The organism is Solidesulfovibrio sp. DCME (genome assembly GCF_049995385.1).
GTDB lineage: Bacteria > Desulfobacterota > Desulfovibrionia > Desulfovibrionales > Desulfovibrionaceae > Solidesulfovibrio.
In genome coordinates this window covers 1,431,734-1,545,322 of sequence record NZ_CP188261.1, presented here as the reverse complement: position 1 = coordinate 1,545,322, position 113,589 = coordinate 1,431,734, and the positions used below count along the sequence as shown (strand labels likewise).

Annotated in this window: 97 protein-coding genes and 1 pseudogene (2 of these 98 only partly in view); 24 read left to right on the top strand and 74 right to left on the bottom strand. The window is 68.8% G+C overall.

What is annotated here, in order from left to right; all coding sequences use genetic code 11:
* From ACP59X_RS06625 to ACP59X_RS06605, 5 genes are all read right to left on the bottom strand, one after another.
* Positions 1-409, bottom strand: partial view of a hypothetical protein gene (locus ACP59X_RS06625; RefSeq protein ID WP_428566669.1) — the 5' portion only. The gene continues 311 nt to the left of window position 1, outside the view; 409 of the gene's 720 nt are visible here — the first part of the coding sequence; its start codon is at positions 407-409; its stop codon lies off the left edge, out of view.
* 108 nt (positions 410-517) lie between these two features.
* Complete coding sequence (locus ACP59X_RS06620; RefSeq protein ID WP_428566665.1) at positions 518-826, bottom strand: helix-turn-helix domain-containing protein; 309 nt, start codon at positions 824-826, stop codon at positions 518-520.
* Entirely contained in the window at positions 813-1,178 is a 366-nt protein-coding gene (locus ACP59X_RS06615) for a type II toxin-antitoxin system RelE/ParE family toxin (RefSeq protein WP_428566660.1), read from the bottom strand. The genes ACP59X_RS06620 and ACP59X_RS06615 overlap by 14 nt, the downstream gene beginning before the upstream one ends.
* A gap of 54 nt (positions 1,179-1,232) precedes the next feature.
* Positions 1,233-2,393: a tyrosine-type recombinase/integrase gene (locus ACP59X_RS06610; RefSeq protein WP_428566657.1), complete on the bottom strand. Its 1,161-nt coding sequence runs from the start codon at positions 2,391-2,393 to the stop codon at positions 1,233-1,235.
* Positions 2,394-3,073: 680 nt separating this feature from the next.
* A complete protein-coding gene (locus tag ACP59X_RS06605) occupies positions 3,074-5,104 on the bottom strand; it encodes a HAMP domain-containing methyl-accepting chemotaxis protein (RefSeq protein WP_428566654.1) in 2,031 nt (676 codons plus the stop codon).
* A 657-nt stretch (positions 5,105-5,761) separates the two neighbouring features.
* On the opposite strand from ACP59X_RS06605, the gene ACP59X_RS06600 reads away from it, so the two are divergent.
* Positions 5,762-9,007, top strand: a complete 3,246-nt coding sequence (locus ACP59X_RS06600) for a PAS domain S-box protein (RefSeq protein WP_428566649.1) — start codon at positions 5,762-5,764, stop codon at positions 9,005-9,007.
* A 115-nt stretch (positions 9,008-9,122) separates the two neighbouring features.
* On the top strand, positions 9,123-10,292 hold the full coding sequence (locus tag ACP59X_RS06595) for a BaiN/RdsA family NAD(P)/FAD-dependent oxidoreductase (protein WP_428566646.1): 1,170 nt from the start codon (positions 9,123-9,125) through the stop codon (positions 10,290-10,292).
* A gap of 166 nt (positions 10,293-10,458) precedes the next feature.
* On the opposite strand, the gene ACP59X_RS06590 is transcribed toward ACP59X_RS06595, so the two are convergent.
* Both ACP59X_RS06590 and ACP59X_RS06585 read right to left on the bottom strand, forming a co-directional pair.
* A complete protein-coding gene (locus ACP59X_RS06590; RefSeq protein WP_428566642.1) occupies positions 10,459-11,253 on the bottom strand; it encodes a DUF6125 family protein in 795 nt (264 codons plus the stop codon).
* An 18-nt stretch (positions 11,254-11,271) separates the two neighbouring features.
* Positions 11,272-11,742, bottom strand: coding sequence for a phosphatidylglycerophosphatase A family protein (locus ACP59X_RS06585; RefSeq protein WP_428569813.1), 471 nt, complete (start codon positions 11,740-11,742; stop codon positions 11,272-11,274).
* A gap of 152 nt (positions 11,743-11,894) precedes the next feature.
* Between ACP59X_RS06585 and ACP59X_RS06580 the strand changes: the two genes are divergently transcribed.
* Complete coding sequence (locus tag ACP59X_RS06580) at positions 11,895-12,188, top strand: hypothetical protein (RefSeq protein ID WP_428566639.1); 294 nt, start codon at positions 11,895-11,897, stop codon at positions 12,186-12,188.
* A gap of 253 nt (positions 12,189-12,441) precedes the next feature.
* On the top strand, positions 12,442-14,259 hold the full coding sequence (locus ACP59X_RS06575) for a methyl-accepting chemotaxis protein (RefSeq protein ID WP_428566636.1): 1,818 nt from the start codon (positions 12,442-12,444) through the stop codon (positions 14,257-14,259).
* 409 nt (positions 14,260-14,668) lie between these two features.
* Here the strand turns inward: ACP59X_RS06575 and pal are convergent, their stop codons facing one another.
* The 6 genes from pal to ACP59X_RS06545 all read right to left on the bottom strand — a co-directional run bounded on the left by pal (position 14,669) and on the right by ACP59X_RS06545 (position 20,356).
* Positions 14,669-15,184 carry a peptidoglycan-associated lipoprotein Pal gene (gene pal, locus ACP59X_RS06570; RefSeq protein WP_428566632.1) on the bottom strand — a complete coding sequence of 172 codons (516 nt, stop codon included), beginning with the start codon at positions 15,182-15,184 and terminating at the stop codon, positions 14,669-14,671.
* A gap of 246 nt (positions 15,185-15,430) precedes the next feature.
* A complete protein-coding gene (locus ACP59X_RS06565) occupies positions 15,431-16,759 on the bottom strand; it encodes a translocation protein TolB (RefSeq protein ID WP_428566629.1) in 1,329 nt (442 codons plus the stop codon).
* Between the two features lie 365 nt (positions 16,760-17,124).
* Complete coding sequence (tolA, locus tag ACP59X_RS06560; RefSeq protein WP_428566626.1) at positions 17,125-18,345, bottom strand: cell envelope integrity protein TolA; 1,221 nt, start codon at positions 18,343-18,345, stop codon at positions 17,125-17,127.
* Positions 18,346-18,382: 37 nt separating this feature from the next.
* Positions 18,383-18,823, bottom strand: coding sequence for a protein TolR (gene tolR / locus ACP59X_RS06555; RefSeq protein ID WP_428566623.1), 441 nt, complete (start codon positions 18,821-18,823; stop codon positions 18,383-18,385).
* Positions 18,824-18,826: 3 nt separating this feature from the next.
* On the bottom strand, positions 18,827-19,579 hold the full coding sequence (locus tag ACP59X_RS06550; RefSeq protein WP_428566619.1) for a MotA/TolQ/ExbB proton channel family protein: 753 nt from the start codon (positions 19,577-19,579) through the stop codon (positions 18,827-18,829).
* Positions 19,580-19,609: 30 nt separating this feature from the next.
* Complete coding sequence (locus ACP59X_RS06545) at positions 19,610-20,356, bottom strand: SIR2 family NAD-dependent protein deacylase (protein ID WP_428566616.1); 747 nt, start codon at positions 20,354-20,356, stop codon at positions 19,610-19,612.
* A gap of 118 nt (positions 20,357-20,474) precedes the next feature.
* On the opposite strand from ACP59X_RS06545, the gene ACP59X_RS06540 reads away from it, so the two are divergent.
* Together ACP59X_RS06540 and ACP59X_RS06535 are read left to right on the top strand one after the other, a co-directional pair.
* Positions 20,475-20,984, top strand: a complete 510-nt coding sequence (locus tag ACP59X_RS06540; RefSeq protein ID WP_428566613.1) for a hypothetical protein — start codon at positions 20,475-20,477, stop codon at positions 20,982-20,984.
* A gap of 31 nt (positions 20,985-21,015) precedes the next feature.
* On the top strand, positions 21,016-21,396 hold the full coding sequence (locus ACP59X_RS06535) for an SH3 domain-containing protein (RefSeq protein ID WP_428566610.1): 381 nt from the start codon (positions 21,016-21,018) through the stop codon (positions 21,394-21,396).
* Here ACP59X_RS06535 and ACP59X_RS06530 read toward each other — a convergent pair.
* Positions 21,386-22,096 carry a hypothetical protein gene (locus tag ACP59X_RS06530; protein WP_428566607.1) on the bottom strand — a complete coding sequence of 237 codons (711 nt, stop codon included), beginning with the start codon at positions 22,094-22,096 and terminating at the stop codon, positions 21,386-21,388. The genes ACP59X_RS06535 and ACP59X_RS06530 overlap by 11 nt on opposite strands.
* A gap of 134 nt (positions 22,097-22,230) precedes the next feature.
* Between ACP59X_RS06530 and ACP59X_RS06525 the strand changes: the two genes are divergently transcribed.
* Complete coding sequence (locus ACP59X_RS06525) at positions 22,231-23,082, top strand: YitT family protein (protein ID WP_428566604.1); 852 nt, start codon at positions 22,231-22,233, stop codon at positions 23,080-23,082.
* Here the strand turns inward: ACP59X_RS06525 and ACP59X_RS06520 are convergent.
* Positions 23,076-23,969: a LysR family transcriptional regulator gene (locus ACP59X_RS06520; protein WP_428566600.1), complete on the bottom strand. Its 894-nt coding sequence runs from the start codon at positions 23,967-23,969 to the stop codon at positions 23,076-23,078. The two genes, ACP59X_RS06525 and ACP59X_RS06520, sit on opposite strands and share 7 nt — an antisense overlap.
* A 98-nt stretch (positions 23,970-24,067) precedes the next feature.
* Here ACP59X_RS06520 and ACP59X_RS06515 point away from each other — a divergent pair, with 98 nt between their 5' ends.
* Positions 24,068-24,928: a carboxymuconolactone decarboxylase family protein gene (locus ACP59X_RS06515; RefSeq protein ID WP_428566597.1), complete on the top strand. Its 861-nt coding sequence runs from the start codon at positions 24,068-24,070 to the stop codon at positions 24,926-24,928.
* A 560-nt stretch (positions 24,929-25,488) separates the two neighbouring features.
* Here the strand turns inward: ACP59X_RS06515 and ACP59X_RS06510 are convergent.
* The 3 genes from ACP59X_RS06510 to ACP59X_RS06500 form a co-directional block, all read right to left on the bottom strand.
* Positions 25,489-26,523, bottom strand: a complete 1,035-nt coding sequence (locus tag ACP59X_RS06510) for a DUF1786 domain-containing protein (protein WP_428566594.1) — start codon at positions 26,521-26,523, stop codon at positions 25,489-25,491.
* 209 nt (positions 26,524-26,732) lie between these two features.
* Positions 26,733-26,882 carry a hypothetical protein gene (locus tag ACP59X_RS06505; RefSeq protein ID WP_428566589.1) on the bottom strand — a complete coding sequence of 50 codons (150 nt, stop codon included), beginning with the start codon at positions 26,880-26,882 and terminating at the stop codon, positions 26,733-26,735.
* Positions 26,883-27,090: 208 nt separating this feature from the next.
* Positions 27,091-27,273: a ferredoxin gene (locus ACP59X_RS06500; protein WP_323429329.1), complete on the bottom strand. Its 183-nt coding sequence runs from the start codon at positions 27,271-27,273 to the stop codon at positions 27,091-27,093.
* A gap of 512 nt (positions 27,274-27,785) precedes the next feature.
* On the opposite strand from ACP59X_RS06500, the gene ACP59X_RS06495 reads away from it, so the two are divergent.
* Positions 27,786-29,489 (top strand): putative bifunctional diguanylate cyclase/phosphodiesterase, encoded by a 1,704-nt coding sequence (locus ACP59X_RS06495; RefSeq protein WP_428566585.1) that lies wholly within the window; start codon positions 27,786-27,788, stop codon positions 29,487-29,489.
* A gap of 554 nt (positions 29,490-30,043) precedes the next feature.
* On the opposite strand, the gene ACP59X_RS06490 is transcribed toward ACP59X_RS06495, so the two are convergent.
* From ACP59X_RS06490 to ACP59X_RS06435, 12 genes and pseudogenes are all read right to left on the bottom strand, one after another.
* On the bottom strand, positions 30,044-32,515 hold the full coding sequence (locus ACP59X_RS06490) for a CBS domain-containing protein (RefSeq protein WP_428566579.1): 2,472 nt from the start codon (positions 32,513-32,515) through the stop codon (positions 30,044-30,046).
* 87 nt (positions 32,516-32,602) lie between these two features.
* Positions 32,603-34,007, bottom strand: a pseudogene (locus ACP59X_RS06485) (sigma-54-dependent transcriptional regulator).
* A gap of 32 nt (positions 34,008-34,039) precedes the next feature.
* Complete coding sequence (locus ACP59X_RS06480) at positions 34,040-35,242, bottom strand: HDOD domain-containing protein (protein WP_428566574.1); 1,203 nt, start codon at positions 35,240-35,242, stop codon at positions 34,040-34,042.
* 152 nt (positions 35,243-35,394) lie between these two features.
* Positions 35,395-36,576: a hypothetical protein gene (locus tag ACP59X_RS06475; RefSeq protein WP_428566572.1), complete on the bottom strand. Its 1,182-nt coding sequence runs from the start codon at positions 36,574-36,576 to the stop codon at positions 35,395-35,397.
* A gap of 179 nt (positions 36,577-36,755) precedes the next feature.
* Complete coding sequence (locus ACP59X_RS06470) at positions 36,756-37,472, bottom strand: hypothetical protein (protein ID WP_428566570.1); 717 nt, start codon at positions 37,470-37,472, stop codon at positions 36,756-36,758.
* A 32-nt stretch (positions 37,473-37,504) separates the two neighbouring features.
* Positions 37,505-38,158, bottom strand: a complete 654-nt coding sequence (locus ACP59X_RS06465; protein ID WP_428566567.1) for a lactate utilization protein — start codon at positions 38,156-38,158, stop codon at positions 37,505-37,507.
* A gap of 75 nt (positions 38,159-38,233) precedes the next feature.
* On the bottom strand, positions 38,234-38,650 hold the full coding sequence (locus ACP59X_RS06460; RefSeq protein ID WP_428566565.1) for a hypothetical protein: 417 nt from the start codon (positions 38,648-38,650) through the stop codon (positions 38,234-38,236).
* Positions 38,651-38,795: 145 nt separating this feature from the next.
* Complete coding sequence (locus tag ACP59X_RS06455) at positions 38,796-39,440, bottom strand: histidine phosphatase family protein (protein ID WP_428566562.1); 645 nt, start codon at positions 39,438-39,440, stop codon at positions 38,796-38,798.
* Positions 39,441-39,448: 8 nt separating this feature from the next.
* On the bottom strand, positions 39,449-39,913 hold the full coding sequence (locus tag ACP59X_RS06450; RefSeq protein ID WP_428566559.1) for a flagellar basal body-associated FliL family protein: 465 nt from the start codon (positions 39,911-39,913) through the stop codon (positions 39,449-39,451).
* 19 nt (positions 39,914-39,932) lie between these two features.
* A complete protein-coding gene (locus ACP59X_RS06445) occupies positions 39,933-41,096 on the bottom strand; it encodes an MFS transporter (protein WP_428566556.1) in 1,164 nt (387 codons plus the stop codon).
* Positions 41,097-41,525: 429 nt separating this feature from the next.
* Positions 41,526-41,690 carry a hypothetical protein gene (locus ACP59X_RS06440; protein ID WP_428566552.1) on the bottom strand — a complete coding sequence of 55 codons (165 nt, stop codon included), beginning with the start codon at positions 41,688-41,690 and terminating at the stop codon, positions 41,526-41,528.
* Positions 41,691-41,763: 73 nt separating this feature from the next.
* The gene (locus tag ACP59X_RS06435; RefSeq protein WP_428566548.1) at positions 41,764-42,516 is read right to left on the bottom strand and encodes a LexA family transcriptional regulator; all 753 of its coding nucleotides are present in this window, start codon (positions 42,514-42,516) and stop codon (positions 41,764-41,766) included.
* A 160-nt stretch (positions 42,517-42,676) separates the two neighbouring features.
* Here ACP59X_RS06435 and ACP59X_RS06430 point away from each other — a divergent pair, with 160 nt between their 5' ends.
* Positions 42,677-42,859 carry a flagellar biosynthesis anti-sigma factor FlgM gene (locus ACP59X_RS06430; RefSeq protein ID WP_428566544.1) on the top strand — a complete coding sequence of 61 codons (183 nt, stop codon included), beginning with the start codon at positions 42,677-42,679 and terminating at the stop codon, positions 42,857-42,859.
* Positions 42,860-42,874: 15 nt separating this feature from the next.
* Here the strand turns inward: ACP59X_RS06430 and ACP59X_RS06425 are convergent, their stop codons facing one another.
* Together ACP59X_RS06425 and ACP59X_RS06420 are read right to left on the bottom strand one after the other, a co-directional pair.
* Positions 42,875-43,765 carry a pseudouridine synthase gene (locus ACP59X_RS06425; RefSeq protein ID WP_428566541.1) on the bottom strand — a complete coding sequence of 297 codons (891 nt, stop codon included), beginning with the start codon at positions 43,763-43,765 and terminating at the stop codon, positions 42,875-42,877.
* A 147-nt stretch (positions 43,766-43,912) separates the two neighbouring features.
* Entirely contained in the window at positions 43,913-47,065 is a 3,153-nt protein-coding gene (locus tag ACP59X_RS06420) for a tetratricopeptide repeat protein (protein ID WP_428566538.1), read from the bottom strand.
* A 138-nt stretch (positions 47,066-47,203) separates the two neighbouring features.
* Between ACP59X_RS06420 and ACP59X_RS06415 the strand changes: the two genes are divergently transcribed.
* Positions 47,204-47,500: a hypothetical protein gene (locus tag ACP59X_RS06415; protein WP_428566536.1), complete on the top strand. Its 297-nt coding sequence runs from the start codon at positions 47,204-47,206 to the stop codon at positions 47,498-47,500.
* Between the two features lie 232 nt (positions 47,501-47,732).
* Here ACP59X_RS06415 and ACP59X_RS06410 read toward each other — a convergent pair whose 3' ends face one another.
* The gene (locus tag ACP59X_RS06410; protein WP_428566532.1) at positions 47,733-48,800 is read right to left on the bottom strand and encodes a phosphotransacetylase family protein; all 1,068 of its coding nucleotides are present in this window, start codon (positions 48,798-48,800) and stop codon (positions 47,733-47,735) included.
* Between the two features lie 258 nt (positions 48,801-49,058).
* Here ACP59X_RS06410 and rnc point away from each other — a divergent pair, with 258 nt between their 5' ends.
* Positions 49,059-49,766 carry a ribonuclease III gene (rnc, locus tag ACP59X_RS06405; protein ID WP_428566529.1) on the top strand — a complete coding sequence of 236 codons (708 nt, stop codon included), beginning with the start codon at positions 49,059-49,061 and terminating at the stop codon, positions 49,764-49,766.
* 250 nt (positions 49,767-50,016) lie between these two features.
* On the opposite strand, the gene ACP59X_RS06400 is transcribed toward rnc, so the two are convergent.
* Positions 50,017-50,910 carry a flagellin N-terminal helical domain-containing protein gene (locus tag ACP59X_RS06400; RefSeq protein WP_428566526.1) on the bottom strand — a complete coding sequence of 298 codons (894 nt, stop codon included), beginning with the start codon at positions 50,908-50,910 and terminating at the stop codon, positions 50,017-50,019.
* A 171-nt stretch (positions 50,911-51,081) separates the two neighbouring features.
* Between ACP59X_RS06400 and ACP59X_RS06395 the strand changes: the two genes are divergently transcribed.
* Complete coding sequence (locus ACP59X_RS06395; RefSeq protein WP_428566521.1) at positions 51,082-51,510, top strand: RCC1 domain-containing protein; 429 nt, start codon at positions 51,082-51,084, stop codon at positions 51,508-51,510.
* Positions 51,511-51,682: 172 nt separating this feature from the next.
* On the opposite strand, the gene ACP59X_RS06390 is transcribed toward ACP59X_RS06395, so the two are convergent.
* The 8 genes from ACP59X_RS06390 to ACP59X_RS06355 form a co-directional block, all read right to left on the bottom strand.
* Positions 51,683-53,338: a flagellar hook protein FlgE gene (locus tag ACP59X_RS06390; RefSeq protein ID WP_428566518.1), complete on the bottom strand. Its 1,656-nt coding sequence runs from the start codon at positions 53,336-53,338 to the stop codon at positions 51,683-51,685.
* Positions 53,339-53,374: 36 nt separating this feature from the next.
* Positions 53,375-54,076, bottom strand: a complete 702-nt coding sequence (locus ACP59X_RS06385; RefSeq protein ID WP_428566515.1) for a flagellar hook assembly protein FlgD — start codon at positions 54,074-54,076, stop codon at positions 53,375-53,377.
* A 14-nt stretch (positions 54,077-54,090) separates the two neighbouring features.
* Complete coding sequence (locus ACP59X_RS06380) at positions 54,091-56,466, bottom strand: flagellar hook-length control protein FliK (protein WP_428566512.1); 2,376 nt, start codon at positions 56,464-56,466, stop codon at positions 54,091-54,093.
* Between the two features lie 116 nt (positions 56,467-56,582).
* A complete protein-coding gene (locus ACP59X_RS06375) occupies positions 56,583-58,001 on the bottom strand; it encodes a glycosyltransferase family 9 protein (RefSeq protein WP_428566508.1) in 1,419 nt (472 codons plus the stop codon).
* Positions 57,991-59,685: a glycosyltransferase family 2 protein gene (locus ACP59X_RS06370; RefSeq protein ID WP_428566504.1), complete on the bottom strand. Its 1,695-nt coding sequence runs from the start codon at positions 59,683-59,685 to the stop codon at positions 57,991-57,993. Before ACP59X_RS06370 ends, ACP59X_RS06375 begins: the two co-directional genes overlap by 11 nt.
* Positions 59,682-61,391 carry a CgeB family protein gene (locus tag ACP59X_RS06365; RefSeq protein ID WP_428566501.1) on the bottom strand — a complete coding sequence of 570 codons (1,710 nt, stop codon included), beginning with the start codon at positions 61,389-61,391 and terminating at the stop codon, positions 59,682-59,684. Before ACP59X_RS06365 ends, ACP59X_RS06370 begins: the two co-directional genes overlap by 4 nt.
* A 6-nt stretch (positions 61,392-61,397) precedes the next feature.
* The gene (locus tag ACP59X_RS06360) at positions 61,398-61,742 is read right to left on the bottom strand and encodes an STAS domain-containing protein (RefSeq protein WP_428566498.1); all 345 of its coding nucleotides are present in this window, start codon (positions 61,740-61,742) and stop codon (positions 61,398-61,400) included.
* Positions 61,730-62,161: an ATP-binding protein gene (locus tag ACP59X_RS06355; protein ID WP_428566495.1), complete on the bottom strand. Its 432-nt coding sequence runs from the start codon at positions 62,159-62,161 to the stop codon at positions 61,730-61,732. Before ACP59X_RS06355 ends, ACP59X_RS06360 begins: the two co-directional genes overlap by 13 nt.
* A gap of 194 nt (positions 62,162-62,355) precedes the next feature.
* On the opposite strand from ACP59X_RS06355, the gene ACP59X_RS06350 reads away from it, so the two are divergent.
* The gene (locus ACP59X_RS06350) at positions 62,356-63,171 is read left to right on the top strand and encodes a TIM barrel protein (RefSeq protein WP_428566493.1); all 816 of its coding nucleotides are present in this window, start codon (positions 62,356-62,358) and stop codon (positions 63,169-63,171) included.
* A 5-nt stretch (positions 63,172-63,176) separates the two neighbouring features.
* Here the strand turns inward: ACP59X_RS06350 and dtd are convergent, their stop codons facing one another.
* The 3 genes from dtd to ACP59X_RS06335 form a co-directional block, all read right to left on the bottom strand.
* Positions 63,177-63,656 (bottom strand): D-aminoacyl-tRNA deacylase, encoded by a 480-nt coding sequence (gene dtd / locus ACP59X_RS06345; protein ID WP_428566489.1) that lies wholly within the window; start codon positions 63,654-63,656, stop codon positions 63,177-63,179.
* Positions 63,657-63,828: 172 nt separating this feature from the next.
* Entirely contained in the window at positions 63,829-65,955 is a 2,127-nt protein-coding gene (locus ACP59X_RS06340) for a hybrid sensor histidine kinase/response regulator (RefSeq protein ID WP_428566486.1), read from the bottom strand.
* A gap of 27 nt (positions 65,956-65,982) precedes the next feature.
* The gene (locus ACP59X_RS06335; RefSeq protein WP_428566483.1) at positions 65,983-67,431 is read right to left on the bottom strand and encodes a tetratricopeptide repeat protein; all 1,449 of its coding nucleotides are present in this window, start codon (positions 67,429-67,431) and stop codon (positions 65,983-65,985) included.
* 273 nt (positions 67,432-67,704) lie between these two features.
* On the opposite strand from ACP59X_RS06335, the gene ACP59X_RS06330 reads away from it, so the two are divergent.
* From ACP59X_RS06330 to ACP59X_RS06315, 4 genes are read left to right on the top strand one after another with little or no spacing between them, the layout of a single operon-like run.
* Entirely contained in the window at positions 67,705-68,148 is a 444-nt protein-coding gene (locus ACP59X_RS06330; protein WP_428566481.1) for a TadE/TadG family type IV pilus assembly protein, read from the top strand.
* Positions 68,149-68,173: 25 nt separating this feature from the next.
* Positions 68,174-69,535 carry a pilus assembly protein TadG-related protein gene (locus tag ACP59X_RS06325; protein WP_428566477.1) on the top strand — a complete coding sequence of 454 codons (1,362 nt, stop codon included), beginning with the start codon at positions 68,174-68,176 and terminating at the stop codon, positions 69,533-69,535.
* Positions 69,536-69,550: 15 nt separating this feature from the next.
* Positions 69,551-70,003 (top strand): TadE/TadG family type IV pilus assembly protein, encoded by a 453-nt coding sequence (locus tag ACP59X_RS06320; RefSeq protein ID WP_428566474.1) that lies wholly within the window; start codon positions 69,551-69,553, stop codon positions 70,001-70,003.
* Positions 70,004-70,019: 16 nt separating this feature from the next.
* Positions 70,020-70,352 carry a hypothetical protein gene (locus ACP59X_RS06315; RefSeq protein WP_428566471.1) on the top strand — a complete coding sequence of 111 codons (333 nt, stop codon included), beginning with the start codon at positions 70,020-70,022 and terminating at the stop codon, positions 70,350-70,352.
* Positions 70,353-70,457: 105 nt separating this feature from the next.
* On the opposite strand, the gene ACP59X_RS06310 is transcribed toward ACP59X_RS06315, so the two are convergent.
* The 8 genes from ACP59X_RS06310 to cpaB form a co-directional block, all read right to left on the bottom strand.
* Positions 70,458-70,799 carry a hypothetical protein gene (locus tag ACP59X_RS06310; RefSeq protein WP_428566469.1) on the bottom strand — a complete coding sequence of 114 codons (342 nt, stop codon included), beginning with the start codon at positions 70,797-70,799 and terminating at the stop codon, positions 70,458-70,460.
* Between the two features lie 15 nt (positions 70,800-70,814).
* Positions 70,815-71,759, bottom strand: a complete 945-nt coding sequence (locus tag ACP59X_RS06305; RefSeq protein ID WP_428566464.1) for a type II secretion system F family protein — start codon at positions 71,757-71,759, stop codon at positions 70,815-70,817.
* Positions 71,760-71,777: 18 nt separating this feature from the next.
* Positions 71,778-72,770 (bottom strand): type II secretion system F family protein, encoded by a 993-nt coding sequence (locus tag ACP59X_RS06300; RefSeq protein WP_428566459.1) that lies wholly within the window; start codon positions 72,768-72,770, stop codon positions 71,778-71,780.
* 15 nt (positions 72,771-72,785) lie between these two features.
* Positions 72,786-74,156, bottom strand: coding sequence for a TadA family conjugal transfer-associated ATPase (locus ACP59X_RS06295; protein ID WP_428566456.1), 1,371 nt, complete (start codon positions 74,154-74,156; stop codon positions 72,786-72,788).
* Between the two features lie 233 nt (positions 74,157-74,389).
* Positions 74,390-75,562, bottom strand: a complete 1,173-nt coding sequence (locus ACP59X_RS06290; protein WP_428566451.1) for a CpaE/TadZ family protein — start codon at positions 75,560-75,562, stop codon at positions 74,390-74,392.
* Between the two features lie 139 nt (positions 75,563-75,701).
* On the bottom strand, positions 75,702-75,977 hold the full coding sequence (locus ACP59X_RS06285; RefSeq protein WP_428566448.1) for a hypothetical protein: 276 nt from the start codon (positions 75,975-75,977) through the stop codon (positions 75,702-75,704).
* A gap of 21 nt (positions 75,978-75,998) precedes the next feature.
* Positions 75,999-77,588 carry a type II and III secretion system protein family protein gene (locus ACP59X_RS06280; protein ID WP_428566445.1) on the bottom strand — a complete coding sequence of 530 codons (1,590 nt, stop codon included), beginning with the start codon at positions 77,586-77,588 and terminating at the stop codon, positions 75,999-76,001.
* Positions 77,575-78,471: a Flp pilus assembly protein CpaB gene (cpaB, locus tag ACP59X_RS06275; RefSeq protein ID WP_428566437.1), complete on the bottom strand. Its 897-nt coding sequence runs from the start codon at positions 78,469-78,471 to the stop codon at positions 77,575-77,577. Before cpaB ends, ACP59X_RS06280 begins: the two co-directional genes overlap by 14 nt.
* A 313-nt stretch (positions 78,472-78,784) precedes the next feature.
* Between cpaB and ACP59X_RS06270 the strand changes: the two genes are divergently transcribed.
* Together ACP59X_RS06270 and ACP59X_RS06265 are read left to right on the top strand one after the other, a co-directional pair.
* Complete coding sequence (locus tag ACP59X_RS06270) at positions 78,785-82,018, top strand: UvrD-helicase domain-containing protein (protein ID WP_428566434.1); 3,234 nt, start codon at positions 78,785-78,787, stop codon at positions 82,016-82,018.
* On the top strand, positions 82,015-84,990 hold the full coding sequence (locus tag ACP59X_RS06265) for a PD-(D/E)XK nuclease family protein (RefSeq protein WP_428566431.1): 2,976 nt from the start codon (positions 82,015-82,017) through the stop codon (positions 84,988-84,990). Before ACP59X_RS06270 ends, ACP59X_RS06265 begins: the two co-directional genes overlap by 4 nt.
* A 149-nt stretch (positions 84,991-85,139) precedes the next feature.
* On the opposite strand, the gene ACP59X_RS06260 is transcribed toward ACP59X_RS06265, so the two are convergent.
* From ACP59X_RS06260 to ybgF, 8 genes are all read right to left on the bottom strand, one after another.
* On the bottom strand, positions 85,140-85,640 hold the full coding sequence (locus tag ACP59X_RS06260) for a hypothetical protein (protein WP_428566428.1): 501 nt from the start codon (positions 85,638-85,640) through the stop codon (positions 85,140-85,142).
* Between the two features lie 156 nt (positions 85,641-85,796).
* Positions 85,797-86,390, bottom strand: coding sequence for a TetR/AcrR family transcriptional regulator (locus tag ACP59X_RS06255; protein WP_428566425.1), 594 nt, complete (start codon positions 86,388-86,390; stop codon positions 85,797-85,799).
* 165 nt (positions 86,391-86,555) lie between these two features.
* On the bottom strand, positions 86,556-87,527 hold the full coding sequence (locus ACP59X_RS06250; RefSeq protein WP_428566422.1) for a tyrosine recombinase XerC: 972 nt from the start codon (positions 87,525-87,527) through the stop codon (positions 86,556-86,558).
* Positions 87,502-88,461, bottom strand: a complete 960-nt coding sequence (locus tag ACP59X_RS06245) for a GGDEF domain-containing protein (protein WP_428566415.1) — start codon at positions 88,459-88,461, stop codon at positions 87,502-87,504. The genes ACP59X_RS06250 and ACP59X_RS06245 overlap by 26 nt, the downstream gene beginning before the upstream one ends.
* Positions 88,462-88,464: 3 nt before the next feature.
* Positions 88,465-89,304, bottom strand: a complete 840-nt coding sequence (locus ACP59X_RS06240; protein ID WP_428566411.1) for an HDOD domain-containing protein — start codon at positions 89,302-89,304, stop codon at positions 88,465-88,467.
* Positions 89,301-89,738: a hypothetical protein gene (locus ACP59X_RS06235; RefSeq protein ID WP_428566408.1), complete on the bottom strand. Its 438-nt coding sequence runs from the start codon at positions 89,736-89,738 to the stop codon at positions 89,301-89,303. Before ACP59X_RS06235 ends, ACP59X_RS06240 begins: the two co-directional genes overlap by 4 nt.
* 13 nt (positions 89,739-89,751) lie before the next feature.
* Positions 89,752-91,056: a DNA-processing protein DprA gene (gene dprA / locus ACP59X_RS06230; RefSeq protein WP_428566405.1), complete on the bottom strand. Its 1,305-nt coding sequence runs from the start codon at positions 91,054-91,056 to the stop codon at positions 89,752-89,754.
* Positions 91,053-92,177: a tol-pal system protein YbgF gene (gene ybgF, locus ACP59X_RS06225; RefSeq protein ID WP_428566402.1), complete on the bottom strand. Its 1,125-nt coding sequence runs from the start codon at positions 92,175-92,177 to the stop codon at positions 91,053-91,055. The genes dprA and ybgF overlap by 4 nt, the downstream gene beginning before the upstream one ends.
* 286 nt (positions 92,178-92,463) lie before the next feature.
* Here ybgF and ACP59X_RS06220 point away from each other — a divergent pair, with 286 nt between their 5' ends.
* Positions 92,464-93,417, top strand: coding sequence for a hypothetical protein (locus tag ACP59X_RS06220; protein WP_428566400.1), 954 nt, complete (start codon positions 92,464-92,466; stop codon positions 93,415-93,417).
* Positions 93,418-93,491: 74 nt separating this feature from the next.
* Entirely contained in the window at positions 93,492-94,880 is a 1,389-nt protein-coding gene (locus tag ACP59X_RS06215) for an esterase-like activity of phytase family protein (protein ID WP_428566398.1), read from the top strand.
* A gap of 191 nt (positions 94,881-95,071) precedes the next feature.
* On the opposite strand, the gene ACP59X_RS06210 is transcribed toward ACP59X_RS06215, so the two are convergent.
* From ACP59X_RS06210 to ACP59X_RS06195, 4 genes are read right to left on the bottom strand one after another with little or no spacing between them, the layout of a single operon-like run.
* Entirely contained in the window at positions 95,072-96,196 is a 1,125-nt protein-coding gene (locus tag ACP59X_RS06210) for an HDOD domain-containing protein (RefSeq protein WP_428566394.1), read from the bottom strand.
* A 23-nt stretch (positions 96,197-96,219) separates the two neighbouring features.
* On the bottom strand, positions 96,220-99,324 hold the full coding sequence (locus ACP59X_RS06205) for an efflux RND transporter permease subunit (protein WP_428566391.1): 3,105 nt from the start codon (positions 99,322-99,324) through the stop codon (positions 96,220-96,222).
* On the bottom strand, positions 99,321-100,481 hold the full coding sequence (locus tag ACP59X_RS06200; RefSeq protein WP_428566388.1) for an efflux RND transporter periplasmic adaptor subunit: 1,161 nt from the start codon (positions 100,479-100,481) through the stop codon (positions 99,321-99,323). Before ACP59X_RS06200 ends, ACP59X_RS06205 begins: the two co-directional genes overlap by 4 nt.
* Positions 100,478-101,158: a CerR family C-terminal domain-containing protein gene (locus tag ACP59X_RS06195; protein ID WP_428566385.1), complete on the bottom strand. Its 681-nt coding sequence runs from the start codon at positions 101,156-101,158 to the stop codon at positions 100,478-100,480. Before ACP59X_RS06195 ends, ACP59X_RS06200 begins: the two co-directional genes overlap by 4 nt.
* Positions 101,159-101,347: 189 nt before the next feature.
* Between ACP59X_RS06195 and ACP59X_RS06190 the strand changes: the two genes are divergently transcribed.
* Positions 101,348-101,653, top strand: a complete 306-nt coding sequence (locus tag ACP59X_RS06190) for a putative quinol monooxygenase (RefSeq protein ID WP_428566382.1) — start codon at positions 101,348-101,350, stop codon at positions 101,651-101,653.
* A 59-nt stretch (positions 101,654-101,712) separates the two neighbouring features.
* On the top strand, positions 101,713-102,255 hold the full coding sequence (locus ACP59X_RS06185; protein WP_428566377.1) for a class IV adenylate cyclase: 543 nt from the start codon (positions 101,713-101,715) through the stop codon (positions 102,253-102,255).
* Positions 102,256-102,379: 124 nt separating this feature from the next.
* On the opposite strand, the gene ACP59X_RS06180 is transcribed toward ACP59X_RS06185, so the two are convergent.
* The 9 genes from ACP59X_RS06180 to ACP59X_RS06140 all read right to left on the bottom strand — a co-directional run.
* Positions 102,380-103,528, bottom strand: a complete 1,149-nt coding sequence (locus ACP59X_RS06180) for a sensor histidine kinase (RefSeq protein ID WP_428566373.1) — start codon at positions 103,526-103,528, stop codon at positions 102,380-102,382.
* A 68-nt stretch (positions 103,529-103,596) separates the two neighbouring features.
* Complete coding sequence (locus ACP59X_RS06175; protein WP_428566368.1) at positions 103,597-103,908, bottom strand: ACT domain-containing protein; 312 nt, start codon at positions 103,906-103,908, stop codon at positions 103,597-103,599.
* A complete protein-coding gene (ilvB, locus tag ACP59X_RS06170) occupies positions 103,895-105,577 on the bottom strand; it encodes a biosynthetic-type acetolactate synthase large subunit (protein ID WP_428566365.1) in 1,683 nt (560 codons plus the stop codon). Before ilvB ends, ACP59X_RS06175 begins: the two co-directional genes overlap by 14 nt.
* 650 nt (positions 105,578-106,227) lie before the next feature.
* Complete coding sequence (locus tag ACP59X_RS06165; protein ID WP_428566362.1) at positions 106,228-106,728, bottom strand: hypothetical protein; 501 nt, start codon at positions 106,726-106,728, stop codon at positions 106,228-106,230.
* Positions 106,729-107,452: 724 nt separating this feature from the next.
* Positions 107,453-109,837: a penicillin-binding protein 1A gene (locus tag ACP59X_RS06160; protein ID WP_428566357.1), complete on the bottom strand. Its 2,385-nt coding sequence runs from the start codon at positions 109,835-109,837 to the stop codon at positions 107,453-107,455.
* Positions 109,834-110,433: a YkgJ family cysteine cluster protein gene (locus tag ACP59X_RS06155; protein ID WP_428566354.1), complete on the bottom strand. Its 600-nt coding sequence runs from the start codon at positions 110,431-110,433 to the stop codon at positions 109,834-109,836. Before ACP59X_RS06155 ends, ACP59X_RS06160 begins: the two co-directional genes overlap by 4 nt.
* A gap of 399 nt (positions 110,434-110,832) precedes the next feature.
* Complete coding sequence (locus ACP59X_RS06150; RefSeq protein WP_428566351.1) at positions 110,833-111,099, bottom strand: hypothetical protein; 267 nt, start codon at positions 111,097-111,099, stop codon at positions 110,833-110,835.
* On the bottom strand, positions 111,096-111,749 hold the full coding sequence (locus ACP59X_RS06145; protein ID WP_428566348.1) for a peroxiredoxin: 654 nt from the start codon (positions 111,747-111,749) through the stop codon (positions 111,096-111,098). Before ACP59X_RS06145 ends, ACP59X_RS06150 begins: the two co-directional genes overlap by 4 nt.
* A 221-nt stretch (positions 111,750-111,970) precedes the next feature.
* A protein-coding gene (locus ACP59X_RS06140; RefSeq protein WP_428566343.1) for a [protein-PII] uridylyltransferase family protein crosses the window boundary here: on the bottom strand, positions 111,971-113,589 show its 3' portion. 1,042 nt of this gene lie beyond the right edge of the window; the window shows 1,619 of its 2,661 coding nt (coding positions 1,043-2,661); the start codon falls outside the window, past its right edge — the gene reads right to left on this strand; it ends in the stop codon at positions 111,971-111,973.

Genomic DNA, 113,589 nt, shown 5'->3' with positions numbered 1-113,589 from the left:
TAGCAATTTCTCCGGTTGACCCTTTCTTTTCTTTACAAACATCTAACATAGCTTTCTGAGTAAGATATTGTGCTTTATTTAGACTCGGATCAACTATTCCGGCATTAACCATATCCCATGTATTTAATAGAATAAGCCCAGCCGTCATCCCTGGCACAAATGTTTGATTGAATTTATTGTCAATTTCTTCAAGACTCGGACAAGAGAGAATACGATTAAGAAGAGTCACAGGGACGCCGACAATATTATCATCCGTATAATTTTCTACCCCAACACTATCCACCGACCTTTTTACTATATTTGCCTGTAAATACTGAATATACAAAATTTCATTATCCACAAAAGCCGCTTTCCCATGGAAAACCAAAAAATCATTGTCCAAATCTCCTGTCAACTCCAATACTGGCATCACTCGCCCCCTTCAGCATATCCCTTGAAAAATCCCAGGGCCAACCGCCAAGGGAAGCGGTGTTTCAAGACGGGTAGCTAATCCGTCTCTAGGCCCTGGAAGAATCATCTACAAGCAATCCTGGCCGGGTTCCCGCAGGACACGGCGCACCACGTCCGGTTCGCGGTCAATGACAAGCAGGTACGCCCTTGCCGGGCCTTCCGGGTTGCGGGATTTCTGTTCCCAGTGCCGAAGCGTGGCGAGCTTGAAGCCGAAGACACGGGCAAACTCCGCTTGGGTCATCTGGAGCTTTTCCCGGATGCGTCGCACGTCCACCGTTTCGGGGATATGAACGGCGTAGTTCTTTTCGGGCATCTCGCCCCGGGCAATGGCCAGGGCCTCGCGTGCGCCCTGAAGAATGCGGCTACCCTCTCCCATGTTTGGTTCCCTCGCGGTATTCCTGGACGATCCGGGGCAGAATCGCCCGAAGTTCGTTGCGTTCGGCCATGGTCAGGTTCGCCTTCTCGTTTTTGGCGAACAGGGCCAAGGCGAAAAGCGGGATGCTGAGATCGTGAAAATAGTACACGACACGATAAGCCCCGCTCTTACCCTGCCCTTCCCCGGCAAAGCGGACTTTGCGCACCCCGCCCGTACCTTCCATGAGCACGCCGGCCGAAGGATTCGCGGCCAAAAAATTGACGAGGCTCCGGTGCTCTTCCTCAGACAGCCCGACCCGTTTGACGTCCCGCAAAAACGTGGGGGTCTCAATCACTGTGAGCAACTTCGTCATAACACGAGTAATCCAATGGCGTACAAAGTCAATGCAGACACTGGCGACCCCGGGCTATTTCACACCGAGCAGCTTTTTCGGCTCCGACTGGATTCCGTTCATGATATCCCCGGCGACATCCGCCGCCCGCTTGAGCGCTTCGTCGGCCAAATGCGCATATCGCTGCGTCATTTTAGGGCTTTTATGGGTCATGAGCTTTTGCAGGGTGTAAAGGTCAACCTTGCCCGATGAGGCCAGAAGGGACGCATAGGTGTGCCGCAGGCCATGCAGGGGACGGAAATCCTCGGGCAAGCCCGCCCGTTGCTTCACCCGATCCACCATGCGGCGCACGTCGGTGCGCTGTCCGCCACCGCGCCCGGGGAAGACATAGGGGCTCTCTGTGCGCGGATGGCTTTCCAGCACCTGCCGGGCCGGGTCGCTCATGGGGATTTTCTGGTCCCGGCCACCCTTCGGGTCGCGGAGGGTGATGAAGCCTTGCAGGAAATCCACGTCCTCCCATTGGAGCTTGAAAAGTTCTCCCCGGCGCATCCCCGTGAAAAGCGCCAGTCGCATCATGTTGGCCACGTCGATATTGGTCTCTTCATCCAGGGCAGCCAACAGGCGGGAGAGTTCGTCCGGGGTCAGGCTTTCCATCTTCTCGTTATCCACCTTGGGCAGATCGATGGAGAGCCGTCCGGGATCGGGGTTCGAGCAAAGCCCCTGCTTGACGCCGTAAGCGATGATTCGCTTGAGCAGAGCCAGAACGGATTTCACCGTCTGCGGGGCCTTGGTCTTGGCGAGCTTGGAACGCAGCCGGGTCACGTCCAGAGTGATAATTTCATCCGGGGTCTTGTCCCCAAAAGCGGGAGCAAGGTGCAGGTGAAAACGGCCGTCGTCGGTCCGAAGGCCCTTCCCTTCCTGGCGATGGCTTTTGTATTCACCCCATATGCGGGTGAGCGTCCAGCGGTTGGCTTCAGCGTCCTTGGCGGCTTGGATGGCATCCCGGCGGCCCTGATTCGATAGCGCCTTGCCCTCAATGCGTTCCGCCCGGATGCGCGCCGCCCGTGCGGGGGTCATGGCGTCCTGGAACTGGCGGCCGGCCTTTTCCTCGATGAGCTTGCCGTCGCGGCGGTAGCGGATGAAATAGATGCGCTCGGGCTTGCCGTTGGTTACAGCTGTGCCCATGATGAACGTGACGCCAGGGTAGTCGGTCTTGAAGCGTTCCTGCTTCGGCATGATGGTCTCCATGGTCGGAGGGCTTTGGCGGAAGGTCGGAGGAATGCGTCCCCCACACTATCCCCCACACCTGGAGTCAAAATAGATGGCTTTCGGTAGAAGTCAATACGAAAAGGCATCCTGAAAAAGCCATTAAAATAGCAGGATATAAAATCAGGTACGAATCAGTAAAAATGGAGCCCGCCGGCCTGTCACGTCGGAGGGCGCGAGTTCAAGTCTCGTCGGCCCCGCCAGATCAAGAAGAGTGGCTGCGGCCACTTACGAAGGTCTCAAGGGAGAATCCCCTTGGGACCTTTTGCTTTTGCACGTACGGCGCCACGCTCCCGCAGCGTCTGCGCCGGGGGACGGGGCCTCGGGACCCCATAGGGCGGCTGCGCCTTTGGCCCCCTGCTCCAACGCCTCGGGCATATCGTGAAAGGCACTCCCCGCCCATGCCCCGGGCCACGGCCACGGCGCAACCAGCGAACGGCAAGCCCCCGGCGCCTCCCCCTCGCCCGTGTGGAACGCGTGCCCGGCCTGTGCCGGCCGACAGACGCCCGGACAGGCGGCGGCGCGGGCAACGGGCAACCCGCGGCGCTTGCCCTGGTGCGCCGTCTTCCGGCCTGCGCGTTCAATCCAGCCGGCCGTTGCCGCGGCGGCATGGCCAGGCGGGGCACGGCCGCCCAACACCCGGCCCGGGCTCAGAACGGTTCGTAATGCCCCTTGTCCACGTCGTCCGCATCCATGCGGATGCGCGTGCCCGACCCCAGCGCAGCCTTGTCGGGCGCTGTCCTGGCCCCGCGGGCCAGGGGCCGGACGGCCGGAATCTGCCCAGGCTGCGGGGCGAACCGGGCGAAATCCCCGGCGGGTTCGGCGGTCAGGCGGAAAAAGGCGCTGGTGTGCTGCAACTGGGCCGCCTGGGCCGAGAGTTCCTCGGAAGTGGAGGCGATCTGTTCGGCCGCGGCCGCGTTTTGCTGGATCACCTGGTCGAGCTGTTGCAGGGCCTGGTTGACCTGGCTGGCGCCCTGGCTTTGCTCCTGGCTTGCGGCATTGATTTCCTGGATCAGGTCGGCCGTACGCTGGATGTCCGGCACGAGCCGTTCCAGAAGCTGGCCGGCCTTCTCGGCGATGTCCGTGGAGGAGGCGGCCAGGCCCGTGATTTCCGAGGCCGCCGCCTGGCTGCGCTCGGCGAGTTTGCGGACCTCGGCGGCCACCACGGCGAATCCCCGGCCGTGCTCCCCGGCCCTGGCCGCCTCCACGGCGGCGTTTAAGGCCAGCAAGTCCGTCTGCCGGGCGATTTCCTCGATGATGCCGATCTTGGCGGCGATGGCCTTCATGGCGGTCACGGTCCGCACCACCGCCTCGCCCGAGGACTGGGCGTCCTTGGCCGCCTTGAGGGCGATGGCTTCGGTTTGCCTGGCGTTGTCGGCGGTCTGGCTGATGCTGGCCGCCATCTCCTCCATGGCCGAGGAGGATTCCTCGACCGCGGCCGCCTGTTCCGTCGATCCCTGGGACAGGGAGGACGACGAAGCGCTCAATTCCTCGCTGCCCGAGGCCACGTTGACCGAACCGCCCTGGACCTCGCGGATCACGCCACTGACCCGGTCGATCATGGTGCCAAGCGAGCGCAGGAGCACGTCGGCCTGGTCGCGCATGGGCACCCGGACCGTCAGGTCGCCCTGGCTCAAGCGGCCCATGACGTCGGCGATACCCTTTTCGGCGGTCACCAGGCCCTCGAAGGCGGCCAAGAGCGCGTCCTGTTCCGAACGCTTGACCACGGTGACGTCGATGTCGCCCAGGGCCAGCTTGCGGGCCATGGCCACGATGTCCCGTTCCGCGCCGACCAGCGCCGCCAGCGAGCGCAACAACGCATCCTCCTGGGACCGCTCGGTCACGCTGACCTCCAGGTCGCCCTTGGCCAGCTTGGCCACGGCCTCGGCCACGAGACGCGAGGCCTGGACCATGGCCCGCATGGCTTCGTACACGCTTTGCGGATGGCCCGTGTCGTGGAAATCGAGGCTCAGGTCGCCGACGGCCACGCGCCTGGCGATGGCGGCGATCTCCTCGGGCTCGCCGCCGAGGCTGCGCCGCACGCCACGCACGAGCAGATAGCCCGTGCAGGCGGCAAAGAGCACCATGGCCGCGGTGAGGGCCGTGATGATGGTGCGCGACTGCTCGTAGAGGGCCTGGGACTGCTTGTTTTTCGCATCGGCGTAGCCGAGCTCGATCTCGGTGAGCTTGTTGATGAATTCCCGCATGTACTCGAACTTCTCGTTGGCCTCGCCCTTGGTCAGGGCCATGGCCGCCGCCGTCGCCTCGTCGCCGCCCCGCTGGCGCTCCTTGACCGCCTTGGCCGAGACCCCCTCCCACTGGCGCATGGCCTGGTCGAACTGCCCGGCCAGCTGTTTTTCCTCGGCCGTGGTCGTAAGCTTCTTGAACGAGCCGAACCGGTCCTTGGCCTGCTTGAGGTTGAGGGCGTAGGTCTCCTGGAGTTCCCCGAAGGCATCGGTGCTCGGCGCCGTGAACATCATGGTCCGCTCGGCCACCAGCAACTGATGCAAATCACGGTCGGCCTCGATGAGAAAGTCGACGCTGGGCAGAAACCGCGTGAACAACTGGTCCAGGTTGTCGCTGATGGTTTTGGCGGCGTAAAAGCCGGTGTAGCCCACGACGGCTATGGCGACGACCAAAATGACGTAGCTGGCCCCGAGCTTGAAACCCAATCGCCTCAACAGGCTCCTCGCGTGCGACATGCCCGCCCCCCTTGGTTCATGCAAAGCGTTGACGATACCCCTCGCTTCCAGCACGGAAACGACATCCCCTTCCGATAGCCCGCCGTGCGCACAGCAAACACGATCGTATACGGTGCAACGTCCGACCTCGACGCTTGCTGGCGAGGGGAGAGAATACCATATACCACATTCCGGCCTTGCCTCAAAGGGAAGAATGCATTCGGCCGGCACCTCTTTTCCAGCCGGGGCACTGCCCGTACCCGGCAAGGAGGGCTTGCTCCCGGCCCCGGCTCATGCCTATAGTCCGTCCCAGGCAAGGCTCGGGGAGCAGGTTTCCCCTTGCCCAAGGATATCCCCATGATTCGCCGATGCACCGCCCCATGCCCCTGCCGCCCCGACAGCACCTGTCATTCATGCCATGGCGACGCGGCCGCATCCGGCCCAACGCCCGCGACCTAGCCGGCCCTCCCCATGCGCCTCCCCCACGGCATCGCCTCGTCAGACTCCACCCCTGCGCTTTGCGGCGAAGGGAGGCCGAAGGGTTGCGCCGGTGACGGACCGCGGCTTGCGGGCCTCCACCACCCGCACCCGCATGGCCAGGGACGGGCCGTCGGCGGATCGCGGGCCGGCCGTCGGCCCTACGGGCGCGGGCTGTTCTTGCTGTTGGCCAGCCTCGCCCTGTGGGCCCTTTACGCCCAGGCCCAGCCGACACCGCCCCGCAGCCTGTCCGTGGTCATGGACCACGACTACCCCCCCTACGTGTTCCACGACGCCAAGGGCGCGGCCCAGGGCATCCTGGTGGATTCCTGGCGGCTGTGGGAAAAAATCACCGGCGTTCCGGTCACCATCATCGCCATCGACTGGAACGCGGCCCAGGACCTCATGCGCCGGGGCAAGGCCGACGTCATCGACACCCTGTTCGAGACCGAGGAACGCCGCAAGGAATACGCTTTCTCCCCGCCGACGGTGGCCCTCGACGTCCCGGTCTTCGTGCACAAGGACCTGGGCGGCATACGCGACGCCGCCTCGCTTCGGGGGTTTCCCGTGGGCGTCAAGCGCGGCGACGCCAGCGTCGAGCGGCTCACCGCCGCCGGGGTCGGCCCGCTGGTCTACTTCGACGATTACGAGGCCGTTGTCCGGGCGGCCGGCGAGGGCAAGGTCAAAATTTTTTGCGTGGATAAGCCGCCGGCCCTGCACTACCTCTATAAATTCGGCCTGGAGGAGGACTTCCGCCTGGCCTTCACCCTCTATACCGGCCAGTTCCACCGGGCCGTGCGCAAGGGCGACGAAGACCTGCTGCGCTTTGTCGACAACGGTTTCGCCCGCATTACGCCCAAGCAGTCCGAGGACATCGAAAAGCGGTGGCGCGGCGAGGTGCTTTTTCCCTCGGAGAAGTTCCGCTACGCCCTGCTGGCCGTCACCGGCCTGGCCGTGGCCGCCGCCGTGCTCCTGGCGGTCAACGCCTTGCTGCGCCGCACCGTGCGCCGCCAGACCGAACGGTTGCACGACCTGCTCGACGCCGCCGGTCAAAACGAACGCCGGTACCGCGAACTGGTGGAAAGCGCGGCCAGCGTCATCGTGCGCCTGGACAGCCTCGGCCGGGTCGTTTTCTGCAACCCCTTCGCCGAACGAGTCTTCGGCTACCCCCAGGAACAGATGCTCGGCCGCGAACTCGGCCAGCTCACCGACGACCCCGACGCCGCCAGGCCCTGCCCCTGGCCCTGGCGGGACATCCTGGCCGGCGTGGCCGACAGCGCCGACGGCACCGGTTCCCTGGACAGGCCCCATCGCAGCCGCGACGGCCACACGCGCTGGATCGCCTGGTCCATCCGCCGCATCGAATCTTCCCCGCAGCAAAGCGACGCCTTTTTGTGCGTGGGCAGCGACATCACCGAGCGGATGCGGGCAACCGATGCCCTGGCCGCCAGCGAAGCCCGCTACGCCCTGGTGGCCCGGGCCTCCAATGACGGCATCTGGGACTGGGACCTCGGCCGCGACATCGTCTATTATTCCCCGCGTTACGCCGACATTCTCGGCCTGGCGCCCCAGGCCCTGGAGCCGCGCATGGACGCCTGGACCGGCCGGCTGCACCCCGAGGATGCCGAGGCCGTCATCCGCGAACACAAACGCTGCGCCGACGGCGAGATCGACACCTTTTCCATGGAATACCGGCTGCGCCACGCCGACGGCGACTACCGCCACGTGATCGGCCGGGGTGGCAGCCTGCGGGATGCCTCGGGACAGGTCGTGCGCATGGCCGGCAGCCTCACGGACATCACCCGGCGCAAGAAGGACGAGGCCGCCCTGCGCGAGAGCCAGGACCAACTGGCCAAGATCTTCCGCCTGTCCCTGGTCGGCCTGTGCGTCACCTCCCGCCGCGACGGCCGCATCATCGACATCAACGAGGCCGGAGCCCGCATGTTCGGTTACGAAAAGGCCGGCGTCACCGGCCAGTCCACCCTGGCCCTCGATGTCTGGGGCGACCCGCAGGAACGGCAGGCCTTCGTGGACGAACTGGCCCAGGCCGGCGCCGTGGTGGGCAAGGAGTTGGCCATGCGCCACCAAAACGGCTCCACGGTCATCGCCCTGGTCTCCTCCGTGCCCATCCAGGCCTTTGGCGAATCCTGCATCCTGTCCGTGCTCGTGGACATCACCGAGCGCAAGGCCATGGAACAGGCCCTGCGCCGGTCCAAGGAGGCCGCCGAAGCCGCCAACCGGGCCAAAAGCGATTTCCTCTCCACCATGAGCCACGAGATCCGCACGCCCATGAACACCATCCTCGGCATGGCCTCGGTACTGGCCGCGGCCGACCTGCCCCCGGAACAGGCCCGGGCCCTGGCCGCCATCGAGATCGCCGGCGCCAATCTCATGGCCCTTCTGGGCGACATCCTCGACCTGTCCCAGATCGAGGCCGGCGGCCTCATCATGGAGGAACGGGCCTGCGACGTCATGGCCATGGCCGCCGAGCTCGTGGCGATGATGCGGCCGGACGCGGCCCGCAAGAACCTGGCCATCGCCCTGGAGAAGGTGGGCGGGGAGCTGCCGCCCCGGCTGCTGCTGAGCCCCGACCGCCTGCGCCAGGTGCTGGTCAACCTGCTCGGCAACGCCGTCAAGTTCACCGAAAAAGGCGGCATCGCCCTGGAGGTCGGCCGCATGGAAACGCCCCAGGACGGCCCCCTGCTGCGCCTGGCCGTGCGCGACACCGGCATCGGTATCGATCCGGAACAACGCGACCGCATCTTCGAGCGTTTCACCCAGGCCAACGCCTCGACCAGCCGCCAGTTCGGCGGCGTGGGCCTGGGCCTGGCCATCTGCAAAAAGCTCGTGGAGCTCATGAGCGGCCGGCTGTCCGTGGAGAGCATCCCCGGCCAGGGTTCGGTGTTCACCCTCACCCTGCCCCTGCGCCCGGCCCCGCCGGCCGCCCGGGCCGACGCGGCCGCGCCCGGGCGGTCCCCCGCCGCACCGACCGCGCGCGGCGCGGTGCTGCTGGTCGAGGACAGCCCGAGCAACGCCGAAGTGACTCGGCTCATGCTCGAAGGCACGCGCTTCGACCTGGCCTGGGCCCCCAGCGGCGAGGCCGGCCTGGCGCTTGTGCGCGAGCGCCCCTTCGACATCGTGCTCATGGACCTGGAGATGCCCGGCCTCGACGGCCTGGCCACCACCGAGGCCCTGCGCCGCCTGGAGGCGGAACTGGGCCGGCCGCGCACGCCCGTGGTGGCCCTGACCGCCCACGCCTTCGAGGAGCACCGCCGCAAGGCCCTGGCCGCCGGCTGCGACGATTTCCAGGTCAAGCCCATCTCCAAGCCCCGCCTCCTGGAAGTCCTGGAAGCCTGGCTGGCCATCGGCCCGGGCTCGTATGGCGCCCGCCAGGGGGACAGCGGCTTTTCCGCGGACAATACGTGAGAAGCGTTTCTTTTTCTTAAACAAACACGATCGTAGGCTTCAAGGGGCCCGCCACGCGCCGCTGCCTGTGGCCCTGCGTGGCACTCGCGCGAAGGCGGCCCCGGGGAAACACCGCATGGGTTTCGATGTCGTCATCCTGGGGGCCGGGGCTTCGGGGCTTGCCTGCGCGGCGGCCTGCGCCGCGCGCGGCCGGGCCGTGGCCGTTCTCGACCACGGGCAAAAGGCCGCCCGCAAGGTGCTCGCTTCCGGCGGCGGGCGCTGCAACGTCACCAACATGGCCGTAAGCGCCGCCGACTACCGTTGCGCCAACCCCCATTTCGTCAAATCCGCCCTGGCCCGGTTCACGCCCCACGACCTGCTTGGCCGGCTCCACCGTGCCGGCGTAGCCACGGCCGAGGAAGACGGCGGCAAGGTCTTCTGTCCGGGCGGCGCGGCCGGCGTGGCCCGGTTCCTGGTCGAAAACGCACGGCAGGCCGGCGCCCGGCTGTTGCTCGGCACGGCCATCGGCGACGTCCGCAGGCAGGGGGAGGGATTCGTGGTGGACACGGGCGCCGGCCCGGTTACGGGCCGGTCGCTGGTGCTGGCCCTGGGCGGCCGGTCCTGGCCGGGGCTCGGGGCGACGGAGCGGGGCTACGACTTGGCCAAGCGCCTGGGGCTGGCCGTTACGACCCTGTGCCCGGGGCTTGCGCCGCTTCTGGCCGGCCCGGACACGGCCGCCCTTTGCCGCGAACTGGCCGGCGTGTCCCTGCTCGTGGGCCTGTCCGGCCCGGCGCAGCTGCGCGGCGACCTGCTTTTCACCCACAAGGGGCTTTCCGGCCCGGTAGTGCTCGATGCCTCGTTATTCTGGCGGGAAGGGCAGGCGCTGTCCCTCGATTTCCTGCCCGGCCTCGACATCGCCGCCATCGAGGAGCGGCTGGCCGCAGCCGGGCGCCACGACGTCAAGAACGCCCTGACCGGGCTGCTGCCCAAGCGCCTGGCCGGGGCGCTGTGCGCCCGCCTGGGGATCACCGGCCCGGCGGCCGGGCTTTCGGCCGCCTCCCGGCGCGCGCTGGCCGAGGGGCTGACCGCCTTTCCCTTCGCCCCGGCCCGGGCCGCCGGCTACGACAAGGCCGAAGTGACCCTGGGCGGCGTGGACACCCGGGGCATTTCCTCCAAGACCATGGAAGCGGCCGCCGTGCCGGGCCTTTTCGTCATCGGTGAACTGCTCGACGTCACCGGCCGCCTGGGCGGCTTCAACCTCCACTGGGCCTTCGCCTCGGCGGCGGCGGCCGGGGAATGTGCCTGAGGTCGGGCCTGCGATGTCAGGGGAAAAGCCTCCGGCGGCCAAAGGGCTTTCGCCCTCTGGACTCCCGTAACGGGCAAGGCACGGATAGCGGCTGGTTGGGCGTGTCCCCCGAGGCTTCGGGCCGCCAAACCCGGCTGCCGGACGCGCGCGCCCGAACAAAAACCGGTTAGGCTCCCGAAGCCGGCAGCGTGAAGCGCCAGGCGCAGGCGCAATCCTCCCGGGTGACCTCGGGCGGGCAACTGACGCAGTCCACCCGGATGGCCGGATCGATGCCGGCGGCGAAGGCGTTAAATTCCACCGTGCCGCCGGAAACGCACGGATAGGGCGGCAGGCCCTGGCGAGCCCGCGAGGACTGCACCCGGCAGCGCACCATGCGCAGCACGAAGCCCTGCGGCCCGTCCTCGACGATGTCCCAGGCGTTGACCCGGCCGGCCAGCCGCATCCCAAGCGCCGCCCGCAGCACCGCCAGCCCGTCAGCCCCGGGCCGTTCCAGGGCCTGTCTGGCCCAGACCGCCTCCAGGCGCCCCAGGCGCGACCAGCAGGTGTCGTTGACCCGCTTGGCGTCGTGCATGCCCCGGGCGTCCTCGACCTCCCGGAACCAGACCCCGTCGGCGGCCAGCCAGGAAACGGCCAGGGCGCCCAGCAAGCCTTCCAGGCGCTCCCGGCCGAGGCCGGCCAGAACGGTCGGCACGTCGGCGGCAAGCCCCAAGGCCCGTTCGATGCGCCGGGTCAGCAGCGGCAGATAGGCCGCCCCCACCTTGGCCTCCATGGCCACGGCCGCCTCGGGGCCGAACTGGTGGGCGGCCTCGGCCAGCCACAGCCCGTAGTGCACGGCGATCTGGCGTACGGCCGTAACCACCTGGCCGGCCAGGACGGTTTCGGACGCAACCGGTTGCGGCCCGGCCGACTGGTCGGCGGCGGCGCCCTCCTGGACGGTTTGCGGACGCGATGCGTCTTTCATGCGGACATCCTTTCGCGGTCAGGCGCCGCGCAACCAGTGCAGCACGGCCAGGCAGGCGGCGGCGTAGACCCCGGCCAGCACGTCGTCGATCATCACGCCCCAGCCATCGGGCAGCCAGCGTTCCGAAGCGCGCACGGGCGGCGGCTTGAGGATGTCGAAAGCCCGGAACAGGAAAAACCCGGCCGCCAGTTCCAAGGGGGGCAGCGCGGCAAAGGGCAGGTAGGTGATCCACTGGCCGACCAGTTCGTCTATGACGACGTGGCCCGGGTCCTTGCGGCCAAGCAGCTTCTCGGTGCGCGTGGCCGTCACGCCGCCGACGTAAAAAAGCGCCGCCAAAACGACCAGGCGGCCGAAAAAGGGCAGCGGCAGGAATAGGGCCGGCGCGGCCAGGGCGGCGGCGGCCGAGCCCCAGGTTCCCGAAGCGTAGCGGATCCTGCCGATGGGGCCCAGGCCCGAAACGAGCAGGGACAGGCGGTCGCCCGTGGTCATCATCGAAGCCTCCGAAGGGGGATGGGTTGGCGCGGGCGAGGCTACACCGGGGGGCACGGCGGGGCAAGGGCCACACCCTTGAGTTCGGCCGCGAAGTGTGGGAAAAGGCGGCAAGCCCAAGGGGGCGATTCCCCACCGAAAGGACGGTCTCGATGCTCAGCCTGCGCTACGCCATGGTGCTCTTCGTCGCCTATTTCCTCGCCTTCGGCCTCTACTACCGATTCTATTTCCGGCCTCGCCTCTATTTGCTGCTGCTGGCCGACCACGCCTACATGGACCACTATGTCGACAGATTGCCGCACATGCGTGACCGCCCCGACGAGCGCCTGGGCATGATCGAGTTCATGCTGGCCAAACGCAAACAGTTTGTCCGGGGCATGCGCAATTTCGTTTTCGCCGCAACCGCCGCCTACGCGGTCCTGCTCATTCTCGGCGCCACGGCCTAGGGCCGCACCCCCGGAGAGGATCAAGGCTTTTTCGAGGGCAAAACCGCCGAATGCCTTTTTTTCTTAAGCAATACCATCGTATTTTTAAGAGACACAACACGCATGGTGCGGGTTCGCTGCAACCGAAACAGCGTTGGCGCCTGATCCCACCGGCAACGGCCTGATCGCCTTTGGCGCCGCAACCTGGCCGCCAAAGCCCTACCCGGGTGGTGACCGCCACCGCCCGCCCTCCCCGTCCACGACAAGGCAAGGAGTGTTCGCCTTGAACAATTTGTCCATCAGCCAAAAACTCTTCCTCCTGTGTGCCATTTCCATCGTTTCCGCCGCGGTCATCTTCGGCGTGGGCGCCTATTCCTCCTGGCAGCTGGCCGATGCCGGCGCGGCCGAGGCCAAGCGGGTGATGCTTGCCGGCGAAAAGGCCAAGATCAAGACAGCCACGGACAGCCTGGCCATGACCCTGGCCCAAGCGCTGGCCGGCCTTTCCGACGACCAAGCCCGGATGGCTTTCCTGCGCCAGGCCATCAAGGACGCGTTTTTCGAGGAGGACCGCTCGGGCTATTACTTCGTCTATACCGGCACCACCAACGTGGCCCATCCGGTCAACCCCAGCCTGCCAGGCAAAGACCTCGGCGAGCTCAAGGGCGCCGATGGTGTCTCTTCAGTCCGCGAACTGGCCAAGGCGGCGGCCGGCGGCGGCGGGTTCGTCACCTTCACCTGGGCCAAGCCCGGCAAGGGCGAGATGCCCAAGCTCGGCTATGCCGCCATGATCCCCGGCACGCCCTACTGGATCGGCACGGGCGTGTACGTGGACAACGTGGACGAGGCGGCGGCGGATATCACCGCGCGCATGCGGGCGCTGGGCGACCGCATGAACCTCATCGACGGCGCGGTGTTCGCGGTCATGTTCCTGCTGGTGCTTTTGCCGCTTGGCCTGCTGCTGTCGCGGGGCATTGTCCGGCCCATCCGCGAAACCACCGAGGCGGCCCGGCGAATCGCCGCCGGCGACCTCGACGTGCACTTGCACGCCCAGGGCGACAACGAGACGGGACGGCTCCAGCGGGCCCTGGAGGACATGGCCGGGGCGCTCAAGGGCAACCTCGAGGCCCTGGCCGCCAAAGAGGCCGAAGCCATGCGCGAGGCGGCCCGCTCGGCCCAGGCGGCCGCTGCGGCCCGGGAAGCGGCCGACCGCGCCGCGGCGGCCAACGCCACCCTGCGCGAGGCCGTCTCGGGCCTGACCAGCGTGGCCGGCCAGGTGGGCGCGGCCACCCGCGACCTGACCAGCCTCGGCCAGGACATCCACCAGGGTGCCCGGCAGCAGCAGGAAAGCCTGGAAGCGACCGTGGACGCCATGGCGCAGATGCGCGACGCCGTGGCCGAGGTGGCCCAAAACGCCGCCGACGCCTCCCAGGCCACGGGCCAGACCCGGGAAACGGCCATCAATGGCGAAGCCATCGTCAAGGAAACGGTGGGGGCCATGGGCCGGCTCAAGGCCATGGCCGAGTCGCTCAAAACCGACATGGGCCAGCTCGGCGTCCGTTCCGAGGGCATCGGCGCGGTCATCCAGGTCATCTCGGACATCGCCGACCAGACCAACCTGCTGGCGCTCAACGCCGCCATCGAGGCCGCCCGGGCCGGCGAGGCCGGGCGCGGTTTCGCCGTGGTGGCCGACGAGGTCCGCAAGCTGGCCGAAAAAACCATGGCCGCCACGGGCGAGGTCGGCGACAATATCAAGACCATCCAATCCCTGACCCGGGAGAACACCGAGGCCATGGACAGGACCATGGACGCCGTGGACGCCACGGCCGCCCTGGCCGGGCAGTCCGGCGACATGCTGCGCCGCATCCTCGGCGCGGCCGACGCCTCGGCCGCCCAGGTCCGGGCCATCGCCGCCGCCGCCGAGCAGCAGGCCGCCTCGGCCCGGGCCATCATGGACAGCATGGACCAGGTCAGCGGCATCGCCCGGGACAACGCCGACCGGGCCGAGGACGCCTCCCAGCACTTCCGCAACCTGCACGACCAGACCGGCGCCCTTTCGGGGCTCATCGACCGGCTCGGCACCATCGACGGCTAGTGGCGCGCCCCGGACCGGATTTCACTTGCCAGGCCGTAGCCGATGGCGGTAAACGGAAAGCAATGCCTTGGAAGGTCCGGGGCAGACTGGCCGTCACCGCAGCGGAGGGTAGCTTCCGTTAATTCTTCTTCCCATACCGGGCGATTGAGCGCCCCCTCGATTCGCCCGAGCGCGTAAACGATCCGACACGACCTGACGGATACGGCCGGTCACCCGGCAAGACGCGACCACGGCGAATCTTTTTTGTCCCGGACCCGCGCCACGTTCATTTATCTCTGCCCGCGCCTGCCTCTTTAATTCCATGCCCGAGCCAATCTCCATGATCCCTGGCCGCCGGCCCTCACCCCAATAAAAAACGGCCGCCGGGTTGCCCCGACGGCCGTTTGCGACCCAAGGTCGTGAAAACTGACTAGTAGGTGGCGCGGAACTCGTCGCGGCGGTTCTTGGCGTAGGCGGCCTCGCCCGTGCCCGGATCCAGGGGGCGTTCCTTGCCGTAGCTGACCGTGGACAGGCGGTCGGCGCCGATGCCCAGGTTGGTCAGGTACTGGGCCGAGGCCTGCGCCCGGCGTTCGCCAAGGGCCAGGTTGTATTCGGCCGTGCCGCGCTGGTCACAGTTGCCTTCCACGATCACCTTGATCTGGGGGTACTGGCGCATGATCTCGGCCTTGCGGGTCAGGATCTGCCGGGCCTCGGGAGTCAGGTTGGAGCTGTCGAAAGCGAAGTGGACCATCTGGGCCAACTCGTTGGCCGCCTGCCCCATCTTCTCGCGCAGAGCCCGTTCCTGTTCCAGGCGCTGCCGCTCCTGTTCCTCCCAGCTCGTGCCGGAACCGTCGCCGGGGCCGCCGGCTTTCTTGGCGCAGCCGAATCCCGTCAGGGACAGCAGCAGCACCAGCATCGACAAAACCAGAATCCTCGAACGCATCATTTTCTTCCTCCTCACATTGCCCGCCCGGGCTTTACGAATCCAGGGGCCCTGCCCCTGGCCTGTTCTCGACGACGCTGGCGAAGCGCCAACCGGAACCGGCCCCCGTTTACGCCTCTTGCAATAAAATGCAACAGGGAATTGCGGGACGTTTCCGCAGGCTTTGCCTCCAATGGAACTCCCCGACTCCATGGACGCCGTCCGGACTCCTTGACCGTTTCTCTATTACACGATCGTCATGCGCCGTTGCTACTGTGGCAGGGGCCCCCAGCAAGGCATCTGCGCCGCTCCGTCCCCGGTGGGGATCATGACCGGCTGGGCGCCGTGACGCGTGGTCACATAGATCTTCTTCTGGCCGCTGCGCGTGGAGGAGAAGGCGATGAAGTAGCCGTCGGGCGAAAACGACGGGTTCTCGTCGGACCCGCCACCCGAGGTCACCTGTGTCTCCTGGCCCGTGGACAGGTCGTGGACAAAGACCTTCTGGGCGCCGCCGAGCTGCTTGGTAAAGGCCACGAGCTTGCCGTCGGGGCTCATGCTCGGGTTGGTGTTGTAGCCCGAGGAAGTCAGCCGCCGGGGCGAGCCGCCGGAGACGTCCTTGATATAGATGTTGGGGCTGCCGGTCTCGTCGGAGACGAAGGCCATCAGCCGGCCCGAGGCGTCGAAGGTCGGCGAGACGTCGATGCCGGGGCTGGTGGCGATGGCCCGGCCGGGCTGGTAGTTGGCGCCAAGGACATAGATGTCGGCCTTGCCGTGCAGGGCCAGGCTCACGGCGATCTGGCCGTCGGGCAGGAAGCGCGGGCTGACCACATTGGTGCTCGGCAGGGTGTAGACCTGCGGCTTGCCGCCGCCGGACCACACGCCCAGGTAGTGGGAGCGCGAGCCGATGAGCGTAAAGGCGATGCGCCGGCCGTCAAAGGACCAGGAGGGGCTCACGGCCATGCCGAGCTCGTTGTAGCTGGTCACCCGGGTAAGCCCCCGGCCGGTGGGCCGCACGGTCCAGATGTCCGTGCCCTTGCCGCCGCTCGGCTTGACGAAGGCGATCTGGGAATTGAAAAAGCCGCCCTGGCCGGTGAGCGCCAGCATCAGTTCCATGCAGAACCGGTCGGCGATGTCCGGCAATTGGGCGTCGGTGACGCCGTCGTAGCCTTTGCCCACCAGGACTTTCTGGGTGTAGACCTCGTAGGCGCGCAGTTCCACGCTGCCGAGGTTGGGGCCGGGCTTCCAGTTGGCGGTCACGAGCACGTCGATCTTGCCCATGGAAAAGGGCTTGAAATCGATCTGGTCGGCCGTGGCGCCCCCCACTTGGCCGGGGATGCTCGAAGGCGGGACGAGCTGCAAGAAAGGCAGGAACTGCAAGTCCTTGTTGATGAGGTCCTGGAGCTTGTCGGCCGGGGTGAGCTGGCCGCCGCCAGCGAAGGGCCGGGCCATGACCAGGTTCATCTTGGCCTGGCCCGGGCCTTGGATGTCCACGGCCAGGGAGGTCTGTTGCTGCGCCAAGGCCTGGCCGGCCGCCAGGCAAAGCACCAGGGCCAACAGCCCGAAAATTCCGAAAATCCGCATGTTCGCGCGCATGGTCATGGTCCGAATCCTAAAAGGCTCGTTGCTCGTTACTGGTTTTCGCCCCGTCCGGCGGGGCCGCCCTGCATCTGCCTATAGCCCGATCGCCCCGCCGGGGCAATTCCCGGCCGCGTTTTCCATGGGCCGCAGCCGTTTTTTCCGCTGCCGCAACCTTCCCGGCCTAAGGGTGCGCCCCGGGCGCAGGCCCCTTCGTTTCCAAGGCCCGTCCATCCGACCGGCCGGCCGCGCCCAGGCCGCCCTGCCCGGTGCCTGCGGCCGGCGCGCCACCTGGCCGACCCTCGATGAAAAGCCTGTCCCATTTCGCGGCCACACCGCCTGCAAAATCCTGCTCCCCCAAAGACGCCCGCCGTTGCCAAGGGACCTGGTTAGCGGCCGAGTTCCTGGGAACTGAAGCGCAGTTGCAGGACGTTGAGCCCGGCCGGCGGCGCTGGCAGGCTGTCGGTCTCGGCCACGGACTTGACGGTGGAGGCGTCGAAATTGGGCTGGCCCGAGGACTGGACCAGGCGGTAGTTCTGGATGCGCCCGTCCTTGTCGATGTGGACCTCGACCACGGCCACAAGGGGCTGCTTGGCCCCGCTTTGCGGGAAGCGCCAGTTCTTTTTGACCTCGCGGTTGACGATCTGGGCGTAGACCCCCATGGTCACGCCGCCGCCACCGCCGCCGCCCGTGCCGCCGGGCGTGCCGCCACCGCCGCCGCCACCGGCCAGGCGCCGGGCATCGGCCAGGGCCTTGGCCAGGGGATCGCCGCCGGCCTCGCCCTTGGCGGTGCCGGACCCCGAACCGGAGCCCGAACCCGAGCCGGCCTTGGCCTTGGCATCCTTGAGGGCCTGGGCCAGGGTGCTCTTGTCCGAGGCTTCCTTGGCCGCGGCCGCCGCCTTGGCCGCCTCGGCGGCCTTTTTGGCATCCTCGGCCTTCTTGGCTTCGGCGGCTTTCTTGGCGTCTTCGGCCTTCTTGGCCTCCTCGGCCTTTTTCTTGGCGTCCTCGGCTTTTTTCGCCTCTTCAGCCTTCTTTTTGTCTTCGGCCTTCTTGGCCTCCTCGACCTTCTTGGCTTCCTCGAGCTTTTTGGCCTCTTCGATCTTCTTCTTGGCGTCCTCGGCCTTTTTCGTGGCCTCTTCGAGTTTTTTGAAATCCGGCTTGGGCTCGGGCTTGGCCTGTTCCGTGGGAATGGGTGTGGCTTTGGGCTCGGGTTTGGGTTCCGGCTTGGGCTCGGGCTTTTTGGGCTCGGGGCGGCTGGGTTCGGGCTCGGGGGCGCGGGGGATGGCGGCCACGGGCTCGGGGGCGGCCGGCTTGGCCGGGGTGGGCGGCGCCTGGGCCGGTTCGGGCAGTTCGGCCTCGGCCGGGCCGCCCGCGTCGCCGCCGGCCGGCTCGGGGGGGCCGGGTTCGGGCCGGTCGCCCGGCCCCTTGGGACCCGGCGGCAGGCCGGCCTCGCCGGGCGGCAGCCCGGGCGCGCCCAGGGAAACCAGGTCCACTTCGTAGACCGGCACGTTGAGCTGGAACTTGACCGGCTCGAGATTGACGAAGACGAGACTGGCCAGCACCACGGTCAGGTGCAGGAAGATGGAAAATATCCAGCCGAGAACGCGCATGGGGCACTCGTTGCGGGGGACAGACGGTCCCCCGCTCCTATTTCTTTTTGGCGGCGGGCCCGGCCGGTGCCGTCTTTTCTTCCTCGGCCACGACGCCGAGCTTGTCCACGCCGGCCGCCTTGACCAGGCCCATGACCCGCACCACCGTGCCGTAGGGCACGGCCTGGTCGGCCCGCAGGAACAGCTGTTTTTTCTGGTTGGTCACCAGCTGGTGCACCTGCCCTTCGAGATCGCCCAATTCCACCTGGTATTTGTCGAGGAAAAGCGCACCGTCGGCCTTGATCGTCAGCACCAACGCGTCGCTTTCCTTGGGCAGCACGCTCACCGAGCGGGTCTGGGGCAAGTCCACCTGCAGGCCCTGGGTCATCATGGGCGCCGTGACCATGAAAATGATCAACAGCACCAGCATCACGTCCACGAAGGGCGTGACGTTGATGTCCGACATCACGCGGCCGCGGCCGCCGACCTGGGCGCCCATGGCCTAGAACCTCTCGGCGGCGGCCCGGCGGCGCGCCGCGTCGGGCGCCGCCTCGCGGGCCTCGCGCGGGGTCCAGGTCACCTCGCGCTGGATGCGGTTTAAAAACGCGCCGGCGAAATTGACCAGTTCGCTTTCGATGGTGGTCACGTAGCCGAGGAAGAAGTTGTAGGCGATGACCGCCGGGATGGCCACGGCCAGGCCAATGGCCGTGGCGACCAGGGCCTCGGAGATGCCCGGGGCCACGGCGGCCAGGGCGGCGGACTGCATGAGGCCAATGGAGTGGAAGGAGTTCATGATGCCCCAGACCGTGCCGAAAAGGCCGATAAAGGGCGTGGCGTTGGCGCTGGTGGCCAGAAAGGACAGCGAACTCGACAGCTTGGACAGCTCCTGGGACACGGCCTGGCGCAACACCCGGCGGATGTTGTCCATGGCGATGTGGCCCTTTTCCGCCGGGTCGAGGTCGGCCTGCTCCATGCGCACGAGCTCCTCGAAGGCCATGCGGCCGACGTGAAAGGCCGGCGACTGGCGCGACTGGCCCAGGGCGTGCATGGCGGCGCGCAAGGAGTCGGCTTCCTGGAAGCGGGTGTAATCCCTGGCCGTGTCACGCTTGGCCGCGGTCAGGGTGAACAGCTTGACGAAAATGATGCTCCAGCAACCGAGGGACATAAACGCCAGGATACACAAGACGAATATGACCGTCGGCGTGGCATTGGCCATCATGGCCCATAAACCGCCATGCGGCGTGAGCGCGTCCATTGCAACCCACCTGTGGGAAATGTTAAGAGGTTAGGCTAGCGCGAGGTCGGCCAAGGCCGGCAGGGCGATCTCCGCCGGGGCGGCGATCGTGACGTCGGACAGGCCCTTGTAGGCGCTTTCCCCGAGATTGATTTCCACCACAGCCCCGCCCCTGGCCTTGACCTCCCGAGGCAGAAGGTTGGCCGGGGCGACCTCCCCCGATGTCCCGGCCACGATGATCAAATCCGCGGCCAAGGCCAATTGACCGCTTTTTGTGAGGGCGTCAAGAGCAATGGCCTCGCCGAAAAACACGATGTCGGGACGTACCACCCCGCCGCAGTCTTCGCAAAGCCAGGGAATGTCCCGCCGCGTCAGGGCAAGCGCCCGGGCCGGATCATGGTCCCGGCCGCAGCCGTTGCAGAAATAGCGGCCAAGCCCGCCGTGGAATTCCACCACGTTTTGCGAGCCCGCCGCCTGATGCAGGCCGTCGATGTTTTGCGTCACCACCCCGGCCAGCCGGCCCGCGGCCTCGAGCCGGGCCAGGGCCAGATGGGCCGGGTTGGGCCGGGCCGGGCCGACGACCGCAATGGCGTCGAGCAGGAATTCCCAGGCCCGCCGGGGCGAACGGGCCAAGGCCCGGGACGAGGCGACCTCCATCGGGTCGTAGCGGTCCCACAACCCGCCGGGGCTGCGGAAATCCGGAATGCCGCTGGCCACGGAAACGCCGGCCCCGGTCAGGGCCACGGCTTTTTTCGCCCCCGACAGGAGCCGGGCCGCCCGTTGCAAGGCCTCCTTCACGCCCGAGCCTCCCCCGGCTTTCGCCGGGCCGGAAAAACAGGCTGTTTTTTCCCCGGCCCTGGCGTATACAACCTATCGCCCATCGTGTGTTCCCATCCGATGCAGGAGGTCAATGCCCATGAGACGTTCCCTTTGCACCCTGGCCGTTCTGGCGCTCCTGGCCCTGCCCGTGGCGAGCCTGGCCGCCGAACCGCTTCACCTGGCCCAGGCCCCACCGCCAGGCCAGCCCGTGCCGCCGGGCCAGCCCATGCCGTCGGGTCAGCCCATGCAGCAGGGCCAGCCCATGCAGCCGGGGCAACCCATGCAGCCGGGCCAAAAACCGCCGAAACCCGCCCCGAACCAGCCCATGCCCAAGGGGCCGGCCCCGATGCCCGCGCCGTCCGTGGTCCAACCCGGCGCGCCGGTGATGGCGCCGCCGGGCTCGGTGGTGGTGCCGCCGGCCGCCGTGACGCCGCGCCCCGGACGTTCCGACCGGGCGCGGGCCAATGCCATCGCCCGCTGCAACCAGCGCCAGGCCGTGTGCAGCAACAACTGCAATGCCCGTACCTATGGCCAGTCCCGCAACATGTGTTACAACGCCTGCAACGCCCAGTTCGTCAATTGCACGACCCGGGCCAACTCCCGTTAGGGCTGCCCCGCAACCCGCTTAGGACACTGTCATGACGCGACGTTTTTCGTGCCTTGCCTTGCTTGTGGCCGTCCTGGCCGCCCTGCCCGGGCCGGCCGTGGCCCAGCCGATCTGCCCGCCCGGCTATTTCTGGTCGGCCGGGGCCTGCCGCCCCCTGCCGCCGCCACCGCCGCCGCGACCGGCCTATCCGCCGCCCGTGGTCGTGGCGCCGCCCTACGACCCCAACCTCAAGCAGGTGGCCCGGCGCTTCGTCACCTTGCGCACCTGCCCCGGCGACGGCTGTCCGCCGGTGACCACCCTGTCGCGGGGCACGCCCGTGCGTGTCCAGGCCTACGAGGGGCCTTTCGTGCTGGTGCGCGTGCCCGGCTCGCCCCTGGAGGGCTGGGTCCCGCTGCGCCAGCTCACGCCGTAGTCCGGCAGGAGCGTTTGCCCGTCCAGGCGGCCCGCACGAGCCCGCGGGCCGCCGGCTTGTCCGCCTCGCCGGGCAGGGCCGGCCGGCTGGCGGCGAAATCGGCGTCCCGGGCATCGAGGATGGCAAAAAGCGCCCGCAGTTCCCCGTCGGCATGGAGCATGCGGACATTGGCCCGGAAATGGCGCACCAGGTCCTCGCCCATGGCCCCGAGCCCGGCCCGGCGGTCGCGGCGGTACAGGCGCACCTCCCGGGCCGTCCCGTCGGCCAGGTCGTAGGCCACGGCATAGAGCCCGGGCACGGCCTCGAAGACGGCGATGCCGGCGAAACGCCGCGGCAGGGGCACCTCGCGGGCCATGACCAGGCGTTCCTCGCGTACCGCCCCCCGGCGCACCGTCAGTCGCCGGGGAGCAAACCCCTGGCGCTTGAGGAAAATGTCGTGGTAGACCAGCAGCCGATCGTAGAGGCGCTGGCGCAGCAGGTAGGCGGCCACGAGCCCGGCCAGCAGCAGCCCCCCGGGGATGGACAGCCACAAGGGCACGGCCGCGACCTTGGCGGCCAGGGCGTTGACCCAGCCGGCCACCACGGCCGCCAGTTCCACGGCCTTGCGCCCGGCGGCGGCCGCCGCCTCCAGGCAGAAATCGGCGGCCTTGCCCAAAAACGACCACAAGGCGGCTTCCAGATGGCTGACAAGGTCGTCCATACCTGCGAATCTCCCGGAAACGGTCCGCGCGCCGTCACTGCCCTTGCACGCCGACTCTCCTTGGGCTACACCCAGCGCGCCCACCTGGCAACAATCCTCTCGTCCGGCGGCACGCGCCGGCGCAACACACCCCCATGACAACAACCATCCGTTCCGTCACCTGGAACCTGCTGCTGCTCACCTTCGGCGCGGCCGTCTACAGCGGCGGCGTCAACACCATCGTCCTGGGCCAGGGGCTCATGTCCGGCGGCGTCTCGGGCGTGGCCCTGCTTTGCTACTACCTCACGGGCCTTTTCGGGCCGGGCCTGCTCTATTTTCTGTGCAACGTGCCGCTTATGATCCTCGGCTGGCGCAGCCTGTCGCGGCGGTTCATCCTCTACACCCTGTTCGGCATGGGCATGGTCAGCCTTTGCATGCAGTACCTGCCCCAGCGCACGCTCATCCCCGATCCGCTCCTGGCCGCCATCTTCGGCGGGGCGGTCATGGGCGCGGGCTCGGGCATCATGCTGCGCTCCCTGGGCTCGGCCGGAGGCACGGACATCCTGGCCATCTGGCTCAACCAGAAATACGACCTGCGCATCGGCCAGTTAAACTTCTTCTTCAACCTGGCCGTATTCGCCGCCGGTCTGGCCTTTTACGCGCCGACCCTGGTTTTGTACTCCGTCATTCTGTCCTATACCAACGCCAAAGTGATGGACTATTTTCTGTCGCTTTTCAACCAAAGAAAGATGGTTTTCATCATTTCCGACAAGGCCGACGTCATCGCCCACGACATCATCCACAGCCTCAAACGCGGGGCGACTTTCCTGCATGGCGCAGGCGCTTACACCGGAAAATCAAAACGGGTGATACTCACCATCACCAACACCGTGCAGATCAAACGTCTGGAAGAACTGGTCTTCGACCACGATCCCACCGCCTTTTTCGTGGTGGAAAACACCTTCAACGTCCTCGGCGAAGGCTTTGCCCGGCGCAAGGTCTACTGAGCGCCGCCCCGGGCCGCTTGCGCCAAGGCCACCAGCCGGCCAACGGCCGCGTTTTCCCGCCCCGCCGGCACGGCCGCGGCCAGTTCCACCGGCGGCAACCCCGGTGCAAGCGCCCGGAACACCACGCCCGTCCGCTTCCAGACCCGCACCGATGCCGGCAAAAACGCCAGCCCCACGCCGGCTGCCACCAGTGACAGCATGGTGAATTTCGAGGCCGCCTCCTGGACGACGACCGGCTGCGCCCCGGCCCGCTCCAAGGCCGCCTCGACCGCCCGGCGCAAACCGGTGGCCTGGCCGCGCGGCGGCACAAGCAGCGGCAGCCCGTCCAGCGCGGCCAGTTCCACCCGGCGCAGAGCGGCCAGGGCATGCCCCGCCGGCAAGGCCAGGATGTAGGGCTCGCGCGAAACCACCGTCAGCACCGCGCCGGGCACGTCGCGGCCCACATGGCGCACAAAGCCCACATCCAGCCGGCCGGCGGCCAGGGCCTCGCACTGCTCCCGGGTGCCCATCTCCCGCAGGACCAGCTCCACCTCCGGGGCATTTTGCCGAAATGCCGCCAATGCTGCGGCCAAAAACGCGTCCATGGCCGGATTGACGAACCCCACCGTCACCAGGCCGGCCAGTCCCGAGGCGACCAGCCTGGCTACCTGGGCGGCCCGCGAAGCCGCGTCGAGGGCCGCCCTGGCCTCGCGCCCAAAGGCCTCCCCGGCCGGCGTCAGGGCCACGTTGCGGCTGGTGCGCGCAAAAAGCTTCGCCCCGACCTCCGCCTCCAAGGCCTTGATCCGCTGGCTCAGCGGCGGCTGGGCCAGCCCCAGCCGGGCCGCCGCCCGGCCGAAATGCAACTCCTCGGCCACGGCCACGAAACACTGGCAATCCCGCAATTCCATGAATCAATATTTTTCACATATCAATGATGTTGTAAATTTGTATTTCACCTATCGATCAGACACCTCTATCTTGGCCAAAACCCCATGGGGAGGCGATCATGACCCGCAAAACCCTTGCCGGCTTACTGGCCATCCTGGCCCTGGCCCTGACCGCAACCGCCCCACTCGCGGAGGACACCATGAACGACCGTTTCACACGCGGCTGGCGGGCGCTTAGCGCCCTGGCCCCGGAAAAGGCCCAGGCCGTCCAGGACGGCCTGGCCGACATCGCCCCGGACATGGGGCGCTTCGTCGTGGAATTCGGCTACGGCGACGTCTTCACACGGCCCGGGCTCGACGCGGCCTCGCGGCAAATCGCCACCATCGCCGCCCTGACGGCGCTGGGCAACGCCGCGCCGCAACTGCGCTTCCACATCGAAGCCGGCCTGGCCGCCGGGCTTTCCCCCCAGCAGGTCATCGACGTCATCTACGTGACCACGGTCTTCGCCGGCTTCCCGGCCGGGCTCAACGCCATCACCGCCGCCCGGGAGGTGTTCGCGGAAAAACGCCCGGACTTCACCCCAACCCCCGCCCCCGCCCCGGCCGACCGGCACGCCGTGGGCCTGGCCGCCCTGGCCACCACCAGCCAGAACGCCGGCCAGGCCGTCCTCGACGCCCTGGCCGACATCGCCCCGGACATGGCCGGCTTCATCCTGGACTTCTCCTACGGCGACGTCATCGCCCGCACCGTCCTCACGCCGGCCCAGAAGGAAATCGCCATGATCGCGGCGGCAACCGCCCGAGGCACCATGGCGCCGCAGCTCAAGGTCCACGCCAAGGCCGCCCTGGCCGTTGGCATGACGCGCCAAGCAGTGGTCGAAGTCGTCATCCAGATGGCCGTGTACGCGGGCTTCCCGGCGGCCTTGAACGGGTTGACGGCGCTTCGGGAAGCGTTCGCGGAGGTTTCGGCAAAGGGATGAGGGATGAAGGATGAAGGCGGTAGGAATGCCTCCGGCGGCCAGGAGGGGATGATCCCCTCCTGGACCTCCCCGACGGGGCGAGTGGTGACGTGGTCGAGAACGTCGGGCAGCGGGGCGTCGGTCGTGGTGGTCGCGGCGAAGCGCCGCATGTAAAGAATAAAATCCCTTCGCTTACGCCAGGGTCTTCTCCTTGGCGAAGCGCGCAGTTTGGAATCAAAACCTTCGAATGCCTTCAAGAGGCTTTCAAAGCAAAAAATTCCACCCCCCTCGGCCCGCAGGGCCGACGGCTGGGCGAGGCCGGAATTGCGCCTTTCGAGCCGGGAGCGCAGCGACGGCATCGAAAGGCGCAATTCCGGCCTCGCATCTTCGCGCCGCACACGTCCACCGTACCGGTGACCGCAGCCCTTCCCGCCGGCCACAGCCGACCGGGGGGCTCGGGGGGCGTGACGCCCCCCGATGGGTCCAGGGCAACGCCCTGGTGGGGTTCGGGGCAAAGCCCCGATGGGGTCCGGGGCGAAGCCCCGATAGGGCCTGGGGCAACGCCCCTCCCGCACGCGCCGCTAACGCCGCGTACGCAGCCAGTGGACGAGGCCGAAGCAGGCGGTGAGCATCATATCGCCGCCGGGGCTGGGGAAATCGACATCGAAGCCGGCGAGCATGGCCCGTTTGGGTCCGATGACGCAGGTATGGGGGAAGATGCCGGCCCCCTGGGGCAGCGGCAGGGTGAGGCAGCCGTGGCCGCCCTTGTCGAAGACTTCGGCGTTGGTCAGTGCGCCGCGCCGGAAGCGTTCCAGGTCGCTCCAGACTTCCTCGGCCGGCAGCATGCCGGTGTGGTGTTCGTAGATGCCGTGGATGCGCTGGCGGTAGACGAGGGCGGCGACGGTATGGCTGTTGCCGATATTGACGAGCATGACGCCGGTTTCGGCGCTTTTGGCCTTGACGGCCGGGTCGGTGAGCAGCCCTAGCACGGCGGCGGCGGCGGAATCGGCCACGGGGCCGCCGCCGATGGACCGCTGGAGGGTGGCCAGGCGGGTGAGTTCGACGGGCGGCGTTTCGTAGACCAGGGCTTCGGGGCGGCCGTCGGCCTGGCGCAGGAAGCGTTCCCAGAGTTTGAAGCGGCCTTCCCGGCTGCTTTTGCCGGGGTGCAGGCCGTGGTCCTGGGCGCAGGCCAGGACCAATTCGGGCTGGGGCAGGCCGGCGGCGGCGAGGAAGGCCTGCCAGAAGCCGGGTTCGTAATCGGCCAGGGGCAGGGGCACGTAGCCGGGGGGGCGTTGGTCGGTGACGGTGACGCCGGTGGTTTCCCGCAGGCGTTGCGGGTCGTCGGTCAGGGCCCAGACGGCCTCGGGGTGGGCGGCCAGGGCCAGGCCGGCCTTGAGGTGGGCGCGGAAGGCCTTGAAAAAGCCGCCGCCCATGTTGCAGCCGCACAGGTAGACGGGCTTGCCGGCCCCGGTCAGGGCGGCCAGCCGGGCACCGACCTGCCGGGCCGGGGCGGGCAGCACGAATTTGGGGCAGTTTTCCGGTTCGAGGTCGGGGTTGTGGTAATAGACGTCCTGGGTACCGGACCCGATGTCCAGGCACAGCGCGCGTTCGGGCATCGACGCCTCCTTGTTTTGGCTGGCGCCGGCTATTACGCGCAAACGGGGCGCGGCTCAAGGCTGGTCGGTTGGTTACAAAAATGACTCAATGCGTGATGGTGGAGGGAAAAAATTGCACACAGGGGCGGGGGAAGCCGGGCATGAAAAAGCCGCGGCGCCGTGGGGGAGCGACGCGGCCGGTTACCGACATAAACGAGGAAAATCGGCTCCTAATGGAAGAGCAGGCCTTTGTAGATGAAGCGTTCGTAGACGGAGCACACGCGCCGGGCACTGCCGCTGGCCAGACCGATATCCAACAACCGGCAGTACATATGCACGGGATTGAGCCGGTGTTGCAGGTAGTTGCGCAGTCGCTTCATAATGCCACCTCGGACGGGGGGGAGCCCCCTGACGCTTTATCATAAGCAAGAAGCGTTCCTTTTTGAGAGTCTCCTCCCTCCGGACGGGGAGGCCTTCACGGGTCTTATCGGCCGCCTGTGCCCCAGGCTTAGCCGAAAAGCCGGCAGCGCATAAAAAAACCCGCGCCGGCTGCCCGGCGCGGGTTCGTCCCTGGAGGGACGGTCAACTTCAGGATTTGCTGATGGCTTCGGCCGGGCAAGCGTCGATGGCTTCGTCCACGCAATCCGCGTCGATGTCGGCGTCTTTCACGATGGCTTTGTCGCCGTCGCCGTTCATCTCGAACGCGTCAGGACAGGTTTCCACACACGCTTCGCAACCCATGCACGCATCGTCGTCAATAGCAATGGCCATGTCCGGTCCTCCTGCAAGGTTTGGCCCGACGCCACCATGCCCTGCCTCCCTTGCGGAAGGTTCCCGAGCAGCGCCTGGCTAAATTTGAAAGCCTATGTTACCAGGATGTTTCCACTAAACCCTCAGCCGCTCCAGGGAGAGCGTTCACCCTGGAAAAAGCCCGTCCGCTTTGCGTCCTTGTCGGCGGCCAGCCTTCGAAAAGGCCTGCCGCAGCGACACCCGGGCAAGGCACGCCGCCCAGGAAGTTCGTCTATGACGGGGCGCAAACGAAAAGTCAAGAACGGGCCAGAACGCGATTTATGGGCAATATATTAAATAATCAAATTGTTTTCCGGCATCTCGGAGCATACCGGAAGCGGTCCCGTTCTTCGGTGAGGGAACCGGCCCCACCTGTTCGGCCTCCCGGTTGAGCAACCAATTGGCCTTTGACGGTCGGTTTCAAAAACCGTACATCTTTTTCGCGTTGCAGGCAAAAAGGACACCCAAGCGGCCAACAAGAGCGAACGGATAGCATGCTGCCAGACTCCGTGGACCTGCTGGAATCCCTTCCCACCCATGCCGCCGTGCTGGATGCGGCCGGTTTGGTCATGGCGGCCAACGCGTCCTGCCTGGAGCTTTTGCGCGAGATCGAGGACGGCGAGGTCTTGGGGCGGCCGTTTTCCGCCTATTGCGACAGGCTGCTGGCCACGGCCGCGGCCACGGGGGTGCGCGAGGGCCTAGCCTCGGTGCTGGCCGGCCTGGTGCCGCGCTACGAGATGGACCTGCCCTGCGGCCGGCCGCAAAACCCCACCTGGCGCGCCTTGTGCGTCACGCCGCTGCGTGGCCCGCGCCTGGGCGCCCTGGTCATCCTCAGCGACATTTCGCGGCAAAAGCAGCTCGAGGAGCACATCCTCCACGACGCCTTCCACGACACCCTCACGGGCCTTTTCAACCGGGCGCTGTTCCTCAATCGCCTGGACCAGTCCATCAAGCGGCTCAAGCGCAACCCCGAGGCCCTCTACGCCGTCCTGTACCTGGACATGGACCGCTTCAAGCTCGTCAACAAGACCTTCGGCCACGTCACCGGCGACCGGCTGCTCATGATCATCGCCAACCGGCTGCAAAAGCTGCTGCGCGAGGCCGACACCCTGGCCCGCTTCGGCGGCGACGAGTTCGCCATCCTGGTGGACGACGTGACCGGCATCAGCGAGGCCAGCGCCATGGCCGACACGGTGCTGCGCCAGTTGGCCGCGCCGTTTCGCCTGAAAAAGCAGGAAATCTTCGTCACGTGCAGCATCGGCGTGGTGCTTGGCTCGGCGGCCTACGAGCATCCCGACCAGGTCCTGCGCGACGCCGACAATGCCATGTACAGTTCCAAGGAACACGGCGGCGACCACTACACCCTGTTCGACGCCGGCCTGCGCGTGGTGACCCAGCGGCGCATGGAAATGGAGATGGCCCTGCGCCATGCCCTGGAACATGGCGAAATCACGGTGCATTACCAGCCCATTGTCTCGCTTTCCACAGGCGCCATCACCGGCGTCGAGGCCCTGGCCCGCTGGAAGCACCCCAGCCAGGGGCTCATCGCGCCAAGCGAATTCATCCCCATCGCCGAGGAGACCGGGCTTATCAACGAACTCGGGGCGCTGGTGCTGCGCCAGGCCTGCCGGCGCATGGTGGACCTGGGCCGGGGCAATCCCGACGCCGCCAATTTGACGCTTTCCGTCAACATTTCCGGCCGCCAGTTCAAGCGCCCGGATTTCGTGGAGGAAGTGGCGGCGATTTTGGCCGAGACCGGCATGAATCCGTCGCTGGTGCGCCTGGAGCTCACGGAGTCGGTGCTCATGGACAACGCCGACGAGGCCGTGGAGACCATCAAGCGCTTCAAGGCCCTGTCGGTCAAGGTCGTCATCGACGACTTCGGCACCGGCTATTCGTCGCTGTCCTACATCCAGCGTTTCCCCTTCGACAGCCTCAAGGTGGACCGGTCGTTCGTGGGCAACATGAACGAGGCCGAGCAGAACATGGAGATCGTGCGCACGATCATCGCCATGGCCCACAAGCTGGGGCTGGAAGTGGTGGCCGAGGGCGTGGAGCTCGATGCCCACCGCGAGGCGCTCACCGACCTGCACTGCGAAAGCGCCCAGGGGTTTTATTTCTCCCGCCCCATCCCGGGCGAGGACCTCGACGAACTGGTCAGGCGCGGCTGGGGCCAGCCGCCGGGCACGGCCGCCTGAAGGCGACGCAAAAAGAGATTCGCCGTCGGCGCGGGAGCTGCTTACACAGCCGGTTCCGAAGCTTTGCTTCGGGAACTCTTCCTCATACGCCTGGCGAATCTCGGAAATCTGCGCCTCGTCGCGCGTCGCTATGGGCTTTGCCGCTTATTTCGCCCACCCCTCCGTTGCCGTTGCTCCCATATGTGCAGGGGAGACATTCCCCCTTACAACTTTACTATAAGCACGGACCGGCCACAGTAAAGGGCCGGCCGGGCGCCCGTACGAGGAAACCGGGGACCGGCGCCCCGTGGGACAGCCCGCTGGATGCAGGCATATGGCATTTGCGCCCCGGGTCGAGGGCAGGTGCCCCGGCGGGGCGGCCGGCTGGCCGCGGGCGTAGGGCTCTGGCGGGCCGAGCCGGACGCGAGCGCCGGCCGGACGGAAGCTCCGGCGCCCCGGCGGGATGACCAGCAGTTGCAAGCGAATGGCACTGGCGCACCGGGTCGGGTGCAAGCCCCGTCGGCCCGTGGCCGCAACGCCGGTGCCCGCGCGGGGCGACGGACGGGGAGGCGGCGTCAGCCCTGCCGCTCCCGGCGGGCCAGCAGCTCGCCGATGGCGACCAGGAGCTTGTCCGGGTCCAGGGGCTTTCGCAGCACGGCGTCGGCGGCCTGGCTGGGCGCGTCGCCGTGGCCGGTAATGACCAAAATGGGGATGGCGGCCAGGTCCGGGTCGCGCCGCAAGGCCTCCATGGCCGCCCGGCCGTCCATGCCCGGCATGGCCATGTCCATGGTGATCACGCTCGGGTGCAGCCGCTCGGCCGCGGCCAGGGCCGATTCGCCGTCATGGGCGGCGGCCACCCGGTAGCCCTCCCCTTCCAGGAACTGGATGAGGAAGGCGGACACGGCCGGGTCGTCGTCCACCACCAGCACCAGGTGCTTGTCGCGGCGCAGGCTGCGCGTCGGGGAGGCCGGCGCCGCCACATCCGGGTTTTCCGTGGTCGGCAGTTCGAACACGAAGGCCGCCCCCCGGCCCGGGGCCGGCTCGGCCCAGATGCGGCCGCCGTAATGGGTGACGATTTCCCGGCAGATGGCCAGGCCCAGCCCCGTGCCCTTGGCCGGGGCCGACCCTTCGGGGTCGCGGCGCACCTGGCGGAACTTGTCGAAAATGAGTTCCCGGTCCTCGGCGGCGATCCCCGGGCCGGTGTCGCGCACGGTCACCCGGGCCAGCCCCGGCGCCGGCGCCTCCAGGTTGACGGTCACCGCGCCCACGGCCGTGAACTTGGCCGCGTTGCCGATGAGGTTTAAGAGCACCTGCTCCAACCGGTCCGGATCGGCCAGGACCACGGGCGATACCTCGGGCAGGCGCATCTCCAGGTCCACCTCGGGCCGGGCGGCGAAAAGCCCGGACACGGCGGCCACGGCGCCGCGCACCACCTCGGCCAGCGCCACAGGCCGGTCGCGCCACTCCATGCGGCCGGATTCGATGCGCGAGAGGTCGAGGAAGTCGTTGAGAAGCCGGGCCAGGCGTTCGCCCTCGCTGGACAGCACGCGCAGGTTCTCCTCGATGCGCGCCCCGCGCCGGGCCAGGTCCGGGTCCGAACCGGCCAGCGGCCGGAAGTGGCGGCCGAAATCCCGGGCGATGAGCTTGGAGAAGCCCAAAAGCGAGGTCAGGGGCGTGCGCAGTTCGTGGGAAACCGACGACAGAAAGGCGCTTTTGATCTCGTCGAGGCCGCGCAGGCGCTCGTTGGCCTCCTCGAGCTCCCGGGCCTGGGCCGACAGGTCGCTGGTGCGTTCGACCACGAGCTGTTCGAGCTTGCGGGTGAGCACTTCCAGGCTCTCGGCGGCCAGGCAGCGGTCGGTGTCGTCGCGCACCATGAGCACGTAGCCGCCGGGCGTGCCTTCCTTGTCGAAGATGCCCGAGACCCGGGCGACGTAGCGGCGCGGTTCGCCCAGCCGGCTTCTGGAAAAAACGAAGTCGTGGCTGTGAAACGGCGAGACGGCGTCCAGGCCGCGCTCCAGGGCGGCGCGCTCCACGCCCTGGCGGATGTGGATCTCCCGGATGTCGCGGCCGACGAGCCGCTCGACCCGTTCGCCGAAAATCCCCTCGGCCGCCGGGTTGACGTAGGTCACGCGCCAGCTCTCGTCCACGGCGGCGATGCCCATCTCGGCGCTGCGCAGCAGGTTGTCGAGGAACATGGTCTTTTCCACCAGCGACCGGCCGACCTCCCGCAAGGCCTCGTCCTTCTCGGCCAGGGCGGACTTGAGCGTGCGCACGTACTTGCTTTCCAGGCCCCGCACGATGTCGGTCTGGGTGACGAGCCCGAGCACCCGGCGGTCGTCGTCGACCACCACCAGCCGGCGCACCCGGCGCTTTTTCATGACCATGGCCGCTTCGTACACCGGCCGGTCGGCCTCGGCGCACACCACCGGGCAGCTCATGATGTCGTAGAGCTTGAGGCGGCCAAGGCGCGGGTTTTCGGCCAAAAGCCGCACCACGTCGCGCTCGGTGATGATGCCGGCCGGCCGGCCCTCGCGGGCCACGATCAGGCAGGAGATGGAGCGCTCGGCCATGCGGGCGACGGCTTCGCGCACGGTGACGTTGCCCGGCGAAGTCACGACCTCGCGGGTCATGATGGAGTCGATGCGCTTGATCTCGGACAGGGAGTCGTAGCCCAGGCGCTCGATGAGGTCGGACTGGGTGAGCACCCCGCGCACCCGGCCGCCGGCGTCGACCATGACCAGGTGGCGCAGGCGTTTCTTGGCCAGCAGGTTGTAGGCCTCGACCACCATGGTGTCCTCGGCCACGGTGATCACGGGCGCGGTCATGAGGTCGGCGATGCAGCGCTCGGCGAAGTCCTCGCCCCGGTGGGCCGCCGCCCAGAGGATGTCGCGCTCGGTGACGATGCCCACGGGCAGGCCGTCGCTGGTGACGACCAGGCAGGAAATGCCCCGGTCGCGCATGACGGCCAGCCCCTGGCGCACGGGCGCCTTCGGGGAAATGGTGACCACTTCGGGAGTGACGATTTCGGCCAGGCGCTTGTCGCCCATGCAACCTCCTCGGGCATGCCCCTGCGTGGGAGGCGGATGCCCGAAATTCCCGGCCTTGACAAGCGGCGGCCGCCGCCCGCGCCCGGGTCAGGCCCCCGGGCCGGCGGCGTACTCGACGGGCTCGATGCGATGCTTCTGAATCTTGTTCCAAAGATTTTTCGGGCTTACGCCGAGCAGGCGGGCCGCGTCCTTCTGCACGCCGCCGGATTTGACCAGGGCCGACAAAATCATGTTGCGCTCCATGTCCTGAAGGGTGTCGCGCAGGTTGCCGGCCTCGTCGCGCCCGGCCGGGGCGGCCTGGGGCGGGCGGCGGCCGGAAACGTCCAGGGCCCGGGCCACGTCGGCGGCCGTGAGCACGTCGCCGGAACTGACGATGGCCGCCCGCTCCAGGGTGTTGGCCAACTGGCGGACGTTGCCCGGCCAGTCGTGCTCGTAGAGCAGCTGCATGCCTTCCCGCGACACCCCGCGCAGGTTGACGCCCACCCGTGGGTTGATGCGCTCCAGGAAATGGGCGGCCAAAAGCGGCAGGTCCTCCTTGCGCTCGCGCAGGGGCGGCAGGGGAATGGCGGCCACGCTCAGGCGGTAATAGAGGTCGGCCCGGAACTTCTTCTCGGCTACCAGGCTTTGCAGGTCCTGGTTGGTGGCGGCGACGATGCGGATGTCAATGTCGATGGGCTTGGCGCCGCCCACGCGTTCGATCTGCTTCTGCTCCACGGCCCGCAGGAGCTTGGGTTGCAAGAAAAGCGGCATGTCGCCGATCTCGTCGAGCATGATGGTGCCGCCCGAGGCCAGCTCGAACTTGCCCTTTTTGAGCGCCACCGCGCCGGTAAAGGCCCCCTTCTCATGGCCAAAAAGCTCCGATTCCAGCAGGTTTTCCGGGATGGCGGCGCAGTTGACCTTGACGAAAGGCGCCTGGGACCGGCGGCTTAAGGCCGCGATGGCGTCGGCCACCACCTCCTTGCCCGAGCCGGATTCGCCGGTAATCAGCACCGTGGAATCCAACGGCGCCACCCGGCGCACCATGTCCACCACGGCCCGCATGGCCGGCGACTGGCCGACGATGACCGGCCCCCGGCCGCCGGCCGCCGGCCATGGCCGACTTGAGCCGGGAAAGCTCCTCGACCAGGGTCCGGCGCTCCAAGGCCCGGCGCACCACCACTTCCATTTCGGCCAGGGAAAACGGCTTGGCGAAAAAGTCGTAGGCCCCCAGGCGCACCGCCTCCAGGGCCTTTTCCTTGGCGGCATAGCCGGTCATGACGATGACCTCGGCCCGGGGGCAGGCCTCCTTGAGCCGCGACAGCCCCTCGATGCCGTCCATGCCGGGCAGCATGACGTCGGTGATGACCAGGTCGAAATCCTCGGCCCGCACCCGGGCCAGCCCCTCCTCGGCCGAGCCCACATGGACCGGCTCATGGCCGCGCGAGGCCAGGGCCTCGGTCAGCATGGCCCCAAAGGCCGCGTCGTCCTCGATGACGAGAATTCGGGCGGGCATCGGCGCTCCGTGGGAAACAGCCCCGGGCCGCGTCAAGGCGGCCCGGCCCTGTCCGGAAAAAAGCTGTGCATGGTTTCGGCCAACCGCGCCTCCATGCCGGGCACGAGCGCGGCCAGGTCCTCGGCGGAAAGCCCCAATTCCTCCCAGGCGGCCGGGTGCAGCGGGGGCACGTGGCGGTTGCCGCTGCCGCCCCAGCCCATGGCCGTGGCCAGGCAATCGGCCAGGTGAATCACGGCCGGGCCTTCGAGAAAAAGCGGCTCGTCGAGGTTGTGGTGGTAGCGGACCATCTTTTCCAGATGGGCCGGGAATTGCCATTTGCGCAGCAACCCGCCGCCCAGCTCGGCATGGTCGAAGCCCAGCGTCTCCCGCTCCAGGGCGTAGAGGGGCTGGCGTTCGGCGGCGGCCCGGCGCATGGCCGCGGCCATGTGGTGGGAGGCCTGCTTGAAGACGACGATGCGACCGATGTCGTGGAGCAAACCGGCCACGAAGGCGGTTTCGGCGTCGTCCTGGCCCCGGGCCAGGGCGATGGCCTGGGCGGCCACGGCGCAGCCCACGCTGTGCTCCCAAAAAACCCGCATGTTGACCCAGTGCGGCGGGATGTCCTGAAAAAGCGGCAGCACCGAAACGCCCAGGGCCAGGGTGGCCAGCTGGCGGCCGCCGACAACCATCACGGCCCGGGACAGGCTGTCGACCTTGGCCGGGAAACGACCGCCCACGGCCCGCATGGTGCGGCTGTAAAAGGAGCTGTTGACCAGGCGCAGCAGCTTGGCGGCCAGGCTCGGGTCGTGGCGGATGCTCGCGGCCGCGTCCTCCACCGTGCTGGTGGGGTCGCGCAGGACCTCACTGATGCGCTGGTAGACTTCCGGCGGGGAAACGAGCTTGGGCTCGTCGCGAAGCAACGCCTCGGGCGAGGCCAGGGGCGGCGGCACCTCCACGGCGGCCCGCGTCGCCGCGTCGTCCTCGGCCGCAGCCTCCCGCTGCACCCCGGCCGCCCGGCGGCGGACCTCCCGATCCAGGGCCAAGGGAAAAAGGACCCGGCCCACTTCGCTGTCCGGATCGAAGTGGCAAAACCGCTCCCGCACCGCCTGCTCGGCCGCCTCGTCCACCAAGGCCTCGGGCGTGTCCGGCGCCGCCTCGCCTGCCGGCGCGGCAGCCTCCAGCACGCTCACATCCGGCAGGTTCCAGGCCAGCAGGGACTTGAGGTGGCTGCCGTCGAGGGTCGTGCCTTTGGGCATGAGAAAACGTCCGCCGGGCGTCAAAACGTCCTCGGCCAGCACCATCCCCGCCCGCAATTGTGAAACGTTGCGCCTGACCATCGCCTCCCGCCATATGCGCCTTGGCGGCCATTTTTCTTGGTCGGGCGATCATAAGGCATTGGATAGGGCTGTCAAGAAAGGCCGGCCGGTTCGCCCGGCCCGGCTTCACCGGGAGCGAGCCGGAGCACGAGCCTCCCGGCCCGGCCAGCCCCGGCGGGCTCATACCGCAAGGCCCCACCGTTTTCATTGAGGAAATTGATAAATGCCGCCACCCCCTGGGCATCGTTGGCCACCTCGGGCGCGCCCTCCAGGGCCAAGATGACGGCCCCGTCCGGCTCCTGGCGCAGGCGCACGGTCACGGCAGCCGTGGCCGCGTCCAGGACGTGGCGCAACAGGGCGGCCAGACCGGCCAGAAACGGCTGGCGGCGCACGGTGGCCACCACGCCCGGGGCGATGTCCCGGGCCACGGGGTCGGAACCGGCCGAACGCGGCATGCGGTCGAGGATGGCGCCGAGTTCCTCGTCCAGGCGCACGGCGGCGAGGGGGGGCCTTGCCCGGTCCCGGCGCTCGAAGGCGCCCCGGTGCCGCTCCAGGTCACCGAGCATGCGCTCCTTGATCTCGCCGAGGGCCACGGTGCGTTCGGCCAGCATGGGCAAGGCCCGGGCCACGATGGCCTCGCGCAGGGCGCCGGCCACCCTGGCCGCCGCGGCGGTGTCCCCGGCCTCCAGACGGCCGGCCAGTTCGGCAAAGGCGCCGTCGAGCCGCCCCGCCCCGTCCAGGGCCCGGGTCAGGCGCAGCAGTTCCAGTTCCAGGGAGGACAAGGCGTTGCCCACGCCGTGCAGGTAGGTGCCGGTTGCCTCGTCGCGCCCGGCGGCGAAGGCGGACTCGGCCTCGCGCTCGGCCAGCTTCTCGCGCAACCGGGATTCACGCAGGGCCTTGGTGCGGTCCATGAGCACGCTGGTGCGCCGGTCCACCAGCCGGGCCAATTCCTCGTTGGCCAGGCGCAGCCCTTCCTCGGCCCGGCGCCGGCGCCGGGCGTCCCGGCCGGCCAGAAAGGCCAGCCCCAGCCCGCCCACGCTCAAAAGCGACATCATCAGCCGCATGTCCCGCACCCGGGCGCCCAGATCCGGCGCCACGGACAGGCACTGGGCCACGGCCCGCTCGTAATCGAGCACCACGTACCAGCCCAGGGCCACGCAGATAGCCGCGGCCAGGGGCAACAGCAGGTCCACCTCGCGCGCCCCGGCCGGCGAACCGGCGACAGGGGCGGGTTCATGGCCCCGGGCGGGCGGATCGGGAGCGGGTGCGGTCATGGCATCCTCGATGGCGGCGACCGCCGCGAAACCGAAGCACCGTGCAACGGCCCACGGCGGCAACACCCCAACCCCGCAACCGCCGCAGCGCCCGGTGCGACATCGCCGGGAGGGGCTTCAGGCCGCCCGCAGCGCCCTCCCGACGCCGGCGACGTCACGGCAGCGGCGCCGCAAACAGCCTATTCCGGAAGGTTGATGCCGAAATCCATGCGGCCGAAGGAATCGAGGCCATCGTCCATGCCGCCGCCCTCGACGTTTTCCTCGACCACGCGCGGCGCGGCGGACTTGGTCTTGCGGCGCCGGCGGGCGATGATCTCCTTGAGCAGTTCGTCGCGGCCCATGTAGCAATCCATGCACATGTCATCGCGGGGGCTGAACTCCGAAGTCCGCTTGCGCAGGTTGCAGACCTTGCAGATGCGGGCGTCGGGCACGGGGCTGGACACGTCCTCGTCCTCGTCCTCCTCGACAACGGGCTCGTCCTCGCTGTCCGGCAAAGCCTCGTCGGTCTCCTCGCGTTCGCGGCGCACGGGCTTTTCCTTGCGGGCCTTGGCCGGAGCCGGCGGCCGGACCGGGACGTCCTCGTCGCGGGCGTCGGGGTCGACGCGCAGGCTAAACGGCCCCTTGCGCGTACGCACCTGGATCTCGCCGGAAAGCAGTTCCGGAAACAGTTCGGCAAAAATGCGCACCAGTTGGAACTTCTTGTCCACACCCTTGCGCCGCACCCGGATGTAGGCGCGGTTGCCTTGGACGGTAGGCCAGATGGCCTTGTCCAGGTTGGCGCCGTCGTCGAGCAGGTAGCGCCCCTCGACGACGAAGCCTTCCTCGCAGATGAAGTAATCGGTTCCCGGTTCGCTATGAAAATAATCCGCTTCGGGAGGTATCTTCTTCCAAGCCAACGCCGCGCCCTCGCTTTGCCCAAACGGCCACGTTAGAGTCCCAGATCCTCATTGATGCAGATCACCGTGATCCGCCCTCTGGGGAAGGACTTTTCGGTGATGGTCCAGACGTTACAGATGCGTTCCGGGCTGCCGCAGTCCTCGCAGCGGGCGGTGGCCGTGCAGGGCGTTTTTTTCGACAGCCGGATGGCGTTTGCCGGAGCGGCGAATTCCTTGATGCGGCGCACGGCGGAAGTCAAGTCCGACACGAGCTTGTTGCGCCCGACAAGGACCACGACCTGCTTGGGCCCAAAGGCGATGGCACAGGCCCGGTTGCCGATCATGTCCAGGTTGACGAGGACCCCGTCCTCGGTGACGGCGTTGGTACCGGTGAGAAACAGGTCGACGAGCAGGGCCTGGCGCCGGCGTTCATAGGCTTCGGCCGGGCTGATGGACTTGTCCAGGGTATCGAGCACGGCGATTTCCGGCCGCTTCGCCAAGGCTTCGGGCAACCCGGAGGCGACAAGTGTGGCCGAACCGCCGTAAGCGACGGATTTGGCCCCCGATTCCGGCAGGATGGTATCGAGGACCAGGGCCTTGGCCGCTGCCAGGTCGGGGACGACGTGTGCCTTGAAATGGTTGCCGCGCAGGGCCTCGGCCAGGTCCTCGAGCCGCTTGGCATAGTAGGTGTCTTTTGGCGAAGGCATGCTTCCTCCCGCCGGCGCACCCGCGGCCGGCGCAGCCCTTTTAATCACGCCGCCCAAAAAATCAAGGCGCGAGGTTCACGGATAGGCGGCGCGCAGTTCGTTTAAAAATTCCCCCACGGTCGGGTCCTTGCGGTTCTCGCGCACGACGACCCAGATTCCCCATGATACCGGTATGTTGCGATTTTTCTTGTTGCCATAGAAGCCGTCCAGGGCGGTGACGATTCGGCCGGCCGGCATACCGGAAAAAAAAGCGTCGGACTGGCGCATGATGCTTTCCATGATGTCCGAACAGATGGTGTACTCGTTTTTGAGCGTGATCGAGAGGATATTCTCGTTGAGGTTGAAGCCGTCGAAGATACCGAGCACGAGGTCGGTTTTCTGCTCGCGGGTCAGCCCCAGCCAGAAGGTGCCGGCACGCCTGGAGGGTGTGGCCGGCTGCGCGGCCCAGGCCTGGGCCAGGACGGCCAGGGCCAGGCAGGCTGCCAGGGCCAAGGCCGCTCCCCCTCCCGGGCCGCCTGTGCGCCACTTTGCCATCGTCATGCTCCTCGCGGCCCCGGGGCCGATTCGCGCCGATCGTCATATCTTGTAGGCCAAGGGGCGGACCCTTTCAACGGGTTGGAAAAAAAAACTCACCTTTTCACGTGGAAAGCATTTGCGGCGGCAGATGGCCCGTGCGGACCTGCCCCAGCAGGGATTGGCGCGGGGACAGAACGAGTACGGTCATGGCCGCATTGGGATAGGCCACAGCCGTGCGAAAGGCGCGAAAACGGGTCATGGCCTCCTGCGCGCCCAGGGGGCCGTTTATGACCCGCAGCATGATACCACGCAGGAACTGGCCATGGGAAAAAACCACGGTGGAGCCGGCCACGCTGCGCAGCCGCTCCAAAAAAGCTTCCACCCGGTCCCAGAAATCGACAAAGGACTCGGCGCCCTCGCCGTCCCGAAACCGCGGGTCCAGCCGCTGCCAGTAGGCGGCCACGGCCGCCGTGCGGTCACGGCGGGTGGTGCCGGCATAGCGGCTCGGGGCGAGGTAGGTGAATTCCTGGACCGGCCACACGGCCACGGGCACCTCGGGAAATCGTTCGCACAGGGGTTGGGCCGTCTGCACCGCCCGGTCGAAGGCCGAAAAAACCACTCGGCGCGGCGGCCTGTTAAAGCAAGAAGCCACCAGGGCGGCCTGGGCATGCCCCAAAGGAGTCAGGGGAATGGTGTCGGGATAGACCGTGGTCTCACCTGCGTTGGAAGCGCTTTGCCCGTGGCGGATGAGGCGAACGATGGGCATGGCCGCACCTACCGGACGACGAGTTGCAGAAAATACAAGCGCACGACGCGGGGTGCGCCCATGGCCTTGTTCATGACGGCGACGAGCTCGTCCTTGAGCCGGCGTTTGCCGGCCACGCCGGAAAGATCGGCTACGCTTTTCGTGCGCAAAAAGAGGACAATGGCGTCCCGGGTTTTGGACGAGGCGGCCAATGTGGCGCCTTCGGCATCGATGCACTGGGCCTCGAAGCCGATATAGAGCCGGGCCAGGCGATCGCCGTCGGCGATATTGACTTCGAGCAGCGGATAGACGGCGGTACCGCCCCTCACCACGGCTTCGTACTGGGCCAGCACCCTGCCCGGCCACAGGGTGGTCGCGGCCAGGAGCAACAGGACCCAGGCCGCGGGCAGCCTGGGCGCCCACCCGGGCCGGCCCCAGGCCGCATCGGCTCGCCCCCGCCTCCCTTGGGCCGTTTTTTCCCCTTCCCGCCGCATCGTGCCCCCTCGTTTCGCCTTATTTCGCGGCCGCATCCCCCGAAAAAGCCCGGACGTCAAGGCGCGCCGCCACCAACGTCGCCGCCACGGCGGCCAAGGCCAGCATCCCCGCCGCCGCACCGAAGCCATACCGGTCGAGGGCAAAGCCGGGCAGATAGGCCCCAAGTGCCCCGCCGGAATAGTAAAAAGAAATGTACAGGCCGTTGACAAGCCCCTTGTGCTCCTTTTCCGCGCCGTTGAGCACGCCCGGAGCCACGGAATGGGCCAGGAACATGCCGGAGCACAGCACGAAGACGCTGCAAAAAAGGGCCGCCTGGGAGGGCAGGGAAAAAACCGCCACCGCCGCGATGACCAGCCCCGCCCCCAGGGCCATGGTCCGGGTCGGCCCGCCCAGGGGCCGGGCAAAACGGTGAGAGGTCAGGCAGGCGATGATCCCCATGAGGTAGCCCGAATACATGGCGCCGGCCCGCAAGGGCGAGTAGCCGCCTTCCAGCCGCCCCAACCGAAACGGCAGCAGGTTGAGCATGCCCGAAAACACGAAAAAAAGCAGCCCCACGACCAGATAGGCCGCCGCGAAACCGGGTTTGCGCAGGACTTGCGGGGCATGGGCCAGGCGTATGGGCGAAAAGGCGGCCCGGCCGTCCGGCGGCAGCAAGGTACACAGGGCCGCGCAAACGCCCAAACAGACGGCCAGGCAGGCGAAGGGAATGCGCCAGCCCAGGAACTGGGCGGAAAGGCCCGAGAAAAAACGGCCGAAGAAACCGCCGAAAACCGTCACCGCGATATAGACGGCCATGACCCGGCGCAGGGTCGCGGCCGAGGCCGTGGTGGCCAGGTAGGTCATCAGCGCCGTCAGCAGCGCCGGCACGAGCAGCCCCATGGCCACGCGATCGGCCAGGAACCAGGTGAAGTCCGGTGCCAGGCACAGACAGGCCGTACAACAGGCCAAAAGGGCCAGGGAGACAGCGATGAGGGGTTTGGCCGGCACGGCGTCGAGAAAAAAACCGTAGGCCAGGGGCGCCAACCCGAGCGGCAGCATGGTGGCGGTGACGACCAGGGAGGTCGTGGCTTCGGTGACGCCGAAATGGGCGGCCAGGACCGGCAGCAGTGGCTGGGGTGCGTAAATGGAGGAAATGCCGCAGACGGTGGCGGCATACAGCACGGCAAGGGTCCATTTGTTCATGGCGACAGTCCCCGGAGCGCGACGGCGCGTTGGTTATCATAGTGCCCAAACGCGCCGCTGCAAAGCCTTTATCCTGAAATACCGCCGGAAAAAGCCCGCGGCGGCGCGGGAATGGGGACGCCGCCGTGGGCTGGCGGCGATACGGCCGCCCGGGGAGGAGTCCGCCACGACCGTCAGGGGGTCGGCCGTGACGAAACCGGACGGACGTTCGCCAAATCGTTGCGCCGGTGCCGGCCTTGACCGGACGACCGGACCGAACCTGGCGCCAGGGCATCCGCTGTCGCGCTTCCATGGCCCTGGGCCGACCGCTTGGTGCCCGCGCCACGAGAATCTCGTCCTCGAAAAAGACATCTAGCAATTGAAGCGCAACAAATGACAATAACTACTTTTTCTTAAAAAATACGATCGTATTTTTTAAGGGACGCAACACTAGGACAGACGGTCGATATCGAGCGCCTCGCCGCAGTTGGGACAGCGCGACAACCGGGCGCGAAACAGGAGCCTGGGCCGAAAAAACAGCGCCCGCCAGGTCGGGCCGGTGGGACGGTAGTCCACCAGGATGGACATGCCGCAGCGGCAGTAACGACGTTGCATGGTGCGCCTCCTTGTTGCGCGGCTGCGCAACAGCAGTTTATTTTTATAAACTTCCCGGGCAAAAAAAATTTGCCTACAGTTCCCGCCCCACCCACAACACCCGGCCGATGACCCGCAAGGCGTCGAGTTCGTCGCCGCGCAACACGATGGGCGCATAGTCGCGGTTGTCGCTTAAAAGCACCAGCGCCCCGGGACGCTTTTCCACCCGCTTGACCAGCACCGTGTCCTCCACGCCCACGGCGTAGACGGCGTGGGCCACGATGGCGACCTGGGCCTGGTCGACGAGGACGAGGTCGCCGTGGCGGATTTCCGGTTCCATGCTGTTGCCGACCACGTCCATGAGCACCATGGCCGCCGGGCTGCCCTTGCGCCGCAGCCAGTCCCGGCGGAAGGGATAGACCGCCTCCACCGCCCCGGCCGTCTCGAAGGAGCCGCCGCCGGCGGAAAGCCGCGCCCGGACCTTGGGCACGGTCAGGAATGCCCCCTCCTCCCCCGCCGCCAACCGGCCGGCTTCCCGGCCGTCCCCTTGCCGCCCCAACCGGCCGGCCTCCCGGCTGTCCCCTTGCCGCCCCGGCCGGCCCCCCGCCCGGGATACCTGGCCGAATTCCAGCCAATCGGCGTCGACCCTGGCCCGGCGCGATACCGTCAGCACCCAGGCCTTGGGCACGGCATCCTTCTTCTTGGCCTGGGTCACGGCCGAGCGGTGCACGCCCAAAAACGCGGCCAGATCGGCCTGGGACTGGAGCCCGGCCGCCTTGGCCGCCCGGGCGAAAAAACCCTCGAAGCCACCAGCGGGCGAGGACGGGCCGTCATGTCGTGCAACCATGTTTATTTTTATAAACAAGCCCGCCCTTTCCCGCAAGCCCCTCGCGACGAAAACGGCGATTATTTTTCCGCTAAAGATCGGCCCCCAGATGGTCGATAAGACCACCGACAAACCAAGTCGTCCCTACGTACCCGGGGCGGCGCAGACAAGGATGTCCGCCATGACCGTTCCAGACAAGTCGCTTCACCCCCCGGGCGACCCCGCCGGCAGGACGGAAACGCCGGAAGCCCGCGCCCAGCGCATCGCGGACCTCAAGCGCCGCGTGCAATCCGGCACCTATCTCATCCAACGCTACGAAATCATCGAAGGCCTGCTCGACGCCCTTTCCGCCGACGCCCAATAGCCGTCCGTTCCGCCGCTATTTCGCGCCCCTGCGCGTTTGCGCCCCCGAAACCGCCGCCATGGCCCCCGCCAGGGTCCAGGGCGGGGGATTGGTCACGTCCAAGCCCGGGGCAACCAGCCCGGCGCAGTGCAGATAAAGCCGCTCCCCTTCCCCGTGCCCGTAGACCGGATCTCCCACCAGGGGATGGCCGATCCCGGCCAGATGGGCCCGAATCTGATGCCGCGCGCCCTTGGCAATACGGCAGGCGAGAAGCGTAAGCCCGGGGAGGGCCTCCAGGGGGGTCAGGGCGGTATGGCGCAGCCGGTCCGGATCGGTACGCCGCAGCAGGAGGGTCCTGGCCCGGTCGGCCACATCCAGGGCGTACTCCACGGTCAGGGGCGCCGTGACGCTGCCGTGGGCCACGCACAGGTAGGTTTTTTCCACGCGACCGGCCGCCTCGGCCTGGCGGTAGGCCGCTGCCGCCGCCTCGGTCAGGGCCACGGGCAGGATGCCGCTGGTCAGCCGGTCCAGGCGGGACAGCAGCCAGGCCGGGGCATCGGGGAAAAGCGCCGGCAACAGCGACTCCAGGCTCTGGCCGCCGCCCTGGGCGATGGCGGCACTGTGCAGCCCGGCCGGCTTGGCCAGGGCGGCATAGGCCTCGCCGCGAAAAAGGATGGGCACGTCCCCGGCGAAAAACGCCTCCGGGGCGCCGAGCAGGCCCAGGGCGGCAAGTTTTTCCCCGGCCCGCACCCGGTAGGCCGCCCCGCGCCGGCGCCCGTCCACGGTCACGCCGCCGGCTTCAAGCAGCCGCCGCCGCCCCCGCAGCCCGACCTCGGGCCACAACAGCGAAATCGCCTTGTCCAGGCGCTGGCCGGCCATGCCCGGCGGCACCAGGGCTTCCCGTCCGGTGTTGGCCGCATCCGTCATGGACCGAGCTATAGACGAGCCGCCCGGGAAAGCAACTCGCGCCTCATGTCGCGCCCTCGACGAGGATGTAGGCTGCCTTGCAAGCAACACCTAAGGATAATTGCATATTATTAAAAAATACCCTCGCATTATTTCTGGGGCGCACCACTAGGGATTCCTCGCGGCCGTGCGCAGGCGCTTGGCGGTCAGTTCGTAGTTGTCGCGAAAGAGGTTTTCCTTGGGGTCGCAGCGCAGGGCCTGTTCGAACAGCGGCAACGATTCAGCCGTGCGGCCGAGCTTGTGCAGCGTAAGCCCCATGTTGTTGTAGGCGGCGCAGAAGTTCGGGCAGTGGGCCACCACGTCCCGGTAGCCGGTCACGGCGCCGACGAGGTCCCCGCCATCGCGCCGGGCTTCGGCCGAGGCAAAGGCGGCGGCGCAGTCGGCGGCCGGGCCGGAGGCCCCACGCTCGGCCTCGGCCAGGCGCTTGCGGGTGGCGGCGACGTTGTCCTGATAGAGCTTTTCCCCTGGCGCGCATTTGACCGCCTCGGCGAACCAGGGCAGCGACTCGCTGGCGTAGCCAAGGGAATAGAGCGAGGCCCCGACGTTGTTGTAGGCCGGGCAGGTCTCCGGGCAGAGGTTGAGCAGGGCCTGGTACTCGCGGATGGCCCCGGCATGGTCACCGCCGGCCCGCTTGGCCGACGCCTGGCGGCCGATGGCCTCGCAGCGCGCCTGGCGGTCGGGGTCGGCGGCCTTGGCCGGGCCGGCCTCCCGGGCGGCCTGGCGGCGTCCGGATTCCTGGCCGGCCAGCCCGGCCTGGACCCGGCGTTCCAGGTCGCGAGCCCGGCCGGACTGGGCCGTGGGCAAGGGGCCGCGTTCCCGCAGGGCGCGCAGGGCCGCGTCCGCGCCGGCCAAATCCTTTTTGCGCGCCAGGGACTCGGCGGCATCGAGGGCGGCGGCGGCCTGGCCCTCAGCCCCCTTGGCGGCGGCCACGAGGTGCTCGCGCAGCCCGCGCAAGGCCGGCAGTTTCGGTGCGGCGGCCTCGGCCTCGGCCAGGGCGTCGAGGGCCAGGTCGTAGCGCCGTCCGGCCTGGTAATCCCTGGCCCGGCCAAGGGCCGCCAGGGCGGCGTCGCGCGAGCGGACCAGCCCGTCGCGCCGGGCGGCCAGGGCGGCATCGCCCGGGGTCAGGGCCAGCATGTCGTCATAGGCCAGGACGGCGCCGTCGAGGTCGCCGGCGGCGGCACGGGCGTTCGCCTCGGCGCCGAGGGCGGCCAACCGCTTGTCGCGGTCCAGGCGGTGGGCCAGGGACTGGCGCAGGGCAGCCAGCTTTCCATGTTTGGGACTGATTTTCGCCGCCTCGGCCAGGGCGGCCCGGGCCTCGTCGGCCTTGCCGGCGGCGATGGCCGCCTCGGCCCGCTCCTCGGCCCGGCCGAGCTTCTCCCCGGCCTGGGCGATCTCGGCCCGGGCCCGGGCCGCGCCGGCATGCTCGGGGTCCAGGGCCACGGCCTCGGTCAGGGTGGCCAGCGACGCCTCGGCCTCGCCGGCGTTCCATTGGTCCCTGGCCCGGGCCAGGCGCTCGTCCAGGCGCCAGGCCTTGTCCTTGCGGGCGGCGACGGCCGCTTCGAGCTCACGCGTGGCGGCAAAGCGCGCGTTGACGCCCTTGGCCTCGGCCAGGGCCACGGCGGCGCTGTCGAAACGCTTGGCCTGCAAATAGGCGGCAGCCTGCTTGAGGGCGGCCAGCAGCCGGTCGCGGTCGGCCACGTAGCGCTCCCGGGCGACCTTGGCCGCCGCGTGGCCGGGGTCGAGGCCCAGGGCCTGGCCGGTGGCGGCGATGGCCCCGTCCACGTCGCCGGTTTCCCAGCGATCCCGGGCCGTGGCCAAAAGCTTGTCCACCCGGTCCAGGATATCGTGGCGCGCGGCCGCCTCACGGCGCATGGCCGCGATGGCCGGCGCCTTGGCATTGACCTTGGCCGCCTCGCCGAGCATGGCCGCCACCTCGGCGAAATCGTCCACGGAAAGGGCCGCCCCGGCCTTGGCCAGACAGCCGTCGAGCCGGGCCTTGTCGCGGCCGAGGCGTTCCAGGGCGGCCAGGGCCGGCACGTCCTTGGGATTGAGCCGGGCCGCCTGGGCAGCCAGCGTAACGGCCTTGTCCGGCTGTCCGTCGGCCCAGGCCGTCTCGGCCTCATGGGTCAGCTTTTCCGTCTCCCGGGCCTTGGCCACGGCCGCGTCCAGGGCCTGCCGAGGCACGGTCACGGCAAAGCTCCCCTGCCCCCGCCCCAGAAGCAAGCCCCGGCCGTCGCGCACTTCGAGCACGGCCCGGCATTCGCCCAGGCTTTCCCGGGACACGGCGATTTCCCGGCCGTCCTCGCCGCCGCGCACCTTGGCCCCGGGGCACAGGTCCCAGCCGTAGGACAGGGGCGGATGGCGCGGCGTCGGGGTCAGGACGGCCCGAAGCCGCACATTTTGCCCCACCGCCACCCCGTCGGCGGCCACAGGCCCCTCGCCGTCGCGCCAGATGGTGGCCGGGGCTTCGAGCAGCCCCCGGTTGTCCACCGAAACCGTATACGGCTTGGCCGCGACTGTCAGGGCAGCCGTGCCCAGGGCCGCGTCCTTGCCGCCGGCGTTTCCCGCCGTGGCCGTCACGCGCACGGGCACGTTCGCCGCTTCCGTGGGGTAAAAGGTCAGGGAACGCTCGTCCACGCGCACGAGCCTGGCCGTGGCCGGCAGCGGGTCCCAACGGAATTCCACGCCGTCGTGGATGGGAAAATCGCGAATAGCCACCGTGACTTCCTCGCCGACCAGCGGCGCGGCCGGCGTCACGGCCAGGGAAAAGGCCGGCCGGGCCACATCGAGGTCCACGGCCTCGGACACGGCGGCCAGGCCCGGCGACGGCCCCGACCGGGGCACGGCCTCGACCCAGACACGCTGCTGGCCGGGGCGCAAAAAAACGGCCGTGTTGGTGCAAGGCCCTTCCTCTTCCAGGAACCGGGCGCCGGCATCGGCCTTCCAACGGCAGACGTAGCCGGCGCGGTCGATTTCCCGCTCGCCGGCAAACAGCCTGGCCTCGAAGGAGGCCGCGCCGCCGACCCGGACCGTGCCCTCGGACGGGGCGCTTTTGACCAGCTCGATGCGCAGGCCGGAGGCCACTGCGGCCGCGCCCGTCCCGGGGCGCCGCTCTTCGCTGGCGCCAGGCTCGCCCGGGGCGCGCACCGCGGCCAGGGCGGCCTCGGCAGCCAGGCTGGCGGCGCTTGGCCAGACCAGCCAGGCCAACCAAACGGCCAGGGCAACCCGGCCGCCGATGGCCCATAAACGGTACAACCGCATTGTATGCTTGCTTTTATTTTCCACGTTGTCGCTTCCCTGCGTTTGCCGAAGGGAAAGCAGCATTCGTGCCAGGAAAAATCGGCCGCCCTCTAAGGGATCCGGCCAGGCGTCCGAAAAGCCTCAGGCAAGGAGGCCGTCATGAAAAACACCCTCGCCCGCATCCAGGAAACGCCCGCGCACGTGCTCGACATCCGCCAGCCCGAGCACGCCGCCCGTTTAAGCGAAGCCTTCGCCCAGGAGCGCCTGACCGTCCAGGCCGCCCTGGCCGAACTCGCCACCATGCGCTACGGCGACGCCGCCGCCCGCGAGGAAACCGCCCTGGCCACCATGGCGCCCATGCCCGGCCCGGGGCTCATGCGGCGGGCGCCGCACGAGGTGCTGCGGCTGCGGGCGGCGCTTTTTCTGGTGTCCTGCCACGAGCACCGCAGAAACTGACCGCCCGTTCCCGACCGCCGCCCGGGCGGGAACCAGGTGCGGCCACGGCCAGCCGCCCGCGCGGGAACCAGGCGCAACGCCAGCCAGCCGCCCGTGCGGGAACCAGGAGCGGCGACGGCCAGCCGCCGCAAAGGCCAACCGGCCCATTCCCCGTGAGCCCCGGCCCGAAAACGCCGAAACGCCGCGTCCCTTGCGAAACGCGGCGTTTTTTTCCCATGTGCCCGGCTGGCGTTTAGCGGCCAAGCCCCAACTGTTCCAGGAGCACGGCGAAATCCAGGTTGGCGTTGATGAGCTGGGCGCCCTGGCGGATCTTGATCTCGTCGCGCAGCTTGTGGCGCATCAAAAGCGTCTCCATCTTCTTGGCCACGGTGTAGGTGTCCTCGCGGACCACGATGATGGGGATTTCCAGGACCTCCGAGCGGGTCAGGATGATGTCGTTGGGGTAGAGGTTGCCGGTCAAAACCAGGCAGGGGCTGTCGCCCTCGAGCGCCACCAGGTGGACGTCGGAGCGGTCGCCGCCGACGATGATGGCGGAATTTTTCTGGCGCCGGAAATGCGTCATGAAGTTTTCCACCTGCATGGTGCCGATGAGGAAACTCTCCACGATGCGGTCGGCCTTGTGATGGGCGGAGATGACCTTGCCGCCCAGGCGGTCGGCCAGGTCCGAGACCTTGATGGCGGCCATGAGCGGATCCTTGGGGATGACCCCCAGGACCCGGATGCCCCGGTCGCGCAGGAAGGGGGCGATGAGGGTATTGGTCTCGTCCAGGAAATTCTGGGCCACGTCGTTTAAGATCACGCCGGCCAGGTGGTCGCCGAGCTGTTCTTTCAGCACGAGCAGGTAGTCGTAGTTGAGCTCCTTGGAATAGCGGTCGATGACCACGGCCTTGAGCCCCAGTTCGCGCACCACCCGCACGCCGTCGGCGTTGCAGTAGCGTCCGGTGTGCATGCCGCCCGAGCCGCCGACCAGGGTGACGTCCTTGCCGGCCGAGACCTTTTCGTAGGCCCCGCGGATGAGCCCCATGACGTCGCCGGTCTGGTTGCGGAAGGCCCGGACCTGGAAATCGTGGGAGGCAATCACCGGGGTCAGCGTCTGCGGGTCCTCGTCGGTGCGCAGGATGCGCTGGACGTGGTAGGCGTCGTCGTCCCACAGCCGGCCGTCGATTTCCCGGGGCATGGCGCCCACGGGTTTCAAATAGCCCACGCTGTAGCCTTCCTTCTGCAAGCGCAGGCCAATCCCCATGATCACCATGTTTTTTCCGGAATACCCGGCGGTCGCGCCAACATACAATCCAGCCATGGCTGCCTTCCTCCTGTGGCTGCTTGGGGACCGGCGACGACCGGGCGCAAGCCCGGCGCCCGTCGAACGGTCGGGGACGTCGTCGAAGTAAAATGCCCGCACCGGACGGGATAATCAAGATAATTGGCCGGGCCGGACGGGAAAAACACGATTGGGCCACCCGGGAACCTTGGAATCGGGCGGCAAAAAGACTAGTAGCCAGGACACGCGCCCATTGCCGGCCTGGCCGGCCTTGGGCCATCACCCGGGAGCGCCTCCATGTCTGAAACGAACGCCGCCCTCGAGCGGGCCCTGGGACACGCTTTTTCCCGGCCCGAACTCCTGGTCACGGCGCTGACCCACAGTTCCTGGGCCAACGAACGCGGCGAGGCGAGCCAACATAACGAACGCCTGGAATTTTTGGGCGACGCGGTGCTGGAGCTGTGCGTGTCCGAGGAACTTTTTGTCCGCTTTCCGGAAGCGCCGGAAGGCGAGCTGACCTTGTTGCGTTCGCAGCTCGTCAACGAATCGAGCCTGGCCGGCCTGGCCAGGGAGCTTGGCCTGGAAACGCACGTGCTTTTGGGCAAGGGCGAGGAAATCCAGGGCGGCCGGTCGCGGCCGGCCCTTTTAAGCGACGTGTTCGAGGCGGTGATCGGCGCCCTGTTCCTGGACGGGGGCTACCCGGCGGCCCGGGACTTCGTGGCCCAGGTTTTTCGCGAAGCCTGGCCGGATCGGCCCTTGGCGCCCAAAACCAAGGATTTCAAAAGCCGGTTGCAGGAATACACCCAGAAAATCCACAAGGCCCGGCCGGCCTATGCCCTGCTCGGCTGCGAAGGCCCCGAGCACGACAAGCGTTTCCAGGTGCGCCTGACCCTGCCCGGCGGGCAGGCGGTCACGGCGGTGGATAAAAGCGTGAAGAAAGCCGAACAGCTGGCGGCCCGGCTGGCCCTGGAATCCCTGGAGCCGTTCGGCACCAACGGCAGGTGATGCCCCATCCCCGATGGCCCATCCGCCGGTCCCCGCCCGACACCGAAGAACAATCATGCTCCCTTAAAAATACGCCCGTATTTTTAAGCGGCGCCTCCCGCAAGGCCGTGCCGGCGCCCCGGTCCGCCACGACGGCCGGGCACCGTCAAAAACTTGTCTTCAGCCGCGCGGGCCGTTTCGGACCAGGGAGGGACCATCGCTTGGTCCACGCCTCCCTGGTCCTTTTTCATATGCCACCGTCGCCTTGGGCTTAACCGCTGATGAGCTGCATGGCCATCTTGGGCAGCGAGTTGGCCTGGGACAGCATGGCCACGGCCGACTGGGTGAGGATCTGCTGGCGCACGAATTCCGTCATTTCGTTGGCCACGTCCACGTCGGAGATCTGCGATTCGGCGGACTGGAGGTTCTCGGCCTGGATCTGCAGGTTCTGGATGGTGTTTTCCAGGCGGTTCTGCAAGGCGCCCAGGTTGGCCCGGATCTTGTCCTTGGACACGATGGCCTGGGTGAGGGCTTCCAGGGCTTCCTGGGCCTGCTGCTGGGTGGAGATGGACCGCCCGGCCTTGCCCGTGCCGGCGCTCAGGCCCACGCCAAGGGCCGAAGCCGTGGAGTTGCCGATCTGCACGTAGTAGTAGTCTTCCGAGCTGGAGTTGCCGGTGCCGAAGTGGACCTTGAGCTTGCCGGAAGGCGTGAGCGTATTGCCGGTGTGGGTCGCGCTCGAGAGGTTGCCGTTTAAGAGATAGATGCCGTTGAAGTCCGTGGCCATGGCGATTCGGGTAATTTCCGAGGCCATGGCTTGGTATTCGGAGTCGATGATCAGGCGCTGGTCCGAGGTGTAGGTGCCGGAGGCCGCCTGTTCGGCCAGTTCCTTCATGCGGATGAGCTTTTCGTCCACGACCTGCAACGCACCGTCCGCCGTCTGGATCATGGAGATGGCGTCGTTGGCGTTGCGCACGCCCTGGTTCAGCGTGGAAATGTCGGACCGCATGAGTTCCCGAATGGCCAGACCGGCCGCATCGTCGGCAGCGGTATTGATGCGAAGCCCCGACGAGAGACGTTGTGTCGAGGTTGCCAAGGCGCCATACGAGTTGGACAGGTTTCTGGCGGCATTCATCGCCATCAAGTTGTGATTGATAACCAGGGACATAAAAACCTCCTTGTTGCAACCAGACGTTCCTTGTTGGTTTTGCCCTGATCAAGCACAACCCGTACCAAGAGCATTTTTCACTTAAAAATAAGCATATTATAAATCAAAACCGCCCCTCCTGGGAAAATTCTACCGCCCGGGCGCCAAAGTCTCCGCGCCCGCTCCCGCAACGTGAACGGCCAACTGGGCACGGGCGACACCAACGACCGGCTCTCCCCGGTGGCCGTGGGCGGCCTGCCGGCCATGCGGGCCATCGCCGCCGGGGCCTGCCACTCCGCGGCCGTGGCCGCCGACGGCACGGCCTGGGCCTGGGGCGGCAACGGCAGCGGCCAGCTCGGCACCGGGGACACGGACAGCCGCCTGACCCCCGTCCGGTCGGCCCAGTCTCTCACCGGCCTGGTGGAGGTCACCGCCGGCTACGGCCACACCCTTCTTTTGGCCGGCGACGGCGCCATCTGGGGCTTTGGCGGCAACGGCCACGGCGCCCTGGGCGACGGGACCAGCACCGGCACGTCCCTGCCCGTGCGCTGCAACCTCGCGATCCAACTGCCGGGCACGTGCAACCCGGCCACCATCCTGCTTATCGACGGCGGCCAATAGCTGCGCCCCCCTCCACCTGCCGGACCGAGGCCGGCCGGACGGACAGGGCCGGCCGGACGGATACCGGGCGCTGGCACGACCGGCCCCGTCCGCCCGGCTTGACTGGCCGGCACGACGCGAAACGGCCGCCCCCCGCGAGGGGAGGCGGCCGTTTTTCCGTTGCCCAGCCGGGCTAGCGCTTGAGCTGGATGACTTCCGAGAGCATGGAGTCCACGGTGGTGATGGTCTTGCTGTTGGCTTCGAAGCCGCGCTGGGTAACGATCATGTTCACCATTTCCGTGGCCAGGTCCACGTTGGACGATTCCAGGGTGTTGCCCGACACCGAGCCCACGGAGCCGGTGTTGGCCCGGTTGGTGGTGCCCTGTCCGGAGTCGAGGGTGGCGCTGAAGAGGTTGTTGCCTTCGCGCGACAACCCTTGGAGGTTGGTGAAGTTGGCCAGGGCCAGCACCCACAGCTGCAAGGTCTGGCCGTTGGAGAAGGTGCCGGTGAGCACGCCGTCGGTGTCCACGGACACACTGGTCAAAAGGCCCGCCGTGTAGCCGTTTTGCGAGCTGAACACCGTGGAGGAGGACGTGGCGTAGTTGGTGGTGACGTTGCTGTTGATCTTCAGCGTCGCCTCGTTGAAGTAGGCCAGGGTGGCCGGGTCGCTGGTGGCGCCGGCCAGGGTGCCGGTCCCGGTGGGATCGGTGAAGCCGCTGGAGTTGCTCATGCCGAAATTGAGCGTGGTCAGCGTGGCATTGGACTGGTCGGGGAAGCTGGCGTCGGAAACGCCCTTGAAGTTGGCCGTGAAGGCGGGGTAGCCGTTGGACGTATCGGCCACGCCCCAGTCCGAGGCGTTGAAGGTCGTGGAGTTGGTGTAGGCACTGGTCAGCGTGTAGGAACTCATGTTGGTCATGGAACCCGAGGAGTCGAAGGTCATGGTGCCGACCATGAGCAACCCGGCCTCGTTGGAGTTCGGGTAGAGGGGATCGCCGTTGGCGTCCGTGCGGCCGTCCTCGGTGGGGTCGCAGGTCACGGCGTATTCCCAGTACTCGTTGCCGCTCTCGCTCGTGACCTTGTCGTAGTAGACGGTCAGGGTGTGGGGCGAGCCGTTGGCGTCGTAGACCTTGACGGTGGTCGAGTAGGTGTAGGCGTCGGAGGACATGGCCGGCGAGGAGGTGCCGTCCCAGGTTTCGCTCATGGCGTAGAAGTAGTCGGAGCTGCCGGGGGTACGCGTCGTGGCGCTCGTCGAGTCGGAATCCAGGTTGGTGATGACCGTCACGCTCGAGGTGGCCTTGGCCGGGCTGGTGTAGGAATCCAGCCGGATGTCCTGGATCTCGCCGGTCACCGGCGTCTGGCTGAGCGTCGTGCCCGAGGCCGAGGCCGAATCGATCTTGTCCTGGTCCACCTGCCAGCCCTGGACGGCCAGGCCGGTGGTACTGGTCAGGTAGCCGTCGTTGTCGAAGCTGAAGTCGCCGGCCCGGGTGTAGTAGGTGGTGGTATTGCCGGTGTTGAGCATCTTGCCGTTGGAACCGACTTGGCTCTTCTGCTTGACCATGAAGAACCCGTTGCCGCTGATGGCCATATCCAGGTTCTCACTGGTGGTCTCGAGGCCGCCCTGGGAGTAGTCCGACACGACGGCGCCCACGCGAACGCCGCGCCCGACCTGGCCCACGCCGGCGGCCGTGCCGATGGTGGCGCTCATGAGGTCCACGAAGTCGATGCGCGCGCCCTTGAAGCCAACGGTGTTGGTGTTGGCCAGGTTGTTGCCGATGGTGGTCATCCGCGTCGAGTTGGCCTGCAGGCCGGACACACCGGACCACATGGATGTTTGAAGCCCGACTCCCATGATCGTTCCCCCTTTGTGTCTATCCTCGCCGCAGCCTTAGGAATCCGAGCTGCTGTCGGTCGACGATTCGTTGATGACGTTGGTGATGTCCGTGAAGGCCACGTAGCGGTCGTTGCCGATATTGAGGTAGTAGCTGCCGCTTTCCTGCGTGATGCCGATGACGGTTCCGGTCATGGTGGACGCGACGGTCAGGATGTTGCCGTCGGCATCGGTGGCCGTCACGGACACCTGGTACTGGCCGTCGTCCATGACGTTGCCGTCGTAGTCCTTGCCGTCCCAGGTGAACTCGACATCACCGGCGCTGGTGGCCCCGAGGTCCACGGTGCGCACGATGGTCCCCGAGCTGTCCGAAATGTTGACCAGGCAGGTTTCGGCGTCGTCGGGCAGGGTGAAGGTCACGGGTGTGGCCGTTCCGTCCTCAAGCCCCACCGCGGTGCCGGTGGCTTCGATGGTCTTGCCGATGAAATTGACGGCGCCCATGAGCTGCTGGGTCTCGCCGATGGAGGCCAGGTTGTCGATGCCGGAATTGATTTCCGTGAGCTGCTCCAGGCTGGAGAACTGGGCCAGCTCGGCCACGAACTCCTTGTCGTCCATGGGGTCCAGCGGGTCCTGATACTGGAGCTGGGTGACGAGCAGCTGCAGGAAGGCGTCCTGACCCAGGCTCGAGGAGGACGACGACGCGGTGCTGGTGGTAGACGAGCTGTCGCTGGTTCCGAGAAGGCTGCTGACGTAACTCATGGCTCACTCCGTAATCAGGCGAAAAGGTCGAGTCCCTGGGGCCGGGTCAGGGCCGTGGGCGGGACGAAATCGTTGGGGGTGGCGCTTTCCTCGGCCGCCAGGGTCCGGGCCAGCCGCTGGGCCGTGCGCGTGCGGTCCATGGCCTCGCGCTGGGCATTGGCTTCGTTGTGCTCCTGCGAGCCTTGCCAGGCACTCTGGTTGTCGCGGGCGAGGCCGGTTTGCACCTCGAGCTTGCCGACCTTGAAGCCTTGATCCTCGAGGGTCTGCTTGATCTTGGAGGCCTGGTCGTGCAGCATGGCCGCCGTATCGGTGTTGTCCGCCGCGATGACGGCCTTCACTTCCTTGTCCTTGACCGAGATGGTGACGCTGAGCTTGCCGAGATGTTCCGGCGAAAGCGTGATGGTGAGTTGCTTGGCGTCCTGCCCCACGCTGCGCAGCAAGCCGGTTTCGACCTGCTGGGCGACCCGGGCGGCCAGGGCCGGATCGAAGGCCTTGGCGTTGCCGCCCGCCGCCGAACCGGTGGCCGCGTTCGCCGCGGTCATGGCCTGGGGGAAGGCGGTGCCGGCGGCCAGGGTGGTCGCCGTCTGGCCGGAGGCCTTCTCCCCCCGCACCCGGCTGAAAAAGTCGGCCCAGCCGGACTCCTGGCCGGTCTTGCCGGAGAAGTCGCCGGCATTGCCGCCCTGCTGGCCGGTGGTGCCGGTGCCGTTGCCGGCATTCTGATTGGCGGCCCCGAAGGACGGCACGACGGCATTTTTTTCCGCCGAGACCGCCTGGGACTGTTCGCCCTTGACGCTTGACCGGGTGGAAGCGGCCGGGTCGATCTGGCTGGCATACCCGGCCTGCTCGGCGGCCACCGCCCCGGCCTTGCCGATCAATTCCGGGGAAAAACCCTTGGCATCGACCCCGCGCTGCACGGCCAGGGGCGCGGTGTCCTGCCCGGCCTTCGCTTCGAGGTGCTGCGTTGCGGTGTATCCGGCGGTTTGGCCGGTTTGTGACGTGATGTTGCGGCCGGTTTGCTGTGCCGCCGTTGTCGCGGCCTCGGTGGCCAGCCCGGTCGCGGCGTTTGACGCTGCGGTATTCGCGGCATTCTTCGCCGCCGTGGCCCCGGCATCCTGTGTCGCCGTCATTGCGGCAAGCTTCGCCGCCAGGGCCGCGTCGTCCTTGGCCAGCGCCTGTCCGGCGGCCTGTCCGGCGGCCTGTCCGGCGGCCTGTCCGGCGGCCTGTCCGGCGGCCTGTCCGGCGGCCTGTCCGGCCGTGTTCCCGGCCGTCTGGGAGGCCATGTTGCCGGCGGCCTGCCCGGCCGTCCGGTTCGCGGCCTGATCGGTGCTGTTCCCGGCAAGGGGGTCCGCCGCCTGGCCAGGCTTCGTGGAGGTGTTCTCCGCTGTTGCCGCGTTGCCGCCGACACCATTCCCGGAGGCGGGCACGTCCCCAAGCAGGTTGCGCTTGGGCTGGCCGGCCGTCGGGGCGGCGGCATCGCCCGAATCCTTGCCGGCGCCCATGGCCACGGCCTGGGCGGCCTTGCGGGCCACGTCATCGTTGTGCAGGCCGGCGTTGAGCTTGCCCGACTCCCGCAACCAGGCCTGGTCCATCACCTGGGAAGCGGACTGGCGAAACCCGGCCAGGGCCTGCCGTTCCTCGGCGGTCTTGGCCAGCACTTCGTTTTTCACGGCATGAAAGGCCGTGGCCAGCCCCTGCACGGTCAAGCCGGCGGCGGCGGCCTCGGACTGGCCGATGAGGGCCGACAAACGGGCCTGCGCCTCGTCGGACAGCCCCAGGGCCCGACCAAGGGCCGTCACTTCCGAACCGGTCAGGCTCACCGTGGCGTCGGCGGAAAGGCCGGACACCTTCTCGTCCACCGCCGCCCACACGGAATCGCCGTCGCCCTTGCCCAGGGCATCCACCAGCCGCTGGGACTGGTCGGCGCTCATGCCCAGCTTGCCGAACAGGCCGAGCAGCTCCACGCTATCCTGATTGGAAATTTCCTTCTTGGCGGCCTTGTCGGTCTTGGCGATCTTTGCTTCCACCTGCTTGAACATCTCGCCCCAGGTCAGGCCCGACTCGCTGCCCGCCTTGGTATCCAGGACAGCCAGTTCGTCGTCGGAAAAGCCCTGCTCCTTGAGCTGGTCGCGCAGCGCGGCAAGATCTTCCCTGGTCAGCCGCATATTCATGAGGTCGTCCTGGCTGGCCGCCCCGGCGGCCTCGTCGTCCAGGGCCTTGGCGCCGGTGGTGGCCGTCCCCGTATGCTTCGTGGCGGAGGCGCTCACGGCCTGGCTGGTCCGGGCGCTGTCGAGCACGCTGGCGAAAAGCCCCGATGGGCGGCTCGTTCCCTGCGTGCCGGCGCTTTGCGCGGAGCTGGCGGAACCGGTGGTGGTGAGCGGAAGAATCTGCATGGCTGCCTCCTGACGCAGCCGATTCTTCAAGAGCCGTTCCAAAATGAAAAATGATGCTTTCACGGCCTGTTGCCGCGCCAACCGAGGAAAGGGAGGGGATTTTTTTGCCGCCCGGGTCAGGCCTGGGAAAAAAGCCCGGCCAGCCGTTCGAGATGCTCCAGGCAGCGCAGGCGCGCGGTGCGCTCGCCATCGGCGTTTTGCACCACCCGCTCGAAAAAGCCGGCCAGCGGCCGCAGACACGGTGCGAAGGCGGCGGCGAAACGCACATCCGGCACCTGGCCGCGCCGGGCGTCACGCGAAAGCCGCGCCCCAAGGCCGGCCAGCCCCCGGCCAAGGACACCGGCCAGGCGCGGCTGGTCCCGCCGCAGCGCCGCCATGGCTGCCCGGGCCGGCGCATCGTCGCATACGCCGAAAAGCCAGCCGAAAACGGCCCGCCACAACCGCCCCACCGCCTCCCGGGCATCGCAGGCCGGCTCCGCCCCCAGGCGGTGCAAGGCGTAGAGCCCCAGGGCATCGCGGCCGGTCTCGAACAGCTCGTAGCCCGGGATGGCCGCCCCGGCCAACCGGGCGCCCTCGCCCCGGGCCAGCCGGGCCGCCGCGTAGGCCACCCGGGCCGGGTCCAGGCGCTGCCGGCAAAAGGGCTCGCTGCGGATACAGCCCCAGCAGCCCCGGCAGGACATGCGCGGCCGCAGCACCACATGGCCGGGCTGATAGGGGCCGGTCTCGTAGGCATTGACCGGGCCCACGGAAATGTTGAGCGTTTTAAGCCCCGTCCAGGCGGCCAGATGCATGGGGCCGGTGTCGGGTGTGACCAAAAGAGCCAGTTCCTGGCCGAACACGGCCAGTTCCCGGAGCCCCAGCCGGCCGCACAGGTTGGCCACGGCCAGGCCCGAAAGCCTGGCCACCTCCGCCCCGAGCGCCACCTCGCCCGGCCCGCCGAGCAGCACCGGCACAAGCCCCCGACGGGCCAGTTCGCGCACGAGCCCGGCCCAGAACAGGCGGCTTGGCCGCTTGTCGTGTTCGCTGGCCCCGACAAAGACCCCGACCCGCCGCCGCCCGGCCCCCCCCTGGCGCGGGGCCGCCCAGCGCGTGGCCGCCATCTCGGCCAGGGGGATCATGTCCAGGGCGTTGAGTTCGGCCCAGTGGAAGCGGTTGTGGCGGTTGTTGTGCACGACCGAGGCCCGGTAGAGCTGCCAGTCGCCGGCCACCCGCACGGCGCCGCCGGCATCGGTAAACGGCCCCAGGCGCCGGGCCGCCGCAATGGCCCCGGCCAGGGCCGCCGCCTCGGGCCGGATGCTCAGGTTGATGACGGCCAAATGCTCCCGGCCCGTCAGCTCCCCGCCCCGGGACAGCGGCAGGTAGGCCACGGGCGGGCTTATGGGCGAAAGGGGCGCGGCGAAACCCGGCTCGGCCACCACCGTGACCGGATGGCCCGGATAGCGCCGGGCCAGCCACAACAGCAGCGGATAGGTCAGGATCAGGTCGCCCATCCGCTGGGTCTGGATGACCGCGATGGGCGCGCCGTCAGCGGCCATGGCCGCCCTCTTGGGGCACCGGGGCGAGCAGGCCCCTGTCCGCCAGGGCCCGGCGCTTGGCGGCCGTATCCGCGGCCAGGGCGGCGAAGGCCGTGTCGGCGGCCCGGGCAAGGGCCGCGTCGTCGTATTTGTGATGCAGCTTGAACTGGTTGGCGAAACCCGAGCCGTAGCCCGCCCCGCCGGGCTGGCTGGCCGCGCCCGTGACCTTGGCGTGGGTCACACCCAAATGCCCCTGGCAGTACGGCACCCGGCCGGCCAGCAGCAGGCGCAGGTCATGGTCCAGGTCGTCGTACTGGGTGGGTGAAAAACGGATGTCGAAGCCGCCCGTGGCGCGCAGGGTTTGCGTGCGCAACAGATGGCAGCAGCCCGTGACCGTGGCGCAGGGCCTCCCCACGGCATACTGGCCGGCGTCGGGGGTGACCAGCCAGGGGCTGGCCAGCTCGAAGGCCCGGCCCTGGCCGCCTTCCTGGCGCGGCGTGGGAAAAAGGTGGCTGTCGGCGCACTGGACGAAGGCCGGCGCGCCAAGGCCCATGATGCGGCAACCCCAGACCCCGGCCCCGGGGCAGGCGGCCACGGCCGCGCCGAACCGGCCGAGCCAGTCGCGCGGCACGAAGGCGTCGTCATCGAGATAGGCGGTGAAATCGCACTGTTCCACCTCGGGCAAGGCGGCCAGCCAGTTGCGGGCCGCCGGCGCGCCCACGTTGACCGGGAGGCGCACCACGCCCAGGCGGCCGCCCAGGCGCTCGCGCCAGCCGGCCAGCACGGCCGCCGTGGCGTCGCCGCTGCCGTTGTCCAGGGCGAAAAGGCGCGGCCCGCCGCCGGCCGGGGCCAAGCCCCAATCGGTCGCGGCCAGGGCGGCCAGGGTCCGGTCCAGGAGCGCGGCGCTATTAAACGAATACAGCAGCACGGCCAGGCTGCCGGGCAGGGCCTGGACGGCCTCGCCGGCGCCGGTGGCCAGGTCGTGGAGCCGGCCCAGGGCCAGGCTGTCGAAGGGGCGCGCCCGGGCTACCTCCGTCAGGGCGGCCACCGCCCCTTCCCGGTCGCCCAGGCGCCAGCGGGCCTCGGCCAGCAGTTGCCGGGCGGCCAGGGACGGGAAAACGGGGGGCAGCCCGGCGAGCCCGGCGGCCGCCTCGGCCACCCGGCCGCAAAGCAGGCGCAAATGGGCCGCCGCATACGCCCCCAGGGGGGCGAAGGGACCGGGCAGGCCCGAAAAAACGGCCGCCACCCGGTCGAGCTGCGCCTCCCCCGCCCCGCCGTCACCCAGGGCCATGGGCGCGAAGACCGACAGCCGGTAGAGCGGCCCGGGGTCGGCCGGGTCCTTTTCGTGGCGCGACAGCAGGTAGGCCAGGAGCCTGGGGATGTCGCGCCGCCCGGCCAGGCGGTCGAAATACGGGTCCGGCCCGGACGGCCGGGCGGCCATAGCCACGGCCCGGGCGGCGGCGGCCAGGGCCGGCGGCGCAAAGGGGCGGCGGCCGTTTCGGGCGGTGAGGTGCGCCGCGGCCTCGGGCCAGAAAGGCGCCCCCTCCCACACGGCCAGGCTCAAGGCATCGGCCAGTCCGGCCCAGGCCTGCCCGGCGGCCAGGGCGGCGTCCCGGGCCGGGGCCAGCCCCGGGCCGCAGCCGCCGACCAGCAGGCGCCGGGCCAGTTCGGAAGGCAGGCCGGCAAAAGGCGGCTCGGCCGTCACGAGGCGGCCCCGCCGCCGAAGCTGTCCCGCATGAGGCCGAAAAGTGTGGCGATGCGCCTGGGGTAGGTGTGCTCGGCCAGCACCCGGCGGTAGCCGGCCCGGGCGATGGCCTCCCGGGCGGGGACGTCGGCCAGGTAGCGGGCGATGAGCTCGCCTATGGCCTCGGGCGCGTCGTAGACGGCCACCTCGCGCCCGGGTTCGAACAGGCGGTCCATCTGGCCCCGGCTGTCGGTGAGCAAAAACGCGCGGCAGGCCGGCACGTCGAAGACGCGCTGGTTGACCGCGCCCTTCATCTGGCGGCTGGTGGCGTTGAAATTGATGTCGGAAAGCGGATAGAAACCGGGCAACTGGTCGTAGTAGGCCAGCTCCGGCAGATAGCGCCAATCCCTGTCCCGCCCGTCCAGGGCCTCGAGCCAGCCGTCGTCGCCCACCACCAGGGGCCGGTGGGGGAAAAGCCGTTGGACGCAGTCCTGGCGATAGCGGCGGGTGGCCTCCCAGATGACGGCCGTTTCGTAGGCCAGGCGGCGCTCGGTGGTCCATAGGGCGGCATAGGCCGGCAGCAGTTCGGGCCGGGCCGCTTCCATGTGTTCGCGCACGGTGCGGCAGGGCGAGGCGTCGAAGCTTTCGGCCAGGGAGGCGAAGGCATCGACCAAAAGGCGCGGCGGCCGGGCCGCGGCCAGGCGCAGCATGGTCTTGCGCCACATGGAATTGCCGACAAAGGACACCCGAGCCCGCCAGGGGTGACTCACGGGCGTTGCGGCCAGCGGCCGAAACCGCGTCTCGTCGGCGGCCAGGGGCAGGTGGTGGACGTGGGCAAAGCCCATGGCCCGCACCGGTTCGAGGCTGTCGGCATCCCAGGTGAAGATGGCCGTGGCCCGGTTCTGGGCCGGCGCGTAGAGCGGCAGGAGCAGTTCCGGGCTGTCCACGAACCACGAGGCCAGGGGCAGGGCCAGCTCGTCGAGCAGCGACAGCAGCACGCCCTCGTGGTCCACGCCCATGTGGTTGACGGTAAAAAGGAAATCCGGCTTGAACGCGCCCACCGCCCCCCGGACCATGGCCACGAAGGCGTCGCGGTCGCACTCGTCGCCGGTTTCGAGGTAGCGGCAGGGCGCGCCCAGGCGCTGGCAGGCCTTGGTCACCTCGCCGAGCAGGAAAAAGCGGTTGGTCAGGCACAGCACCCGGGGCAGGGCCTGGCGGAACAGCGGCCGGGGCGTAGCGACAGGTTCGCGGGGAGGCGGCGGCGGGGCAAGCAGCCCGGCCAGGCCGCCGTACCAGGCCGGGTCCAGGCGGCGGTAGACGGGATGGGCCACGGGAAAAAGCGGCAGCGGCGCCACGCCGCCGCTGGCCGCGGCGAAATCCCGGATGCGCCCGGCGGCCGTGACCGGGTCGTCATCGTCCACCCACAGCAGCCCGGGGTCGCCGGCAACGGCCAGGCGCGCGCCGGTGGCCTCGCTGATGGCCGTTTCCCGGTCGGCCACGGCCACGGGCAAGCCGGCCTGGCGGCAGGCGGCCACGGCCGCGCCCAGGCCCGCGCCCAAAAAGACCGGCAACCCGCCGGCGGCGATGCGCTCCCGGGCGAGCCTCGCCTCGGCGTCCAGGCCGGCACGGCCGGCCAGGCTCCAGGTCTTGCCCCCGACTTCCAGGCGGACGTCCACGACGCCAGAGGCGTCACGGACGGGCGTGGCGACCAGATCGGGGGAAGCCACGGCGCCTCAATCGCCGCAGGCGGCGGTCAGGGCCGTTTCGTCCGGAAGGACCTGGAAGAACTGGAGCAGCTGGACGAGGCCCAGGGTCTTTTCCACGGGGGGGCTGAGCCGGTAGAGGTAAAAGGCACGCCCGGCGCTACGCATCCGGGTGTTGGCCGAAACGAGAAACCCGATGCCCGAGGAATCCATGAAGGTCACGTCGCCGAGATCGACGACCACGGTGGCGACGGCGTCGCCTTCCAGTTCGGCGTCCAGGCACCGCTTGAGGTCCGCGGTGATCTCCAGGGTGATTTCCCCGACGTAGTGCAGCATCAGCGCATTGCCGATGCGCGAGAGCCTCAGCTTTTCCACCGCGTCGCCCCTATGTCCTTGTGAATGAAAACGACGTTTTCGTCGTCGCGCCGGTCGACCCGGCAATGGTTGGACAGCATGCGCATGATGTACAGGCCCCGGCCGCCCTCGGAATCCGGGCCGGGGTTCTCGAAGCGGGCGCCCTTGGCAAATCCCTTGCCCCAGTCCACGATCTCCAGTTCCACCCAGGCCCCGGGGCTGACGGCCAGGCGCACTTCCAGCTTGCCCGGGCCGCCGCCGTAGGCGTGGCGGCAAACGTTGGCGCAGGCCTCGGTCAGGATGATGTCCAGGTCGTGGAGCGTGTCGGGATCGGCCAGATGCTCGCGCGCCAGGTATTCCACCACCTCCTTGGCCAGCTTGCGGCTGTCGCCAGGGTGGGAAACGGCCTGAAAGACTTTGCGTAGCACCGCCTGTTCCACTGTCCCGCTCCAATGGCGCGCCGGGCCGGGCCTCGTCGCGACCTGCCTACGCTTTGCGCCGAAACCGCGCGCGCCGTCAAGGGGCGCCCCTGTCGCGGCCCGGTTCCCTCCCGGCGCCATTGCGGGTATGGCAGCCGCAGCGGCGCCGCGCCATCGGCTGCCCGCCCAAACCGCGCCATCGAGGTTGCCTTCCCGTGCACACGCTGCTTTTCGGGGTCTCCGGCCTTCCCCTGGGCAATGGGGAGAAGTTTCATTACGCCAGCGGCATCGCCTATCTCAAGGCCTTCGGCCTGGATGCCCTGGAACTGCTGTTCGTGCGCTCCGTCAACGTCTCGGCCCGCAACAGCGCGGCGATCCTGCGCGAAAAGGCGGCCAACGCCTTCCACCTGTCCGCCCACGGTTCGTATTACATCAACCTCAATGCCGCCTCGGCCATCAAGCGGCAGGAGTCGCTGCAACGCATCGCAAGCGGCGCCGAGGCCCTGCGGCTGGTTGGCGGGCGAAGCCTCGTGTTCCATCCCGGGTTCTACCTGGGGAAACCGCCGGCCGAGGCCTGGGAAACCATCAAGGACTGCCTGCGCCGGCTGCCGGATGACGGCATCGACTACCGCCTGGAAACCACGGGCAAGGGAACGCAGTGCGGCACCGTCCCCGAGATCGTGGCCCTGTGCCGGGAACTCCCGGCCTGCAAGCCGTGCATCGACTTCGCCCACATCCACGCCCGGCAAAACGGCGGCCTGCGCACCTACGCCGATTTCGCGCACATCCTCGACGCCCTGCTTGAGGGATTGGGCCGGGCCGCCCTGGACGACCTGCATATCCACATGGGCGGCATCGCCTACGGCCCCAAGGGCGAAAAACACCATCTGCCGCTTGCGGACAGCGACTTCAACTACAAGGCCTGCCTGCAAGCCCTGCGCGATTACGCCGTCAAGGGCTGCGTCATCTGCGAAGGGCCGCGCCTGGAATACGACGCCATCCTCCTGAAGAATGCCTACCACCGGCTGTAGCGGCCTCAGGCCCCCCGGCCGGCGAAGTCGGCCCCGTCCAGGAGGATGGTCACCGGACCCCAGTTGACCAGGGACACGTCCATGTCCGCGCCGAAACGGCCCGAGGCGACCTGGCCCGGCAACAGCCCGGCCGCCCGGGCCACCAGGGTTTCGTAAAGCGCCTCGGCCACGGCCGGCGGGGCGGCGTCGGCAAACGACGGCCGGCGGCCCTTGCGGCAGGCGGCGTAGAGCGTGAACTGCGACACCAGCAGCAATTGCCCCCCGCTTTCGCGAAGGCTCACGTTGCATTTGCCCTCCGCGTCCGGAAAAATCCGCAGGTCCAGGGCCTTTTCGAGCATGGCCCGGCAGACGGGGCCGTCGGCGAAGCCCGGCCCGTCGTCGCGGCCGAAGCCGACCAGGGCCAGGAGACCCGGCCCGATGGCGGCCACGTCCTGGCCGGCCACGGCAACCGTAGCCTGGCGGACCCGTTGCAGCACGAGGCGCATCTCCCCCACTCCCTCTCAATAACGGTACAAATCCAGGCAGGCATCCCGCAGCACGCCGCCCACGACCTCGATGGCCGCCGGGGAGCGCTGCGTCAGGTACCGGCTGTCCACCGGGGACCATCCCCTCGGCGGGACGAGCCCGGGCAGGCAGCCTCCTTCCCCTTTCCGAAGGTTACGGCTCTGCCGGCCCTGCCGCCTCTCCGCGCAGGGCCGCTTCGATGGCGGCGGCCAGGTCGCGGCGCAGCACGGGCTTGAGGAGCATGTCGCGAATACCGATGGCCCTGGCGCTTTCGCGGCTCATGGTCTCGCTAAACCCCGTGAGCATGAGCACCGGCAGATCCGGCCGGATGGCCAGCGCCCCCCGGGCCAGATCGGCGCCGGTCAGTCCCGGCATGTTCTGGTCGGTCACGAGCAGGTCGAAGGCGGCCGGATCGGCGCGCACAAGGGCCAGGGCCAGGTGCGGATCGGTCTCGGCCCGGACGTCGTAGCCCAGGGATTCGAGGAGTTCTCGGCCGATTTCGGCCAGGGCCTCCTCGTCGTCCACGAACAGCACGCGGCCGCGACCCCGTTGCGGCGGCAGGTCGGGGGCATCCGCCGCCTCACCGGCCTCGGCGGCCAGGGGCAGAAAGACCTCGAAGGTCGCGCCGGCGCCGAGCGTGCTTTTGACCTTGATGTCGCCGTGATACTTGCGCACCACGCCGTGGGCCACGGAAAGCCCCATGCCCGTGCCCTCGCCGGGCTTTTTGGTCGTAAAAAACGGGTCGAAGATGCGCTCCAGGATGTCGGCCGCAATGCCCGGCCCGCTGTCGCGCACCCACAGCCGCAGGCAGTCGCCGGACAGGGCGTTGCCCCGGAGGGGGCAGGCGGCCTGGGGCACCTCGTCCAGGCCCACTTCCAGCACGCCGCCGGTCTCGCGCATGGCCTGGGCGGCGTTGGTGCACAGGTTCATGATGATCTGCTGGATCTGGGTGGGCTCGGCCAGGATGGCGTCGCGGCCGGGGCGGATGACGTCCTTGATCGCGATGGAATTGGGCACCGTGGCCCGCAGGAGCTTGAGGGTCTCCTTGACCAGCGGCCCCACGCGCAGGGGGTGGGCGCCGGGTTCGGCCTGGCGGCTAAACGACAGGATCTGCAACACCAGGTCCCTGGCCCGCCGGCAGGCGGACAGGATGTGGCTCACGCGCCGGGCCACGGTGGAATCGGGCTCGGCGTCGCCTTCGAGCATCTCGGCAAAGCCCATGATGATGCCGAGGATGTTGTTGAAGTCGTGGGCGATGCCGCCGGCCAGGGTGCCGATGGCCTCCATTTTCTGGCTCTGGCGCAGGCGCTGCTCCAGGTTCTTGCGCTCGGTGATGTCGTGGGCCACGAACACGGTGGCCAGGGCGGCGTCGTCGGCCTGGGTCAAGGGCGAGGCCGTGACCAGGAACTCGCCGCGAAGCCTGGGGATGGACAGTTCCTTGGAGTGGAAGCGGCCGTCGGTCATGGCCAGGATTTCGGTCGAGCGTTCGCCGGGCCGGTCCGGGGAGTCGAACAGAAACGAGCTCTCCCGGCCGACGACGTCCTTGGGCGGCAGGCCCAGGCGGTGGGCCATGGCCAGGTTGAGGCGGCGCACCCGGCACTGCCGGTCGATGACCACGATCATGTCCTGGACGGAATCGAAGGTGCCCTCCCATTCGCGTTTGGCCGAAACGATGAGCCTGGTCACGCGCTCGCGTTCCTCGATCTCCCGGGTGAGCTTGCGGTTGGCCCCGGCCAGGGCGGCGGTGCGTTCGGAGACGAGGGTCTCCAGGCGGTTTTTTAAGGCCGTGAAATCGCGTTCGGCCCGCCATTTGGCGCCCAGGGAGGTGGCGAACTGGCGGATTTCCTGGGGGTGGAAGGGCTTTTGGATGTAGAGGAGCTTGTCGGCCGGGGGCACGCGGGCGGCGATGACGGCCGGATCGACGTCGGTAAAGGCCGTGACCACCACGATCTGCACCCAGGGGTCCAGGGCGCGTATCTCCTCGGCCGCGACCAGGCCGCCGCGCCCGGGCGGCATGCGCACATCGAGAAAGGCGGCGGCGTAGGGCCGGTGTTCGCGCTGGGCGGCGGCCACGGCGGCCACGGCCTCCTCGCCCTGGCGGCAGCAGGTCAGCTCGAACCGGGCCTCGGGCGCGGCCGGCCCCCCGCCACCCAGTCCGTCCAGGCCGTCGAAGACATCCGCGGCCGGGCACAGGATCTCGGTAAACAGATCCAGTATGCGCGGTTCGTCGTCGGCCACCAGCAGACGCATGGGCTCGTTGGTCGTCTTTTTGCCGGCCATGGCGCGCGCACTCCTTCCGGTCGGGGCTTACGGCATTTCGGAACGGTCCAGTTGCTCGGCCGCCGACGGGGTATGGCCGGAGGCGGCGGCCGCAGCCCTGGCCGGTTCCCGGCGCGGCGAAGGGGCCGGTTTGGCGGTGGCCGGACCGGCGCTGGCCGGGGCCGGCGTGAAGGGCTTGGGCGCCGGCGCGGCGGCCGGTTGCGGCTGGACCGCCGATGGGGGTTGGGCCGCCGGTTGCGGCTGGGCGGCCGGCGACGAAGGGGGCGTGGAGGTTCCTGCCGTCTGCGCCTGGGCGGCCGGCGGCGACGCGGGCGCGGCGCTCCCTGCCGTCTGCGGCTGCGCGGCCTGTGGAGACGCGGGCGCGGCAGTTCCTGCCGTCTGCGGCTGGGCGGCCGATTGGGCCTGGGGCGACGGCTGGACGGCCGGCGGTGTTTGCCCCACGGCTTGCGCCGGGGCCGCGGGCTGGGCGGCCGGCCGCGGCCGGGGCGCGGGCTGGGCGGCCGGCGGCGCCTGCACCACCGGGTGCGGCGCGGCGGCCGGCAGGGGTGCCGGTTGCGCCTGGGGCAGCGGCTGGGCCGCCGGCACCGGCGAGACGGCGCTTGGCAGGCTCACTTCCTCCACCATGGACAGGCGGCTTAAATTTTCCTGGGCCACGGGGTAGAAACGCGGGTTGGCGGCGATGGCCCGCTCGAAATATTCCTGGGCCTTGGCCTTGTTGCCGGCTTCCAGGTAGCACACGCCGATGTTGTTGAGAGCGGCCGATTCCGAACCCGCGCCGGCAAAAACGCCGTAGGCCTCGTCGTAGCGGTGCAGCCGGCACAGGGCCAGCCCCAAGTTGTTGGCGATCTTGAGCGATTTCTTGGCCGCGGCGGCCTTGCGGAAGGCGGCCACGGCATCCTCGGTGCGGCCCAGAAGCAGCAGGGCGATGCCGCGGTTGTTTTCCACATCCGCGTCGAAGGTCGCGGCCAGGCAGCGGTCGTAGATGGCCAGGGCGGCCTCGGGGCGGCCGTCGCGGGCCTCGATGGTGCCGAGCAGCGCCGCCGCCCGGGGCAGGGCGGGGTCGCGCTCCAGGGCCTTGGCCAGGTTGGTGGCGGCCTCGGCCTTGGAGCCGCCGAGATAGAGGGCAAAACCCAGGCCCTGCAGGGCCGGGGCGGACTTGGGGTCGCTTTTGAGGGCCTCGCCGTAGGCCAGCACGGCCTTGGGGTACTCGCCAAGGCCCAGGTACAGGTCACCCATGCGGATATGGACCGTCAAGGCCGGCGCGCCGGCCTTGAGGGCTTCGAGATAGAGCCGGCCGGCCTCGCGGGGATCGCCGTGAGCCAGGGCGGCGTCGCCGGCAGCCAGGCTGCCCCCCCCCTGCCCGGTCACGAGGCCGGCGGAGCGGGCCTTGGCCCCGGACCCGCCGCAGCCGGCCAGCCCGGCAAGACAAACGACCAGCCCGGCCATGGCCAGGGCCATGCGCAAACGTCCCTTCACCGCGTCCCTCCCCGTGTCTGCCCGGTACCATAGCAAAGCCGCCGAGGTGGGTAAACACATGCCCGGACCGGTCACCGATCCATGGATCGGGCCGGCGGTGTGGTCCACGATCCGTGGAACGTTTCCGGCCCCTGGGAAGCGGCCCGGGCGGGAAGCCCCGTTGCCACGGCCCCTTGGCGCGAGGCGGGCTGGCCGGCCGGCGCCCGTGCGCTTTTGGCATGAATATTTCATCACTAGGGGAAAACACCCCGGTCATCGGGGAAAGGCCTCCCCATGTCCGCACCCGACACATCACGCAGAAACAACCGGCAAAGCGGCGCGGCGGCCGTGGAAATGGCCATCGGGATGCTGTTGCTCGTGCCCTTGCTGCTGCTGCTGGTCGAGGCGACCCGGGCAATCACGGAATACGCGCAACTGCAAAACGCCGCCATGGAAGGGGCCCGGATGCTGGCCCGGCAAAACGGCGACGACAGCGGGGTGGAGGATTTCATCAAGAACTCCATCCTGACCGACGCCTCCGGCAACGCCCTGATGCAGGGCTCGGACCCCACGGTCACCATCAGTCCGCGCGACAGCAACAACAACGTAACAGTGCAGGTGGACCATGCCTACGCACCCTTTTTCACCAGCAGCTCCGGCGGCGCCAACTCCTTCCTGCCTGGCTCTGATTCGCTCGTTATTTCGGCCAAGACGACCATGGCCTTGCCCGAGAACTGACGGCGACGCGCGCGGCGCCTCGAGCGTGCTGCTGGCCGCGGCCCTGGTCGGGGTCATGGCCGCCGCCGGCGTGGCCGTGGACTATTCCCGGGTGTATGTGGCCCGCAACAAGCTGCAAAACGCCGTGGACGCCGCCGCCCTGGCCGGCAGCCTCAAGCTGGCCGACGACCCGGACGTCGAAAACGGCACGGTGGAAACGGCGGTCAAGGACAACCTGGCCTTAAACGACGCCGCCGCCAAGAACATCGAGGTGGCCTCCGGCGGCGCCACGCGCAGCGTCTGCGTGGACGCCGAGGCCGACGTGGAGATGACCCTGTCCAAGGTCATCGGCACGGACACGGTCACGGTCTCGGCCGAGGCCTGCGCCGGCTACAACGACATCGAGCTGGTCATGGTCCTCGACGCCACGGGCAGCATGAAGGGCACGCCCATCACCAACGTCAAGTCCGCGGCCACCGACCTGGTCAACCTCATCATGCCCTCCGACAACGCGGCCAACACCCGGTCCAAGATCGGCCTGGTGCCGTTTCAGGGCAAGGTGCGCATCGACGGCAACGACCCGGTCACGGCCGAAACCAACCCCGACGGCGTGGGCACCGGCTGCCGCAACGCCGACGGCAGCCTCAACAACGGCAAGCTCAAGACCGAATACAGCAACACCACCTCCAAAAGCTCCATCTTCTACGGCTACACCATCAGCGGCGTGAGCACCTCCACGGACAAGACCTGCTCGGGCATGTCGCCCATCCGAGCGCTTTCCTCGGACAAGTCCACCATCTTATCCAACATTTCGGCCATCAACGCCGGCGCCGTCACCTCGGGCACGCTCATTTCCGAGGGCATCAAGTGGGGCCACAAGGTGCTCTCGCCCGAGGCGCCCTACACCGAGGGCAGCACCGACAAGAAGGTGCGCAAGATCATGATCGTGCTCACCGACGGCGACACCGAGGACGGCCGTTGCGGCGGCAGCTACGCCTCGGCCTCCAAGACCATCAACACCTACTGGACCAACGCCTATTTCGGCCAGGGCCTCAAGCCGACGAGCAGCGCCTCGCCCTACTCCACCCTGTCCACGGCCACGTCCACCCTGGCCCAGATCCCCAGTTGCGTGGACAACGGCAAGCTCAACCAGTACGTGCTCGACGAGGCCAATGCGGCCAAAAACGACGCCAACTACCCGGTGGAGATCTTCTCCATCCGCTTCGGCGACTCGGATTCCACGGACAAGAGCATCATGAAGCAGATCGCCTCGTCCAAGACCGGCACCACCGACCACTACTACGACGCGCCCAGCGAATCGGACATCCAGGACATGTTCAAGCAGATCGGCCAGCAGCTCGGCCAGCGGCTCATGACCAAGAAGGAAGCCACCACCGGCACGCCGTAAGGGAGAAACCGGACCATGTCGCCGCTTACGCCCCCCCGCATCCCGCGACGCCGGCCGGGAAACCAGGAACGAGGCGTCACCACCCTGGAAATGGCCCTGGTGTTACCGGTCTTTTTCATGATGCTCTTCGGCATCATCGAGCTGGCCAACATCCTGCGCATCCAGTTCCAGCTCAACAATGCGGTGTCCGAAGCCGCCCGAACCGCCACCTTGGTGGAAACGACCACGTCGACGGCCAAAAGCTCCGTGGAAAACCTGCTGTCGGCCATCACCCAGAACAACCCCAAGGCCCAAGCGCCCGAATTCAACCTGTCGCCGTCGCCGACCGCCACCTGCAAGGAAACGCCCTGCGACCCCTTCACGGTGCAAGCCAGCTACACCTATTATGCCATCAATCCGCTCATGGAGCCGTTTTTCGACGGGCTGCAACTGTCGGCCTCGGCCAAGCGGATTTCGGAACCGTGGTAGCCAAGGAGAACATGCCATGAAAACCCGCCTGCCCCTCGCCGCCCTGGCCGCCCTGGCCGCCTGGCTGCTCCTGGCCGGCCCGGCCGTCGCCGCGACCAAGGCCAATGTCGTCACCTTCTACCAGTCCTACCTGGAACTGGTCAGCGCCAGCGACTACGTGACGGTCTCGCGCGACCAGCCCGAGGCCTGGGACGCCAAGTTCGACGCGGCGGCCAAGGCCGCCGGCTTCGAGGACGCCGCCGCGGCCCTGGCCGCCGGAGAGGAATTTGCCAGCGACAGCGACGTGGCCGCCCTGCGCCAGTCCGTCAGCGACAAGATCCTCCAGCAATACAAGCCCTACCGGGAATAATCCCCATTCCCGCACGGGAAAAAGGAAAAAGGATGCCCGCTTGCGCAGCCGGGCATCCTTTTTCCGTCTCATGGCCAAGCGCCTTTCGCGCCGCCCCGGCCGCCGCTAAGCCCCCGTCAGCCAGGCCATAAGCGCCAGGGCGGCCAGGATAGCGGCCAGGGCCGCGGCCAGCCGCAGCCCGGTCCCCCGGCCGAAGCCGCCGAGCGGGCCGCCCGAATCGGCCGGGGCCGGGATGATGTGCTCGGCCCGCAGCAGCCGGTAGATCCCGACCAGGGCGGCCAGGCAGATCAGCAGGGCCAGCACGTTGTCCGGGCTGTGGAAAAATTCCCGCAGGCCGCGCCCCGCCGCCGCGAGGCCCGAAGCCAGGCCGGACAGGCCGTCGCGCAGGCCCTGCTGGCGCTCCTGCAATTCCCCGATGGAACGGGCCATATCCTGGGCATCGGGCATGGTCCCCCTCCCCCGCTACTTGTGGAGGCCGCTGAACATCTTGATGAGGCTTATGACCGCCGGGCCCAAAATGACGATCAAAAGCGTGGGAAAGATGAAGAAAATTAGCGGAAAAAGCAGCTTGATCGGCAGCTTGGCCGCCTTTTCCTCGGCCAACTGGAAACGCTTGGTGCGCATGGAGTCGGCGTAGACCCGAAGCGTCTGGGCGATGGAGGTGCCGAACATGTCGGTCTGGATGAGCATGGCCACCAGGCTGCCCATGTCCTCCAGGCCCACCCGGGCGGACAGGTTTTTGAGCGCCTCGCGCCGCGACTTGCCGGCCCGCAACTCCAGGGTCAGAAGCCGCAGCTCGGCGCTTAAAATCGGCTCCTTGTGGGCCAGCTCCAGGCAGACCCGGTAGATGGCCGCGTCCAGGCCCATGCCGGCCTCGACGCACACGACCAGCAGGTCCAGGGCGTCGGGCAGGCCGTGCTGGATGGCTTTTTGCCGCTTTTTCACCCGGGCGTCGAGGAGCCAGCCCGGCAGGTAGAAGCCCACGGCCACGCAGGCCAGCACCACGAACATCTTGTACTGGACCGGCACCCGCCCGGAAAAGGCGGCCAAGGCGCCGAGGCTGAGCCCCACCAGGGCCGCGCCCGCCTTGATGCCCCAATAGATCTCCAGGGCGCCCGGCTGGCGGAAGCCGGCGTGGACCAGGGCGGCCCGGGACTTGGACAGTTCCTTGGCCTCCTTGGGCTTGACGGCCTCGCCGAAGCGCTCGGCCATGCCCTGGGCCAGGCCGGACAGCCAGCCGACAAGGCCCGGCCGCCGCCCCTCGCGCCAGCCGGCCGGGTTGACCACGGCCAGGGCGCGGCTGGCGATCTCCCGGCGCTGGCGCCGCTCATGGCGCATGACGGCCACGGCGTAGGCGGCCAGGCCGACGCTGGCCGACACCAGCAGGGAGATGAGCAGGATGATCACGGCAGGCTCCCCGGTCCCCTAGACCTTGATGCGCACCATTTTACGGATGACCAGGATGCCCATGGTCATCAGCCCACCGACCATATAGAGGAACATGCGCCCCAGGGGCTCGGTGAACAGCAGGCCCAGATAGCCCGGGTTGAGGAACTGCACCGCGCCGCACACGAAAAAGGGCAGCAGGCACAACACCCAGGCGGCCATGCGGCCCTCGGCCGAAAGCACCCGGATGCGGCCCTTGAGTTTGAGGCGCTCGCGGATGAGCCAGGCGATGTTGCCCACGATCTCGGCCAGGTTGCCGCCGGTTTCGTTCTGGATCTTGACCGAGACCACGAAGAAGTTGAGGTCCGGGCAGTCCACGCGGTCCATGAGGTTGTCCAGCGCCACCGTCACGCCCATGCCGAAATTGATCTCGTCCATGGTCTTTTGGAATTCGATGCGGATGGGGTCGGCGAATTCGCCCACGACCATGCCCATGCCGCTGGAAAAGGTGTGCCCGGCCCGAAGCGCCCGGCCGACGAGTTCCAGGGCCTCGGGCAACTGGCGCTCGAACTCCTTCATGCGGGCGGCCTTGCGCATGGCGATCCACTTGAACGGCAGCGTGCCCAGGCCCACGGCCACGGCCATCTGCACCAGCGGGTTGCCGACGTAGATCGAGGCGCCCAGGTAGCCCGTGGCCGCGAAGACCAGGGAGAGCAGGACGAAGACGCCGAGCGGCGCCTTGATGTCGGCCTGGTCGAGCATCTTGTCCACCCGCCGGCTCCAGGCCTGGCGCGAGAGGAAGACGTCGAGCCAGCGCAAGCCGCTGAGCTCATGGCGCTTGACCAGGTCGGCGGTCAGCTCCGGGGCCAATCCCCGGCCGTGGGCCACCTCCTCGATGCGCCGGGCCAGTTCCTTGCCGCTTGTGTCCATGGCCCGGCGGATGACGAAGACCACGGCCACGAACAGATAGACCAGGGCCAGCAGCAGGGACAGGGACAGGATGGACGGCAGTCCGGCGGGTTGGGGCGGCATGGCGGGCGTCCTGGCTCAGGTTTCCACCACGTTTCGTGGATCGAAGATGTTGTCGGGCAGCTTGATGCCCTTGGCCTCGAACTTGGACGCGAACTTGGGCCGGATGCCCCGGGCCAGGAACACGCCCTTGACCTTGCCGTCGCTGCCCACGCCGCGTTGCTCGAAGGCGAAAATCTCCTGCATGGTGATGACCTCGCCTTCCATGCCGGTCAGTTCCTGGAAGCTGACGAGCTTGCGGCTGCCGTCGGAAAACCGCGAGATCTGCACGATGACGTCCACGGCCGAGGCGATGTAGCGCTTGAGCGACAGGGGGGAGATGGACAGGCCGGCCATGGCCACCAGGGTCTCCAGGCGCATGAGGGCGTCGCGGGGGCTGTTGGCGTGCAGGGTGGCCAGCGAACCGTCGTGGCCGGTGTTCATGGCTTGCAGCATGTCCAGGGCCTCGGCGCCGCGCACCTCGCCGACGATGATGCGGTCCGGGCGCATGCGCAGGCAGTTGCGCACCAGGTCGCGCTGGGTGACCTCGCCGCGGCCCTCGATGTTGGGCGGGCGCGATTCCAGGCGCACCACGTGATCCTGCTTGAGCTGCAGCTCGGCCGCGTCCTCCACGGTGACGATGCGCTCGTCGTGGGGAATGAAACCCGACAGGCAGTTGAGCATGGTGGTCTTGCCCGTGCCCGTGCCGCCGGAGATCAGGATGTTGAGCCGGGCCAGGACGATGCCCCGCAGCACGTCGGCGAAGTCCCGGGTCATGGCCCGGAAGCGGATGAGGTCCTCGATGGTCAGCTTTTCCTTGGCGAATTTGCGGATGGACAGCGCCGGGCCGTCGATGGCCAGCGGCGGGATGATGGCGTTGACGCGCGAGCCGTCGGGGAGCCTCGCGTCGACCATGGGCGAGGATTCGTCCACCCGCCGGCCCACCCGGGAGACAATGCGGTCGATGATCTTTTTTAAGTGGTCGTTGTCCTTGAAGCGCGATTCGGTCAGCACCAGCTTGCCCGAGCGCTCCACGTAGATCTGGCGGTAGGAGTTGACCAGGATGTCGTTGACGCTCGGGTCCTTGAGAAAGGGCTCCAGGGGGCCAAGGCCCAGCATCTCGTCCTTGACTTCGCTGATGAGCCGCTCGCGCTCGATCTGGTTAAGCGGCGTCTGGGCGAACTCGTCGCGCAACAGCCGCTCGACCAGCTTGCCGATCTCCTGGCCCAGGGCCGCGCCGTCGAGGGTGTCGAGGAGCGAGAGGTCGATGAGGTCGATGAGCCGGTCGTGGATGCGCGTCTTGATCTCGTAATACTCGTCCCTGTCCACGCCCGGCTCCTTGCGCTCGGGCGCGGCCATGCCCCCCCGGGGGGAACCCTGCCGCAGCAGCGGCGGCCGTCCGCGTTCCATGTGTGTGTGCCTCCGGCGGCCAGGGGAGGCGTTGCCTCCCCTTACCCCCTCCACCGGGGGGCATGATGCCCCCCGGACCCCCTCGCCGGGGGGTTTGTATATTGCAATACCTGGGCCAACGCTTACGACCTGTATTGACCCATTCGCGCCCACCCCACAACCCCCCCCTTCAAGGGGGTCCGGGGGGGATTATCCCCCCCGGCGGGGTGCAGGGGCGGCGCCCCTGCCTCTTCTCATCCCCTGCCGGTCAGGAGTTTGAGGCCAAAAAGCTTGCGCTTGCGTTCCGGTTCCGCGGCCGGGGCCAGGGTCCGGGCCAGGTCGGCCAGGGAGCGCGTGACGGCGGCCTTGGGCGCGGCGTCGAGCAGGGCCTTGCCCTGGTTGATGGCGGCAAGCGTCGTCTTGTAGTCGTTGGGCACCCGCCAGAAGACCGGCAGGGCCAGGGCCTTTTCCATGTCCTCCACGGTCAGGTCGCTCTCTTCCAGGTGGCGGTTGACCACGATCTTGAGTTTTTCCTCGAGCCCGGCCTCGGCGTGGCGGATGTTGTCCAGAAACCGGCGCACGTTGGCCAGGCAGGGCAGGTTCTGCACGCACACGAGCACGATGGCGTCGGAGATGTCCATGACCTTGAGGGTGATCTCGTCGAGGTACATGCCGAGGTCGATGACCACGGTGTCGAAGACCTGGCGCATGAGTTCCAGGAGCTTGGAGATGTTTTCCGGCGAGGCCATCTGCAGGTCGTCCAGGCGGCTGGGCGGGGCCAGCAGGTACAGGCCCGATGCGTGGCGCGACATGACGCTCATGAGGTAGGTGGCGTCGAGGCGGGCGATGTTGCCGAGCACCTCGCCCCAGTGGTACTTGGGGGCGATGTCCAGGAACAGCTGGGCCTCGCCGAAGGGCAGGTTCATGTCCATGAGGGCCACGGTGGCGCCTGGCTTGTGGCCAAGGCAAGCGGCGGCCAGGTTCACGGCCATGGAGGTGGTGCCGACCCCGCCCTTGGCTCCGAACACGTTGATGATGCGGCCCTGCTTGCCGCCGCGCGCCCCCTGGCGGCCTTCGCGGCGGGCCTTGAAGCGCCACAGGGCCATGCGCACTTCCTCGTGGCTGACGGGCTGGGGAAAGAACTCGCGCACGCCCTGGCGCATCAGCCGCATGAGCACCTCGGCGTCGTAGGCGGCGGCGGTCAAAAACACCTCGCGCTCGCCCCGCCGGGACACGACCTCGGCCAGGGCCGTCAGTTCCGCCTCGCCGCCGTCGGCGCCGATCTCGCGCACGAGCAGGTCGGCGTATTCCTCGCCGTCGCCGAGCACCTCGAAATCGCCGTCCTCGGACAGGCATTCCTCGAACACCCTCCTGACCGCCTGGCCGCCCAGGTCCAGATACGCCGTGATCTTCTCGTGTGCGCTCATGGGCGCTCCCGCCGGGTCCGGCCGCCTGGTGCCGCGTCCTCGAACCATGCCGCCCGCGTCGAGGCCATTACCGGACTGTCCTTACATTTTTTTAAAACCACCGACATGCTTTGCCAAGGGCACCCTACCAGGACGGCCGTCATTTGAGGATGTTGAGGATCGGGGCCGGGGTGGCGTCCTTGTCCGACGGCTTGGCCTTCTGGTAGCGGTCGTAGGCCAGGGCCGTCTTTTCCCCGTCGAGCCCCACGACCGGCGTATCGTCGCCAGCCGCCGGATCGAGCTTCTGGTTGTCAAATACCGCATGAAAGGATTTGCCGTAATCCCAGGCACGTTCCTTCTCGGCCTGGCAACCGGCCAAAAGCCCGGCCCAACCGGCCAGGACGGCCAGGGCGACAACGGTGGCGCAGCGTTTCATGGCGGTCTCCTCCCTTCCCGCTTACGGTTCGGTTCTGGGCCGGCCGGCGGCGGCGATGGGCACGGCATGGCCGAAATCACCGTCCAGGGAGGCCGCGCCGGCCACGATGGGCCCGCCGCTCCCCGCGGCCTTGGCCTTGTCGTCGCGCGTGATGCCCAGGAAAAACTCCAGGTCGTCCGGCTCGTGGCCCGAATCCGTGGGCAGGCTCACGGCCTTCTTGTCCAGGGGCTTGACCAGATGGGCGGTGATGAGGATCACCAGCTCCGACTGGTCCTTCTGGAACTGGGAGCTTTTGAACAGGTTGCCGAGCACCGGGATGTCGCCGAGCACGGGGTACTTGTCCACGGTGTTGCGCGACTGCTCGTTGAGCATGCCGGCCACGGCGAAGGTCTGGCCGTTTCGCAGTTCGATGGTGGTGGAGGTCTGGCGGGTGTTGATGGCCGGGATGGGCGAGCCGAGGATGGTAATGGCCCGGGTGTAGTCGAGGTTGGACACCTCGGGGCTGACCTTGAGGTTGATGCGGTCGCCGCCGACCAGCGTCGGGGTGAAGTTGAGCTGCACGCCGAACTTCTTCCATTCGATGGTGGTGGTGCCAAGGCCCGAGGCCACGGGCACGGGGATCTGGCCGCCGGCCAGAAAATCCGCCGACTGGCCGTTTAAGCAGACGAGGTTGGGTTCGGCCAGAATCCGCACCAGGCCGTTTTCCTTGAGCATGTCCAGGACGGCGGTCATGGCCGTGTTGCCCGGCCCGCCCCAGTTGGTGTTCCAGCGGGCCACGGCCGTGCCCTGGTTCATGGTCATGGTTTCCTTGTTGGGCGTCTGGTTGAACTCCCGATAGGCCAGCTGGATGGGGGAGGATTCGTAGCTGGCCGAGCTGTCCGAGGACGACGTGGTTTTCATGGTCACGTACTGGTAGGCGTTTTGCACCGTGTCCACGTTGAACATGCTCGACGCCACGGTGGTGAGGGAGCCGATGAGGGTGTAGGCGAAGTTGCCGTCGCCCACGGCGCTCAAGTTGATGCCCATGCGGTTGACCACGGACTTGGTCATCTCGGCCACGCGCACCTCGAGCATGATCTGCTGCACGCCGCCCACGGTCAGGAGGTTGAGTACCTTTTTGGGGGCGTAGACCTCGGCCAGGGCCAGGGCCTTTTTCAGGTTCTCGGCGTCGCGCACGGTGCCGGACAGGGCGATGGAATCCTGGCTGGCCATGACCTCGATGCCGGGCTCGCCGGGCATGACGTCGTGGAGGGCGCGTTTGAGGCGCGAAATGTCCGGGGCCACGTCCAGGTCGTAGACGGCCCGGACCTTGTCGCCCTTGTCCCACAGGGTCAGGTTGGTGATGCCGGGGGCGCGGCCGGTCACGTAGATCTGGCGCGGCGAGAGCAGTACGAAATCGGCCACCTCGGGCTGGGCCACCGAGACCCGGGTCACGTCCACATCGCTTTGCAATATCACGGACTTGCCGATGGTCAGGGCCAGGCGGGGGGCGTTTCTCACGGCCACGGGCCCCACCCCGCCCGGCGCCGCGAAGGACAGGCCGGTGAGGGTCACGACCAGGGCGCAGGCCACGATCCTGGCGAACCAGGCGGCGCATCTACGGCTGTCCATGCTGCTTCTCCTTTACCGGCGCCCCGCCCAGGTCGTCGAGCTTCACGCGCTCGCGCTCGGTGCCCCGGATGATTTCGATGCTGACTTCGGCCGGCTGGGGCTCCGGCTCCGGCGGGGCCGCGGCCGGCGGCGGCGCGGCGGCGAAGGCTTCCAGGCTCTTGGCCACATCGGCTCCAGACGTGGGCACCACGTCCTCGTCGCCGGGCTTGCGCAGGGCCAGGTGCATGCTGCCGAGGTCGGCGGCCAGGGCCAGGCGCTCGGCCTCCTCGGGCGTGACCATGAGCGTGAAAAAATCGGTGTTGGCCAACTCCTCGCGGCCGTCCTTGCCGCGCTTGGCCTCGAGCTCCGTGCCGGTGGTCAGGACCAGGACGTTTTCCAGGATGACCTTGTTGACCTTCTCGTCGTTTTTCCCGGGCTGGGAGTAGGTCACCAGCACGTCGACCCGGCTGCCGGGCGTGATGTGGCCGCCGGAGCCCATGACCTTGGTGCCCTTGACCGTCAGCGCCCGCTTGCCGGGCTCGACCAGGGTTTCCAGGCCGCCGCCGGTGGCGCCCTTGGGCAACAGCTTGTCCGGGGTGATGGGATCGTCCTGGGAGATCTCCCGGGCCGTGACGCGCCCCACCGCTTCCGTGGCCTCGCGCAGGGCGCCAAGGGGCGCGGCGTCGGCGTCGAAGGCCTTGAGCCGCACCATGCCGGCATCCAGGCGCGCGCCCTTGGGCACGCTGCGGGCGGCCACCAGCACCTCGATCTTCTTGACGGCCACGGCCGGCGCCGCCGTCTGGGACGGGCCGCGCACGGAAGACAGCCAGCGTATGGTCAGCAGCCCGGCCACCAGGGCCAGGATCACGGCCACGATCAGGTGCGGCATCGCCTTGGATTTCATTGGGGCCTCCGCCCGTGCCTTCCCGCCGCGCCGTGGCGCCGGCGGCCTCCCGGGAGAAACTGACTCTTTAACTTTGTTATACGCTGGTACGGCCCTTTACGGGCCCGGCCGCGCCTTCCCCCGTGACCGGCCGGCGAGGCCTGGGGCCGGCTGCGCTTGCCTGGCCGGCCCGCCGCCGGCCGGCCGCGCGCCCGGGACACACCGGGGCGTCCGGGATGCAGCAAGAAGCCTGCCAATCCTCTCCGGCCGAAACGGTTGCCGGACGGCCCCGGCGGCGGTAGCCTGGGACAGCATCCCCAAGGAGCCCTCCACCATGCTGATCCAGGTCAAGGCCTCGGCCGGCTCGGGCAAGACCCACGCCCTGACCGAGCGCTTCATCTCCCTGGCCCTGCGCGCGGGAAGCCGCCTGCCGCGCGCCTGCGCCGACAGCCTGGAGCACGGCTACGCCCTGCCCGAGATCCTGGCCGTGACCTTCACCAACAAGGCCGCCGCCGAGATGCGCGAACGGGTGCTCTCGCGCCTCAAAACCCTGGCCCTGGGCCTGGGCGGCGCCGACGCCGCCACGCGCGGCAAGGCCCGCGACGAGCTCGAGGACCTGCTCGTCCATGCCGAGCGCCTCAACATCCGCACCATCGACAGCCTGCTGTTTCTTCTGGCCCGCATCTTCGCCCTGGAACTGGGGCTGCGCCCGGATTTCGAGCCGGCCTTCGACATGGGCGACATCCTGGCCGACCTCTACGACCGGCTGGCGGCCAGGCTCCCGGAGGACCCGGCCCTGGCCCGGGGATTCGGCGAGGCGGCGGCGGCGCTTTTGCGCGAAACCTCGGGCTTTTTCCCCCTGCGCCGCTTCCGGGAGCGCGCCTGCGCCGTGGCCGGGCAGTTGCTGGCCGAACCCCTGGGCGCCCCGCCGGCCCCGGCCGAGGCCCTGCGCCTGGGCTTCGAGCGCCGCCTGGGCGAGCTGTCCCTGGCCGCCGGGGCGCTTTTCACCGGCCTGGAGGCGGCCGGGCTCAAGGCCGATGCCCGCTTCCTGACCTTTTTGCGCCGCTGCCGCGAACCCGAGCAGGCCGACGCGCCGCCGCGCTCCGCCTACCTGGCCAAGCCCGGCCTGGCCGATTGCCTGCTCAAAGCCAGCCGCGACGGGGCCACCCCGGCCCTGGACGCCCTGTTTGCGGCCCTGCGCGCCGCCCACGGCCGCTGCGCCCGCGATCTGCCGGTGCTGCGCGCGGCCATGGCCGCCCTCCCGTTCATCGCCCTGGCCGACCATTTCGCCGCGGATTTCCCGGCCTACTTAACACAGATGCGGGTGCTGCCCCACGTCTTGTGGCCGCGCCTTGTCGCGGCGCGCCTGTCCGGCGACCAGGGCGTGCCCGATGCCTGGTGCCGCCTGGGGGCCGGCCTGGCCCACATCCTCATCGACGAGTTCCAGGACACGGCCGGCGAGCAATGGGCCGTGCTGCGGCTGCTGGCCGCCGAATGCCTGGCCCGGGGCGGCAGCCTGTACCTCGTCGGCGACGTCAAGCAGGCCATCTACGGCTGGCGCGGCGGCGACGCGGCCCTGTTCGACACCGTCCCGGCCGATCCCGAACTGGCCCGCCTGACCGACGAGGTGGCCAGGACGACGCTGCCCATCAACTGGCGCAGCGCCCCGGAAGTGGTGGACACCAACAACCGCTTCTTCGGCGCCCTGGCCGATCCGGGCACGGCCGCCCGGGTGGCCGAGGCGCTCCTGGGCCCGGCCCAGGCCGCGGCCGGGCCCGAACTGGCCCGGGCCCTTTCCCGGGCCTTCGCCGACGCCGGCCAGCGCCTGCCGGCCGACAGGCCGGCCGTGCCGGGCCACGTGCGCGTCACCGCCCTGCCGGCCGATTCCGTGGCCGCCTATGACGCGGCGGCCCGCCAGGCCCTGGTTGAGCTGCTCACCGACGAACTCGTGCCCCGCCACGGCTGCGGCGGCGTGGCCGTGCTCACCCGCTCCAACACCCAGGCCACCCGGGTGGCCTCGTGGCTGGTGGCGGCCGGCCTGCCGGTGGTGACCGAAAACAGCCTGCGCCTGGCCGACCATCCGCTCATCCGCCAACTGGCGGCCATGCTGGCCTTTCTGGACTATCCGCCGGACAACCTGTCCTTTTTCGCCTTCGTCTCGGGCCGGGAACTCTTCGGCGACAGCGCCGGCATCGCCCGGGAGGAACTGGCCGACTGGCTGGCCGGGCTGCCCGGCCGGGGCTCGCTGTCCCTGGCCTTCGCCGCCCGGTTTCCCGAGGCCTGGCAGCGGCTGGTGCGGCCGTTTCTGCGCCAGACCGGCCTGGCCGGCCCCTACGACCTCCTGCGCGAGATCGTGGCCGGCTACCGGCTGCTGGAACGCCGCCCCGGGGACGAGGCCTTCCTGCGCCGCTTCCTCGAAATCGCCCACCTGGCCGAAAGCCGGGGCCACGGCTCCATTTCCGCCTTTCTCGATTTCTGGAACACCCTGGGCGACGACGAAAAGGTGCCCCAGCCGGAAAACGTCGGCGCCGTGCGGGTCATGACCATCCACAAGGCCAAGGGGCTCCAGTTCCCGGCCGTGGCCGTGCCCTTCCACCATTTCCCCGGCCGCTCGGGCGAGGCGCTGCTGGTGGCCGCCAGCCTCGACGAGGGCGAGGTGCTCGTGCCCGACCAGGCCGGCCTCGGCCCGGACCACGCCCGGCGCCGGGCCAGGGAGCTGGCCGAGCAGGTCCACCTGCTCTACGTCGCCTGGACCCGGCCCGAGGTGGAGCTGCACGCCTTCGTGCCCGGGTTCGGCAAGCTGCGCGAAGAGCGCTCTCCCCTGGCCCGGGCCTTGACCGTCCTTTTCGCCGCCTTCGGCCACGACCCGGCCGAGGCCGGCCCCCTGCGGGTCGGCACCCCGGCCGTGGCCCCGGCCCCGCCCCCGGCCCCGCCCCCGGCCGCCTGTCCCCTGCCGCAACGCACCGAGGCGGGCGACGCGGCGGCCTCGGCCGCGACAACGGCCGAGCCCCTGGCCGTGGGCGAGCCCATGGCCTGGCTGCCGCGCCTGAAGGTCTACCGCAACGTGGCCGACGACGTGCGGCGCACGCTGCTTTCCGGCGAAAAGCGGCGCGGCGAGCTGGCCCACCTGGCGGCCGAGGCCTTCGTCCGGCAGGGTTTCGACCCGGACGAACCCGTTGCGGCCGCCCGCACGGCGGCCCTGACCGCCCTTGGCGGCGAACGGCTTGCCGCCGCCGCCCGCCGGGAGATGGCCGAGGATTTCACGGCCATGCTCGCCTGGCTGGCGACGCTTCCCCAGGCCCGCGACGCCCTGGCCAAGGGGCTGGCCGAGCGCGAGCTCATCGCGGCCGACGGCCAGCGGTTGCGGCCCGACCTGCTGTGGCTCGGCCCCGAGGCCACCGTGGTCCTCGACTTCAAGACCGGCCGCGAGGAACCCGGCCACGCCGCCCAGGTGGCCCGCTACCTCGCCCTGGCCGGGGCGCTGCCCGGCCGGGCCGGCAAGCCGGGACGGGGGCTGCTCGTCTACCTCGACAAACGCCTGTGCCGCGACGTGGAGGCCGCCTCGTGAAACCCGTGGGCATCATTCCCTGGACCGAGGAATTCTTCGGCGCTGTGGCCCGGCGGCTCGTGGCCGCAACCGGCGGCGATTTCACCGACGTCCTGGTCATCTTTCCCCTGCGCCGGGCGGCCCGGCACCTGTGCGACCGCCTGGCCGCCCTGCCGCAGCTGCCAAAGCCCCTGCTCGCCCCGGAGATCGTGGCCGTCGGCGACTGGGCCGCCGCAATCGGCGCCTCGTTCGCCCCCACGCCGCCGGTCATGCTCGACGTCCTGGACCGGGTGGCCATCCTCCACGACATCGTGCGCGCCGTCGCGGCCGAAGCCCCGCAACCCGGGGATTTCCCCACGGACATGGCCCGGTTTTTCCCCTGGGGCCTGGAACTGGCCGAACGCATGGAGGAACTGTTCCGTCACAACGTGCCCGGCCGCGACCTGGCCCACCTGCAAGGCCAGGTCCTGCCGCCGGCCGCCGCCCTGCTCTCGCGCCTGGGGGCCATCCACGACCGCTACCGCCAGCGCCTTGTGGCCGAGGGCCTGGCCACCCCGGGGCTGTGCCTGGCCCTGGCCGCCGAAAACGCCCGCGAGGCGGCCGCCCGGTTTGCCGGCAGGAAGGTTTTCGCCTGCGGCTTTGCCGTGCCGTCCGGGGCGGAAAAGGCGCTGTTCGCCGCCCTGTGGCGCCAGGGCGACCTGGAGATGCTCTGGCACGGCGACCCGGCCCTGGCCGATCCCGGCGGCCGGGTCCATTTCTCCTGCCTGGAGCAGAAACGCTGGCTGGGGGACCTGAGCGCCCGGGCCGTGGTCATTGCCGACGGCCGGACCCGGCGGGCCAAGGCCAAGGCCAAGGCCGCCCCGGACCGGCCGACCCTGGTGCTCGATGCCGACGCCGCCAACCTGTCCTCCAAAAAACTGCGCTTTTTCGAGGGCCACGACCTGCACGCCCAGCTCAAGGCCCTGGAAACCTGCCTGCGGGAAGCCCCGGACCTGGAGGACACGGCCATCGTGCTGCCCGACACCGGCCTGCTCTCGCCCGTGCTGCACATCCTGCCGCGCAAGGACGTCAACATCTCCATGGGCTATCCGTTGGCCCGCTCGAGCCTGGCCAGGCTATTGGAAACCATCCTGACGCTTCAGGAAACGGCCCTGTCCCCGGGGCGCTACCACTGGAAGGAGCTGGTGGCCCTGCTGCGCCATCCCTACCTCAAGATGCTGCGCCTGGGCGAGGCGGAGCCCCTGCGCGGCGTTTTCCACGGCCTGGAGGCGGCCCTGCGCCGGGGCGGGGCCTTTGTCGACCCCTTCCTGGTGGAGGCCGGCGAGGAGGATGCCCCGACGCCGCCCGAGGTCGCGGCCCTGGCCCGGCGCGTGCTGACCACGTGCCTTGCGGCCTTCGCCGCCGTGGACACGCCCCGGGCCCTCGGCAACGCCGTGGCCGGGCTGTGCGAGCTGCTGCTCGACCCGGACCATGCCGGCGACGCCTGGGAGCGGTTTCTCATCGACGCCGAATGCCTGTTCCGCCTGGCCACGGCCGTGGTGCCGACGCTGACCGGCGGCCGGCTGGCCGACGCCATCCTGCCGCGCGACACGCTGTTTTCCCTGCTGCGCCGCCTTATTGCCGACGAGCGCGCCCCGTTCGAGGCCGAGCCCTTGACCGGCCTGCAGGTGCTCGGCGTCCTGGAAACGCGCCTGATGACCTTCCGCCGCGTCTATGTCCTCGACGCCGTGGAGGACAAGCTGCCGGGCAGCGCCCCGTACGAGCCGCTGTTGCCCGACCCGCTGCGCCGGCTGCTGTCCCTGCCCGACACCCGGCAGCGCGACCTGGTGGCCGCCTACAACATCTACCGGCTCTTTTTCGGGGCCGAGGAGATCACGCTGCTCTACCGCACCGGCGCGCCCGGGGCCGGGCTGTTCGAGGACGCCAAGCCCAGCCGCAGCCGCTACGTGGAGCAGCTGCTGTGGGAGGAGGAAAAACGCCGGGGACGGGTGCTCAGCCCCGGCGAGCCGCCGGTGGCCCTGGTGCGCCTGCCCCTTTGCCCCATCCCCGAGGCCGACGCGGCCATGCCCGTCACCCCGGCCGTGGCCGCCCGCCTGGCCGCCTACCTGGAAAACCACCGGCTCTCGGCCACCTTCCTCGACACCTACCTGGCCTGCCCGCTGCGGTTTTTCTACCGCTACCTCTCGCCGCTCGCCGCCCTGGCCGAGGTGGCCGAGGAAGGCGACCCGGCGGCCGTGGGCATCGCCGCCCACGAGGCGCTGCGGGAATTCTTCACGCCCTACCTCGGCCGGGACATCGACGCCGCCGACATCGACGCCCTGGCCCTGGCCGACCTGTTCGAGGCCCGCCTGGCCGACAACCCGGCCTACCAGGCCCTGCCCGCCGACGGCCGGCTGCTTCTGGCCAAGGCCGGGCGCCATCGCCTGTCGGCCATGGCCGCCGCCCTGCCCCGCACCACGCCCTTCGAGCTGGAAACGGAACTGGCGGCCAGCCTCGACGTCTCCGGCCGGCCCTTTCTCCTCGCCGGCCGGGCCGACAGGCTCGATCGCCGCGAGGAGGGCGTGGTCATCGTGGACTACAAGACCGGGAGCGTGCCGGCCGTGCCGGCCGCCGCCTGGACGGACGAGGCCTTTTTCCGGCGCGTTACCGATTTTCGCGATTCCGCCGACGACCCGCGGCTGCTCGACGAGGCGGCCGGCCGCTTCCCCAGCGTCCAGTTGCCGCTCTACTGCTGGCTCTACGGCGCCGGCCGGGGCGAACGGCCGGCGGATGCGGCCTTTGTGGAGCTGCGCCAGGACGGCCAGGAAAAGCCGCTTTTTGGCCCGCGTTTCGAGGCCCCGGCCCGCCGGGAGATCATCGAGCGCCGGGTGCCCCAACTGCTGCGCTTCCTGCTGCGCCACCTGACCACCGCCACCGCCTTCGCCCCGCGCCCGGACGAGCGGCGTTGCCCCTACTGCGACTTCCGCCCGGCCTGCGGCGCGGCGTCACGGTAGGAGGGAAAGGGGCGGGAAGGTACGGGCGGTGAAGCGTGGCGAGCGATGCGGTGAGAGGTGCGGGGAGAAGCCTCCGGCGGCCAGGAGGGGCACTGCCCCTCCTGGACCTCCCGCAAGGGAAGCGAACGTGGGAATGCCGGGCTTGGGGCTTATTTTTCCAGGGATTCCTCGGGGGCGGGGGCGGCCTTGGGCCGCAGGGGCTCGTAGTAGATGGCCGACTTGGTGGCCTTGGTTGCGGTGTTGTACTTGAGCTTCATCTTGATCTGCTTTTCCGGGAAATCCCAGCTCATGACCTGCCACTCGCCTTCGGTGGCCGTCTGCGGCGTACCGGCCAGCTTGGTGGTGACGGCCTTGATGATGTCGATATCGTCGTGCTCGGTCTTCATGATGCGGCTGTAGAGCTTTCCGTCCACGACGCCGTACACGATGACCGGGGCCAGCCGTTCGTGGATGCCGAGCCTGCAGGGGCCCGTATAGTTGTAATAGGCCACGCCCTCTTTCTCGTCGAACTTGACGAAGTAGTCGTGGTCGTTGATGGCGGAAATGGCCGTACCGTAAGGCGGTTTGACGCAGTCGAAACCGCCGGCCAGGCTGGCGGCGGCCCACACAAGCGAGAGCAGGCACGACAGGAAAAGGGCGCGGCAGCGCATGGTTCCCCCAGGGTTGCAGTGGAGACGGAGCCTCTCTGGATGTAAGGGACTCCATTATACCGCACCATGCCGCGACGCAAGCCTCAAATGCACGCGCGCGGCCGCGACGGCGGCTGCGTTGCCGCCCGTGGCGCGGTCGACCGCGAGCGGGAAGCCTCAGGCGGCCCGAAAGCCGGCCGGGCCGGCGGCCACCAGGGAAGACAGCGTGCCGCGCAGGTTGGCCGCCCGGACCTTTGGCGCCACCAGCGACAACCGCGTCAAACCGATCACGACATTGACCACCCGCCGGGCCGTTTCCGGCGAATCGTCGCGCACCGAGCCGTCGAGGCGGCCCAGATGCAGCAGCACCTCGAACTGGCGCACGATGCGGGCATGGAGCCGGTCGAGCTCCCTGGAGCTTTCCCCGGCCCCCTGGCCCCTGCCGCGCCCGGCCACGCTGACGATGTCGCCGTAGGCCGCCGGCCGCTCTTCCAGAAAACGGCAGTAGGCCTCGGCCAGGGCGAGCAGCATGGCCAGCCCCGTTTCCCCGGCCGCCTCCGGGCAGGCCGCCTCGATATGAGTGAACAGTTCGCCCTGGAGCCGGGTGAGCACGGCGGCGAAGAGCTCGTCGCGGTTCTTGAAATGCCGGTAGACCGATTCGGGTGAAAATCCCAGCCGCCGGACCAGATCGCGCGGACCGACGCCGTCGCGGCCAAGATTGGCGAAAAGCCTGGCCGCCGCCTCGATCACGGCCTGCCTGGAAGCGTCCATATTCTCCCCCGGGGTTGCCTGTGCCTGGTGGACGAAGTCTTTTTTCCTGTATGGAAAAATACCGCCGGCCCGCGTCCCTGGCAATACAAAACCGACGCTGTGGGCAAAATCCCCAGGCAGTGGGTAAGAAGGCACCAGGGATTGCGGCAGCCGGCCGGCGGCGCTTCAGTCCTTTGCGGCCACGCCGGCGCGCGGATGGGCCTTGTCGTAGACGCGCATGAGGCGGGCCAGCTCCAGGTGCGTGTAGCGCGTGGTGGTGGTCAGGCGCTCGTGGCCGAGCAGTTCCTGGACGTCGCGCAGGTCGGCCCCGGATTCGAGCAGGTGGGTGGCGAAGCTGTGGCGCAGCATGTGGGGATGGACGTGCTGGGCGATGGCCGCGTCCCGGGCCATGGCGTCGAGGATGCGCCCGGCCTGGCGGCGGCCGAGCCGGGCGCCGCGCGGCCCCAGGAACAGGGCCTGCTCCGCCGGCTCGGGCCGCAGTTCCCCCCGGCGGCGGGAATACTCCCGCAGGCGCTCCCGGGCCGCGTCGCTTACGGGCGCCAGCCGCTCCTTGGAGCCCTTGCCGAGGACCCGCACCACGCCCTGGGAGAGGTCGAGGTCGTCGAGGTCGAGGTGCACGGCCTCGCTTATCCGCAGGCCCGAGCCGTAGAGGAGTTCGGCCAGGGCCAGGTCGCGGCAGGCGGCGATGGAGCCGTCGGCCTCGGGGCTGCCGGGCCGTGGCGTCACCAGGGCCACGGCCTCGTCCACGTTGAGAGCCCGGGGCTGGCGTTTTTCGGCCTTGGGGTTTTTGAGCCCCGAAAGCGGATCGCCGGCCACCAGCTTTTTTCGGCGCAAAAACCGGAAAAACCCGCGCAGGGACGAAAGCTTGCGGCCCATGGACGTCCTGGCCACCCGCCGCCGGTGCAGTTCGGCCAGAAAGCCCCTGGCCTGCTCCCGGGTGATGTCGGCCGGGCGATCGAGGCCGAGGCCCCGGCCGTTGAGGTAGGCCTCGAACTGGCGCAGGTCCTCGGCGTAGGCCGCCAGCGTGGCCGGCGAATAGCCCTTGGCCACGGCCAGGAAGTCGAGGAAGGCCGTGACGGTTTCCGGCCTGGAGCCCGGCGGGGACGGCGCGTCAGGCCTGGCGCTTGTCGAGGACATAGCAGCTCTTGGGGTTTTCCTTGGCTTTTTTCTTGAGGGTCATGGCCGCCTGGGAGGCCTCGCCGTAGTGCTTGAGCCGGCCGTCGCGGTTGAAGACCACGGCGATGGACACGGCCATCAGGGGAAAGGTCCGGCTGTTGCCCTCCCGGTCCACGGACTGGATGTAGCCGCGCGTGCGGTCCTCGGCGTCGTAGAAATGGGGCACGATGTCGTCGAAGCTTTTGACCACCGCGGCGCAGGCCGCCTCCACCCGGTCGGGCGTCATGATAAAGACGAAATCGTCGCCGCCCACGTGGCCGACGAAGGCCTTGTGGCCGCCCACCGCCCGCACGGTGGTGACCAGGATGCGCGCCGTCATCATGAGCACCTCGTCGCCCCGGGAAAAGCCGTACTTGTCGTTGAACGACTTGAAGTAGTCGAGGTCGGCGTAGGCCAGGGCGAAGTCCTCCCTGCGGTCGATGAGTTCCTGGATGCGGGCGATGATCGAGGTGTTGCCCGGCAGTTTGGTCAGGGGATTGGCGTCCAGGGACCGCGAGGCCCGGGCCAGGGCCAGGGTCGTTCGGGCGCGCAGCATGGGGGCGGCCAGGGGCCGGGTGAGCAGCTCGTCCACCTCGGCGGCAGACCAGTCGATGTCGCGCCCCAGGTCCCCTTCGTCCATGACCAGGGCCACGGGCAACTGACGGTAGACGTTTTCGCTTTTGACCATGGCCACCAGTTCGAGCCCGGGGATGTCGGGCAGCCTCTGGTCCACCACCAGCAGGTCCGGCGGGTCGGTAAAAAGGAGCTCCACCGCGCCGCGCCCGCGCGAAAGGGCCGTCAGTTCGACCTCGGACGGGGAAAAGGCCTGGCCGAAAAGGGCCGGCAGATCCGGCTCGGGGCTGAGGATCATGATCTTCTGGGGCCTGGGGAACAGGCTTGGCGGGGTTTCGGGCATGGCTTACGTGAACGACAGGTCGGCGATCTCCACGAACTGCTCGCACATCTGGTCCAGGAGCTTCTCGAACTGGGCGGGCTTGATCTTGAGGATCTTGAGCGCCTCGGGCTGGAGGTAGGTCACCCCCACGTCGCCGGAAAAACCGTATTCGAACACGCGCACCATGAAATCGCCCAGATGCACGACGCAGGCCATCTCCGGGTAGAGCTGGGCCAGATGGGGCTTGTGGTGGTAGGACAGCCCTTCCTTGATGTTGGCCGGCAGCTTCCAGTGGTCGGCCAGCCAGGCGTTGATACGGTCGTGGCCGAACCCGAGCACCTCGCGCTCGGCCTGCAGGTAGTAGCAGTCGCGCTCGGCCACGACCCGCTCGATCTCGGGCTTGAGGTCGGGCAGCTGCACGGTGGCCACCACCTTGCCCAGGTCGTGGAGCAGGCCGGCCACGGAATATTCCTCGGCATCCTTGCATTCCAGCATGCGGGCGATGGTGCCGCAGGCCATGGCGCAGCCGAGGCTGTGCTCCCACAGCCCGACCATGTTCTCGCTCATGACCTCGAAGACCGAGGTGGACACGATGATCGAGCGCAGGACGTTGAAGCCCAGAAGGACCAAGGCGTGGCCGATGGAGCTGATGCGGCCCGGAAACCCGTAGACCGGCGAATTGACCATCTTGAGGACCTTGGCCGAGAGCACCTGGTCCATGCTGATGAGCTTGGCCACCTGGTCGGTGGTGGAATCCGGCCGCTCGACGAGCTTGCTGACCTCGTCGAGGACTTTCGGCAGGGTGGGCAGGTCGCGCACGGCCAGGATGCGGTCCTTGCGCTCGGTGCGCAGGTCCTCGCTCATCGTCCGCCCCCCTTGCCGCCGCTGGAGGCGGATTTGGGCTTGGCCTGTTCCTCGGCCGGGGCGGGTTCGGCCACGGCGGCGGCCCGGGCGGCCTTGGCCGCCTCGGCCATGGCGGCGCTGGCCGCGGATTTCATGCGGAAGTAGTGGTCGAGCAGGCGCTTGATCTGCCCCATCCACTTGTCGTCGGGATATTTGCGGAAAAGGAAGTCCATCCGTTCCAGGCGCTTGTCAAAGGACGAGGAGCCGGCCGGCCCGTCCAGGCGCACGGGCTCGCCCTCGACCACCAAGTGGCTCACGCCCATGGTGTCGAAGCGGTCGAGGAGGCTTTCGGAGAGTTCGGAACCGGCGGCGGCCACGGCGATGCCGTCGGGCCGGGTCACGGGCTTGGCCAGGATCATGCCGGGCTTGGCCAGGTTGAGCGGAATTTTCTGCATGACTCGGCCGTCCTTACGCGTCCCTGGTGTAGTACATGCCCGGCAATTTCCGCACAAGTCCCTTCATTTCCAAAAGGACCAGGGCATGGCTGAGGGAGCCGGCCGCCGCGCCGAGGCGGCTGCCCAGGACGTCGATATGCGCCTTGGCCCCGTCGTCGAGCAGGCCAAGCACCGCCGTTTCCAGGGCCGACAGGCCGGCCGCCGCCGGGTCGGAACGCGACGCTCCGGGGTCGGAACGCGACGCTTCCGAGGCGGGACGGGATGCTTCCGGGGCGGGACGGGGGTTCGGCCGGGCCAAGCCTTCCCGTTCGGCCGGCGCCGTGGGGAGGTCCCGGGCCGGCCGTGGCGGCGCCACGGGGCCGGCCGGGCGCGACGCGCCCAGGGAGGCGGCCAGTTCCCGGGCCAGGGCCGCGATGATGTCCTCGGCCGCCTGCACGAGCCTGGCCCCCTGGGACAGGAGGGCGTGGCAGCCGGCGAAACTTTGCAGGTTGACCGGCCCGGGCAGGGCGAAGACCTCGCGGCCCTGCTCCAGGGCCAGGCGGGCGGTGATGAGGCTGCCCGAGCGGGCCGCCGCCTCCACGACCATGACGCCCAGGGACAGCCCGGCGATGATGCGGTTGCGGATGGGGAAATTCTGGGCCTGGGGCGGCGTGCCCGGGGCGAATTCGCTGACCACGGCGCCGTTTGCGGCCAGCTCGCGCCACACATCCAGGTTGGCGTCGGGATAGACCAGGTCGAGCCCCGTGCCGCACACGGCCAGCGACCGGCCGGGGCCGGTCAGGCCGCCGAGGTGGGCCTGGCGGTCGATGCCGTAGGCCAGGCCCGACACCACGGTGATGCCGGCCCCGGCCAGGCCCGAGGCGATCTCGAAGGCCTGGGCGAAGCCGTAGCGCGAACACTGCCTGGCCCCGACCATGGCCACGCAGGGACCGGCGAGAAGCCCGACGTCGCCAACGACGTACAGCGCGGCCGGCGGATCGGGCAGTTCGCGCAGCCGCTGCGGATAGGCCGGATGGAAATAGGGCACCGGGACCAGGCCCTTTTTGGCCGCCGCCTCCATTTCGCGCCGGGCGGCCGGGGTGGAAACACCCCGGGCCAGGGCGCCGGCGGCCGCGTCGTCGCACAGCCCCTGCGGCCCGAAGGAACGGGCGTCGCCCAGGGCGGCCGCGGCCGAATCGTAGCGGTCGAAAATGCGCTTCCAGGTCCGGGGGCCGATGCCCGGCGCGTGGCGCAGCCGCAGGCAGGCCTCGAGCTCGGCCAGAAATGCCGCGTCGCCCGTCCAGGCGAGGGGGGGCGAAAGGGCGGCGTCCGTGGTCATTTGGGCAGGGATTGGAGTTTCTGGCGCACGACGGAGGCCAGTTCGGCCTCGGGATAGTCCTTGAGGTAGCGTTCGAGGGTGGCCCGGGCGGCGGCGACATCCCCGCTTTTTTCCTGGGCCATGGCCATCTTGTACAGGGCATCGGCCGCCTTGGAATGGCCCGGCCAGCCCTTGGCCACCTTGTCGAAATCCGTGACCGCAGCCGTGTAGTCGCCGGCGGCGTAGGCGCTCTCCCCCACCCAGTACAGGGCGCTGGGCGCCAGGGGGCTGGCCGGATGCGTGGCCACGAACTGGTCGAAGGCCGCCTTGGCCGCGGCGGCATTGCCGTTGATGGCCAGCTGCAAGGCCCGGTTGTATTCCGATTTTTCGGCCGGGGAGGCGGATTCGGCCGGGCTGCCGGGGCGGTTGTCCCTGACCGGCGGCGCCTCGGGCGTGCCCGGCGTCGCGGCGGCGGTTGTCGGCGAAGCGGCCGGGCCGGTCGGCGGTTCGGTCCCGGCCGGCGTCGGCCCCGCTGACGCGGCGGTGGATGGCGCTGCGGCACCCGGCGCGACGGGCATCGACCCGGCGGTCGGCGCGGCGGCGGGCTTGGCAGGCTGGCCGGCCCGGTCGGCGGCAATGGCCGCTTCGGGCGTGGCCGGCGGTTCGGCCGGGCCGAGCCGGCCCAGGCCCCGGCGGCCCCGGGCCGTATCGGGCGCGGCCATGGCCGCCTGGCGCCCGGAGGCGGGCGGCGCGGGGGCTTCGGCAGCGATTTTTGCGCCCTCGGCCGTGGGCATGGGAATGCCGTGCCCCTCCTCGATACCGGCCGCAGGTACCGCCCCTGGCGCACGCCCCGGCGAGGCCTGGGCCGGCTGGGCCGGCGGCGTGTCCGGCCCGGCGGCGGCGGCCGGATGGGCGAAGCCCACGCCCAGGGCGCTGCCCTGGGGGGCGGCCGACGCGGACGGGGCCAGGCCTTTTGATTTGAGCGCCGTCACCAGTTCGCCCAGGTGCTTTTGCATCTGGCCGATGGCCGCGTCGTCGTGGCCCTGACGGCTTTTTAAGTCCTTGAGTTCCGCCTCGAGCGTCTCCAGGGAGGATTCCACGGCCCGCAGGCGAAAGTCGTCGCTGCCGTCGCGCGTGCGCAAGGTATTTCCCGGCCCGCATCCGCCGACCAAAACCGTGGCAAGCAGCAGCGCCGCCACCCTGCGTGCGTCATTTCCCGTCATGTGCGCGTCGTATCGTTTCTTCCCAGCAACCCACTTAACTTCCAACGAGAAGTACGTCAGCGGCACAGGGAGCGCAAGCCGATTCTTGGGAAAGGCCCGGCCGCGTCCGGGCTTTGTTGCATCCACGGCGAAATTAGGGCAAAAGCCGACGGCAAGGCGCGTCGCGCCGCGCGCGCAATCCGCAGGCTCCAAGGAGAACGCCCTCATGCCCGAGGCAATCCGCATCGCCGTCTTCTGGGCGGTCATGGTCCTTTGCGCCGCGCATCTCGGACTGGCGTTGGCCGCCGCCGGCGTGCCCACCATCACCGCCATGACCGGGCTGCGCCAGATCAAGCGGCTCAAGATCTTCATCGACAAATTCGGCCAGCAGGCCGCGACCTTCGCCCTGCTTGGCGGGTTGTGGATTTTTGTGGTGCTCGGCGCCGCCCTTGGCGCCGTGCGTTTCCTGCTGCCGGCCAAGGCGCCCTATTTCGCGGCCGTTCCCTGGCCGCTGGCCGCCCTGGCCGGCCCGGTCCTGGCCGGCGCGGCGGCGTTTTTGTGCTACCGCGGCCTGTGGCAGCGGCTCAAGACCCGCAAGCCCCTGCACGGGGCCATTGGCCTTGCCGCCACGCTTTTGCTGTGGCTGGCCTTCTGGGCCGGGCTGGCCATGCTGCGGCCCTTTTGCCTGGGGCTGGCCGTGCCGGCCGATCCCGCTTTCCTGGTGCCGCCGGGCAATTCCCTGTTCTGGCGGATGCTGGCCGAGGGGCTGACCCTGTCCGTTGGCCTGGCCGGGACCTTCACCGGCGCCTGGCTGGTGTGGCGGCGCGACAAGGACGATTTCGGCCGCGACTACTACAACTTCACCTTGCGCCTAGCCGCCCGGGTCGGCTTCGTGGGCCAGGTGCTGGCCCTTGGCGCCATGGGCTGGCTGGTTATGGGGCTGTTGCCGCTGGTGGGGGAACTGTCCGGCCGGCTGACCATCGCCGTGGCCCTGTATGGCAGCGGCGCCCTGGGCACGCTGTTGTGCCTGGGCGTGGTCATGCCCCAGGAAAACGCCCTGCGCCACAAGTTCATGCTCGTGGCGGCCTTCGTCGCCGCCCTGGCCGGCCTGACGGGCCTGCTGGCCGGCCTGGCCACGGTCTTTGCGCCCGGCCTGCTGCCGGCCGTTCCCTTGCCGTAACCTTTCCGCGACTGTTTTCCCTGCCAAACCGTCACCGGGACGGGTATACGATGACATAAAAGAAAGGAGTCGTTATGCCCGTCCGCGTCTGTCTCGCCGGCCTGGCCCTGCTGCTGGCCACCGCCACGGCCCTGGCCGATCAAGGCCCGAAAATCGAAAAATACGTCCTCGAAGCGCCCAAGGAAACCAACATCGCGGCGCCGGCCGCCCTGGCGAAGGCCTTCCCCGAGGGTTTCCCCCAGGGGCTCGGCTCGGGCGTGGCCTACGCCGGGACCGCTCCCGACGGCGCAACCCTGCTGTTCGTCGTCGGCGACCGCGGTCCCAATGCCGATGCCCCGGACTTCGTCGCCGCGCCTGGCGCCAAGCCCGCGCCGGCCAAATTCTTCCCGGCCCCGGATTATGCCCCGACCCTGGCCACTGTCCGCATCAAGGACGGGAAGGCCTCGGTCACGGCCCTCAAACCCCTGCGCGACGCCGCCGGCAAGCCCCTTTCCGGCCGGCCCCTGCCGCCGGGGGCCGTCGGCAGCACCGGCGAAACACCCCTGGCCGCCGACCGTGGCGTCCTGCCCCTGGATGCCGCCGGCCTCGACACCGAAGGCCTGGTGGTCAGCCCCACCGACGGCAGCCTGTGGCTTTGCGACGAGTACGGCCCGTTCCTGGTCAACGTCGATCCGGCAACAGGCAAGGTCCTGCGGAAATTCGGGCCGGGACAGGGCCTGCCCGACATCCTGGCCAAGCGCCAGCCCAACCGGGGCTTCGAGGGCGTGGCCGCGACCACGGACGGCAAGGTCGTGGCCGCCGTCCAGTCGATCCTCGACACCGACGGCAAGGTCAAGAGTTCCAAGGCCCCCTTTACCCGCCTCGTGGAACTCGACCCGGCCACGGGCAAGACGCGGATGTTCGCCTACCCCATCGACGTGGACGCCTACAAGAAAGCCGCCGACGCCAAGATCGGCGACCTGGTCGCTCTTTCGCCCACGCGCCTGCTCATCGTGGAACAGGGCAAGGGCGCGGACAAGCAGATGCGCAACAGGGTCTATGCGGTGGACCTGTCCGAGGCCACGGACCTGACCGGCAAGGCCGCCCCGGACGGCGCCCCGCTGGAGAGCCTGGCCGACGCGGCCGCTTTGGCCCAACAGGGCATCACCATGGCCCGCAAGTCCCTGGTGCTCGATTTGCGCCAACACGGCTGGACGGCGGAAAAAGCCGAAGGCCTGGCCGTGTCCCCGGACGGCAAGACCCTGTTCCTGACCTCGGACAACGATTTCGGCCTGGCCGTCACGCCGGTGAACCCGGCCGCGGGCAAGGACGGCAAGCCGGTAACGGATCCGACCGACTACCGGATGTCGCCCGATGGCAAGCTGTCCCTGGACGGCCAGGAGGTCGCCACGACCTTTTCCATCCAGCCCTCGGGCGAGAAAACCACGTTGTGGGTCGTGACCCTGGCCGAACCCCTGCGCTGACCGGCCGTATCCGGCGCCCGCTCCCCGGCGGTCATGGGAGCGGGCGCCACGCCAAGCGCCCGGGCCGGCAGGCCGGGCCGCGCCACGGCCACGCCACAGCCACGCGCCACGGCCACGCCACGCACCACGCGCCACGGCCACGCCAAGCGCCCGGGCCGGCAGGCGGGTGAAGCGCCGGCCAGTCTGCCCCCTCACTCCCCGGCCAGACGCAGCATGCCCCGGGCCTGGGCCAGGGCGGCATGGAGCCTGGGGTCTTGCAGGCAGCCGGCCAGCACGGGCTGGCGCAGCAGGAACCGGTAGGAGGCCAGGACGGGCCTGGCGGCCTGCGCCTCGCCCTGCCCCCCCTGCCCCGCTTCGAGGCCATGGGCCAGCCGGTCGGCCAGCCCCAGGGCCAAGGCCAGACGGATGTCGGCCAGTTCGGCGTCCAGATCCTCCATCTCCACGTAAAACGGGGCATGGTGCAGCCGCACGGCCTCGGCCAGCCCCCGGGGCAACTCGAAATCCAGACAGGCGGCGGCCCCGGCCACGGCGTGGTTGACCCCGAAGCGCGCCCCCTCCTCCCGGGGGGCGTCGCAAAAGGCCGTGTCCCCGGGGCCGTAGAGAGCCAGCCGGCCGATGTCGTGGAGGATGCCGGCCGTAAACAGCATGCCGGCGTCGAGGTCCGGGAAGGCCGGGGCGATGTGGCGGGCCAGCACGGCCGTGGCCCCCAGGTGCGGCCAGAGCTCCCGGCGCAGCGTCGGGGCCAGCCCGGCCCGAGCCCCGGCGCTTTCCAGCAGTTCGCTGTAAAGGAGCATGCGCAGGTTATTGAGCCCCATGGTGCCGATGGCCTGATGCAGGCTCGTAACCGAGGAACGCAGGCCGAACAGCGGGCTGTTGGCGATTTTGAGCACATGGCCGGTCAAAACCGGGTCGGCGGCGATGCCCTCGGCCAGCTGCCGGGGGCTGACGGACGGGTCCTGCAGCCGGCGCAGCGCCTCGCCGCCGGCCGCCCCGGCGGACAGGCGGGACAGCCCCCGGGCCAGAAAAGCCGGCCAGGGACGGGCCGGCAAGGCGAAGAGCTCCGGGCCATACGCGGCCGGGAGGTCCTCCCCGCCCAAGAGCTCAGCCAAACAGGCGGCCAGGCGCCGCCCCTCGGGGCTTTGCCCGCTGTCGGGCATGGTCCGCACGGACGGTTCGTCCGGCCACGGGGCGGCGGGAGAGTCGGCGGCCGGCGCCGGTTCGGGCGCGGCCGTGCGCCCCTTGCGCGAAAGGATACGGAATACGACTAGAAGACCGATCCCCGCGGCCACAACGAGCATGGCCAGGGTCAGGGACATGGTGTTCTCCTGTTAGGCGCCCGCTACACCGCCCGGGCGGACCGGCTGGCCCGATGGCCGAAACGACGCTTGAGCCAATCTTGCAGCCCGTCCAGGTACACATAATAGACGGGCGTGAAATACAGTGTCAGCAGTTGCGACACCACCAAGCCCCCCACCACGCAAAGCCCCAGCGGCCGCCTGGCTGCCGCCCCGGCCCCGAAGCCCAGGGCGATGGGCAAGGTGCCCATCAGCGCCGCCATGGTGGTCATCATGATGGGCCGAAAACGCGTGACCGCGCCCTCGAAGATGGCCTGGCGCGCCGGCAGGCCCTGGCCGCGCTGGGCCTCCAGGGCGAAGTCGATCATCATGATGGCGTTTTTCTTGACGATACCGATAAGCATGATGATGCCGACGAAGCCGTAGATGTTGAGGTCCAGGCCGAAGAGCATCAAGGTGGCCAGGGCGCCCACGCCGGCCGAGGGCAGGCCCGACAGGATGGTCAGGGGGTGGATGAAGCTCTCGTAGAGGATGCCGAGCACGATGTAGATGACGAGCACGGCCATGCCGAGCAGCAGGGACAGGCCGGTGAGCGAACTCTGGAAGGCTTGCGCCTCGCCCTGGAAGCTCGTGGCGATGGTGCCGGGCAGTTCCTTTCGGGCCAGTTCCTCCACGGCCGCGACGACGTTGCCGAGCGACGCCCCGGGCCGCAGGTTAAACGACATGGTCACTGACGCCAACTGGCCAGAATGGTTGACGGACAGCGGCCCGACCGACACCGTCCGCTTGATCAGCGTATCGAGGGGCACGAGCTGGCCGTCGCTGGAGCGCACGTAGAGCAGGGCCAGGGCCTCGGGGTTGGCCTGGTAGGCCGGGGCCAGTTCCATGATGACCTGGTAGGTGTCGTTGGTGGCGTAGATGGTGGAGATCTGCCGGTTGCCATAGGACGTGGCCAGGGCGCTCTCGATCTGGTAGGCCGAGATGCCCAGGGCCGAGGCCTTGTCGCGGTCGATGTCGATGCGCAGCTCCGGATTGCGGATCTGCAGGTCGGAATTCACGTCCTGGATGTCGGGCAGTTCGCGCATCCTGCCCTCGAAGGCGGCGGCGGCCCTGAACAGTTCCTCCGTATCCGGCCCCTGGAGGGTGTACTGGTACTGGCCCTTGCTGGCCCGGCCGCCGATGCGGATGGGCGGCGGGTTTTGCAGGTAGGTCCGCAGCCCCGGCACCTGGGCCAACTCCCGGCGCAGGCGCTGCATGACCTGGTCGGCCGTGGCCGTGCGCTCGTGCACGGGCTTGAGCGAAAGCATCATGCGGCCGTTGTTGTTGGTGTTGTTGGGGCCGCCGGAACCGACCACGGACATGAATTCCGCCACGTCCGGGTCCTTGGCCAGCAGGTCGTTGAGGCGCTTTTGCCGCTCCATCATGACGCCAAAGGCCACCCCCTCCTCGGCCTCGGTGGTGACCGAAAGCTGGCCCGTGTCCTCGCTTGGCAAAAACCCCTTGGGAATGGCCCGGAAAAGCCAGACCGTCAGGCCAAGCAGGGCCAGGGAAAACAGGAACGTGGCGAAATGGTGCTTGAGCACCAGGCGCAGCGACGTGTCGTAGAAGTCGCGCAGGCCGTCGAAGCCGCGTTCGATGGCGTTGTAGACCAGGCCGTGGCGCACGGTGGCGTGGGGTTTGAGCACCAGCTTGCACAGCATGGGGGTCAGCGAAATGGACACGAAGCCGGAAATGAGGATGGACACCATGATGGTCACGGCGAATTCGTGGAAAAGCCGCCCCACCACGCCGCCCATGAAAAAGACCGGCAAAAACACGGCCGCCAGTGAAATGGTCATGGAGACGATGGTGAAGCTGATCTCCCTGGAGCCTTCCATGGCCGCGGCCAGGGCCGTCTTGCCCATCTCCAGGTGGCGCACGATGTTTTCGAGCATGACGATGGCGTCGTCCACGACGAAGCCGACGGACAGCGTCAGCGCCATGAGCGAAATGTTGTCCAGGCTAAAGCCCAGCACGTACATGGCGGCGAAGGTGCCGACCACGGACATGGGCAGGGCCAGGCTCGGGATGACCGTGGCCGGGATGTTGCGCAAGAAAAGGAAGATGACCATGACCACCAGGGCCACGGTCAAAACCAGGGTGAACTTCACGTCGGCCACGGACTCGCGGATGGACACGGACCGGTCGTAGAGGATCCTGAGCGAGACCGAGCCCGGCAGTTGGGCCTGGAAGCTGGGCAAAAGCTTCTTGACGGAGTCCACCACCTCCACGGTGTTGGTGCCGGGCTGGCGCTGCACGGCCAGGACCATGCCCGGGGTGCCGGAAAACCAGTTGTAGCGGCGGGTCTCCTCCACGGAATCCGTGACGCTGGCGATCTCGGCCAGGCGCACCGGCGCCCCGCCGCGCCAGGCGACGATCAGCGGCTTGTAGCCCTCGGCCGAGAGCAGCTTGCCGCTGGAGCGCACGGTGTATTCCTTGGACGGGCCGGACACCGTGCCCACGGGCAGGTTGACATTGCCTTTTTTCACCGCCTCGGACGCCTCGTCCACGCCGATGCCCTTGGCGGCCATGGCCTCGGGGTCGAGCTGGATGCGCACGGCGTACTTCTTCGAGCCGTAGACCGAGACTTGCGCCACGCCGGGCACCATGGAAATGCGCTGGGCCATCATGTTCTCGGCGTATTCGTCCACGTCGGACAGGCGCATGACGGCCGAGGAGATGGCCAGGTAGAGGATGGGCGCGTCGGCCGGGTTGACCTTGCGAAACGACGGCGGCGAGGGCAGGTCGTCGGGCAGGTCCTTGGCGGCCGTGGTCATGGCCGACTGCACGTCCAGGGCGGCGGCGTCGATGTTGCGGTCCAGCGAAAACTGCAGGGTGACGCGGGTGGAGCCTATGGAATTGATGGAGGTCATGGAATCGAGGCCGGCGATGGTGGAGAACTGCTTTTCCAGCGGGTTGGCCACGGCGGCGGCCATGGTCTCGGGGCTGGCCCCGGGCAGGGACACCCGGACCTCGATGGTAGGGAAATCGACGCTCGGCAGGTCGGACACCGGCAGCCTCAGGTAGGCCATGACGCCGAAGAGAAGAATGGCGGCCATGACCAGGGTGGTCATGACGGGCCGGGAGATGAAGATGGCGGCCGGGTTCATTGGGCCGCCCCCGTGCCGGCGGGGCCGTTGGCCGCCGTGGCCTGGCCGCCCGGCTTGATCTCGGCCCTGGCCCCGGGCGCCAGGCGGACCTGGCCGTCCACCACCACCATCTCGCCGTCGGCCAGGCCCTTTTGCACCACGGTCCGGTCGTCGACGATGGGACCGGGCGTGATCTGGCGGGCATCCACCAGGCCGTCGGGGGCCACCACGTAGACATAGGGGCCGTTTAGGCCGTCCATGACGGCCTTGGTGGGGATGACCACGGCGCCGGCAAGGGTGGACAGGTTGAGCCCGACGCGCACGAACTGCCCGGGCCACAGGCGGTGGTCGGCATTTTGCGAGGCGGCCTTGAGCCGGATGGAGCCGGTCCTGGCGTCCACGCTGTTGTCCACCGAAGCCAGATCGGCGATCACCGGGGCCTTGCCCTCCTCGCCGGCCGGGACGGCCGTGATGGACAGCTCACCCTTGGCGGCGCGCTCGCGGATGACCGAAAGGTAGCGCTCGGGCACGGAAAAGGAAATGAAGATGGGGCTTATCTGGTTGATGACGCACATGACCCGGTCGTCGTTGGCCTTGACCACGTTGCCAAGGGTGAGCAACACCGAGCCGACCCGGCCGGCGATGGGGGCGCGGACCTCGGTGTATTCGAGGTCCAGGCGCGAGCGGGCCAGGCTCGCCTCGTTGAGCCGGATGGTGCCCTCCAGGGTCTTGGCCTGGGAATAGGTTTCGTCGTACTGGCCCTGGGCCACCACGTCCTTGGCCTTGAGGGTCACGTAGCGCTTGAGGTCCTCCTCGGCCTTGACCAGCAGGGCCTTGTCGCGGTCGAGCTTGGCCTGGGCCTCGCGGATGGCCAGTTCGTAGGGGCGCGGGTCGATGCGAAAGAGCAGTTCACCCTTGGCCACATCGGCGCCGTCGCGCACGCGCTGCTCGGTGATGGCGCCGCCGACCTGCGGCTTGACCGTGACCGTGGCCACGGGTTCGACATTGCCCACGGCCCGCACCACCAGGGGCAGGGTTTCGGTTTTGGCCGCCACGGCCAGCACGGGCACCGGGCGGGCGGCGACGGCCGGGGCCTTGTCCCCGTTGCCGCCGCAGGCCCAGACACAACACACGGAAAGCGCCAACAGGGCGGCTCGCGAAAACGACAAGCGGCTCACAAGACCTCTCCACAAACGGGGTCGAAGATTGGCGGGACAAAATCCCGGGCATCGGGGCAGCCGAGGGCGGCCAGGGAAAAACGGACGACATGCAGGGCGATGTCGTCCACCCCGCCCTGGCAGGGGTCGCAGTCGGGATAGAGCCGGGCGAGCAGGGGGCCGTCCAGGACGAAATGGCGGCACTGGCCCACGACGCTCTGGGCGTGGCGGGCCACGGCCAGGGGCGTGGCCCCGGGGCCGAGGAGTTCGGCCACGATGGCGCGCAGCACGGTGCTGGCCGGGGCCAGGCAGCGTTCCACCACCAGGCTCAGGTTGGGCGAGGGCTCGGCCATTTCCCGGGCCATGAGCCGGGAAAGCCAGTTGTGGCGGGATTTCTCCCGCAGCCGCAGCAACAGGGCGCGCACGTAGGCGTACAGGCGCGCCTTGGCATCGGCCCCGGGGGCCAGGCCCAGGTCCGGCGGGAAGCGGCGGCTGGCCTCGCGGTGGGCGTGTTCGAGGACGGCCTGGTAGAGGCGGTCCTTGCTGCCGAAATGGTAGTGGATGGCGGCCAGGTTGGCCTTGGCCAGCTTGGTGATCTCGCGGACCGTTGCGGCCTGGTAGCCCTTGCAGGAGAAGATTTCGCCGGCGGCTTCGAGCAGCCGCACCCGGGTTTCGTCCTCGCGACCGTTGCCAGTCATCAGCCCGCCTTGGTGAACGCGTGTGCGTCGTGAATTTACGGACGATCGCCAGGCCGGTCAACCCTTCCCGGCAACGACGCCGATCGGTTACGCCTTTGTCATCCACGGGGCGCGCCCACGTTGACGGCGGCGGTAAAACAGCCTAGCCCGGATCATCCTTGCGGCAAACCCAAACGAAGGAGCACGCCCATGGCCGACGGCATCATCAACGTAGTGGCCAAGTTCGTCGCCAAACCGGGACAGGAGGCGGTACTGAAAACCGCGCTCACGGCCCTGGTCGCCCCGACGCAGAAAGACCCGGGCTACATCGCCTACGACCTGTACGAATCCACGGCCCGGCCCGGGGAATTCGTCCTGGTCGAGGCCTGGGAGAGCCGGGAGCTTCTGGCCAGCCACCTCGACACCCCGCATCTCAATGACTTCAAGGCCAAGGCGCCCGGCCTTCTGGCCGCGCCCATGTCCGTCAAGCTGTTCGCCGAGCTTCCCGGTTTTTAGCCCACGGCGGCGGTCCGGCGGCCCAAACGCGGCCGGCCGGACCGCCCGGCGTATTGCCCATGCCCCGCAACATCGAGGTCAAGGCCCGCATCCCAAGCCTGGAGGCCGTGCTGCCCCTGGTCCAGTCCCTGGCCGACGGCGCGCCCGAGGCGCTTTTCCAGGACGACACGTTTTTCACCTGCCCAACCGGCCGGCTCAAGCTTCGCGATTTCGGAAACGGGCGCGGCCAGCTCATCTTCTACCAGCGCCCCGACGCCCCCGGCCCCACGCAGAGCCGCTACCGGATCCACGAGACGGCCGACCCGGCCGGCCTGCGCGAAACCCTGTCCGCGGCCCTTGGCGTCATCGGCCGGGTGGTCAAGCGCCGGCTGCTTTTTTTCCGCGGCCAAACGCGCATCTACCTGGATGCGGTGGAGGGCCTCGGCGATTTCCTGGAGCTGGAAGTGGTGCTGGAGGCGGGGCAATCGGCGGCGGCGGGCCTGGCCATCGCGGAGGCCATCTTTTCCCAGCTGGGGCTGCCCGCGTCCGCGCGCCTGCCCGGCGCCTACCGGGACCTGCTGGAAGCGGCCGGCGCGTTCGCATCCGGCCCCGGGACCGCCTGAAGCGGGCGGCCCGCCGGGACGCCTCGCGGCGCGCCCGTGCAACAATACGCTGGCATCGTCACCATACCGCAGGGTTGCCGTTTGCTGGCCTCGAAACCGGTGCGGCCTGTCCGTGGACGCGGCCCTAGTCCCCGATGTCGGCGGCCGGCAGGCGCACGAAGAAAAGCGTCCCCGCGTCGGCGTCGCTGGTGAACCCCACCTCGCCGCCCAGGTAGTTCTCGGCAAAAAGCTTCATGCCGTAGGTGCCCAACCCCCGGCCGGCGCCCTTGGTGGAAAAGGCCCGGCGAAAAATCTGCGGCCTGGCCTCCTCGGGCACGGTGCCGGGGTTTTTGACCCAAAACCGCACGTATGAGCCGTCCGTGTCGCAGCCGGTCACGACCGTTTCCCCGGGCTTGCTGGCCTCCAGGGCGTTTTTTTGCATGTTGATCAGGATGCGGGTGACCAGCTTGCGGTCCGCCGCGAAATAGGCGTCCCCGCTGTCCGGGGCGAGGAGGAGCTGCTTGCCCCGGGCCGAGGGCTCCCGCCGCATGAGGCCGGTGACGTCAGTCAAAAGCGAGAGCGTGCCCATCTTGATGGGCGTGACCTCGTACTCGCCGTGCTCGGCCAGACTGAAGTCGCGCTGGGACAGGATCAGGTCGTTGATGCGCTCGGCGGCGAAGGCCAAAAGCTCCAGTTCGGCGTTCTGGGCGCACTCTTTCTCCTCGCGCAGCAACTCGCAGATGCCGCGCATGCCCGACACCATGTTGAGGATGTCGTGGTAGAAGATGCGCTCCATGAGCACCAGGCGCTTCTCGGCCCGGATGTCCGTCAGGATGGCGGCGTGAAAGGTCTCGCCGCCGTAGGCCATGGCCCAGATCCAGATGCGGAAGTCCAGGCTTTCGAGCTTGTGGCCGCCCTGACGGGCCAGGGAGCACTCGCCGTGGGCCAGGCCGCCCCCGGCCAGGCTCTCGGCCAGGGCCCGGGCCATGCCGCAGGACCGGCACAATTCGCTCGTGCCACAGCCCCCCACCTCCAGCCCCGCCCCCAGGCAGGACAGGGCCTCGCCCAGGCGTTGGCCAACCAGCCCCGCCGCCCCGGACCCACGGGATGTCAATTCACGAAACTTCTCGTTGGAATAAACGATCTGGCGGGTGATGTTGCACACCGCCACCCCCAGGGGCAGCCGATCGAGTACGCCGGCGGCCGGGCTTGAAGCGAACAACTTGGCCTGCAGGGCCACCTTGTCGGCGGGCAGGCGCTCGGCCGTAAACGGCGGTACGACTCCGGCGTCCACAAAAAACCTCCAGGTGAAAGCGCGGTCACCGAGTCATAGCCCACGGCCGAGCGTCCCGTAAACCACTTTCAGGCGGCCGCCTCCCGCAGGAAGGCGGCCGTGAAATCCGCACCGACAGCCTGGCCGCAGGTCACCCGGAGCACCTGCGGCAAGGCGGCCAGTTCGGCCAGGAGCCGGGGAAGGCCCCCGTCGTCGGCCAGGGCCACCACCAGCCGCCCCCCGCCGGCCGGGCCGGGCAGGCACAGCAGGCCATGAAGGACCTGGGCCCGCCGGGCCAGGCAGGCCGTCACATGGCGCGCGGCGGCCAGGCAGTCGTCGGTCGCCACTTCGAGCACGGTGCGGGCCGGCCGCTCGGGGCGCGTCACACTAGGCGTCGGCATGGCGTTTCTCCAGGATCATTTCATTGTTGGCGGCACCGGGGGGCACCATGGGATAGACGTGGGCGTCGGGGTCGACGGGCAGGCGCACCAGGGCGGGGCCGGGCGCGGTCAGGGCGGCGGCCAGGGTTCCCCGGGCGTCGCGGCAGTGTTCGAGGTCCACGCAGGCCATGCCGAAGGCCGCGGCCAGGGCCGGGAAATCGGGCCGGGCCGCAAACGTCGAGGCGGTATGCCGCCCGCCCATGAGGAATTCCTGCTGCTGGCGCACGAGGCCCAGCACGCCGTTGTCCATGAGCAGTATCTTGACCGGCAGCCCCAGCTCCACCAGCGTGGCCATCTCCTGGATGTTCATGAGCAGCCCCCCGTCGCCGGTGACGCAGGCAACCGGCGTGCCGGGCTCGGCCAGGGCGGCGCCGATGGCCGCGGGCAGGCCGAAGCCCATGGTGCCAAGGCCCCCCGAGGTAAGGAACCGGCCCGGCCGGGCGCAGGGCCAGACCTGGGCGGCGCGCATCTGGTTCTGGCCCACGTCCGTGGTCACGATGGCCTCGGGGCCGAGGATTGCGGCCGCGGCCACGAGCATGCCGTAGGGGCTCTTGGGGTCGGCAAGGCCCGGCGGGACGAAGGCGTGCTCCCGGCGGATGCCGGCCCGATGGCCGGCCCAATCGTGGCGGGGCCTGGCCGGCACCAGGGGCAGCAGGGCCTCCACCACCCGGCCGGCATCCCCGGCCAGGGCCACGTGGGCGCGGCGGTTTTTGTGGTGTTCGGCCGGGTCGATGTCGATGTGGACCACGGCCGCCCCGGGGCAGAAACGCTTGGCGTCGCCCGTGGCCCGGTCGTCGAAGCGGGCGCCCACGGCCACGAGCAGGTCGCAGTGGCACAGGGCGTGGTTGACGGCCGGCCGGCCGTGCATGCCGACCATGCCGGCGTTGCGGGGATGGTCGTGGGGCAAAAGCCCAAGGCCCATCAGCGTCGTCACCACCGGCGCGTCCAGGGCCTCGGCCAGGGCGGCCACGGCCGCGCCTGCGCCGCACCGGGCCGCGCCGCCGCCGCACAGAAGCACCGGACGTTCGCTGGCGGCCAAAAACGCCGCCGCCTTGGCCAGGTCGGCCGGCGAGGGCATGGGCTGGGCCTCCAGCCGGGCCGGTTCGGGCCAGGCCTCGATGGTCACGGCCTCGAGCTGGACGTCGCGGGGCACGTCGATGACCACCGGGCCGGGCCGGCCCGAGGCGGCGATGCGGAAGGCCTCGGTCATCAGGCGCGGCAGGTCGGCCGCCCGGCGCACCAGCATGTTGTGCTTGGCGATGGGGATGGTCAGGCCGTAGACGTCGACCTCCTGAAAGGCGTCCGTGCCGATGAGCCCGCGCGGCACCTGGCCGGTGAGGCAGACCAGGGGCACGGAATCGGCCTTGGCGTCGGCGATGGCGGTCAGCAGGTTCATGGCTCCCGGGCCGGAGGTGGCCAGGCAGACCTGCGGCCGGCCCGTGACCCGGGCCATGCCCTGGCCGATGAAGCCCGCGCCCTGTTCGTGGCGGGCGAGCACGATGCGGATGGGGGTTTCGGCGAGGGCGTCGAACAGCGGCAGGTTGGCGCCGCCGGGAATGCCCGACACCACCTCGATGCCGTGGCGCAGGAGACTCTGGGCGATTATCCGGGCTCCGGTCGTCTGGATCATACTGGCCTCCGGTTGTGCCCCGGGCGCGCGGCGGAAAACGCAAAAAGCCCCCGCCGGCGCGCCGGCGGGGGCTTCAAGGACATGACGAAAAAAAGGTTCCCCGCTAAGGCGCCGCTATGGCGACGCCTACTACGACCGCGCACTTCGCGTTGGGAAGGGTTAGCACCAGGCGGGTCACAGCAGGCATGTTAGGGATTCCTCCGACGTTTTGGGAAGTATTACGCCCACCGGTTCGGCCCGTCAAGAGCCATGAGGATGGCCAAGGCCCGGACGGCGCTCCGGCCGCCCGTATGCCGCCGGGCGCTCCGGCGAGGGCCGGCACAGGCTCGCGAAGCGCCCGCCAGGGGCAGGCCGGCCAATCCCGGCCAGGCCGCCTGTGGCGGACCGCCCCCCATAACAAGGCCAACCAGCCGAGCACTGTATCCGGCACAGGCTCGTCTGGTTGGCCGGGGGCAATATGGCAAGAGAAGTAGTATACTGTCCCGATAGACAAGTAACGTTTCAATTGATCCAGAAAATGACCACCTTGTTACTTTCTTTTTAAAAGGACATGGTCGGCCGACCCGCCCCGCCCCTGCGGCCGGCCGGCCTGTTGCCGACGGCAGGCGCTGCTGAGCCATCCGTTACGCCGACACCGGACAGCACACCGCTTATCCTTCCGTGGCGCCGACACCGGACAGCACACCGCTGATGATGCTGTCGACGTTGGACATGGGGTTGCTGCCCGAGGTATTGGCGGCGGTATTGCCGTAGGCCTGGGCGGCGCCGGCCTGGGTCCCGGACGCGCCCGTGGGCGGCTTGGGCGGGGTCAGGGAGGACATGCTTCCGGATTTGGCCGCCTCGGCGAACTTGCTGGCCATGTCGCTGTAGAGCTTGGCCTCGTTGGAATCGGAGGCGTTGCCGGCCGCTTCGCTCAAGCTATCGGAAATCTGCTGGGCAGCCTCCTTGAATTTCTCCGGGTCCGAGGAAGCCAGATCGCTGAGCTTTTTCATGGTCTCGGCGCCCTTGGAAAAATTCGCGTCATCCCCGGAAATCTTGAGGCCGTCGCTGTCCGACGAGGAGGAGCTCGTGCTCGACGTCGTCGCGGTCCCGGTGAGGGAACTCAGCGTGGTGGAACTGGAATAGTTCAGGCTGACGAGATCCGTGGTCATGGCCGTTCTCCTTTGCTTGCGTACAATCTTGCCCGGCTTATCGGCGGCCTCGTGGCAGAGTTTAGAGATAAATAATACTTTTTATGATGTAACCTTTTAAAATAAACGTCGTCACAAATGCTATAACCATGATATTTACGAAAATTTTTACGCACTATTTCAAATTACACAACCATATCCCGTGGAATTTTTCATTTCCTTCGGTTATATTCTTCGGATGTTCTTCAGTATTGCAAGACTATTTCTTATGCAAACCATCACTGTATGTTCCTACAGTGCAAAAAATGAGGATTCTCCTTTATCGATCCTTCACGGCCTCCCTTGCCGCATCCCTTCGCGCGCCAGCCCTTCGGGGCCGGCCCCCGGACCTGCCCCGGCCTGGCCCCAACCCGACCCAGACACGGCCCGGCCACGGCCGGTAAGCCCGCTCCATCGGCCTGGCCAACCTGCACAGGCACCACCCAGCCGGGCTCGCTTCCTCCGACACCAGGCCCCTGTGGCAATGACACGGCCACGCGCCCCCGACGCCAGTCCCCATGCGGCGGATAACGGCCACGCTCTCCCCGGCACCAGGCCCCCAAACCAGCTGCCGCCACGAAAAAGCCCCGCCGAACGCACGGTCGACGGGGCGCGGAAACATCTCTTCGGAAAACCGCCGAGCCCACCTGCCCGGGCAGGCCCTCGGGCGGCAGCCGGCGGCGCCGGCGCGGCAGGCGGTAAAAACCTAGAACATCTGCTTGAGCAGGTCCTCGCCTTTGCCCAGGGGGGCGTTGGGGTCGGTGAAAAAGGCCTTCTCCTGCTCCTCGTCCATGATGGCCATGGAGCCGCGCTCGGTGCCTTCCTTGAAGGCCATGGGCACGCCGTCCACGGTGCCCATGACGATGCCGGGCGGGCGCGAGAAGTCCTCCACCGGATAGTCGTCCTCCACGGCCTTGCGGTAGGTGAGCCAAATGGGCAGGGCCGCCCGGCCGCCGGTCTCGCCCTTGCCCATGGGCTTGGGCTGGTCGAAGCCGATGTAGCAGCCGGTGAGCAGATAGGGCGAAAAACCCATGAACCAGGCGTCCTGGAAGTCGTTGGTGGTGCCGGTCTTGCCGGCCAGCGGCCGCCCCAGGACCTTGGCCGCCGTGGCCGTGCCGGCCCGCACGACCTCCTTGAGCAGGCAGTCCATGATGTAGGCGGTCTGGGGCGAAAGGACCTGCTTGACCTCGGGCTTGTTGACGTAGATTTCCTCGCCCCAGGGGCTTTTCACGTCCAGGATGAAGCGGGGCTTGATGGTTGAGCCGTCCCGGGCGAAGGCCGAATAGGCCTGGATCATGTCCAGGAGGTTGACGGCCACCGCGCCCAGGCTCACCGGCAGGTACGGTACGAACTCGCCGCGAAGCCCCAGCTCCTGGGCCCGCTCCACGATCTTTTTCATGCCCACCTGCTGGGCCACCCGCACCGTGACCAGGTTTTTGGACTTGGCCAGGGCCGAGCGGATGGTCATGGGGCCGCCGTAGTCGCCCTCGTAGTTGCCCGGCGACCAGACCTGGCCGCTCCAGGGGTCGCGGTAGGAAAAGGGGCCGTCCATGACCACCGTGGCCGGGGTCATGCCGTTGTCCATGGCCGTGGAATAGACGATGGGCTTAAACGAGGAGCCGGGCTGGCGAAAGGACTGGGTGGCCCGGTTGAACTGGCTTTTCTCGAAGGAAAAGCCGCCCACGCAGGCCAGCACCTCGCCCGTGCGCGGGTCCATGGACACGATGGCGCCTTCGATGCGCGGCTCGAGCTGCATGGCCAGCTTCCACACCGGCCGGCCGGGCTTGACCGAGGCCGGGGCCGGGGCAGGCTGGGCCGCCTTGGCCGCCTTGCCCTTGGCCGTCGGGGCGGGCTGGGCCGGGGTTTCGGCCGGCTTTTGCGCCCCGGCCTTGTCCGGCACGGCGATGACCGAGGCCCAGACCAGGTCCCCGGGCTCGACCTTGCCCTTGGCGAAACTCATCTCCTCGGCCGGGATGAAGCCGTACTTGTCGCCGAAGCGCACCGTGGCCCCCTGCCCCGTGACCTCCTGGACCAGGGCCTTGACCCAGCGGCCGGGCACCAGCAGCGATTCCGGCACGTTGCTGCGGGCGTAGAAATCCTCGTAGCGCTCCTTGTCGAGCTTTTCCAGGGCCGGCTTGTAGCCCCGGCGCTTCTCCGAGGCGACCAGGCCCTCGCGCAGGCCCCGCTCGGCCGCCTCCTGGTGCTTGAGGTCCACGGCCGCGCGCACGTGCAGGCCGCCGTTGTAGACCTGGTCCTCGCCGAACCGGTCGATGAGCTCGCGGCGCACCTCTTCCAGGTAAAACGGGGCCACTTCCCAGGACGGGTCGGGCATGCTTTTAAAAACCAGCGGCTCGGCCACGGCCGCGTCGTGCTGGGCTTGGGTGATCCAGCCCTGGACCAGCATGCGGCCGAGCACGTATTTCTGGCGGTTCTTGGCCGATTCGAAGTCCCGGAAGGGGCTGTAGCGGGTGGGGGCCTGGGGCAGGCCGGCCAGCAGGGCCGCCTGGGCAATGGTCAGGTCGCCCACGTGAACGCCGAAATAGGTCCGCGCCGCCGCCTCCACGCCGTAGGCCCGGGAGCCGAGGTAGATCTGGTTCAGGTAGATGGTGAGGATCTCGTCCTTGGTCAGGTACTTCTCCAGCCGGTAGGCCAGGATGGCTTCCTTGATCTTGCGCTTGTAGCTTTTTTCCGAGGATAAAAGCAGGCGCTTGATGATCTGCTGGGTGATGGTGGAGCCGCCCTGCTTGATGCCGCCGCGCTGGAGGTTTTTTATCATGGCCCGCACGATGGCCGAGATGTCCACGCCCTCGTGCTGGTAGAAGGTGGAGTCCTCGGCGGCCAGGAAGGCCTTGGGCAGAAATTCCGGCATTTCCGCAAGCGTCACCAGAAAGCGCTTTTCGGAATAGAGGTAGCCCAGGACCTTGTTTTCCCGGGTGTAGATGGTGGTGACCAGGGGCGGGCGATAATCGGTGATTTTCCGAAAACTCGGCAAATCGCTGGACGCCCAGTAGTACAGGCCCACCAGCCCGGCCGCGGCGGTGATGCCGCCGACCACGGCCAGGAGAACGAATAAAAGGAGCAGCTTTTTCACGTGCCAAATCTCGCTGGGGAGGGAGTGACCGTTGCCATGCCTTCCCGGGGGGGCAGCCCCCAGGCCAGACGCAGCCGGCCATGCAGGTCCCGTACCTGGGCTTCGGTCATGACGATGGCGGCGAGCATCCCGGCCACGGTGCGCCCTTCGCGGTGGACCAGGCAGGTCGTGGCGGCAAAGGCCGACACCCGCCCGGCGGCCATCCAGAACGGGAAGAGGCGGCAATAATACGGCCGCACTTGCCTTGGCAAGCAGCAGCCGTCGGCCCGCAGGAAGACACACCGCCCGGACGGGCCCACCGACAGGCGCAGATGGCGTCGCCCCGGCGGGAAAAGCGCCTCCAGGACCTGGCCCTCGCCCGGAAAAAGCCGCCGCAGGCTGGCCAGAAACGCGGCGGAATTGGCCTCGGGCGTAAACGCCCCGCGCGACAGCCCGGTCTGTTCCCCAATGCGCTGCCGCTCCATTTCGGAAACGGGAAAGCACTGGTCCTCATGCCCGGGGGTCATCACGCAGCATGTGGGACCGGACGCGGCGCACCTGGCGCAGATGTCCGGCGAAACCCCGCCGACGGCCTTGCCCGGCCGATCCATGGACATGGGTCACCCTCCCGGCGCGCCGCGCGGCCAAACCCGGCCCGGCGACGCCCGAGGCGTACATAATACCGGCCTGCCCGGCCGTAAAGCCCGGCCAGCCCGCGTCGCGGCGCCCTGTCCCGGCCCGGCCGGCGGCGCGGCCCAGGCGGCGGTTCCTTGTGGTCGTGCACGCGGCCCGGGCTACGGTTCCTCGTGGCCGTGCGCGCGGCGCCCCGTCCCGGCCGGCAAGAGCGGCCAGGCTGCGACTCCTCGCGGTCGTGCCCCGTCGCGGCCCGTAGCGAGGCCCAGACGCCGGCGCGTCGCGGCCCGTAGCGAGGCCCAGACGCCGGCGCGTCGCGGCCCGTAGCGAGGCCCAGACGCCGGCGCGTCGCGGCCGTGCCGCGCGGCGCCCGTCCCGGCCGGCTAGCGGGCCAGCTTCTCCTCGGCCAATTCGGTCAGGGTCAGCCGGCCGGAGACATCGGCGAGCAGCCCCAGATGCACCAGGTCGCGCACCATGGGCTCCACCTGGGAAAAGTGGCGCACCAGGGCCCGGCTGATGTCTTCCTCGGTGGCCGGGGGATCGCAGGCGCGCAGGATATCCCGGGCGGTCTGGGTCAGGGAGCCGTCGGGCTTGATGGCGGCAATACTTTCGTCGGCGTCGATCCGTTCATCCCGCTCTTCGGGCGTCATGTGGTCTCCTTTGTGCGGTAATACCAGTCCGGGCCGGCCGCGCCGCCGGCCTTGGCCCGTTCCGCGGCCATGGCCTGGGTGCGCGGCGGCGGAGCCAGCACGGGCTCGCCGGGCTTCCAGCCGGCCGGAGTGGCGACGCCGTGGGCGTCGGTGGTTTGCAGCGCCGCGACCAGGCGCAGGATCTCGCCCACGTCGCGCCCGGTGGTCATGGGGTAGGCGCTAGAGGCCCGCACGATCTGCCGGTCGTCGATGACATAGGTCATGCGGATGGGTTCGTTGGGCGATTCGGCGGACATGAGCATGCCGTAGCGGCGGGCCATCTCGCCGGTGACGTCGGCAACCAAGGGGAAATCGATGGTCACGCCGAAGTTGGCCTCCAGGGAACGGACCCAGGCGATATGGGAAAAGACCGAATCCACGGACAGCCCCAGCAGCTCGCAACCGAGTTCGCGCAGCTTGGCGCGCGCCCCGGCGAAGGCGACCAGTTCCGAGGCGCACACGGGGGTGAAATCCGCCGGGTGCGAAAAAAGCACCAGCCAGCTTCCCCGGAAATCCTCCAGGCGCAGGATGCCCTGGGTGGTTTCCGCCTCGAAATCCGGCGCCGGCTCGCCGAGGCGCGGGGTGGCCGGCAAAACGTCGCTTGCGGTCATGGAGGCTCCTTGTCGGTCGTGGCGGCGCGGCCTGTACGCTCAAGGTATCGCCGCTTCGCCGGCCGGCGTCAAGGGCCGGCGCCGTGGCCTATTCCCGAGCCCCAAAGAAGGGATCCGGCCAAGCGCAGGCAGGGTGCCCAGTGGCGCGGCCAGGCGGAAAACCCGGCCGGGCGAGGCGTACGGTGGCCAGTTGCGCGGCCAGACGGAGCATCCGTCCGGGTTCAGCGCAGGGTGCACAGGTCCTCGGCCAGGCGGTGGATGAGCGCCGACTTGATTTCCCGGGACTGCTCCGCGTCCTCCACGCGCCGGCCGTCGGCGCCGCGCACGTAGAACACGTCGCGCACCCGGCCGGCCGGGGTCATGACCTTGGCCAGGTGCGTCTCCAGGCGCAGCTCGTGGAGCGTGCGGGCGATGTCATATAAAAGCCCCACCCGGTCGTCGCAGGCCACCTCGATGACGGTGAACAGGTCCGAGGCCCGGTTGTCCAGGGAGACGACCGGCGGGTTGCGCGGCCCGGCCACGGCCGGCCCGGACAGCAGCGAGGCCCGCTTCTGGGCCAGGCGGTAGGCCAGGAAGAGCTTGCCGGAAAGCGCGTAGCGGATGGCCCGGGCCACCCGGGCGAAGACCTCGTCGGCGTAAAGCACGTCGGCCGGGTTGGCCGTGCGCAGCGACAGGATGGTCACGCCGTCGTCCCACACGAACACGTCGGCGTCGAGGATGGACAGGTCGTGCAGGGCCAGCGCCCCGGTCACGGTGGGAAAAAGCGCCCGCACATGGCGGCCGGCCACGGTCACCTGGAAGCCCTCGCCGCCGGGCAGGGCCTCGTGAGCCACGGCCACCACGTCGCGGCCGCCCCCGCCCTGCCGTTGGCTCGGCCGCATGCGCCGCTCCTCGGCCGCGGCCGCGTCGAGTTCGGCCAGCAGGCGCAGGTGGGACAGGATGGTTTCCGGCGCCTCCACCACGAGGTAGCGCGGCGGCATGGCCAAAAGCGCCCGCTCCAGGGCCTCGGGGTCCATTTGCCCCCGGGCCGTTTCCCGCAGCCGGTCCCTTGTGGCCAGCATGACCCGGGCGTCGCCCTCGCCGAAAAGCCGCCCCTGCTCGATGACGCGGCGCACCTTGGCGGCCAGGTCGTAGACCAGGGTTTCCTTCCAGGCCGTCCAGGCTTGCGGGCCGGTTGCCAGGCCGTCGCAACGGGCGATGAGCGTGAGCATGTCGAGGAGTTCCACCGTGGCCAGGCGCGAAGCCACCCGGGCCACCACGTCGGGGTCGGCCAAGTCCCGGCCGGTGGCGGTCTCGGGCAGCAGCAGGTGTTCGCGCACAAGCGTGGCCACGGCGTTGCGGGCCTCGGGCGGCGCGGCCAGGCGCTTGAGCATGGCCTCGGCCAGCTCGGCCCCCTTTTCGGCATGCCCGCCGCCCAGGCCCTTGCCCACGTCGTGGAGCAGCGCCCCCCAGAAAACCAGCTCCGGCCGGGGCAGCCCGTCCAGGAGCTTGCGGCAGCGCGCGTCGCCGTCGCCGGCCTGCATGGCGGCCAGCAGCCGCACCGCTTCCAGGCTGTGCCGGCCCACGGGATGGACGTGGTAGATGTCGAAGGAGACGATGTCCTCGACCCGGGCGAATTCCGGCAAGGCCGCCCGCAACAGCCCCGTGGCCATGGCCGCGTCCATGGCCAGGCCGGACGCGTCGGCCAGCATGACGGCGCCAAGCCCTTCGAAAAGCCGCCGCCCGGTGCGCGGCGACACGTCGGCCAGGCGGGCGAGCTCTTCGGACAGGCCCCGCAACCGGCGCAGCGTGCCGTGGGACAGGGGAATGCCGGAGGTGGCGCAGGCATGCAGCAGGTCGA

Excerpts from the sequence above, each read along its gene's own strand:
- dprA (WP_428566405.1), bottom strand. The coding sequence starts at position 91,056 with ATGACCACGGACGCCGCCCTTTCGCCCCCCCTCGCCTGGACGGGCGAC.
- dtd (WP_428566489.1), bottom strand. The coding sequence starts at position 63,656 with ATGCGCCTCGTGCTGCAACGGGTCCGCCAGGCTACGGTTGCCGTGGCC.
- ACP59X_RS06585 (WP_428569813.1), bottom strand. The coding sequence starts at position 11,742 with ATGACCACGGGCGACCGCCTGTCCCTGCTCGTTTCGGGCCTGGGCCCC.
- tolA (WP_428566626.1), bottom strand. The coding sequence starts at position 18,345 with ATGCGCGTTCTCGGCTGGATATTTTCCATCTTCCTGCACCTGACCGTG.
- ACP59X_RS06435 (WP_428566548.1), bottom strand. The coding sequence starts at position 42,516 with ATGGTTGCACGACATGACGGCCCGTCCTCGCCCGCTGGTGGCTTCGAG.
- ACP59X_RS06410 (WP_428566532.1), bottom strand. The coding sequence starts at position 48,800 with ATGGCTGGATTGTATGTTGGCGCGACCGCCGGGTATTCCGGAAAAAAC.
- ACP59X_RS06615 (WP_428566660.1), bottom strand. The coding sequence starts at position 1,178 with ATGACGAAGTTGCTCACAGTGATTGAGACCCCCACGTTTTTGCGGGAC.
- ACP59X_RS06420 (WP_428566538.1), bottom strand. The coding sequence starts at position 47,065 with ATGCGGTTGTACCGTTTATGGGCCATCGGCGGCCGGGTTGCCCTGGCC.
- ACP59X_RS06565 (WP_428566629.1), bottom strand. The coding sequence starts at position 16,759 with ATGACCATGCGCGCGAACATGCGGATTTTCGGAATTTTCGGGCTGTTG.
- pal (WP_428566632.1), bottom strand. The coding sequence starts at position 15,184 with ATGATGCGTTCGAGGATTCTGGTTTTGTCGATGCTGGTGCTGCTGCTG.
- ACP59X_RS06185 (WP_428566377.1), top strand. The coding sequence starts at position 101,713 with ATGCCCCGCAACATCGAGGTCAAGGCCCGCATCCCAAGCCTGGAGGCC.
- ACP59X_RS06520 (WP_428566600.1), bottom strand. The coding sequence starts at position 23,969 with ATGGAATTGCGGGATTGCCAGTGTTTCGTGGCCGTGGCCGAGGAGTTG.
- ACP59X_RS06290 (WP_428566451.1), bottom strand. The coding sequence starts at position 75,562 with ATGAGCGCACACGAGAAGATCACGGCGTATCTGGACCTGGGCGGCCAG.
- ACP59X_RS06255 (WP_428566425.1), bottom strand. The coding sequence starts at position 86,390 with ATGGACGCTTCCAGGCAGGCCGTGATCGAGGCGGCGGCCAGGCTTTTC.
- ACP59X_RS06310 (WP_428566469.1), bottom strand. The coding sequence starts at position 70,799 with ATGCCCGATGCCCAGGATATGGCCCGTTCCATCGGGGAATTGCAGGAG.
- ACP59X_RS06620 (WP_428566665.1), bottom strand. The coding sequence starts at position 826 with ATGGGAGAGGGTAGCCGCATTCTTCAGGGCGCACGCGAGGCCCTGGCC.
- ACP59X_RS06210 (WP_428566394.1), bottom strand. The coding sequence starts at position 96,196 with ATGTCCCTGACCCTGGCCATGCTCGTTGTGGCCGCGGGGATCGGTCTT.
- ACP59X_RS06450 (WP_428566559.1), bottom strand. The coding sequence starts at position 39,913 with ATGCGGCGGGAAGGGGAAAAAACGGCCCAAGGGAGGCGGGGGCGAGCC.
- ACP59X_RS06150 (WP_428566351.1), bottom strand. The coding sequence starts at position 111,099 with ATGACGCCCGAAGAGCGGGATGAACGGATCGACGCCGACGAAAGTATT.
- ACP59X_RS06540 (WP_428566613.1), top strand. The coding sequence starts at position 20,475 with ATGAGACGTTCCCTTTGCACCCTGGCCGTTCTGGCGCTCCTGGCCCTG.
- ACP59X_RS06165 (WP_428566362.1), bottom strand. The coding sequence starts at position 106,728 with ATGACCACGGATCTCGTCAGCCTGAACTATTCCAGTTCCACCACGCTG.
- ACP59X_RS06590 (WP_428566642.1), bottom strand. The coding sequence starts at position 11,253 with ATGAAAGACGCATCGCGTCCGCAAACCGTCCAGGAGGGCGCCGCCGCC.
- ACP59X_RS06380 (WP_428566512.1), bottom strand. The coding sequence starts at position 56,466 with ATGCAGATTCTTCCGCTCACCACCACCGGTTCCGCCAGCTCCGCGCAA.
- ACP59X_RS06430 (WP_428566544.1), top strand. The coding sequence starts at position 42,677 with ATGACCGTTCCAGACAAGTCGCTTCACCCCCCGGGCGACCCCGCCGGC.
- ACP59X_RS06270 (WP_428566434.1), top strand. The coding sequence starts at position 78,785 with ATGCTGATCCAGGTCAAGGCCTCGGCCGGCTCGGGCAAGACCCACGCC.
- ACP59X_RS06190 (WP_428566382.1), top strand. The coding sequence starts at position 101,348 with ATGGCCGACGGCATCATCAACGTAGTGGCCAAGTTCGTCGCCAAACCG.
- ACP59X_RS06235 (WP_428566408.1), bottom strand. The coding sequence starts at position 89,738 with ATGCAGAAAATTCCGCTCAACCTGGCCAAGCCCGGCATGATCCTGGCC.
- ACP59X_RS06315 (WP_428566471.1), top strand. The coding sequence starts at position 70,020 with ATGAAAACCCGCCTGCCCCTCGCCGCCCTGGCCGCCCTGGCCGCCTGG.
- ACP59X_RS06145 (WP_428566348.1), bottom strand. The coding sequence starts at position 111,749 with ATGACCGCAAGCGACGTTTTGCCGGCCACCCCGCGCCTCGGCGAGCCG.
- ACP59X_RS06550 (WP_428566619.1), bottom strand. The coding sequence starts at position 19,579 with ATGGACGCGCTCACGCCGCATGGCGGTTTATGGGCCATGATGGCCAAT.
- ACP59X_RS06535 (WP_428566610.1), top strand. The coding sequence starts at position 21,016 with ATGACGCGACGTTTTTCGTGCCTTGCCTTGCTTGTGGCCGTCCTGGCC.
- ACP59X_RS06425 (WP_428566541.1), bottom strand. The coding sequence starts at position 43,765 with ATGACGGATGCGGCCAACACCGGACGGGAAGCCCTGGTGCCGCCGGGC.
- ACP59X_RS06330 (WP_428566481.1), top strand. The coding sequence starts at position 67,705 with ATGTCCGCACCCGACACATCACGCAGAAACAACCGGCAAAGCGGCGCG.
- ACP59X_RS06340 (WP_428566486.1), bottom strand. The coding sequence starts at position 65,955 with ATGGCCGGCAAAAAGACGACCAACGAGCCCATGCGTCTGCTGGTGGCC.
- ACP59X_RS06495 (WP_428566585.1), top strand. The coding sequence starts at position 27,786 with ATGCTGCCAGACTCCGTGGACCTGCTGGAATCCCTTCCCACCCATGCC.
- ACP59X_RS06515 (WP_428566597.1), top strand. The coding sequence starts at position 24,068 with ATGACCCGCAAAACCCTTGCCGGCTTACTGGCCATCCTGGCCCTGGCC.
- ACP59X_RS06175 (WP_428566368.1), bottom strand. The coding sequence starts at position 103,908 with ATGCCGACGCCTAGTGTGACGCGCCCCGAGCGGCCGGCCCGCACCGTG.
- ACP59X_RS06220 (WP_428566400.1), top strand. The coding sequence starts at position 92,464 with ATGCCCGAGGCAATCCGCATCGCCGTCTTCTGGGCGGTCATGGTCCTT.
- ACP59X_RS06415 (WP_428566536.1), top strand. The coding sequence starts at position 47,204 with ATGAAAAACACCCTCGCCCGCATCCAGGAAACGCCCGCGCACGTGCTC.
- ACP59X_RS06155 (WP_428566354.1), bottom strand. The coding sequence starts at position 110,433 with ATGTCCATGGATCGGCCGGGCAAGGCCGTCGGCGGGGTTTCGCCGGAC.
- ACP59X_RS06490 (WP_428566579.1), bottom strand. The coding sequence starts at position 32,515 with ATGGGCGACAAGCGCCTGGCCGAAATCGTCACTCCCGAAGTGGTCACC.
- cpaB (WP_428566437.1), bottom strand. The coding sequence starts at position 78,471 with ATGAAATCCAAGGCGATGCCGCACCTGATCGTGGCCGTGATCCTGGCC.
- ACP59X_RS06250 (WP_428566422.1), bottom strand. The coding sequence starts at position 87,527 with ATGTCCTCGACAAGCGCCAGGCCTGACGCGCCGTCCCCGCCGGGCTCC.
- ACP59X_RS06320 (WP_428566474.1), top strand. The coding sequence starts at position 69,551 with ATGTCGCCGCTTACGCCCCCCCGCATCCCGCGACGCCGGCCGGGAAAC.
- ACP59X_RS06530 (WP_428566607.1), bottom strand. The coding sequence starts at position 22,096 with ATGGACGACCTTGTCAGCCATCTGGAAGCCGCCTTGTGGTCGTTTTTG.
- ACP59X_RS06595 (WP_428566646.1), top strand. The coding sequence starts at position 9,123 with ATGGGTTTCGATGTCGTCATCCTGGGGGCCGGGGCTTCGGGGCTTGCC.
- ACP59X_RS06300 (WP_428566459.1), bottom strand. The coding sequence starts at position 72,770 with ATGCCGCCCCAACCCGCCGGACTGCCGTCCATCCTGTCCCTGTCCCTG.
- ACP59X_RS06215 (WP_428566398.1), top strand. The coding sequence starts at position 93,492 with ATGCCCGTCCGCGTCTGTCTCGCCGGCCTGGCCCTGCTGCTGGCCACC.
- ACP59X_RS06385 (WP_428566515.1), bottom strand. The coding sequence starts at position 54,076 with ATGAGTTACGTCAGCAGCCTTCTCGGAACCAGCGACAGCTCGTCTACC.
- ACP59X_RS06295 (WP_428566456.1), bottom strand. The coding sequence starts at position 74,156 with ATGGAACGCGGACGGCCGCCGCTGCTGCGGCAGGGTTCCCCCCGGGGG.
- ACP59X_RS06475 (WP_428566572.1), bottom strand. The coding sequence starts at position 36,576 with ATGACCGCACCCGCTCCCGATCCGCCCGCCCGGGGCCATGAACCCGCC.
- ACP59X_RS06480 (WP_428566574.1), bottom strand. The coding sequence starts at position 35,242 with ATGCCCAAAGGCACGACCCTCGACGGCAGCCACCTCAAGTCCCTGCTG.
- ACP59X_RS06205 (WP_428566391.1), bottom strand. The coding sequence starts at position 99,324 with ATGAACCCGGCCGCCATCTTCATCTCCCGGCCCGTCATGACCACCCTG.
- ACP59X_RS06465 (WP_428566567.1), bottom strand. The coding sequence starts at position 38,158 with ATGCCTTCGCCAAAAGACACCTACTATGCCAAGCGGCTCGAGGACCTG.
- ACP59X_RS06525 (WP_428566604.1), top strand. The coding sequence starts at position 22,231 with ATGACAACAACCATCCGTTCCGTCACCTGGAACCTGCTGCTGCTCACC.
- ACP59X_RS06400 (WP_428566526.1), bottom strand. The coding sequence starts at position 50,910 with ATGTCCCTGGTTATCAATCACAACTTGATGGCGATGAATGCCGCCAGA.
- ACP59X_RS06440 (WP_428566552.1), bottom strand. The coding sequence starts at position 41,690 with ATGCAACGTCGTTACTGCCGCTGCGGCATGTCCATCCTGGTGGACTAC.
- ACP59X_RS06280 (WP_428566445.1), bottom strand. The coding sequence starts at position 77,588 with ATGGACAGCCGTAGATGCGCCGCCTGGTTCGCCAGGATCGTGGCCTGC.
- ACP59X_RS06240 (WP_428566411.1), bottom strand. The coding sequence starts at position 89,304 with ATGAGCGAGGACCTGCGCACCGAGCGCAAGGACCGCATCCTGGCCGTG.
- ACP59X_RS06580 (WP_428566639.1), top strand. The coding sequence starts at position 11,895 with ATGCTCAGCCTGCGCTACGCCATGGTGCTCTTCGTCGCCTATTTCCTC.
- ACP59X_RS06285 (WP_428566448.1), bottom strand. The coding sequence starts at position 75,977 with ATGAAACGCTGCGCCACCGTTGTCGCCCTGGCCGTCCTGGCCGGTTGG.
- rnc (WP_428566529.1), top strand. The coding sequence starts at position 49,059 with ATGTCTGAAACGAACGCCGCCCTCGAGCGGGCCCTGGGACACGCTTTT.
- ACP59X_RS06245 (WP_428566415.1), bottom strand. The coding sequence starts at position 88,461 with ATGCCCGAAACCCCGCCAAGCCTGTTCCCCAGGCCCCAGAAGATCATG.
- ACP59X_RS06445 (WP_428566556.1), bottom strand. The coding sequence starts at position 41,096 with ATGAACAAATGGACCCTTGCCGTGCTGTATGCCGCCACCGTCTGCGGC.
- ACP59X_RS06375 (WP_428566508.1), bottom strand. The coding sequence starts at position 58,001 with ATGGCCGCTGACGGCGCGCCCATCGCGGTCATCCAGACCCAGCGGATG.
- tolR (WP_428566623.1), bottom strand. The coding sequence starts at position 18,823 with ATGGGCGCCCAGGTCGGCGGCCGCGGCCGCGTGATGTCGGACATCAAC.
- ACP59X_RS06510 (WP_428566594.1), bottom strand. The coding sequence starts at position 26,523 with ATGCCCGAACGCGCGCTGTGCCTGGACATCGGGTCCGGTACCCAGGAC.
- ACP59X_RS06500 (WP_323429329.1), bottom strand. The coding sequence starts at position 27,273 with ATGGCCATTGCTATTGACGACGATGCGTGCATGGGTTGCGAAGCGTGT.
- ACP59X_RS06505 (WP_428566589.1), bottom strand. The coding sequence starts at position 26,882 with ATGAAGCGACTGCGCAACTACCTGCAACACCGGCTCAATCCCGTGCAT.
- ilvB (WP_428566365.1), bottom strand. The coding sequence starts at position 105,577 with ATGATCCAGACGACCGGAGCCCGGATAATCGCCCAGAGTCTCCTGCGC.
- ACP59X_RS06455 (WP_428566562.1), bottom strand. The coding sequence starts at position 39,440 with ATGCCCATCGTTCGCCTCATCCGCCACGGGCAAAGCGCTTCCAACGCA.
- ACP59X_RS06390 (WP_428566518.1), bottom strand. The coding sequence starts at position 53,338 with ATGGGAGTCGGGCTTCAAACATCCATGTGGTCCGGTGTGTCCGGCCTG.
- ACP59X_RS06260 (WP_428566428.1), bottom strand. The coding sequence starts at position 85,640 with ATGCGCTGCCGCGCCCTTTTCCTGTCGTGCCTGCTCTCGCTTGTGTGG.
- ACP59X_RS06195 (WP_428566385.1), bottom strand. The coding sequence starts at position 101,158 with ATGACTGGCAACGGTCGCGAGGACGAAACCCGGGTGCGGCTGCTCGAA.
- ACP59X_RS06610 (WP_428566657.1), bottom strand. The coding sequence starts at position 2,393 with ATGCCGAAGCAGGAACGCTTCAAGACCGACTACCCTGGCGTCACGTTC.